The following is a 114,271-nucleotide window of genomic DNA, read 5'->3' on the forward strand; positions in this document are numbered from 1 at the left end:
AACGCGCGATAGTCCGCATATGCGGCGCCGGCGTGTGTACGGGCGGAGGCGGCGCGATACATTTCGCGGCGGTTTCGGGATTCCTCCGTCACCGATCCCCGCAACCGCGGGTGATCGGCCAGGTCGTGCAAATCGCTGTGGGGGAGGACCTCCACCATCGGAAGCGCAGCGGCGACTTCGGCCCGTTCGAAGGGGTTGTCGTCGACGAACAGTAGGCTGTCGGTGCCGATGTTCAGCGATGCCGCAATCGCCGCCAGACCTTCCGACTTTGGAGCCCAGCTGATCTGCGGGTGCAGAAGGTAGTCCGCAAGACCCGCCGCCTCGAGCCGCGCCATCGCGTCGGCGCGCGCGTTCTTGCTGGCGACTGACAGGAGCACGCCCCGCGCGTCGAGCTGGCGGAACAGGTCTGCGATACCGGGTTGGACCGTCACGGGTCCTTCCAGCAGGACGCCGTCCCAAATGGTATTGTCGAGATCGAACACCACGCACTTGGCGGGCGGTCGAAAGGGCGCATCGGGATCTGTGGGCGCGGGCGGGGCGGGCGCGTCCCAGACGAAATCGAGCGCGCCAAACATGAGATGCGCGCCCTCGTCCCCGTCGATCGTAATCTGCACGAGAAACGGCAGGCCCGATGCCGCGACCGGCGCGAAGGCACCGCCGGGTACTTTGATGCAGTTATAGCCGGGCGCAGCGGTGATGGACTGCCGGAACGGGTGCGGCTGGTCCTCCAGCGCGATGATCCCGCCCACGCGTTCCTGGTCGATCACGATCGCGAGTTGCAGTTTGACCGGCGCCGTGCCGGGGTTGACGATCTCTGCGCGGAAGCTGTTCGGCAGCGGCGCCTGCCTGCCTTGTCCGAGGCGACGCCGAAGCCTCTCGTGCAGGTGGTCCTCCAGCCGGTGCCAGCGGGCGCCGAGCATGCGCGACAAGAATGCGCCGATCCTCGCCATCCACAGGGCGGCGTGCGCAAGCGCGCTCTCGAGGATCGTGATGCGCCGGGCCGGCAACGGGGCCACGCTCCCGCGTGCCTCCAGCTTGCCCCACTTGCGGAAGCGAACATCGGCGAGGACGCGGCTGCCTGAGCGAAGCGGCTGGATACCGTGATCGAAGCGGCGGCATTTGCCAGCCGGGGTCGGGTCGAACAGGTCGCACGTCGCGTAGCACGCGGGCGCGGCGCACTCGGTGCAATGTTCGGCAAAGCTCAGGAAGGCGCGGGCGGCGGGCGTTACAGGCGCCGGAAGCGGCGCCTCCGTCGCGGTGGGCGGCGGCGCTTTCAGGCGGGTGTCGAACTGGAAAACGGCCATCCCGGCAGGGGCCTCAGCGCAAGTGGCGGCGCGCGAAGCGCGATGCGGCGCGCCGGATGCGGGTCGCGGGGCGGGCATGGCCGGAGAGGATCGCGCCGATTTCCGCATCGGTCATGTCGTCCCGGATCGAGGTGCGGTTCCATATCCGCGCGCTGGGTCGAAAAGTGCCTCGGTCGCTGGTCAGGATGCGCGCAAACCCTTCTTCCTGCAGCCGGCGGATCACCCGCCGGTCGTAGGCGCCGAAGGGGATCGCCACCTCGTCCACCGACCGTCCGGCCGCCGCCGCGATGGTGTGGCGGGCGCCGACCAGTTCGTCCGCCAGCGCATTTTCGTCGAGCCGCCGCCAGTCCAGGTGGTCGCGCCCATGCAGCCCCACGGTCATTCCCCCGCGCACCAGCGACCGGAGATCGGCGGCTGACAAGTATCTTGGCCGCCCGATTCGTCCCGCTAACACGTAGAAACGCCCGGTCATCCGCGGCGCGCAAGGGCGTCTGCCGCCATGATGTCACTGGCGTTGCCGTCGTCGAAGGTCACGACGAAACGGGCCGGGTCCGGGGAGCGGGCTATGCGGCCGAGTATCTGCTCGAAGCGTTCCAGCGGGAGCCAGAACGGACGTTCGTCTTCCGCGACGGCGGTGTGCGGCGTGCCGAGACCATGGAAATTCACGGCCACATGACGTCCATGCGCTGAGGGCTGCGTGCTCATGGATCAGGCGCGAAGGCGATTGCGGCCGCCTGCGGCGTGATGACGCGGCGGACTTCCGCAGGCGGGGCCATGCCGAGGAGGCCGGTCATCACCGCTCGCGCCTCGGCAAAGGCCCCCTGCAGGGCGAGTTGCGCGGCCTTCGCCATGCCGTAGGCCAGGGCCCCCGGAACGGAGCGGGGTGCGAAGCGGCGGAGGAAGCGGATGCGGTTGCGATAATTGAAATAGTTGGAAAACGGGCTGGGCCGGCGATCGAAGGAGCCCGTGCCGGTCACGGTCCCGCCATGATGGAGTACGACCGCGTTCGGCACCTGGCGCAAGGGGAGGTCGCCGCGCCGGAAGGCCCAGTCCACCTCTTCGTAATAAATGAAGTAATCCTCGCGCATCAGCCCCACGGTTTCGAGGAACCGGCGCGAGGCCACGCACGATGCGCCGCTGATGAAATCGATCGCGCTCGCGGGCGGCACTGCGGCCGCGTTGGCTGGCCGGTCGAGGTTGGCGGAGTGGCATACGCCGGTCGCCAGCGTTACCGTGCCCCCATCGGTCTGCACCACATCGGGCCGCGCATGATAGACGACACGCCCGCGCATCAGGCCGAATGCGCCGTCCGCCCCGGCTTCGACGAAACGCGCCGCGGCATCGGGCCGCGCCTGGCAATCGGGGTTGAGGAGCCAGAACAGGCCGAGCCCGGGCTCCGCTGCGAGCACTTCCAACGCGCGGTTCGTGGCCCAGGCGAAGCCGTGATTGACCGGGGCGGACAGTAAGGTGAGATCGGCGGCCGCGCGCGTGATCGCGCCGACCGGTCCTTCCGCGAAGGTGATGCGTCCCCCAGCAGCGGCCGCCCATGCGCGGACGGCCGTTATTGTGCCGTCATCGCTCGCGTTATCTACGATCACCACGCGCACGCGGACGCCCTGCGATTTAAACACGCTGTCGAGACACGCGGCGATGATCGCTTCGGACTGGTACCCGACGATTGCCACCCCGATATCGGGGGCGCGCTCTTCCAGGTCGGATCCGGCGATGGCGGTCATCGGGGCAGGCTTTGGCCAACGCGCGAGATCAAGTCCAGCGATGAGGAAGGCCGGGGCAACCGGATTGGATTAGCCGATGGCCTGCACCCGCGCCGAACGTATCCGCCTTCGCAACCACGCGCCGAACACGACGATCGGTGCGGCGAACCATGCGAGGTAGAACCATCCTTTCGGTCCGTCAGCCATCGCGCAGCCGATCATCCTGGCAACGCGCGCGCGCCGCCCGGTGCCGGTGTCGCTGCATGCAAGATCGAGCCCCAGGATATCCGGCAGCATGATGTCGCCGGCAATCCCGATCGCGAAGATCGTCAGGCCCACCGCCAGCTGCCAGCCGCCGATCGTGATCGTGAGCGGCGGCTGGTCGTTGTCCTTCACTGGCAGGTGCTTACTGGCACGCCAGGCATTCGTCGTAGTCGGTCGTCGGCAGTTCGTACTTCGCCGCCTCGGGGGTGTTGTCCGCTTCCACCCCGCCGGCGAACCCTGCGCGCTGCACGCTCTTGGAGCGGAGGTAATAGAGGCTCTTGATCCCCTTCTCCCACGCCTGGAAGTGGAGCATCGCGAGATCCCACTTGTCGACATCCGCCGGGATGAACAGGTTGAGGCTCTGCGCCTGGTCGATGAACGGCGTGCGGTCGGCCGCGAATTCGAGCAGCCAGCGCTGGTCGATCTCGAAGCTGGTCTTGTAAACCGCCTTTTCCTCCGGCGTCAGGAAGTCGAGGTGCTGGACCGATCCGCCCTTTTCCAGGATCGAGTTCCACACGTTGGTGGAATTCTTCGCCTTCTGGTCGAGCAGCTTTTCCAGGTAGGGGTTCTTCACCACGAAGCTGCCCGACAGGGTCTTGTGCGTGTAGATGTTCGCCGGGATCGGTTCGATGCAGGCGCTGGTGCCGCCGCAGATGATGCTGATCGAAGCGGTCGGCGCGATCGCCATCTTGCAGCTGAAGCGCTCCATCGCGCCAGCGTCGGCCGCGTCCGGGCAGGGGCCGCGTTCTTCGGCCAGCACCATGCTGGCCTCTTCGGCCTTCGCGGCAATGTGCTTGAACATCTTCAGGTTCCAGACCTTGGCCATCGGGCTTTCGAACCCGATGCCTTTCATCTGGAGGAACGAGTGGAAGCCCATCACGCCCATGCCGACGCTGCGTTCGCGTGACGCCGAATACTTGGCGCGCGCCATCTCGTCCGGCGCGCGGTCAATGTAGTCCTGCAGCACGTTGTCGAGGAAGCGCATCACGTCTTCGATGAAGACCTTGTCGCCTTCCCACTGCTCCCAGGTTTCCAGGTTCAGCGAGCTGAGGCAGCATACCGCCGTGCGGTCGTTGCCGAGGTGGTCCACGCCGGTCGGCAGGGTGATTTCGGAGCACAGGTTCGAGGTCGAGACCTTGAGGCCCAGATCGCGGTGGTGGCGCGGCATCGCGCGGTTCACCGTGTCGGCGAAGACGATGTAGGGCTCGCCCGTGGCGAGGCGGGTTTCCACCAGCTTCTGGAACAGGCTGCGCGCATCCACCGTGGCGCGCACTTCGCCCGTCTTGGGGCTGGTGAGATCCCATTTCTCGCCCGCGCGGACGGCTTCCATGAAGGCATCGGAGAGCAGCACGCCGTGGTGCAGGTTCAGCGCCTTGCGGTTGAAATCGCCGGAAGGTTTGCGGATCTCGAGGAATTCCTCGATCTCGGGATGGCTGATGTCGAGATAGCACGCGGCCGACCCGCGCCGCAGCGAACCCTGGCTGATCGCGAGGGTCAGGCTGTCCATCACGCGCACGAACGGGATGATCCCGCTTGTCTTGCCGTTGAGGCCCACCGGTTCGCCGATGCCGCGCACGTTGCCCCAGTAGGTGCCGATGCCGCCGCCCCGGCTGGCCAGCCACACGTTCTCGTTCCAGGTGTTGACGATGCCTTCCAGGCTGTCGCTGACGGAATTGAGATAGCAGCTGATCGGCAGCCCGCGATTGGTGCCGCCATTGGAGAGGACCGGGGTCGCCGGCATGAACCACAGCTTCGAAATGTAGTCGTAGAGGCGCTGGGCGTGGTCCTGGTCGTCAGCGTAGGCATCGGCCACGCGGGCAAACAGGTCCTGATACTTCTCGCCCGGCAGCAGGTAGCGGTCGGTCAACGTGTCCTTGCCGAAATCGGTTAGCAGGGCATCGCGCGATTCGTCCGTCGCGATCGTGAAGCGTCGTGCGGAAATCTTCTTGCTGTCGGTGTCCGCATTCACCGCGGATTTCGCCGCGTCCGCTGCCGCGGCCCCAATCTGGGCCGCAAGAGCCTGCGCCGCCATGCCGGCAACCAGTGCCTCGCTACCCGAATCTGCCTTGTCCATGCCGACCACCGTGCGCGTGGAGGGTGCCTGCTCGGCCGTGTCGATCGCGTCCGCAGTCGTCTCGTCGAGCCCCATGGCCGCCTCGTTTCCCGTTCTGAAATCCATTGTTCCCGCCCCACCCATTTGTGCCGACCGATCGGGAATCCTGCCCGATGTTCCGCATCCGTTCGATTCGGGACCGGAGCCCCGCAATTACCATTTCCAGCGGTGGCCCGGGCGAAAACTTTTCCCCAGATTGGTCCCCCCGCGGCTCGCCGCCCTGGCCTCGGACCAGCTTGGATGCATGCGCGACCGATATGGTTGGCGCTGCCCCGAAAACTAGGTCTTGTAGGGTAGGGCCCCCAGCGAACTACCAGTGATTGTGAATCAAGCGGTGGCTGGGCGCAATAGGGTCAAGCTGCGGTTAACCCTGTCGAAGGCGGTTGGCGCAGCCTGCAATCGCCTGACGCGGCAGCCGAAGAGGCGCGGAAATCTGCGGAGTGCGGAAGCGCTCGGGAGCGAACCGGCCTTGGCTGAAGAAATATTTTTGTCCACTGGATCGTGGGTCCGACGCAATGCGCGACAGCACCACCGCCGCCGTCTCCGCAGTACGGCGACGGTAGTGCCCGCCTGCTTGCCGGACAGCGCCGGCGGCGCAGGCTACCGCGCCGAATTCAGAGCCAGCACGCGGCGTTCGCCAGGGGCGCGGGCCATGCGTTCAGCTTCCCATTGCCGGAGCTGCCGGGTGAGCTTGCGCATATGGCCTTCGCTGCCCGCGACCACGATGTTCACGTGCACGTTCTGGGTCCCCGCATAGCCTTGCGGGATCTCGGGAATACCGCGAAGGCGCGACACCGCCCGGCGGGCACTGGTCTGCAATGCACCCGGCGAGGACGCACGGATGACCTGGACATCGCTCGGGCGACCGTCGGCACTGCGGGTGAAGCGCAGCTGGACGATGCCCTGCTGATCCTGCCCGGGACGGGCGCGGCGCTCTTCGTGATCGAGTTCGCGGTCCAGCTTGGTCGTCATGGTATCGACCCAGGCCTTGGCCGTGGGTTGGCCCGACACCACCAGGCCATCGCGCGCCACGTTCTGCGCGCCGGTGGTCGCCGGCATGGCGAGGAGGACAAGGGCAAGGGTGGAAGTGAGTACGGTCTTCATCGGATCATCCTCTCGTTCTTTCGAAATGGATGATCGGCCAGCAAGGCCAAATCGCACGATGTACGAACCGGTTATTATGATGTGATAATAGCGAGTTGGGTCCAATGGTCGATCAGGATCGCGGATGACTGCGGACCAGGCGCTTTCCATCGGCCAGAAAACGCCATTTGACCGCTTCTGTCAATAAATTTCGTCACACAATTGATCCCGGTAATCTTGTCTTGAGATAAGCCGCTAATCCCGCAAGTTTATTTCTCGTATATCAGCGGCGAGCGTCATGGCTCCCCTATGCTGGCCACGGCGCGACTCGCCTATCGAAAGCGTTCGGGCTCCAGCACGGTGTCCAGCGCCACCGGCAGCATATCCGGGTAATCGAGGGTATAATGCAGGCCGCGGCTTTCGTGGCGCAGCAGCGCGCTGCGGACGATCTGCTCGGCGCACTGGTGGAGGTTGCGAAGCTCGATCAGGTCGGTGGTGACGCGGAACGCACCGTAATATTCCTCGATCTCCTGCGCGAGCATGTCGATGCGGTTGCGGGCACGCTCGAGGCGCTTCGTGGTGCGCACGATACCGACGTAGTTCCACATCATCCGGCGGATTTCGGTCCAGTTCTGCTTGATCACCACCTCTTCATCCGAATCGGTGACGCGGCTTTCGTCCCATTCGCGGATCGCGGGTGGGGGCGGCAGGTCGGCCCAGCCGGCGCGGATGTCCTTCGCCGCGGATTCCCCGAACACGAAGCATTCGAGCAGCGAATTGGATGCCAACCGGTTCGCGCCGTGCAGCCCGCTTTCGGTGCATTCGCCGGCGGCCCACAACCCGCCCAGGTCGGTGCGTGCGTCCAGCCCGATCAGCACGCCGCCGCAGGTGTAGTGCTGGGCCGGCACGACCGGAATCGGCTCCTTCGTCATGTCGATGCCGAGGCCGAGCAGCTTTTCGTGGATGTTGGGAAAATGATGGCGGACGAACGCGGGCGGCTTGTGGCTGATGTCGAGATGCACGCAGTCGAGACCATAGCGCTTGATCTGATCGTCATTGGCGCGAGCGACGATATCGCGCGGCGCGAGTTCCGCGCGCGGATCGTATTCCGGCATGTACCGATGCCCCGTCACAGGATGCCGGAGCAGGCCGCCTTCGCCGCGCACCGCCTCCGTGATCAGGAAATTCTTGACCTCGAGGTTGTAAAGGCAGGTCGGGTGGAACTGCATCATCTCCATGTTGGAGACGCGGCAACCCGCGCGCCATGCCATGGCGATACCGTCGCCCGTCGCCCCGCGCGGCGCGGTCGAGAACTGGTACACCCGGCCTGCCCCGCCGGTAGCAAGGACCGTGGCGCGCGCGACGTGTGCCTCCACTTTCCCCGTTTCTTGATCGAGCGCATAGACGCCCCAGACTCGGGCCGGATCGGCTTGCCCCACCGCGCCGCCCACGGCGTTCTGGCCCGTGACAAGGTCGATGCAGGCCCGTCCAGCAAGCAGGGTGATGTTCGGGCTGGCCTCGGCCGCGCGCAGCAGCGCCTCTTGCACGGCCCATCCGGTGGCATCGTCCACGTGGACGATCCGCCGTGCGCTGTGCCCGCCTTCGCGGGTCAGGTGGAGCGCGCCGGCGTCCATGTTGAAGGGGACGCCCAGCGCGATCAGGCGCGCGATCGCCTGCGGCGCGTTCTCGATGACGAACTCCACCGTCTCGCGCCGGTTGAGGCCCGCGCCCGCGATCATCGTGTCGCGGATGTGGTCTTCGAAGGTATCGCCCGCGCCCAGTACTGCAGCGATGCCGCCTTGCGCCCAGGCCGTGCTGCCGCCGGTCAGCGAACCCTTCGCCAGCACCAGCACCCTGTGCGTTTCGGCAAGGGCGAGGGCAGCGGTGAGGCCCGCCGCGCCCGAACCCACCACGATCACATCGAATTGCGCCTCGCTCATGATCCGCCCGCTTCAACATGCCCGGGCGGCCGGCGCAACCCGTGACCTATTCTTTCCGCACACGGCACGAATCCCACGCTTCGACGATGCGATGTTTACGCGGATGCAGCCTGGGCTAACGTTCGGGCGGCAGGGGATGAGGACGGGAAGGGTCGCGAAACATGAAATTCGCACACATTGCGTGCGCGTTCGGCCGGCATAGCGTTGACCGGAGCGCGGTGCGCCGCGTGCACGGCGGGCAGGTGAGCCGGTGCAAGCACTGCACGACACCACTGGAAGAAAGCATGCCGCATCACTGGACGGCGATGTATGTCCGGGATGCGGGGTTGAGTGGGCGCAGGCTCTGACGCGCCGGCCTGACGAGCGGGGCTCTAGCCTGCCCCGCTCGTCAGGCTGACGAACACGTCTTCCAGGTCGGCTTCGCGCGTGGTCACGTCCTCGACCACGAAGCCTTGCTCGGCCACGATGCCCAGCACCTGGCCGGCGGTGATCGTGTCCTTGTCGTACGTGATGGCGACCATGCGATCGCCCTTCTTCTCCGACTTCTTGAACAGGGCGTGCGCCGGCGGCGCGGCCATGTCGCGGTCCACCGTCACCTCGACCACCTTTTCGCCCATCATCCCGACCAGTTCGCGAGTCGGCTTGTCGGTGATCAGCTCGCCATGGTTGATGATGGCGATGCGGTCGCAAAGCTGCTCCGCCTCTTCCAGATAGTGCGTTGTCAGCACCACCGTCACGCCTTCGCGGTTGAGGCGGGTGACAAGTTCCCAGAGCTGGCGGCGCAGTTCCACGTCGACGCCGGCCGTCGGCTCGTCCAGCACCAGGATGGGCGGGGAATGGACCATCGCCTTGGCCACCAGCAGCCGCCGCTTCATTCCACCCGACAGGGTGCGGGCATAGGCATCGCGCTTGTCCGCGAGGCGCACGGCTTCGAGCAGGTCGGCCGAACGGCGCTCGCCCCTCGGCACGCCGTAGAATCCGGCCTGGTTCTCCAGCACCTCGAACGGGGTGAAGAACGGGTCGAAGACGATTTCCTGCGGCACGATCCCGATCGATCGCTTCGCGTTGCGGGGATGGGCGTCAATGTCGAAGCCCCAGATCTCCGCGCTGCCGCTGGTCTTCATCACCAGGCCCGCGAGGATGTTGATGAGGGTGGACTTGCCCGCGCCGTTGGGCCCCAGCAGACCGAAGATCTGCCCCTGCGGCACATCGAAGCTGACGCCTTTCAGCGCAAGCTTGCCCTCTTCCCCTCCGACCCCGGCGTAGCGCTTGGCAAGATCACGGATGCGGATGGCGGGTTCGCTGGGCACGGACGGCCACCTAGGGCGGTTGAAAGGCTGCCGCAATCCCGGTAACGGCATGGGCATGAGCATCCCGCCGCCCGAAGTCACCCTGGTCAGCCAGACCCGCGTCGCCTGCGACGGTGCCGGCGCGATCCGCGGCGGTCCGGGCTATGTGCCGAGTGCGCTGGGCCATCCGCGCGTATGGCTTGAGATCGACGAGCACGGCTATGTCGATTGCGGTTATTGCGACCGGCGTTTCGTTCTGCAGGGCGGGCCGGCCGACGGCGCGAACCAGGCGGGGCTGGCAGATATCGCGGCAGGCGCGACCCCTTAGCTGCACCAAGCGGGCCTCCGGGCCGCGATACCGGGGCTGGCACTGGCGCGCACCAGCGCCCATATCCACCGAGATGACCCCAGATCCCCACGCGCTGCTCTACGACCCGGGCAAGCTCTCCCCCGAAGACGCCCTGGCGATCACCGCCGAAACTCTCCGCACGTGCGACGATGGCGAACTCTATCTCCAGTTCTCGGCGAGCGAGGCGTTTGTCTTCGACGATGGGCGGCTGAAGACCGCCAGCTATTCCCGCGATTCGGGCTTCGGCCTTCGCGGCGTATCGGGGGAGATGACCGGGTTCGCCCATGCCAGCGAGATTTCCGCGGGGGCGATCCGCCGGGCGGGGGAAACGCTGACGCTGCTGGATCCCGCGAAGGGCGCTCGGGCCGCCCCGCCGCCGCGCAGCAACCGCCATCTCTACAGCCACGCCAGCCCGCTGGAAGCGATCGCCTTTGCCGAGAAAGTTGCCCTTCTGGAACGGATCGACGCCATCGCCCGCGCGCGCGATCCGCGCGTGGCGCAGGTCACAGCCAGCCTCGCGGCTTCGTGGAGCGCGATCGAGATCGTGCGGCCCGATGGGTTCGTGGCGCGTGACATCCGTCCGCTCGTGCGCCTCAACGTGTCGATCGTGGCCGAAGCGAACGGCCGGCGCGAGAGCGGCAGTTTCGGCTTTGGCGGACGCTATCTCTACGACGATCTGTTCGCCGAGGTGAACTGGCGCCGGGCGATCGACATGGCGGTGGATCAGGGGCTGACCAACCTCGACAGCCGGCCCGCCCCGGCGGGTGAGATGACCGTGCTGCTCGGTCCCGGCTGGCCCGGCGTACTGCTTCACGAAGCAGTGGGTCACGGGCTGGAGGGCGATTTCAACCGCAAGGGCACCAGCGCATTTTCGGGCCGCATCGGCGAGCGTGTCGCAGCGCCCGGTGTGACCGTGGTGGATGACGGCTCGATCGCCCACAGGCGCGGCTCGCTGACGATCGACGACGAGGGCACGCCGACTCAGGAAACCGTGCTGATCGAGGACGGCATCCTGAAAGGGTACATGCAGGACCGCCTGAACGCCCGGCTGATGGGTGTCGCCGCCACAGGCAACGGCCGCCGGGAGAGTTTCGCCCATGCCCCCATGCCGCGGATGACCAATACCTTCATGCGCGCCGGTGCCGATGATCCGGCAGAACTGCTGTCGCGGGTGAAGAAGGGCATCTTCGCCAAGTCCTTCGGCGGCGGCCAGGTGGATATCGTCAGCGGCAAGTTCACTTTCACCTGCACCGAGGCCTACGCCATCGAGGACGGCCGGCTTGGCGCGCCCATCAAGGGCGCCACGCTGATCGGCGACGGGCCCAGCGTGCTCACCCGCGTCACAGGCATCGGCAACGATCTCGCCCTGGACGAAGGGGTCGGCATGTGCGGCAAGGCGGGGCAGAGCCTGCCAGCGGGCGTGGGCCAGCCGACCCTGCTGGTGGAAGGGCTCACCGTCGGCGGCACCGCGTGACCTTTTGAGCAGGGGGCCGGTCATGGGCGGTTCACCGTGGCTGTGTTATCGGGGCCACGATAACCGATGAAACCTGATCCCTCCTGAGAGCCTGAGTGGAGAGCCGACCGATGCGCACGCTTGTCCTTGCTGCCGCTGCAGCGCTGGCGCCCCTTGTCGTCGCTGCCCCCGCAACAGCGCGTGAGCGCCTGACCGGCGACCAGGAGCTTGCCAAGCTCCTCGAAGGCCGTGTCGCGGGCGAACCGAAAAGCTGCATAAGCACGATTGCCAATCGCGATTCCCGGGTGATCGATGGCACCGCGGTGGTCTATGGTCGCGGCAAGACGATCTGGGTCAACGTGCCGTCGAATGCGCGCGATCTCGATGACGATGATGCGTTGGTGATCAAGATGTGGGGTCCGCGGGTCTGCCGGCACGATATCGTGACCACCCTCGATACGGCATCCGGGTTCTATACCGGCAACGTGTTCCTGCAGGATTTCGTCCCCTACACGCGCGTCGACTGATCGCGCGCCGATGGCTGCCGCCCCGCGCCGCTGGGCGGCAGAGCTGCTGCATTTCTGGTTCCACGTCCTTGGTCCCGCCGACTGGTTCGGCGGCGGGCCGGCGGTGGACAATGCCCTGAGCCGGCGTTTTGCGCGTGACCTGGACGCCTTGCGATCGCAACCCCCGCACGCATTCATGGGCGATCGCCTTACGGCCCAGGCGGCGATCCTGCTGTTCGACCAGGTGCCGCGCAACATCCACCGCGGTACGCCCGAGGCGTTCGCGAGCGACGGTCTTGCACGCGCGATTTGCACCCGCTTCATCGGGCGCGGATGGCACCGCGGCCTGTCCGATCAGGCGCGCACGTTTGCCGGCATGCCCCTGATGCACAGCGAGCGTATCGCCGACCAGCGCGCGAGCCTTGCCTATTTCTTCGACCTGCCGGATGCACGCGGCTTCGCGCGCGATCACTGGCGCATGATCGCCCGGTTCGGCCGGTTCCCACACCGCAATCCCGTGCTCGGCCGTCAGTCGAGCGCGGCCGAGCGTGCCGCCGTCGCGGCAGGGAACGCGTGGTAGCGGTCAGTCCGCGAGCTGGCCGCGGATCGCTCCGTTCGGGTAGGCCGCATTGTGGACCTGGACGTAGAATTCCGCCGGGTTGCCCTGCAGCCGGTTCTGCGTCCATTCGCGCGCGTCCCTGCAGCCCTGCCAGTTGCCTTCGTTCGAGCGGGCGAGCGTGAACACCGGCGGCCCGTTCGTGCCGGCGCGGCCATAGTGGATGTGCGCGCTGGTGGGCGCGTCGATGCCCACCACGTCCTTGATCTCCCAGCACACCTGGCCGAACCCGTCGCTGACGGAAATCTCCGCCCGTGCCGATCCGTCCGGATCGCCGCCGCCGCCGACCACGTTGGCACCGGTCAGCATTGCGTTATAAGTGTCGGACGTTGCGTCCACCGCTTCTTCTTCCAGCGTAGCGCAACCGGCCAGCGCCGCAGCGCCCGTCAGGCTCACCAGCGTGAACGTGAGTTTCCTGTTCATCTCAGCCTCTCCTGTCGTCAGCGCGTGCCCGATGGTGCACGCAGGCCGGTAACGGGTTGGCTGGGCGGTGCGTTCCGCCGGTGGCGCCCACGGCCGGATTGGCGTCGAACCCACGCAGTAGCCTGCGGGCGCCCGGCGTGCGCTCACCGGTGCGTAGCAGCGCGATTGGGGGATGTCGTTGACCGCTCGCCCGCCGACATCAGGCCCTAGACGTCACTCCCACTCGATCGTGCCGGGCGGCTTGCTGGTATAGTCGTACACCACGCGGTTGATGCCCTTCACCTCGTTGATGATGCGGGTCGCGACCTGGCTGAGGAACCCCGCGTCGAAGGGGTAGATGTCGGCGGTCATCCCGTCGATGCTGGTAACCGCGCGCAGGGCGCAGACGCTGTCGTACGTGCGGTAATCGCCCATGACGCCCACCGTCTTGACCGGCAGCAGGACGGCAAAGGCCTGCCAGATCGCATCGTACAGCCCCGCGTTACGGATTTCCTCGAGGTAGATCGCATCCGCCTTGCGCAGGATATCGCAACGTTCCTGCGTCACTTCGCCGGGGATGCGGATGGCGAGCCCCGGGCCGGGGAAGGGGTGCCGGCCGACGAAGCGGTCGTCGAGGCCAAGCTCGCGCCCCAGTTCCCGCACCTCGTCCTTGAACAGCTCGCGCAAGGGTTCGACCAGCTTCATGTTCATGCGCTCGGGCAGGCCGCCGACGTTGTGGTGGCTCTTGATCGTGACCGAAGGTCCGCCGGTGAACGACACGGACTCGATGACGTCGGGGTAGAGCGTGCCTTGTGCAAGGAAATCGGCGCCGCCGAGCCTGGCGGCCTCCTCCTCGAACACGGTGATGAACTCGCCTCCGATGAACTTGCGCTTCTTTTCGGGATCGGTTTCGCCCGCAAGACCCTCAATGAAACGTCTCTTTGCATCGACCACGACCAGCGGGATGTTGTAATGGTCGCGGAAAAGCGTCTCTACCTGCGCGCGTTCGTTCAGGCGCAACAGGCCGTGATCCACGAACACGCAGGTGAGCTGGTCGCCGATCGCCTCGTGGATCAGGATGGCCGCGACCGAGCTGTCCACGCCGCCGGACAGGCCGCAGATGACCTTTCCGCTGCCGACCTGCTCACGAATCTCGCGCACCTTGGTCTCGCGATAGGCGGCCATCGTCCAATCGCCGGAACAGCCGCAGACGTGACGGACGAAGTTGGCGATCAGCTTGCCGCCATCAGGCGTATGGACGACCTCCGGGTGGAACTGCGTGCCGTAGAACCGCCGTTCTTCGTCCGCGATCACCGCGAAAGGCGCGCCGTCGCTCACCGCCACGATGCGAAAGCCGGGGGCGAATTCGGTCACCTTGTCGCCGTGGCTCATCCACACCTGGTGACGCTCCCCCACCTGCCACAATCCTTCGAACAGGGCGCAGTTTTCGGTGATCGTGATGAACGCGCGGCCGAACTCCCCGTCCCATTCGCCGTCACGCCCGGCCTCCACCCGGCCGCCGAGTTGATGGCTCATGACCTGTTGGCCATAGCATATTCCAAGGATCGGCACCCCGGCGTCGAACAGCATCTGCGGCGCGCGGGGGCTGCCTTCCTCGGGTACGCCTGCCGGCGATCCGGACAGGATAACGCCACGGGGCTTCATCCGCGCGAACGCCGCTTCGGCCTGCGTGAACGGCGCGATCTCGGAATAGACACCGGCCTCGCGCACGCGGCGGGCGATGAGCTGGGTGACCTGGCTGCCGAAATCGACGATCAGGATGGAATCGGATGCGCTGTCGGATATCATGCCGCGCGCGTTAGGCGAGGGGCCGGGCTCCGTCCATATTGCACGAGAGTGCACGGAATCCGATCTTTCAGTTGCATGGCACGCAACACGTCCCGCAGTAATCTCATTTGTGAAAAGCCTCACGAAAGATTATTACGTCTCTCGAACCGAACGCCGCGCTGTCTCTCTCCCGACACCGGCGGCCTTCGGCAAGCGTCTGCGACCACGTCCCCCCGGGTCCTCAGGCGCGCTCGCCCCCGCTGTCACTGGCAGCGGCTCGCGATGTAAAACGGGGCGGCGCCATCTCCTCTCCCTCGGCTGCCGCCCCGTCATCGCGTTTCCGAGCATTTTACCGGGACATCGGCTGAGTGTTGCCTGGGCCGCAACCGAAGCCCGTTCTGCCCCAGGCAGAACGTCTTGACGCCACGACACCACGTGCGCGCGGCTGCTGCCGCGCGCCGAACGAACAGGGATTTTGAAGAATGCGTATTGCCTCTCACATCGCCGCCTTTCTCCTCGCCACGGCCATCAGCGGCCTGACGCTCGGCGCGACGCTCGCCTAAGCGATCTCGATCGACCGCGCGGCCAGTTCGCGCAGGTCGGTCTTGAGCAGCTTCCCGATATGGCTGCGCGGCATCTCGTCTATGGCGAGAACCGCCGCCAGCCGCTGCGTCTTGCCCAGGCGCGCGTTGGTTTCGGCCATGATCCGATCGACGCTATGCCCCCGCGCTTCGGGCGCCAGGCGCACGAAGCCGACCGGGGTTTCGCCCCACTTGCGACTTTCCACGCCGACCACCGCGGCCTCCGCGACGGCCGGATGCTTCTCCAGCTCGGCTTCGAGATCGCTGGGGAAGATGTTAAACCCGCCCGATATGATCATGTCCTTGGCCCGGCCGACCAGTTCGACGAACCCGTCGGCGTCGATCCGGCCGATATCGCCCATGCGCTGCCAGGTTTCTCCGGTTGCGGGATCGACCCAGTATCCTTCGCGCGTCTTGCCGGGCTGGTTCCTGTAACCGGACATCATCGTGCCGGACCGGCCGACCAGGTGCCCGGGTGTGCCCGGCGGGACTTCGCGATCCTCGTCGTCCAGCACCTTGAGCTCGCTCCCCGGCGCGGGACGGCCCACGGTATGCAGCTTGTCGGGAAATTCGTGCGCGGCAAGGATGCAGACGACCCCGCCTTCGGTCATCGAATAGATTTCGGCGAGCGCCCCGGGCATCCGCCGCAGCACCTCGCGTTTGAGCTCGGCCGAGAAAGGCGCAGAGGTGCAGTACTTCAGCTTCAGCGCCGACAGGTCGAAGCGATCGAACCCGGCCGCGTCCATCAGCCGCTGGTATTGCACGGGCACGAGCATGGTGACCGTGGTGCCGTCCGCCTCCGCATGGGCGAGCCAGCGCTGCGCATCGAACTTGCCCATTATGCGGACCGATCCGCCGGCAAGAAGGGCGGGCAGGAAGGCCACCATCGTGGTGTTTGAATAGAGCGGCGTCGATGCCAGGCTGATCACTTCCAGCCCCTGCGCATGAAAGCTGGCCGCGGTCGACGCGAATTGCCGCCAGCGCATCTGGTGCGAATGAACGATGCCCTTGGGCACGCCGGTGGTGCCGCTCGAATAGATTATGTTGAACGCGTCGCCCGGTTCCGGCGCGAAGGGCGGGGCCTCGGTCCCGGCGGGCGCCATCCAGTCGTCGAGGTCCTCGTCGAGGACGATCCGTTCCAGGCCGGGGAAGCAATCCGGGCCCAGCTCCGCCAGCCTGGCGCGGTCGATGAAGATGCGGCGCGCACCGCTGTCGGCGGCCATCCCGGCGAGTTGCTGCGGGCTGGCGCTGGTGGTGAGCGGCGCGGCGACGCCGCCCGCCCTGATGGCCGCCAGAAACACCAGCGCATAGGGGATCGTGGACGTGCCGAGGATCGCCACCGATTGACCCTTCTCCAGCCCGTCGGAGATCAGCCGCGCGGCGATCCGCTCGATCCGGTCGGCAAGCTCCGCCCACGACAGTTCGCCCGCCTCGTCGCGCAGCGCGATTGCGCGGCGTTGCACGCGCGCCCACTCGGACAGCATCTGCGGGAAGGAACCAAACGGATCCGCCAGCCGGGCCGCGATCTCGTCCGCCGTCATTCCGCGGTCCCCTTCATGCGGTCGGACCCGGCTGCGGTGCCGACTGCAAACAGCGCGAATATCATCGGCATCCTCCTTCGCCGGGCCGTGCTTTTCAGCACCAATCGCCTGTGGATGGAAGGGGCGGCAAAAGGTTCCACAATGGCGCCACGATGCCTATATGATGGGCATGGACGATACCCCCCAGAATTCCGCCACGAAGAATGAGTACGGCGCCAGCAGCATCAAGGTCCTGAAGGGCCTCGACGCGGTGCGCAAGCGCCCGGGCATGTACATCGGCGACACCGACGACGGATCGGGCCTGCACCACATGGTTTTCGAGGTCAGCGACAACGCCATCGACGAGGCGCTGGCCGGGCATTGCGACCTCGTGCTGATCGAATTGAACCCGGATGGCTCCGTCTCGGTAGAAGACAACGGGCGCGGCATCCCGGTGGATATGCACGCCGAAGAAGGCGTCTCCGCGGCCGAAGTGATCATGACCCAGCTTCACGCCGGCGGTAAGTTCGAAAATTCCAGCGACGACAACGCCTACAAGGTATCGGGCGGCCTCCACGGTGTCGGCGTCTCGGTCGTCAACGCGCTTTCCGAATGGCTGGAGCTTACGATCTGGCGCGACGGCAAGGAGCACTGGATGCGGTTCGAACACGGTGACGCCGTGGGGCCGCTCGTCGTGCGTGGCCCGGCGGGGCGCGACCGTAACGGCACGCGCGTGACCTTCATGGCCAGCACCGACACGTTCAAGAACGTAACCGAATACGATTTCGAGAAGCTGGAGCACCGCTACCGCGAACTGGCGTTCCTGAATTCCGGCGTGCGCATCAAGCTCCGCGACCTGCGCCACGAAGAACCGCTGGAGCACGATCTTTATTACGAAGGCGGTATCGCGGCCTTCGTGAAGTACCTCGACCGGAACAAGGCGCCGCTGGTGCCTGAACCGATCTCGGTCTCGGCCTACAAGGACGGAATCGGCATCGACGTCGCGCTGGAATGGAACGATTCCTACTACGAGAACGTGCTGTGCTTCACCAATAACATCCCGCAGCGCGACGGCGGCACGCATCTGGCTGCGTTCCGCGCGGCGCTTACCCGCACGATCAACAGCTATGCGGAACGCACGGGCCTGCTGAAGAAGGAAAAGGTCAGCCTGACGGGCGAAGACATGCGCGAAGGGCTGACCGCGATCGTCTCGGTCAAGCTGCCCGACCCCAAGTTCTCGTCCCAGACCAAGGACAAGCTGGTCAGTTCTGAAGTCCGCCAGCCGCTGGAATCGCTGATGGGCGAGAAGATGACCGAGTGGCTCGAGGAAAATCCGGCCGACGCCAAGCAGATCATCCAGAAGATCGTCGACGCGGCCGCCGCACGCGAGGCGGCCAAGCGGGCCCGCGAGATGAGCCGCAAGGGCGCGATGAGCGTCGCCTCGCTACCCGGCAAGCTTTCCGACTGCCGCGAGCGCGATCCCGCCAAGTGCGAGCTGTTCCTGGTCGAAGGGGACAGCGCGGGCGGTTCCGCCAAGTCGGGCCGCGACAGCAAATACCAGGCCATCCTGCCGCTCAAGGGCAAGATCCTGAACGTGGAGCGCGCGCGGTTCGACCGGATCATCTCGTCGAAAGAAGTGGGCACGCTGATCCAGGCCGTCGGCACGGGCCTGCGCGATGAATTCAACCTTGAAAAGCTCCGCTACCACAAGATCGTCATCATGACCGACGCTGACGTGGATGGCGCGCATATCCGCACGCTGCTGCTCACGTTCTTCCATCGCCAGATGCCGGAGATCGTGAAGGGTGGGCACCTGTTCATCGCGCAGCCGCCGCTGTTCAAGGTAAGCAAGGGGCGCAGCGAGGTGTACCTCAAGGACCAGGCCGCGCTCGACCGATATCTCGTCGAAGCGGGTCTCGCGGGCCGCGTCCTCGAGACGAGCGAAGGCGCGCGAACCGGCGCGGACCTTGCTTCACTGGTCGAATATGCGCTGCGCATCCGCAGCCTCCTGGGCTTCGTGCCGCGCAAGTACGATCCCGCCGTCATCGAGCAGATGGCGCTGGCCGGCGCGTTCGATCCGTCGCTCGATGCGGCGGGGCGGTTCGCCGCGCTCGAAGGTGCCGCGAACCGGCTGAGCCAGGGCGATCCCGAAGCCAGCTGGAGCGTGGATCGCCGCGAGGACGGCTTCATCGTCTTTGCGCGCGTCTGGCGCGGCGTCACCGATGCGCACGAGATCGAGAGCAAGTTCATCGACAGTGCCGAAGCGCGCAAGCTCCACCGGCTGGCGGAGGAACACGCGTCCGCCTTCGCCGCGCCGAGCCGTTTCACGCGCACGGCGGCGGACGCCGGCCCCGAAGTGGACGCCCTGCCCGAGATCGACGGTGAGACGGGCGTAGATGGCACAGGCGACAACCAGGACCAGATCGCGCCGGTGGCATTCGACGGCGCTATCACGCGCCCGTCGCAGTTGGTCGACGCAGTGCTCGCCGCCGGGCGCAAGGGCTTGTCGATCAGCCGCTACAAGGGTCTGGGCGAAATGAACGCGGAGCAGCTTTGGGAAACCACGCTCGACCCTGAAAACCGGGCCTTGCTGCAAGTGAAGGTCGAGGATGCCGACGTGACCGACGAAATCTTCACGCGCCTCATGGGCGATGTGGTGGAGCCGCGCCGGGAATTCATCCAGGACAACGCGCTCAACGTCGCCAATCTAGACGTGTGAGCGATCGATCTGGGCAGGGCGGGTGACCGCCCCCTCGGGCCGATCGGGCTGCTCGTTGGTAAGTTCGTCGAACAGCTCTTCGTAATGGATCATTGCCTGGCGCAGGTCTTCGGTCGTCGCCTTGCCATCCACTTGCTTCAACGCGATGTCGTGGCCCGCGCGGTAATGGCGGGCCACTTCGCCATGCTCCACCGTCAGGCTTTCGAACCGGGCGTCGAAATCGTCGACCGGGAATCCGCGCGCCAACATGACGTCGCCGATCGCGCGGTCGCCGTCCATCACGGCGGCGGCCGGATCGTCCACGAAGCGCGCTTTCGCAGCGGCCCAGGCCCCGGCAAACCGTTCGCGCTCCGCCGGACCCAGCGGCCGCAGCTCCAGGCTCGCTGCCCGCTTTTCCCGCTCCATCAAATTGGCTTCCGCTTTGCCGCGCCCGCCGGCGGCCGCGACGGTCCGGTCATACTCCGTCTCGCCGAACCGATCGCGCAAGGCCGCCGTTCGGCGCGAGCGGACCAGCACCCACAAGATCAGCGCCGCCACCAGGATCAGCGCGAGAATGGCGATGAGGGCGGTCTGGTCGATTTCCATTGTGGTGCCTTCCGACTGGCAAAAACCTGCATGCGCAGTCCCATTCGAACGGGACGGCATGGGCATGGTTCCATATTTAGCAAAGTACAGTCGGGCGCCTGCCGGCCGGGTGGGCCGCAGTTTGGGGTTGAAGGGCGCGGCGCCGCGGTGCACCAGCGACGGCATGATCCGTCCATCGATCCGCGCCCTTGGAGCGACCGCGCTGTCCCTCGCCCTCGCAGCATGCGCCACCCTGCCGGGCCCGAGCATGACTGCGGACGAAGCCCCCGTCACCGTGCGGATCGTCGGCCTCAACGATTTCCACGGCAACCTGGAACCGGTGCGTCGGCCGGTGAAGCTGGAAGACGGGAAGGGCGGGCAGCAGGAAGTCTTCGCCGGCGGCGCGGCCTGGCTGGCGAGCGCGGTGGAAAGCGTCCGGGCGCAGAATCCGCATAGCCTGGTCATCGGAGCCGGCGACCTCATCAGCGCAAGCCCGCTCGCATCGTCGCTGTTCCTGGATGAACCGACAGTTGGCGTGATGAACCGGCTCGGCATGGATTTCACCAGCGTCGGCAACCACGAATTCGACCGCGGGTGGAAGGAGCTGAAGCGTCTGAGAGAAGGTGGGTGCGAGAAATTCACCCTGCGTGAACCGTGCGCCGTGGAGCCGGACTACAAGGGCACCGACTATCCCATCCTGGCGGCCAACGTCCGCATGCCCGATGGCAGCACGCTGTTTCCAGGCGCCGCCATCCGCCGGTTCGGCAGCGGCGCGGGCGCGGGCGCGGTCGCGGTCGGCGTGATCGGACTGACGCTCAAGGGCACCGCGCAGATCGTCGATCCCGCCGGTATCCAGTGCATCACGTTCGAGGACGAAGCGGATTCGATCAACGCGCTTGTCCCCGGTCTCGTGGCGGACGGGGCCGATGCGATCGTCGTCGCCATTCACCAGGGTCTGGTGACGGAGCCCGGCGACGACTTCAACGGCTGCGGGGCGATGGCGGGGGACTTGCGCGCTATCCTCGAACGGATGGACCCGCGGGTCGACCTCGTGATTTCGGGCCACACGCATCGTGCCTATGTCTGCGATTTTTCCACCGTCGACCCGGCGCGCCGCTTCACCGTGACCAGCGCGGGGGCGGCGGGCACGATGCTGACCGATATCGCGCTGACGATCGACCCGCGGCGCGGCGATGTCTTGGGCGTCAGCGCGCGCAACGTGCCGGTGCAGAGCCCGGGCGAAGGGCGCCCGGAGAACGCGGCCTTCCCGGTGTTCCAGCCCGATCCGGCGGTGGCAACCTATGTCGCGCGCTATGTCGCGGCCGCCGCCGAGGTGGCGGAGCGTACCGTGGGGCGGATTTCAGGCGCCGCCACGCGCGAACGGCCGGAAAGCCCGCTCGGCAACTTCCTCGCCGACGCCCACCTCGCCGCCACGCAAGGCGCCGGCGCGCAGATCGCGCTGATGAACCCCGGCGGCATTCGCAGCGAACTCACCGCCCGGCCAGATGGATCGGTAACCTTCGGCGACATTTACGGCGTGCAGCCCTTCGGCAATACGCTCGTCACGATGACGCTGACCGGGGCGCAGCTTCTGCGGGTGCTGGAGGAACAGCTTGCCAATCCCAACGAACAGAACGTGCTTTCGGTCAGCACGGGTTTCGCCATGACCCTGGCGCCGACGCGCCCGGCCGGACAGCGCGTCGTCGCGGCGACGCTGGGCGGCGTGCCGATCGATCCTGCGGGCACGTACCGGGTGACGGTGAACAACTTCATCGCCGGCGGCGGCGATGGCTTCGTGACCCTGAAGGAAGGGACCGACGCGACCGTCGGGCCGCTCGACCTCGATGCGCTGGAGGCTTACCTGCAATCGGCACCGGTCATGGCCATGCCCGCCACCGGGCGGGTCACGATGCTCGGCAGCTAGGCAGCGCGCAGGCCGCGAACCCCGCGCGCACCGCCGTCGGCCCCGGACAGGCCGGCGAAGAGCGTGTCGACGATCCGGCCCAGCTTCGCCTCGCTCAGCCGATCGTCCATGTAGGTGAGCATTTCGGCCATCGTGTAAGGCATGACCATCTGGTTGATCAGCGACAGCGCCTCGTCGATCGCCAGGCCTTCGAATGCCCCTTCCGTCTGGGCGTGCGCGATCATTTCGCACAAGTAGTGGTCGGCAAGATCTACGTAGCTGCGGACATGTTCGAAGTGCACCGCGCCGAGCTCGCAATAGACCTTGAACGCGGCCGGATCGGCGCGATACCGTGCGCGGTTGAGGTTGAACCGGCGCGCGAAGAATTCGTACATCTTGCGGTTCGGCGGCAGGTCGCTCGCCACCACTTCGTCCATGACGGCGACGTGGCCCGAGAACCAGTTTTCCACGATCGCATCGAACAGGTCGGTTTCGTCTGGAAAGGCGCTCTCGATCCGCGCGCGCGGCAAACCCGCGGCCTGCGCCAGAGTCAGGCGGGTGACGGTGTCGCCCCGTTCCTCGATCAGCCGCATGGCGAGCGCGACGAGCCGCTCCCGCTCGTTCGAGGCAGACATGTCGGTGTTCATGCAACGCTCCAGCCGGAGGACCCGGCGGACAGTCTAGGATGCGGCGCGCGCGGCGTGAAGGGGCCGCGCGCGCGTTTTCGTTCCAACGGCGCGCGGCGGGGCGGCCACGCGCCAGTCATTTTATCGCGAAGCGGCGCGGCGAGGTGGCCCGCCGCACGCGTTCACATGGTGGCGCGCCGCCAGGTCATCGCTTCGGTAAAGGGACCGGTCACCGCCGCATCCTTGCTGGCCAGCTTGTAGATCGCGCCGTCCGCGATCGCATAGACATCCTCGCCGATCAGGATGCGGCTGTTGTCCGAATACCAGTTGTAGGTGCCACTGGTCTTCGTGCCATCGGGCGCAGTCATCGTCCAGGTGTCGTTGGGGCCGAGCACCAGCGTGCTTGCGCGTCCGTCCGCACCGGTCTGCGAATACGTCCCTTCGTACTGCACGGTCGTGCGGGCATTGGCAGGAACGGCCGGGAAGGTGGCGGTGGCCGCCGGCGCGGTGGCCGTGGTTCCCGTCGTGGCCGCGGTGGTGGCCGCGGCATCCCGTTCGGCGGTGTCGGCGCCGCCGCACGCGGCGAGTGCGAGCGATCCGGCCGCCACCAGGGCAAGACGGGGGACGTAAGCTGGGTTCATGACGTGCTCTCCTGCGAAGTTGCGAAACACCCAACGGGCGAGCGGGCCGGGAGTTTCGCCCGGCGAGCGAGATGTAGATTCTGCTGCTTTGCCGGCCCGCCGGGCTACATGCGGAACACGCCGAACGCAGGCCGTTCCGGAATGGGTGCTTCCATGGTGGCGGCAAACGCCAGGCCCAGGACATCGCGCGTCTGCGCCGGATCGATCACGCCATCGTCCCACAGGCGGGCGGTGGCGTAATATGGATTGCCCTCGTCCTCGTACTTCTGGCGGATCGGGGCCTTGAACTGTTCGGCCTGTTCCGCGGTCCAGTGGTCGGAATCGCGGTGAACGGTGGCAAGCACGCTTGCCGCTTGTTCCCCGCCCATCACGCTGATCCGCGCGTTGGGCCAGGTGAACAGGAAACGGGGGGAGTAGGCCCGCCCGCACATCCCGTAATTGCCCGCCCCGAAACTGCCGCCAATGACGACCGTGATCTTGGGCACGGTGGCCGTCGCGACCGCGGTGACCAGCTTGGCTCCGTGCTTGGCGATACCTTCCGCTTCGTACTTGCCGCCGACCATGAAGCCCGAGATGTTCTGAAGAAACAGCAGCGGAATGCGCCGCTGGCAGGCCAGCTCGATGAAATGGGCCCCCTTCTGCGCGCTTTCCGAAAACAGCACGCCGTTGTTGGCAAGGATCGCCACGGGCATGCCCCAGATGTGCGCGAAGCCGCACACCAGGGTGGAGCCGTACAGCGCCTTGAATTCGTGGAATTCGCTACCGTCGACGATCCGGGCGATGACTTCGTGGACATCGTACGGTGCGCGGACATCTTCGGGGATCGTTGCGTAAAGATCCTCCGGATCGAACTTCGGGGGCCGCGGGTCCTTCAGCCCTTCCGGGTCGAGCGTGGTCGAAACGCTGCCGAGCCCGCGGTTCTGGACCCCCCCTGATCCGAACGGCGAACCGAGGTGCGAAACGATGTCGCGTACGATCGTCAGCGCGTGTTCGTCGTTGTCGGCAAGGTGATCGACCACGCCGGACTTCCGGGCGTGGAGATCGCCGCCGCCCAGGTCTTCCGCGCTGATCTCCTCGCCCGTCGCGGCTTTCACCAGTGGCGGCCCGGCGAGGAAGATCGTGCCCTGTTCGCGCACGATCACCGTCTCATCGCTCATCGCCGGGACATAGGCCCCGCCCGCGGTGCAGCTGCCCATCACGCAGGCAATCTGCGGGATGCCCTGCGCGCTCATGTTCGCCTGGTTGAAGAATATGCGCCCGAAGTGCTCCCGGTCGGGGAATACTTCGGCCTGGTAAGGAAGATTGGCCCCGCCGCTGTCGACCAGGTACACGCACGGCAAACGGTTCTGCTGCGCGATTTCCTGCGCGCGGAGATGCTTCTTCACCGTCATCGGGTAATAGCTGCCACCCTTCACGGTGGGATCGTTGGCAACGATCATGACCTGCCGGCCGCTGACCCGGCCGATGCCGCAGATCATCGACGCGCCCGAGACGTCGCCTTCGTACATGCCGTTGGCCGCCAGCTGCCCGATCTCGAGGAACGGCGCACCGGGGTCGAGCAGCCGCTCCACCCGCTCGCGCGGCAGCAGCTTGCCCCGCGCAACATGGCGTTCGCGGTGCTTTTCGGGCCCGCCCAGCGCGGCGGCTGCGACGCGCGAACGCAGATCGTCGGCAAGGGCGCGGTTGTGGGCGCTGCACGCCTTCGCTTCCGCGCTGTCGCGGTCGAGTTTCGAGGTAATCGTCGGAGCGGTCACTGTGCGGTCCCCACTGGCGTGTCGAGATAGACCTGGGCGCCTGGCCCCAGAGGAAGATCGAGCATGACCCAGCCGACCGTCATGCAAATACCCACGACCATGAAGGTGAGTGCGTAAGGCAGCATCAGGGCCAGCAGCGAGCCAACCCCCATCGTCCGGTCCCATCGCTGGCTGAACACCAGGATCAGCGGGAAATAGCTCATCAGCGGTGTCATGATATTGGTGTAGCTGTCCCCCATGCGGTAAGCCGCTGTGGTCATTTCCGGGCTGATGCCGAGCAGCATGAACATCGGCACCACCACCGGGGAAAGCGCGCTCCACTTGGCCGATGCGGAGCCAATGAACAGGTCCAGCACCGAAGACAGCAGCAGCACGCTGACGAGGAGGATCGCGGCGGGCAGTTCCATCGCGGCGAGGGCGGCCGCGCCGTTGATCGCAATGATCGGCCCGATGCCTGACCAGTTGAACATCGCCACGAAATGCGCCGCGAAGAACACGAAGACCAGGTACGGTGCCATCGTCCGCACCCCGTGCTGCATCATCTCCATCACGTCGGAAGCACCGTTGACCGTGCCCGCGGCGCGTCCGAATGCGGTGCCGGTGAGCAGGAACAGCAGGAAAAAGAACGCGATGAGCGATGCGTAGAGCGGCTGGAGGGCAGCGGTGCCAACGGCATCCTCGTTGATGAAGGGGGTGTAGCCCGGCCACAGGGCGAGCGCGGCGAAACCGCCTGCGAGGAGCAGGGCGACGAGGCCCGCACGGCGCAGACCCTTGCGCTCCACCGCCGTCACCTCGGTCTTGTCGAGGTCGGCGCGGAGTTCCGCGTCGATGATGCCGTTCCAGGTGCCGAGGCGCGGCTCCACCACGCGGTCCGTCACGAACCAGATCACCGGCGTGAACAGGGCGACGATCGCGGCGATGAAGTACCAGTTGCCGAGCGGGTTCATCGTCCAGTCGGGATCCACGATCCGCGCCGCTTCCTGGGTAAAACCGAACAGCAGCACGTCGATCTGGCCGGGCATCAGGTTGCCGGCATACCCGCCGGATACCGCCGCGAATGCCGCGGCGAGCCCGGCCAGGGGGTGACGCCCGGCCACGGCGAAGATGATCGCGGCCAGCGGGATGAACACCACGTAGGCCGCGTCCGATGCGTGGTGCGAAACCATGCCCACGATTGCCACGATGGGCGTCAGCAGCGCGCGCTTCGCATTGCGGAGCGACAGGCGGATGAGGGCCGAGAACATGCCGGACCGCTCTGCCACCGCGGCGCCCATCATAATCGTGAGGACGAGGCCCAGCGGCGCGAACCCGGCGAACGTTCGCGGCATTTCCGTGAACAGGCGGGTGATGTTCGCTTCGGAAAAGAGGCTCGACGCGGTGTAGGTCAGCACTCCGTTTTCCAGCGTGGCGAACTCCGGCGCTTCTTCGCCCGGATAAGGGAGCGATGCGGACCATCCCATCGCCGCACCCAGGGCCGAAATCAGCATCAGCGCGAAGATCAGGTAGATGAAGATGATCGTCGGATCCGGCAGCAGGTTGCCGACCCGCTCCACGAAGCCAAGGAACCCCCGCTGGCGCTCCAGCGGCGGCGCGGACCCCGCCTCGACCGGGGGAACGGTATTTTCCGCGCCGCTCATTCGGCGTCTCCCAGGTTGCTTCTGCTTCGGCCCTTGTTGTCAGTGGCCTGCTGAAACTTTGCCAACCGCCTTGTTCCGGACGCGCCGATCATCCGGCAGCCTCGAGCCAGCGTGTGAACAAGTCGGTCACTTCGCCGCGCCGCCGCTCCACCGTTGCCGCGTCTGCGAATTTCACCACGCCGCGGTCGGGCGCGGGCCAGGCCGCGAGCCTCGCCTCGTCTTCGAAGAGGAAATGGCTGTCAGTTCTTGCCGCACCGCGATGCAATACCGCCCGCACGCCGCCCTTCCGTTCCATACCGAGGGTGATCCGGTCCTCGCCGTCTTGCGCGAAGCTGGGCGCGTTCCATTTGATGCTTTCGACCAGGCCGGGGCCGGCTTCCAGGGCAATGGCCCTTAGCGCGTCGATGGCCGGCAGCTCGCGCGGGTCGCATTGCGCCCGCCAGCGTTCCACCGCGCTCATCCACCCGCGCCGATCAGCTCGCGGCCGATCAGCATCCGGCGAATTTCGTTGGTGCCCGCCCCGATGTCGAGCAGCTTGGCGTCGCGCAGGTAGCGTTCCACCGGCCAGTCCCTGGTGTAACCCGCGCCGCCCAGGGCCTGGACCGCCTCGCCCGCCACGCGGAACGCGTTTTCGCTCGCCAGCAGGATGGCGCCGGCGGCGTCGAAGCGGGTGGTCTGGCCCGCATCGCAACTCCTGGCGACGGCGTAAGTGTACGCCCGCGCCGATTGCAGCGCGACATACATGTCGGCCACCTTGGCCTGGATAAGCTGGAAGGCGCCGATCGGCTTGCCGAACTGCTTGCGCTCGCGGACGTAGGGGATGACCGTGTCGAGGCACGCCTGCATGATCCCGAGCTGAAGGCCGGCAAGAACCACGCGTTCGTAATCGAGGCCGCTCATCAGCACGCCGACCCCGCCGTTTACCGGGCCCATGACGTTCTCTTCCGGAACTTCGCAGTCTTCGAACACGAGTTCGGCGGTGGGGCTGCCGCGCATGCCCATCTTGTCGATCTTCTGGCCGATGGAAAAGCCGGGCATGCCCTTCTCGATCAGGAAGGCCGTGATCCCCCGGCTCCCCGCGGCGCCGTCGGTCCTGGCATAGACCACCAGCGTATCGGCGTGAGTCGCGTTCGTGATCCAGAACTTGGTGCCGTTGAGCACGTAGCCGCCGGCCACCGCGTCCGCCTTCAGCTTCATCGACACGACATCCGATCCGGCGGACGCTTCGGACATCGCCAGGCTGCCGACATGTTCGCCGGAAATCAGCCGGGGCAGGTATTTCGCCTTCTGCTCCGGATTGCCCCAGCGACGGATCTGGTTGATGCACAAGTTGGAATGCGCGCCGTAGCTCAGGCCTACGCTGGCCGAGGCGCGGCTGATCTCCTCCACCGCGATGACATGCTCCAGATAGCCCAGGCCAAGGCCGCCGTCGGCTTCATCGACCGTTATGCCGTGCAGCCCTAGTGCGCCCATCGGCTCCCACAGTTCGCGCGGGAACCAGTCTTCGCGGTCGGCGCGTTCGGCAAGCGGGGCAACCTGTTCGTCGGCGAAGCGGGCGGCTGCCTCGCGAATCATTTCGGCGCTCTCGCCAAGCTGGAAATCGAAATCGGGGGTCGCGCGCAAAGGGTCTCTCCATCTAGCCCCGTGGCGCATAGACGAGCGGTGCGGCGCCTAGCAAATCCTTCCATACCAGCTATTTGCGCCGAGGTTAATTTTCCTCCGCAAAGTATTTGAACAATTGCGGAATTGCCGTATCATTGGCCGCGTCGCAATATGCCTACATCCGATCCTACAGCTTGGCCCACCGGGGTTCCGCCAGCGGAAGCCTTTCGCGGCGAGGATGCGCGCCTGACGGTGCTGGAAGCGCATGGCGCAAGGACGCTGGGTGCTGCCGGCGATCCAGAGCTTTCGGAGATCGCGCAGTTCGCCGCCCGCCTGTGCGATGCGCCGATCGGGCTCGTGTCGCTGGTCATGGCCGAAACCCAGCAGTTCGCCGGGCGCAGCGGCATCGACGTGCGCGAGACGTCGCGATCGGAAAGCTTCTGCGCGCATGCGATGATGGGGGCCGAGCCCATGCAGGTCGCCGATGCTGCCGCCGATCCGCGGTTCGCCGACAATCCGCTCGTCATCGGCGATCCGCACATCCGGTTCTACGCCGGCGCTCCGTTGATCTCGCGCGAAGGCGCGCCTCTCGGGGCCTTGTGCGTGATCGACACCGTGCCGCGGCCGGCGGGCCTCACCCCCCTGCAGCGCGACGGGCTGCAATTGCTGGCCCGTGCGGCGATGCGGCGGCTCCACGCGATCCGCCAGCAACGGGCGGCGCTGAGCCAGGCGAATTCCAGCGCCCGCGCCATGCGCGAAGTGGCCGATATGTTGCCGGCCATCATCTGGACGGCGGATGCCGAAGGGCATTTCGACTATTTCAACCGGCGCTGGTCGGAGGTTACCGGCGTCGCCGGCCCCCGGACGGCGGAAGAATGGCGCCCGCTGATCCATCCCGACGATGCGGAAGCCACTTTCGCTGCATGGTGTGCGTCCTTCGGCGAGGGGCGGCGGTTCGAAAGCAGTTACAGGTTGCGTCATGCTGACGGCACCTGGCGCTGGACCCTGGCGCGCGGGATTCCGCAACGCGACGTGATGAAGAACCTGACGCGGTGGTACGGCACGCTGACCGATATCGACGACGGGCAGCGCCTGTCGGAAAGCCGCGACCTGCTGGCGCGGGAGCTTTCGCACCGGATCAAGAACATCTTCGCCGTTATCGCCAGCCTGATCTCGCTGCGCGCGCGGCAGCGCCCGGAACTGGCGACCTTCGCCGACGAGCTGAACTCCACCATCCGGGCGCTGGGCCGGGCCCACGACTTTGTCCGTCCGGTCGAAGGGGTCAAAGGCGACAGCCTGATCGGCCTGCTGCACGAGCTCATGGCTCCCTATGCGACAGACGCAGACAGGATCCGGATCAGCGGGGAGGACTGCCAGATCGGGCCCCGTGCCGCGACGCCCCTGGCGCTGGTGTTCCACGAACTGGCGACCAACGCGGCGAAGTACGGCGCGCTGTCGGTGGAGCATGGCAAGGTCGCGATCGCGTGCGAGACCGTGGGGGACACCGTGCGGATCTGCTGGCTGGAACAGGGCGCGTCGGTCGGCATGACGCCGGGCGCCGAAGGGTTCGGTTCGCGCCTGGTGAAAAGCGCGATCGAAGGCCAGCTCGGCGGACAGATGGACCGCCGTTTCGAGCAGGGCGGCCTCGCCGTCGATGTCGAGGTCCCGCAGTCTTCCATCCGTAGCTGACGCGCGGGTTCACGTTCAGGGGGCCGGCGCGCCCCCTTCCGGGTCGAAGCCCACGCCTTGCGGCCAGTCCGGGCTGCCGATTCCCATCACCTTGAACAGCGCGCCCATCTGGTCCTGTGCGATCAAGCGGTCGCGCGCGGCCGACAGCGCGGCGCGCTGGTGCGGCGCGCTTAGCGCAAGCGCTTCGGCGCGGGTCTCAATGCCCAGCGTGCGCAGCCACGCGCCCTGCGTGGCCGTGCCCATCCAGCGCGCGCCGTGCGCCTGCGCCACGCTTGCGAGGGTCGCGAAATCGACGTGCGCGGTGAGGTCCGCTTCGCCAGGGGATGCGAACGGATCGACCTTGCGGTGCGCCTTCACGGCCTGCAGCGTCGATCCCCCGCGCCGGTCGGTGTGGCCATAATCGATCAGCAGCGCGGCGCCACCCTGGGCGGCGATACGCGCGGCCAGTTCCTGCATGATCGCAGCGGCGGCGGGGGACGTTTCGATGATCGTTCCCTGCCGCGCATCGCGCCAGTCGGGCGGGACCGCGGCATCCATCGGCGCACGGCCGCTGACGTGCACGAACCTTTCGCCGTCGAGGTCGATCATGCGTTCGCGCCACCCTTCGGCAGCGCGGACGAGCTGGCGCACCGGCAGCGCGTCGAGGAATTCGTTGCCGACCACCAGGAGCGGCCGGTCCCCGGGCAGGGACATGAGATCGTCATGGAACCGGGCCCGGGATACGGCTTCGGCCTGCACGGCGCGAAGCGCGGGCGAGCTTTCGACGAAGTGAATATCGGGTTCGAGGCGATAACGCGCCATCGTGCGCAGCGCATCGCGCGCGAGCGTGCCGCGGCCGGGGCCCAGTTCGACAAAGGCGACGGGTTCGGGCGCGCCGGCCCTGACCCACAAGTCGGCCAGCCACAATCCGATCAGCTCGCCGAACATCTGGCTGACTTCAGGTGCAGTGACGAAATCGCCGCCCGCGCCCAGCGGGTCGCGGCTGGTGTAATACCGCGCGTTCGATTCCGCCATGAAGTGGGCCACGCTGATGGGCCCGGTGGTGCGGATCAACCGGCGGAAAGTCTCGCCCAGCGGCGTCGTGCCTTCACCCATGCCGGGTGGTCACGCAGCCGCGGGTTGCGGGGCCGCGCTGCCAATCGGGGGGCGCATCAGCGCACGGGCGGCGATCGCCAGGCCCAGCACGATCAGCGGAATGGTCAGCCACTGGCCCATGCTGAGGCCCGTGCTGCGCGCCAGTTCGGCAAGCTGCGCATCGGGTTCGCGGAAGAATTCCGTGGTAAAGCGGGCAAGCCCGATCCCGGCGGTAAATACGCCCACCAGCAGGCCCGGCCGCCAGCGCGCCCGTGTGCGCCAGAACAGGTACAGCATCACCGCCACCATCACCGCGCCTTCGAGACCGGCCTGGTACAGCTGGCTGGGATGGCGGGCGAGCTGCAGCGGGTCTTCGGGAAAGATCATCGCCCACGACACGTCGGTCTGCCGGCCCCACAGCTCCCCATTGATGAAGTTCGCGAGCCGCCCGAACATCATGCCGAACGGTACGTTGACGGCGATGTAGTCCGCCGTGCGCAGGAAACTGATCCCACCCCGCCAGCATACCCAGGCGATGGCGGCCAGCACGCCCAGCACCCCGCCATGGAAGCTCATTCCGCCTTCCCACAGCTTGAAGAATTCGAGCGGGTTGCGCAGCAGGTAGAAATCCGGGCTGTAGAACAGTGCGTAACCCAGCCGACCGCCCAGGATGATGCCGATCGTGCAATAGAAGAACAGATCGTCGGCGTGGCGCTGCGCCATCGGGCTGCCGGGCGCCTTGATCATCTTCGTCAGATGCCAGTAGCCGAGGACGATCCCGGCGAGATAGGCGAGCGAATAGAACCGGAGTTCGAAGAACCCCAGATCGATCCCCTTGCGCAGGCCAAGGTCTTCGAAATGGATGAATTGTCCCGCGTTCTGCGCGGTTTCCGCCAGTAGTGACAGCAGCACGAATGATCCTTACCCTTGGTCCGATCCCGCATCGGTGCCGGTCCGCGCGCGGCTCTTGCCATAGCGCGGGGGCAAGTGAAAGCCGGGCGGAAAACGCGGGTGGGCGCAATGCCACCCCGAACTTGGAAGAGAGGACCGATACCCGATGGCTACCGAACTCGACGCTGCGCTTGACCGGATCATGGATGCGATGACCGCACCCGGTCAGCCGTTCGAGACCACGCCGATCGAACGCCGCGGCGTGCAGATGGCCGCGTTCAGGAATGCGCCGCCCAGCCTGGCCCACTATCTTGCCCATTATTGTGCGGAGCACCGCGACAATCCGTTCCTGGTGGACGGCGATACCCGGCTGACATTCGGGGAGACGTATGCCGCCGCCCGCGCCGTCGCGGCCGGGCTCGTCAGCCGGCATGGTGTGCAGAAGGGGGATCGAATCGGCATCGCCGCGCGCAATTCGATCAACTGGATCGTCGCCTACATGGGCACGGTAATGGCGGGCGGATGCGCCACCCTGCTCAACGGATTCTGGACCGGGGAGGAGCTCGCGCACGGCGTCGCGATCGCCGAATGCAAGCTGATCCTCGCGGATGCACCGCGCGCCGCGCGGCTGGAAGGGACGGACCACGGGGCCCGGGTGATCGTATTCGGCCATGGCGGCGATCCATCCGAAGGGCTCGGCGAGGTGTGGGGCGATCCCGATGCGGCAACCCTGCCGGAACTGGGGCCGGACGATGTGGCGACGATGCTCTACACCTCGGGCTCCACCGGCAGCGCCAAGGGCGCGTGGAGCGATCACCGGTCGGTCGTGCACGGAACCATGAGCTACGTGGCACAGAGCGCGATGGCCGCGCTGCTGATGCAGAGCCGGGGAGAGGACGTGGGCGCCACCCAGCCGTGCGCGCTGGTGGCCGTGCCGCTGTTCCACGTGACCGGCGAAATCCCCCTGTTCCTCCAGAGCTTCGCCATCAATCGCAAGCTGGTGCTCATTCCCAAATGGGATGCGGAACAGGCGATGCGGCTGATGGAGGAGGAGGGGGTGACGTATTTCGTCGGGGTCCCCCTGATGAGCTACGAAATCGCCACTCATCCCAACCGCGGCGATTACGACCTGTCCGCTTGCAAGAGCTTCGCCGCGGGCGGGGCCCCAAGGCCGGTCGAGCACGTAGACCGGATCAAGGATGCATTCCCCGACAGCTTTCCCCTGCTCGGCTACGGCCTCACGGAAACCAACGCGGTCGGCTGCGGCAACTTCAACGAAAACTACCTGGCGAAGCCGGGCAGCACGGGGCGCGCCAGCCGCCCCATCGTGGAGATCGCGATCCTGGACGACGCGGGCAAGCCGGTGGGGCAGGGCGCGACGGGCGAGGTTTCCTTCCGCAGCGTGGCCAACTTCAACGGCTACTGGAAGAACGACGACGCCACGCGCGAAGCCTATACCGACGACGGCTGGTTCCGCACCGGCGACCTCGGCTATCTCGACGAGGACGAATACCTGTTCATCGTGGACCGCAAGAAGGACATCATCATTCGCGGCGGCGAGAACATCAGCTGCCTCGAGGTGGAGCAGGAAATCTACGCGCATCCCGATGTCGCGGAATGTTCGGTCTTCGGGCTGCCTGACGAACGCTTCGGCGAAATCCCGGCGGCGGTCTATGTCGCCAAGGAGGGGCGGCACGTGGAGCCCGACGATCTGCGCGAATTCCTGACCGGGCGGCTGGCGGCGTTCAAGATACCGCAGCACATCTGGCACGCGACCGAAGCGCTGCCCCGGCTGGGCACGGAGAAGATCGACAAGCGCGCGCTCCGCACCCGCTATGCGAACATGGCCGAGGCGCGTTGAGCGCACCGCGCATCCCCAACCAGCGCGCGATCATCGATCGCCGCGCCCTTGCCGAGGAAATCGCGGGCCTGGCGGCGCAGGGCGGCACCGCCGCGCGGCCGGCGATCGTCGCCGCGCTGAAGGCGGCGCTCGAAGCCGGGCGGGCGGAACTCGACCGGCGGCTGGAGGAGAAACCGTCCGCCGGCCACGAGATTACCGGGGGGCATTCGTTCCTGATCGACCAGGTCGTGCGCGCCATTCACGATCACGTGGTGGCGGACGTCTATCCCACGGCCAACCGCTCGACCGGCGAACGGCTCGCGCTGATGGCGGTGGGCGGTTACGGCCGGGCGGAGATGGCGCCGCATTCCGACGTCGACATTGCCTTCATCCACCCCACCCGCAATGCGCCGTGGTGCGAACAGGTGATCGAGGCGATCCTCTATTACCTGTGGGACCTGGGCCTCAAGGTCGGTCATTCGAGCCGGTCGGTCGACGATACGATCCGCATGGCGCGCGGCGACCTCACCATCCGTACCGCGCTGCTGGAAAGCCGCTACGTCTGGGGCGACCAGCCGTTGCACGACGAGGTGACGCGCCGCCTTGCCGACGAAGTCATGCGCGGCACCGAACGGCAGTTCGTCGCGGAAAAGCTTGTCGAGCGCAACGCGCGGCACAAGCGCATGGGCGACAGCCGCTATGTCGTGGAACCCAACGTCAAGGACGGCAAGGGGGGCTTGCGCGATCTCCAGACGCTCTACTGGATCGGCAAGTACATCCACAAGGTGCGCGTGGCGGCCGAACTGGTCGACGTGGGCCTGTTCACGCGCGCCGAATACCGCACGTTCCGCCGCGCGGAAGGGTTCATGCTGGCGGTGCGCTGCCATCTCCACACGATCACCGGCCGGGCAGAGGACCGGCTGACCTTCGACCTGCAGCGGGCGGTGGCGGCGCGCATGAAATTCGCCGACCGCCCGGGCAAGAGCGCGGTCGAGCGCTTCATGCAGTTCTACTTCCTCCAGGCGAAAAGCGTCGGCGCGCTGACCGGGGTGTTCCTTGCGCACATCGACGAACAGTTCGCCCGCAACCGGGCGCGCAAGGGCCTGCTGGCGAGCTTCACCCCGCGGGCCCGCGCATTGAAGGGCTATCGCGTATTCGGCGGACGCCTCGCCGCGCCGTCGGACGACTGGTTCGCGCAGGACCCCGTGCGGCTGATCGAGGTGTTCCAGCTGGCCGAGGCGAACGGGCTGGAGATCCATCCGGAAACCATGCGCCAGGTCGCGCGCGATGCCGGCCTGATCCGCGCCGAAGTGCGCGCCGACCCGCGCGCCAATGCCCTGTTCCTCGACCTCCTTGCGGGCCGCAACGACCCGGAAACGGTGCTGCGCTGGATGAACGAGGCCGGCGTCTTCGGCCGCTTCGTGCCCGACTTCGCCCGCGTGAACGCGCAGATGCAGTTCGACATGTACCACCACTACACGGTGGACGAACACACGATCCGCGCGATCGGCCTGCTCAGCCGCATCGAGAAAGGCGAACTCACCGCCGACCACCCGCGCGCGTCCGCGCTGATCCACAAGGTGGCGAGCCGCCGGGTCGCCTACGTCGCCGCCCTGCTCCACGACATTGCCAAGGGGCGCGGCGGCGATCATTCGCTGCTGGGGGGCGAAGTGGCGGAGGAACTGTGCCCGCGGTTCGGCCTGGACGAAGGGGAGACCGCGCTGGTGGCGTGGCTGGTGCGCCAGCATCTGTTGATGAGCCGCACCGCCTTCAAGCGCGACCTGACCGACCCCAAGACGATCGAGGATTTCGTCGCCGAGGTGCAAAGCGTGGAGCGCCTGCGCCACCTGCTGATCCTGACGGCGGTCGATATCCGCGCCGTCGGACCGGGCACCTGGAACAGCTGGAAAGGCCAGCTGCTCGGCGACCTCAGCGATGCGGCGATGGAGCGCCTCCGCCTCGGCCACATGAAGCACGGCCGCAGCGCCATGGTCGCGGCGAAAAAGGCCGCGGTGGAAGAGGCGCTGGGCGACAAGGCCGGCCTGCTGCGCCTCTACGCCGACCGCTTCGACGATTCGTACTGGATCGCGGAGCCCGAAGACATCATCGCGCTCAACATCATGCAGTACGGCACCGCGCACGAAGATGCGGCGAAGGTGTCGGTCCATTGCGAAGTCTATCCGGCGCGCGGGGCGACGCTGGTGACGGTGATCGCGGCGGACAACCCCGGCCTGTTCTACCGCATCGCGGGCGGCATCCACCTTGCCGGAGCCAACATCATCGATGCGCGCATCCACACCACGCGAAGCGGGTGGGCGGTAGACAATTTCCTGGTGCAGGACCCGCACGGCGCGCCCTTCAGCGAACCGGCGCAGCTTGCCCGGATCGAACACGCGGTGGCCGAAGCGCTGGCCAACCGCGTGGCGCTGGTGCCGGAACTTGCCCGCAGGCCGCTGCCGCACAGCCGCGCGCGGGCATTCGACGTCCGCCCCGTAGTCACGTTCGATAACCGCGCGTCCAACCGGTTCACGGTCATCGAAGTCAACGCCCGCGACCGGGCGGCCTTGCTCAACCGGTTGGCGCGGGCGCTGTACGACAGCGGGCTGGTGGTCTTCAGCGCCCATATCACCAATTACGGCGAACGCGCGGCCGATACGTTCTACGTGACCGAAACGGCGGGCGGCAAAGTCACCGAACCCGCACGGTTCAAGGCCATCGAAGCCGCGCTGCTCGATGCGGCGAGCGACGAACGGCAGGCCGAACTGGAAACCGCCGGTGCGGCCGGGCCAAGCCCCGCATCCGAATAATTCGCTATTTCCGGCACGTCATGCTAGTGCAACGGCGCTGACGTCGAATTTTGCGACGGACTTCGGATTTTGACGACCGCTGCCCGGTAAAAAAAGGCCGCGAAAACCAGACGACGACTTCCTTTCATTTGACGACCCGACGCACGGCCCGCGCGCACTTTCGCGCCCAGGCAACCAGAGCGTTTCTTGAAAGGAAACCCGCATGACCAAGACCGGAACCGTCAAGTTCTTCAATATCGACAAGGGCTATGGTTTCATCCAGCCCGACGACAACTCGGGCGACAGCTTCGTGCACATCACGGCTGTGCAGGCCGCCGGCATGAACTCGCTCGATAAGGACCAGCGTCTCAACTACGAAGTAGAGACCGGCCGCAATGGCAAGGCCAGCGCAGTCAACCTGACGCCCGCCGACTGATGCCTCACCGCGCCCTTCCCTGCCGTGCGGGGGAGGGCGCATTCCCCATCCCTCAGCAGCGAGGCAGCCCACTTATGAGCCAGACTTTCGAATTCTACGACGCCCGCGCGCGCGAGGCCGCGGAAGCCGCCGATGCAGCGACGCTGGACAATGTCCGGGAACGGAACCTGCGCGCCGCGAAAACCTGGCGCGCGCTTGCCGATCAGGCGCAGCGCGTCCTGGCCGACCGGAAGAAATCCGAACGCGAACGCGCCGAACGCCGCGTCGCCGAAGGCCCGGAAGCCGCCCCGGCCTGACCCCTGGGGATCACGCCCTGGCGCCGAACAGGGCCGTGCCGATGCGCACGTGCGTTGCCCCCAGCATGATGGCCGTTTCGTAATCCCCGCTCATCCCCATGCTGCGGCCGGCAAGGCCGTTGTCCGCGGCGATCTTGTCGAGCAGGGCAAAGAACGGGGCAGGCTCGATGCCCGCCGGCGGCACCGCCATCAGCCCCGCCACCGGGATAACGGCATGGCGCGCGGCTTGCAGCAGGGCGGGAACTTCTGCGACCGGGCAGCCCCCTTTCTGCGGTTCCTCCCCCACGTCGACCTGGACGAAGCACGGCACCCGGCGCCCCAGCTTGTCGAACGCCTTGCCCAGCGCCGCGACCAGGCTCGGTCGGTCGAGCGAATGGATGCAATCGAACAGCCGCGCGGCGTCTTCCGCCTTGTTGGACTGGAGTTGCCCGACCAGATGGAGGGCGAGACCGGAAAACCGCTCGCGCAGTTCCGGCCACTTGGCGTCCGCTTCCTGCACGCGGTTTTCTCCGAAAACGGTCTGCCCGGCTTCGATCAGAGGCACGATCGCTTGCGCCGGCCGGGTCTTGCTGACCGCGACCAGCGTTATCTCCTCCGGCTCGCGCCGTGCGATCTTGCACGCGTGGGCGATGCGGCGGTGGACTTCCTCCAGGGGCAAGGCTGCATTCATCACGGATGCGCGCTATAGCGTCGTCATGGTCATGCGCCAGCCATCAACAGGCCGCAGCCCGCTCGCCCCCGCATTGCCGGACCTGTGGCTCCTGTCCGACGCGCGCAACGATGAACTGCTGCCCCGCGCGCTGCGGGCCTTGCCGCCGGGATCGGCCTTTGTCTTTCGCCACTACCACCTCGACCCGCGCAGCCGCCGGGCGCGGTTCGACGAACTCGTTCCGCTCATCGCAGACGGCGGGCACCTTGCGATCCTGTCAGGCAGCGACGACGAGGCCAAGGCGTGGGGCGCGGCCGGCAGCTATGGTCCGCCCGAGGCGGTGGGGGATGCCCCCGACCTGCTGCGGATCGCGGCGGCGCACGATGCGCACGAAATCGCCCACGCCAATGCCGCGGGCGCCGATGCGGTGATGCTGTCGCCGGTCTTCGCCACCCGCACCCATCCCAATGTCCAGCCGCTGGGGGCCGAACGGTTCCACGCCCTGGCCGCGCTGGCGGAAATGCCGGTCATCGCCCTGGGCGGGATGACGCCGGAACGGGCAAGGGAGCTGGGCTGGACGCGCTGGGCGGCCATCGACGGCTTGGCGCTGAAACAGGATTCCTGAAACCGACGATTCTTGACGCGCGAGTCCCCGAGGCGCGATAAGGGCCGCGGACGTATCAGGGGAAGCGGCAATGGCGACACGTGCAATGGGCCCACGGGCGGGCAAATTGCCTGCGACGGACTGGCGCGCGGCCTTCCGCCGCTCGCTGCGCCGGGCCGCGCAGATCGCCGGCGCGGCCGGCCTGTTCTGCGCCATGCTCTTTCTCGGCCTGGCGCTGGCAAGCTACACCCAGACCGATCCCAGCGCATCGACCGCGGCGGCGGGCGACGACATCCGCAACTGGATGGGCGCCAGCGGCGCCTGGGTGGCCGACCTGATGTTCGGCCTGTTCGGCGTTGCCAGCGTTCTGCTGCTCCCGCTGCTTTACGTCTTCGCGCGCAAGCTGTGGCACGATGTGGAGGACGAGGACGAGGATCTGCGCACCCGGTGGGGGCGCCCTGCCGCGCTGCTCCTGGTGTCGATGATCCTGATCGGGACCGTGCTGTCGCTCGCTTTCGGGCGGCCGGGCGGGACGCTCCCGGCATCGATGGGCGGCATGGCCGGCCTGCTCGGCGCCGCGGCGGTGGAGGCTGTCGCGGCGCGTACCGGCGAAAGCCTGCAGGGGTGGGTGATCCTGGCGCTGGCGCTCGCCGCACTCGTCGGGGGCGTGGCAGGGGTCACGCGGGTGTTCGCGCTCGATTGGGTGCAATTGCTCACGCTGCCGCGTTTCCTGAAGCGCGCGCGGGAATTGCCCGGCCAGCTTTCCCCGCACCTGTCGGGCGTGGAATTGCCGTTCGCGCCCAAGGCGCGTTCCCCGCGCAAGGCTTCTGCCGCAGAGGAAGCGCCCCTGATCGCGGAGCGGCGTGCGCCTGAAATCGCCGAACCCACGCTGGCGCCGCGCCCTGCCAAGCCGGCCGGGAAGACGGCGCAGAAGGATCTTTTCGCCAACTACCAGCTTCCCAGCCTGGAGCTGCTGGCGGAGCCGCCGCCGCACGCCGCGCCCAAGCTCGACAAGCTGGCGCTGGAACGCAACGCTCGCCTGCTCGAGACGGTGCTCGACGATTTCAACGTGAAGGGCGAGATCACCGCCGTGCGGACGGGGCCGGTGGTGACGATGTACGAACTGGAGCCCGCGCCGGGCATCAAGTCCAGCCGGGTCATCGGCCTTGCCGAGGACATCGCCCGGAACATGAGCGCGATCAGCGCGCGTGTCTCCGCCATCCCGGGCAAGACGGTGATGGGTATCGAGCTGCCGAACGCCGACCGGCAGATGGTGGCCCTCAAGGAACTGGCCGCCTGCGACGCGTTCGTGAACGCCAAGGGCGCGCTGCCGATCATCCTGGGCAAGGATATCGCGGGGGAACCGATCGTGGCCGATCTTGCCGCGATGCCGCACCTGCTGGTCGCCGGCACGACCGGTTCGGGCAAGTCGGTCGGCCTGAACTGCATCCTTCTCAGCCTGCTCTACAAGTTCACGCCCGACGATTGCCGCCTGATCCTGATCGATCCCAAGGTTCTCGAGCTCAAGAGCTACGACGATATCCCGCACCTCCTCAGCCAGGTGGTGACGGAGCCCGCCAAGGCCGTGCGCGCCCTGAAATGGGCGGTGGAGGAAATGGAGCGGCGCTACCGCATGATGAGCAGCATCGGCGCGCGCAACATCGCCGGCTTCAACGAACGGGTCCGCACGGCCATCGCCAAGGGCAAGCCGCTCGGCCGCCGGGTGCAGACCGGCTTCGATCCCGATACCGGCGAGGAGCTTTTCGAGGAAGAACAGCTCGATTACGCGCCGCTGCCGCAGATCGTCCTCATCGTCGACGAGCTGGCCGACCTTATGGTCACCGTCGGCAAGGAGATCGAAGTGCTTATCCAGCGTCTCAGCCAGAAGAGCCGCGCGGCGGGCATCCACCTCATCATGGCCACGCAGCGGCCGTCCGTCGATGTCATCACCGGCGTGATCAAGGCCAACCTGCCGACCCGCATCAGCTTCAACGTGACCAGCCGCATCGACAGCCGCACGATCCTGGGCGAACAGGGCGCCGAACAGCTGCTGGGCAAGGGCGACATGCTCTACAAGCCCAGCACCGGCGCGCTGGTACGCGTGCACGGCCCCTTCGTCAGCGACGAGGAGGTGGAGGCGGTCGCCACGCACTGGCGCGGGCAGGGCCGGCCCGAATATGTCGACGCGGTGACGGAAGAGCCCGAGGACGGCTTCGGCTATGGCTTTGACGAGGAACTGTCCGCGTCCGACAATCCGGAAGAACGCAAGTACCGCCAGGCGTGCCAGATCGTCTTCGAGAACCAGAAGGCGAGCGGCAGCTGGCTCCAGCGACAGATGGGGGTCGGCTACAACACCGCGGCCAAGTGGATCGAGAGAATGGAGGAAGACGGTTTGGTCGGTCCCGCGAACCATGTGGGCCGCCGTGATATCTATCGGGACAAGGATGGGAATTCTCTTTGACCACCTTTTGGTCGTTCCCGATGGCCCTGTTGTAACGGAAGCGCCACACTCGACAAGATTCCGGAGGCGCGGGCACAATTTCCTGAGGCTTTGTGCGCGCTTCCTGTTATTTCCTTGCCAACAGGGAGGAATAACATGTCTTTCAAGCGTACCCGGCTGCCCGCCTCCGCCGCGCTCGCCGCCCTACTTGTTCAGCCGGCAGCGGCGCAGGACGTACCTGGTGAAACGCCCGCATCCGAGCAGGGCGAGGAAACCCCCCAGCAGCAGATCATCGTCACGGGCACCCGCCGCACCGACCGCACGGTTGCCGAGAGCGCGGTGCCGATCGATGTCATCTCCAACGAAGCGCTGCTGAACCAGGGTTCGGCCGAAACCAATCGGCTGCTGAACAACCTCGTTCCTTCGTTCAACTTCCCCCAGCCTTCGCTTACCGACGGCACCGACTCGCTGCGGCCCGCCACGCTACGCGGTCTTTCGCCTGACCAGGTGCTCGTGCTGGTGAACGGCAAGCGCCGGCACATTTCTTCGCTGCTGAACCTCAACGGTTCGGTGGGCCGCGGTTCGGCCGGCGTCGACATGAACACCATCCCGCCGCTCGCGATCGACCGGATCGAGGTGCTGCGCGACGGCGCGGCATCGCAATACGGGTCCGACGCGATTGCAGGCGTCATCAACATTCAGCTGAAGCGCCGGGAAGGCGGGCGCGCGCAGGCGAGCTACGGCAAGTACGTCACCACGATGAAGGGCGTCTACGATGTCGCCAGCGTCTCGCCGACCACGGCCGGGACGGGCGATCCCGCCATCGTCTATGAAACCGAGGAAAGCCGGCGCCGCGACGGCGAGACCTGGACTTTCGCAACCAACATCGGCGTGCCCGTGGGCGAGGCCGGATATTTCAACGTTACGGCCGAATACAAGGACCGCTCGCCGACCAACCGTTCCGGTCCCGATCCTCGCCGCCAGTACGCCGGAACGGGCGACTTGCGCGAAACGACGATCGACCGGATCAACCACCGGTTCGGTGACGGCCGGTCGCAGGATTTCAATTTCTTCCTGAATGCCGGCGCCGATCTCGGTAACGGGTTCGAGCTTTACCAGTTCGGCAGCTTCGGACAGCGTGACGGCAACGGCGCGGGTTTCTTCCGCCGACCTAACGACGCACGCAACGCGGACTGGGCAAACGGAGGCCGACCGTATTACCCGGACGGATTCCTGCCGCTGATCGTCAGCGATATCACCGATGTCGCCGGTGTCATCGGCATCCGCGGCACGGTCGCGGGCTGGAATCTCGATCTTTCGGCGAATTACGGTTCCAACCGCCTCGACTATTCGGTCGAGAATACCTGGAATGCCTCGCTCGGCGGCATCGTCAGTCCCCGGCGGTTCTATGCCGGCGGTCTGCGTTCCGGCCAAACCTCCGTGAACCTAGACGTCCAGCGCCCGATCGATCTCGGTTTCGGCGATACGTCGATCGCTGCCGGCGCGGAGTGGCGCAACGAGAATTACAAGATCGTTGCCGGCGAACGCACCAGCTACGAAGTCGGCCCCTACTTCTTCAGCAACAGTTCCGCACCCGGCGCCCAGGTGTTTCCGGGCTTCGCCCCAAGCACCCGGGTCGATGCCTCGCGCGACAGCTTTGCCGGCTACGTGGAACTCGACACCGACCTTACCGACCTGCTCAACGTCCAGGTGGCCGGGCGGTATGAACATTTCTCCGACTTCGGGGACACGATCAACGGCAAGCTGGCCGCGCGGCTCGAGCCGGTGGATGGAATTGCGCTTCGCGGTTCCATCTCCACCGGCTTCCGCGCGCCGGGCATGGCGCAGCAATATTTCTCGACCGTGTCGACCAACAATGTCGCCGGCGTCGGGCTGGTGGAGGTCGGGACGTTCCCCGTGGGTTCGCCGATCGCGGTGGCGCTGGGTTCGGAACCGCTCGAGCCCGAAAAATCGCTCAACATGGGTGCGGGCCTCGTGTTCACGATGATCCCCGGCCTCAGCGTCACGGTCGATTACTACAACATCAAGATCGACGACCGGATCGTGCTGACGGAAAACCTCCAGGGCGCGGACGTGGTCGCCATCCTGCGTGCGGCGGGCGTTGCCGGCACGTCGGGCCGGTTCTTCATCAACGGGGTCGACACGCGCACCCAGGGCATCGACGTGGTCGCCAACTACCGCGTGCCGGATTTCGGGGCCGGGCGGTTCAGCCTGACCGCGGGTTACAACCGTAACGACACGAAGATCACCGATCGCCGGACCTTCAGCGGGTTCACGGCCGATCGCCTGTTCGCGCGCCCCGAAAGCTATCGCCTGACCGATGGACAGCCTTCGAACAAGCTCAACCTCGGGCTCGACTGGGATTACGAGCCCGTGGGCATGACGCTGCGCGCCAATCGCTACGGCTCTGTGTTCCTGCCAATCGGAACGGTGAACAGCCTTGCGGTGGGCAAGGGCGACGCGCCGGGGGATGTGACGCTTTCGCCCAAATGGGTGGTCGATCTGGAGGCGCGCTTCCGGCCGGTGCCGGCGCTGGAACTGGCCGTCGGCGCGAACAACCTGCTCGACGAATATCCCGATCGCCTGCCGGTTGGCACGATCGGGGGATTCACTCACAGCGTGAACAACGCGTTCCTGCCCTACAGCTCTCAGTCTCCGTTCGGGTTCAGCGGACGGTTCCTCTATACCCGGGCCAGTTTCGACTTCTGAGCCGCGCGGCATAAGACCAAGGAAAAGCCCCGCCGGTTTGCACGGGCGGGGCTTTTAATTGTTAGAGGTCTGGGGCGGCCTATTTCAATTCTTCGCCGGTCATGACCGTTCCATTGGTTGCCGCGGCAGCCGCGGCGGCCTGGACGTCGTCGGGAGAAGAGACGAAGCCGATCCGGGACAGGCTGCCGTCGCGGCCCCAGCTGTTCGTCCACTGCGCGATGAATTCAGCGAGGCCGGGGATCACGCCCACGTGCTGTTTCTTGTAATAGATGTACAGCGGGCGGGCGCCGGGGTACTTGAACGTCGAGATGTTTTCGTACGTCGCGGGCACCCCGTTCATCGGCTGGTCCTGCAGCTTCTCGGCATTTTCCTCCATGTAGGAATACCCGAACACGCCCACGGCCTTGGGATTGCCTTCGATTTTCTGGACGATCAGGTTGTCCTGTTCGCCCTGGTCGACGTAGGCGCCGTCCGTGCGGACTTCGGTGCAGATCTGGGCGTACCGGTCCTTGTCGCTTTCCTTCAGCGCCTTCATCGCGGGATCGCTCTCGCAGCCCTTCTCCAGCACCAGCTCCTTCAGCGCGTCGCGCGTGCCGGAGGTAGAGGGAGGGCCGTACACCAGGATCGGCTCCGCCGGCAGCGAGGGATCGACATCGCGCCACGTCCGGGCAGTCTGTTCCTTGCCGAACGGCCGGGCCGCGATCGCCTTGTACACGATCTCGGGCGTCAGGTTCAGGCGGATGCCGCCCTTGGCCGATGCGAAGGCGATACCGTCGAGACCCACCTGGACCTCGACCACTTCGGTAACGCCGTTCTTCTTGCAGTCTTCGAGCTCGCTCGCCTTCATGCGGCGGCTGGCGTTCACGATGTCCGGAGTGGACTGGCCCAGGCCGGCGCAGAACAGCTTGATCCCGCCGCCCGTGCCGGTGGATTCGATGAGCGGGCTCTTCATGCCAGGATTTGCCGCGACGAAATCTTCGGCAACCTTCTTGGCGAACGGATAGACGGTGGACGATCCGACCGCGCGAATGGAATCGCGGGCGTTGCCCCCGCCGCTGCCGCCGCACGCGGCAAGGGCCAGGGCCGAAATCGATGCGAAGGCAATGGTCTTGATCGGAGTCATGATGGCAGGTTTCCCTCGGGTTGCGGGCCCGCGACTAGGCAGGCGATGTGACAGGCGCATGACAGGTAATTGGCGTCAGAAGTCGACCTGTGCGCGCACGCCCACGGCGTCCACTGCATAGCTGCGGTCGCCGCTCGCGGTCGCCAGTGCGGCGCGGTCGTAAACAACATGTCCGTAATTGAGCATCAGGCGGGTAAAGTCGGTTGGCGTCCAGACGAGCGCGACCCCGTAGATATCCTGCTTTCCGCCCACCACGCCGGCATCGATGAGGTCGAGAAAATCGTACCGCAGGTTCACTTGCACCGCGCCGAAGCCGCCTTCACCGACCGGGTTGGCCGGCTTCACCCGGTCGAAAGCGCCGCCGCGGTATCCGCGGGTGTCCCCTCTGGTCAGGAACATCCCGGCTTCGGCATAGCCGCCGAAGAACGTCGGATCGGCGATCGCCCCGGGCCGGTCGACACGCTGCCAGTGCGCCTCGCCCGTGGCGTGGAACGGCCCCTGGATGTACGCTGCCTCCAGTCCGTAGCCGGTTTCGCGCCGGGCGCTGATGGCGCCCGTGTCCGCGAAACGCACGTCGGGCGTATGGATGAACGGCCGCACCCGGTAGCGCACGCTGTCGGCCCCGTCGTTGAGATCGCGCCAGTGCACGGACCCGCCGACGTGCATCTGGCCATCGCCGATCTTCGGTGCGAAGACCAGGCGCCCGTCCAGCGACCAGAAGTTGTTGCCGTCGTCATTCAGGTCGGCAACATTATCGGTGAATACGCCGCCCTGCGCGACGAAGGGTCCCGCGCTGTAGCTGGCGGAAAGGCCCAGCCTCCGTTCGTATCCGAACGCGGTGTTCAAGGCCGCCCGTTCGGTGAACGAAACGAAGAGGTCGCTGGTCATTTCCTCCAGTCCCCAGAACGGCTTGTGGTTGCCCGCCGTCAGCGTCACCGCGTCAGACGGGCTGTAGGTGATGTAAAGGTCGGTGATCTCCACCGCGCTGGCCGCCACGTCGACTTCCGCGCGATAGCCAAAGCCGCCGGGAATCTCGCCTTCCACGCCGATGAAGGCGCGGCGAAGTTCGCTGCCGAACCCGAGGCCGCTGTCGCTGAACCCGTCAGGCGCGCTGACCGAGCCGGCATCCAGCTGAATCCGCCCGCGCGGCTTGAAGCTCCAGCCATCGCTGCCGGTCAGTTCCGGTGCGCCCTTCCACTCGGCGGTGGATGCTTGCTTTGCGTCGCCGCCCGCTGCCGCTGGCGGTGCGGCCTGCGTTTCCATCTTCGCGCTCGCGAGCTGCGCTTCGAGCGTGTCGATGCGGTCCGCCATCGCGGCCATCTGCGCGCGCATGCGCGCCAGTTCGTCGGCTACGGCGGCGTCCTGCGCCGCTGCGGGGGCGGCCCAGACGGCGATCATCGCGAGCGGGGCTGACGACAGCTTCAGGTGGCGAACGGTCATGCGGCGAGCCCTTCATGAAAGTGCGATGTAACTCCGGCGACGCCGGTGTGCCGACTATATGACAGCCGAATGACGGCCTTGCACAGTCCCTTCGATGCAAAGCCGCTTGCCGGAAAATGGTCACAACTGTAACGGCCCCGCGCGAAGGAGAGCGTGTCATGCGCATCGGCTGCCCCAAGGAAATCAAGAACCACGAATACCGCGTCGGCCTGACGCCGGAGAGCGTGCGCGAACTCACGGTCAACGGCCACGAAGTGTGGCTGGAAACCGGCGCGGGCATGGGCATCGGCGCGACGGATGCCGACTATCGCGCTGCCGGCGCGCAGATCCAGCCCGACGCGAAGACCGTGTTCGACGGGTGCGAGATGATCGTCAAGGTGAAGGAGCCGCAGGCGGTCGAACGCGCCATGCTGCGCGAAGGCCAGGTGCTGTACACCTACCTCCACCTCGCGCCCGACCCCGATCAGACGCGCGAACTCGTCGCCAGCGGGGTGACCGCGATCGCATACGAAACCGTGACCGGGCCCGGCCACACCCTGCCGCTGTTGAAGCCGATGAGCCAGGTGGCCGGCCGGATGAGCATCCAGGCGGGCGCGACGGCGCTGGAAAAGGCACATGGCGGGCGCGGCGTGCTGCTGGGCGGCGTTCCCGGGGTTCTGCCGGGGAAAGTCATGGTGATCGGCGGCGGCGTCGTCGGCTTCAATGCGGCGCAGATGGCCGTTGGCCTGGGGGCCGACGTGACCATCCTGGACCGCGATCCCGAAGTGCTCGAGCGGCTTGGCACCCATTTCGAAAGCCGCGCCAAGACGCGCTTTTCGAACCAGGCCAATATCGAACAGATGCTGTGCGAAGCCGAACTGGTGATCGGCGCCGTGCTGATCCCGGGGGCCGCCGCGCCTAAGCTGGTTACTCGCGAGATGCTGAAATGCATGAAGCCGGGGGCGGTCCTGGTGGACGTGGCGATCGACCAGGGCGGCTGTTTCGAGACCAGCCACGCGACGACTCACGCTGAACCGACATACGTCGTCGACGGCATCGTCCACTATTGCGTGGCGAACATGCCGGGCGGCGTGGCGCGCACCAGTACATACGCGCTCAACAACGTGACGCTGCCGCATGCACTGCGCATCGCCAACATGGGCTGGCGGGGCGCCTTGCGCGCCAACCCGCATCTCGCCGAAGGGCTCAATGTCCACGCCGGCAAGGTCACCTACAAGGCGGTCGCCGACGAACTCGGTTACGATTACATGCCGGTGGCCGAGGCGCTCGGCGATTAATTCGGCTTCCAGCCGATCTCGGCGATCCTGGCGGAACGCGGGACATCGGTGACGGCTTCGTTGATCGTCACCGTTTCGCCCGGGGCAAGCCGGGGCTTTGGCGGGGCGATTTCCCAGCTGTAGACGATCCGTTCGCGCGCATCGCGCAGCACGATCAGGATCGACGGAATCGCGCGGGATTCGCGCCCCACGTTCTTCACCGTGCCGCTCGCACCGAAATATTCCGTTCCGTTAGGCAGCGTTCTTCGTTCCTGCCGTTCGCGCGGGAAATCGAGCACCAGATCCGCCTGGCCCATCGCGAAAGTCGGCCGGCTGATCGGCACCCAGTCCGGCAGGCCCCAGTAACTGACCGCGCCGACCGTCCCCAGGGCGATCACCGCGAAGAGGGCGGCCGCCGCCGTCCACACCTTCATCATGTTCCGGCGCGGACGGAAAGGGGGCGCGTAATCGAACTGCGAGATCTCGTCGCCGTAGTCCTCCTGATGGCTGTCGCGCGCATGCGACACTTCCACCACGGTGGGCGGCTCAGGCGTTTGGTCGATGTCCGGCGGGGGCGGCGCGGGCTCGGCAATCTCCTCGTCCCGGTGGCTCTCGGGCACCGCGGACGCGGCGACTTCACGCTCGGCCAGCGGGTCGATCGCTTGCGCCAGGCCCGCACCAGCCGCGACCGGAGCATCGGCGCCGCGCGCGTCTTCCCTCTCTGGCGCTGGCGCAGGGGACGCGGTCGCCGGTCCAGGCGCGGGGCGCGACGCGGCCTGATCCGCAGGTGGGGAACGATCTGCCGGGTGCGGCAAGTCGACATCGGGACCGTCCTGAAACCAGCTATGCCGGCACTTTGCGCAGCGCACTGTTCTGCCTTCCGCGCCGATGGCGCTGTCCGGCACGACGTAGCGGGTCGCGCAGGCGGGGCAGGCGATAATCATTCCGATGCGAATCTTACGCGGACCGCGGCCCCGCACAAGAGAGGCAAAGCGCGAAGTTGCCCGCCAGACGGCTTTTTTCCACATGGAAGCCCGGCTATAGCGCGTCAGCCGATGCCGTTGACCAGCCCGCCCGACCGCTTCGAGAGCGCCGACCGTTGATCGCAGACGGCGGGGATATCGTCACTTTCGACAATGTGGGCCTGCGTTACGGAACCGAACGCGAGGTCCTGAGCGATGTTTCGTTTACCTTGCACCCGGGCGGGTTCTATTTCCTGACCGGCGCGAGCGGGGCCGGCAAGACGTCGATGCTCAAGCTGCTCTACCTTGCGCAACGGCCTTCGCGCGGGGCGATCCGCATGTTCGGCACCGACGTGATAACCCTGCCGCGCGAGCGGCTGCCGCTGGTGCGCCGCAGGCTTGGCGTGGTGTTCCAGGACTTTCGCCTGGTGCCGCACCTCAGCGCCTTCGACAACGTCGCCCTGCCGCTGCGGGTGTCCGGCGTGCGTGAGAGCGAGCTGCGCAAGCCAGTGACCGACATGCTCGAATGGGTGGGCCTTGCCGACCGGATCGACGCCCGTCCCGCCACGCTGTCGGGCGGGGAGCAGCAACGCGTCGCCATCGCCCGGGCGGTGATCGGCCGGCCCGACATGCTCGTGGCCGACGAACCGACCGGCAACGTCGATCCTGAAATGGCGCTGAAGCTCCTGCGCCTGTTCGAAGCATTGAACCGCCTGGGCACCACCGTGGTCGTGGCGACGCACGATGTGCACCTGCTGCGCAAGGTGCCGGATTCGCTCATCATGCGGCTCGACAAGGGGCGGTTGAGCGATCCGACCGGTGCCTTGCGCTATCCGCCGCGGCGCGATGCGCCAAGGGCCGTACCGGCATGAAGATACCGCGGTGAAAGGACCCCCGATGCTGGAGCGCGCGGTGGTGCGCGGTTTTGTGCCCTTCGGCGGAGGGCGGGCGGCTGCGCTCATCCCTCATGCCCGCCTTGCCGGGCCCATGCCGTGGGTAATCGCGATCATGGTGGCGCTGACCGTGATCGCGGGGGCCGGCGGGCTGGCCCTGCGCAACCTTGCCGACAGCGCGCGCAGCGAGCTCTCCGGCGCGGCGACCGTCCAGATCGTGGAGCCGCTGGCGGCGGAGCGAGACCGGCAGGTGCGCGCCGCCGAACGCGTGCTCGCGCGCCTGCCCCAGGTGACAGGCATGCGCGTGGTGCCCCAGGCGGAATTGAATGCGCTGATCGATCCCTGGCTCGGGGGCGCGGGGAGCGGCGACCTGGCGGTGCCCGTCCCGGCGCTGATCGATGTCGAGCTTGCCGGTGGCGCCACCCCGCCGCGGCTGACCCAATTGCGGAAAGCGGTGACCGCAGTCGCCCCCGCCGCGCGGGTGGACGCGCAATCGTCATGGCTCGGCCCGGTGTTTTCCGCCATCGCATCGCTTCAGTGGCTCGCGCTGGTGCTCGTCTTGCTGCTCGCGCTTACCAGTGCAGCCGCGGTATGGCTGGCGGCCCGCAGCGCACTCGGCGGCAATCGGGGGACGATCGAAGTGGTGCACCTGCTCGGCGGCACCGATGCCCAGATCGCGCGCATCTTCCAGCGGTCCGTCGGGTTCGATGCGGCCGCAGGGGGTATCGCAGGCCTGGCGCTCGGCGTGGCGGCGGTGCTCGTGCTGGGGGACCGGTTCGCGGCGCTCGATTCCGGCATGGTCTCGGGCGGGGGGTTGCGCCCTCTCGACTGGGCGTGGATCGCCGCCATTCCCCTTGCGGGGGTGATCATTGCCATGGGCACCGCGCGGCTCACCATCCTGGCGGCCTTGAGGAAGATGCTGTGATCCCGCGCCTCATCTCGTTCGCCGCCATGCTCTACGTGTTCGGCTTCATGTGGTTCGCCGCCGCGCTGCCTCAGCCGGTGGGCGACTACCGCACGGATGCCATCGTGGTGCCGACCGGCGGACCGGGCCGGATCGCGCGGGGGCTGGAGCTCCTCGGCGACCGCGAGGCGGAGGCGATGCTCGTGACGGGGGTGGACCCCGAGGTGAAGCCCGCCGAATTCGCCGCGGAATACAAGGTCCCCGCGCGCTGGATGGAATGTTGCGTAACGCTGGGCTTCGCCGCGGTCGATACCCGCAGCAACGCCGCCGAGACCGCTGCCTGGATGACGGAGAACGGGTACCGTTCGCTGCGCCTGGTGACGACCGACTGGCACATGCGCCGCGCGGCCAACGAGTTGGGAGCTGCCCTGCCGCAGGATATCGTCGTGGTGCGCGATGCGGTTCCTTCGCGCCCGCGGCTGGGCACGCTGTTCCTCGAATACAACAAGATGCTCGCGAGCGGGCTGGCACTGGTGATCCCGTCGTGATCGCGCTTCTCGTCCTGCTGCGCAACGTGGTGTTCTACCCGCTATTCTACCTCGGCTCGTTCGGCTTCACCGCGGGTTCGCTGATCGCGCGCCCGTTCGATGTGACACTGTTCCGCCGCATCGTGCGGGGGTGGGCGCTGTACCAGCGGGCCTGCCTGCGATGGATCCTCGGCATCCGCGTGCGCGTGGAGGGCGGCGGCCCGGTGGACGGACCCGTGCTCTACGCGATCAAGCACGAAAGCTTCTTCGAGGCGATCGACATGCCGGCGCTGTTCGATCTCCCCGTCGTCTTCGCCAAGGACACGCTCTTCGACATACCGCTCTGGGGCAAGGCGGCGGCCGCGTACGGGATCGTGCCGGTCGAACGCGACCAGGGCGCGCGCGCATTGCGGGCGATGATCGCTGCGGCGAAGGGTTTCTCCGAAACCGGTCGGCCACTGGTGATCTTCCCGGAAGGCACCCGTGTTCCCCACGGCACCGCGCCGCCGCTGCAATCGGGTTTCGCCGGCCTTTACAAGCTGCTCGGCCTGCCGGTGGTGCCGGTGGCGGTGGACAGCGGGCCGCTTTATCACCGCTGGCTGAAGCGGCCGGGCACGGTCACGTACCGTTTCGGCGCGCCGGTCCCACCGGGTCTGCCCCGTGAGGAGGCGGAGGTCCGGGTGCATGCGGCGATGAATGCGCTGAACGCGCCTTCGGATGAGCGCGAGGCAGAACCCGGCTAGCCGTGATCCGACCGGCCGAAGTCGGGCCGCGCGTCGTCCTGGCCCTGTTCGACGATCGACCGCCGGATGTCGCGCGTGCGGGTGAACAGCTCGAACAGAGCGTCGCCATCGCTGCGGCGGATCGCGCGCTGGAGCGCGGTAAGATCCTCGGTGAAGCGGCCGAGCATTTCCAGCACGGCTTCGCGGTTGGTCAGGAACACGTCGCGCCACATCGTCGGGTCCGACGCCGCGATGCGCGTGAAATCGCGGAATCCGCCGGCCGAATACTTTATGACCTCGCTCCGCGTCACCTGCTCGAGGTCGCTGGCCGTGCCGACGATCGTGTAGGCGATGAGGTGCGGGATATGGCTGGTCACTGCGAGGACGAGATCGTGGTGCGCACCGTCCATCAGCTCGACATCGGCGCCCAGTGCCTTCCAGAACGCCGCGACTTTATCGACTGCCTCGGGATCGGCGTCCGCCGGCGGGGTGAGGATGCACCAGCGGTGACGGAACAGGTGCGGGAAGCCTGCGTCCGGGCCGCTGCGCTCGGTCCCGGCGACGGGATGGGCGGGGATGACGGTGGCATGAGGCAGCGCGGCGCGCAGCGCTTCGCCCACCGCCTCTTTCGACGATCCCACATCGGTCACGATCACACCGGCAGGCAGCGCGTCGGCGACCTCGCAGGCGGCATTCTCCATCGCGCCAACGGGCACGCAGAATATGACCAACTCCGCATCACTGACGGCCTCGGCGGCGGTCTCGCAGACTCGGCCAACCAGCCCGCGTTCGGCGGCGCGGCGGCGGACCGCGGGGTCGGCATCGTAACCCGTGGTGGCGCACCCGGGCAGGAATTCCGCGATGGCAAGCCCGACGGAGCCGCCCAGCAGGCCGAGGCCGATGATCGTGACGCGCTGGAAGCTCATGCCCGGTCTGCCGCCGCCGCGATGGCACCGGCCACCGCGTCCATGTCGGCCCGGGTGCCGATCGTAATGCGCAGCGCGTGCGGCAGTTCCTGGCCCGGCAGGTGGCGCACGGCATAGCCCGCCTCGTCGATCGCGGCGAGCGCGGCCGCGGCGGTCAGCGCGCCTTCGAACAGCACCATCACGAAATTGCCCGCACTCGGCAGCGGCCGGATGCCGTGGTTCCCCAATGCCCGCATGGCGCCGGTAAAGCGGTCGCGTTCTACCGCGTTCTCTTCGCGGGAGCGCGTAACGAACGCCGCGTCATCGACCGCGGCGAGAGCGGCAGCCTGACCGTGGTTGGTAACATTGAACGGACCCCGGATACGGTTGAGCTCCTGCACAAGTGCCGCATCGCCGGTTGCCCAACCGATCCGTTCGCCCGCCAGCCCGTAGATCTTGGAGAATGTCCTCGTAACCAGCACGTTGGCATGGCGGCCGGCAAGCTCCAGCCCGCCGTCGTCGTCGGCGGGATCGAGGTATTCGGCATAAGCCTGGTCGAGCACGAACAGCACGTCACCCGGCAGTCCGGCGTGCAGGCGCGCGATCTTGGCACGGGACAGGAAGCTGCCGGTGGGGTTGTTGGGATTGGCCAGGAACACCGCTTTCGTGCGCGGGGTAACCGCGGCAAGGATCGTATCGACATCCGCGCCGTAGTCCGCATCGGGCGCCTCGACCGGGCACGCCCCGCAGCGGCGCGCGGCGATATCGTAGACCGCGAAGCTGAAGCGAGGGAACAGCACTTCGTCCCCCGGCCCGGCGAAGGCCTGCGCGGCGAGGTTCAGCAGTTCGTCCGAGCCCGTGCCGCAGACGATCCGTGCAGGATCGATCCCGTGCCGCGCGCCCAGGGCTTCGCGCAGGGCCGTGCTGGCCGGGTCCGGATAACGGCTCGGGTCGGCGGCCCCGGACAGGGCAGCCAGGGCCGCGGGGCTTGTGCCGAGAGGGTTTTCGTTGGCCGAAAGCTTGACCAAGGCCCGCCCGCCGGCGCCCGTCGCGGCGCCGGGGGTGTAGGCGTGGATGCCCTGAATCCAGGGCTTGGGGATGGGACCGTTCGCCATTGCGGCCGCGCTTATGGCAGGGGCCGCGCCCTTTGCAGCAAAGAAAAAGCGGTGGTTGGTCATCGCCAGCTACGCTAACCGCCGGCCCGCACGAGCGGAAAAGTCCTGTCAAAAAGAATTCTCTGCTCGCCCGATTTCCTGTCCCATCTCTCTCTCGGCGCGCACAATGGGTTCCAATCCGGCCTCCAGCACTTTCGAACTTCCCTTTCCCCTGCCGCTCGACGGGGGGCAGACGCTGGCGAACGCGGTGATCGCGTACGAAAGTTATGGCACGCTGTCGGCGGAGCGGGACAATGCCATTCTCCTCTGCCACGCGCTGACGGGGGACCAGTTCGTCGCCAGCCCCCATCCGCTGACTGGCAAGCCGGGCTGGTGGGAACGGATGGTGGGGCCGGGCAAGCCGATCGATACCGGGCGGTTCCACGTGATCTGCGCGAACATCGTGGGCGGGTGCATGGGATCGACCGGGCCCGGCAGCGTCGGCCCCGATGGCAAGCCATATGCAATGCGGTTTCCCGTCATCACCATTCGCGACATGGTGCGCGCTTCGGTTGCGCTGCTCGATGGGCTCGGCATCGAGCGGCTGCACGCGGTCGTCGGCGGGTCGATGGGCGGGATGCAGGCGCTGAGCCTCGCGGCCAATTTCCCCGAGCGGGCGGAGCGGGTGCTGGCGATCGCCACCACCGCGCGGCATTCCGCCCAGAACATCGCCTTCCACGAAGTCGGCCGCCAGGCGGTGATGGCCGATCCCGACTGGCAGGGCGGGGATTATTACGGATCGGGCCGCGCCCCGGACAAGGGACTGTCGGTTGCGCGCATGGCCGCGCATATCACCTACCTGTCGGAGGCCGGGCTGACCGAAAAGTTCGGCCGCAACCTGCAGGACCGGCCCGACGGATCGCGCGGGGCGAAAAGCTTCGGCTTCGATGCGGACTTCCAGATCGAAAGTTACCTGCGCTACCAGGGCAGCGGGTTCACGCAGCGGTTCGATGCCAACAGCTATCTCTACATCACCCGGGCGATGGACTACTTCGACCTGGCCGAGGAGCACGGCGGGCGGCTGGCCGATGCCTTTGCCGGCACCACGGCGCGGTTCTGCCTGGTCAGCTTCGATTCCGACTGGCTCTATCCCACGGCCGAAAGCCGCCACGTGGTCCACGCGCTCAACGCGGCGGGCGCGCCGGTGAGCTTCGTCGAACTCTCCGCGCCGCACGGGCACGACAGCTTCCTGCTGGAACACGCCGCGCTCGACCGCGTGGTGCGGGGCTTCATCGGATGACCGGCGCGCGGCCAGCCTTGCGTCCCGATCTGGCGGTCATCGCGTCGCACGTTCGCCCCGGCGCGCGCGTGCTCGACGTCGGTTGCGGCGAAGGCGAACTGATGGCCGTGCTGCGGGAAAGCGGCTGCGACGCGCGGGGGCTGGAAATCGACCCGGTGCTGGTGGAACGCTGCGTCGCCCGCGGTCTCAGCGTGGTGCAGGGAGATGCGGACCGCGACCTTGCCGACTATCCCGACAAGGCGTTCGATTACGCGATCCTCAGCCAGACATTGCAGACCGCGGCCCGGCCCGACCGGATGCTGGACGATCTGCTGCGCGTGGGCCGGCAGGCCTTCGTCAGCTTTCCCAATTTCGCGCATTGGCGCACGCGTGCTGCGCTGATGTTCGGCGGGAGAATGCCGGTCACACGCTCGATTCCGGTCACCTGGTACGAGACGCAGAACATCCACCACATGACCGTGACCGACTTTCGCGAGCTGGTGAGCGCCATGGGCGTCCGCTGCGAACGGGCGTGGTACTTCACCGGAACGCGCCCCGTCGGCGCCGCGGCGGCCAACCTGCTGGCGGAACACGCGGTGTTCGAACTGTCCCGATGACGGACGGGGATGATCGGTCGGCGTTCGAACGCCTCCTGTTCAACGACGCGCCGCCCCCTCCGGCCCATCTTCAGGCATTGGGGCAGCGCTTCGTGGAGGCCGCCAGGCCGAAATTTCGCAACTTCCGCGTCGACCTCGAGGCGATCGGAATTGCCGCCTCGAAGGCCGGGCGGGCCGGCGACATATCGCTCGAGGACGGCGCCGCGCTGTTTCTCGATCGCGGCGATGCCCTGTCGATGCCCCTCGTGCGCCGATATATCGCGGTGCGCGAGACCGAGCTCGTCGCGCGATGGCTGATGTCGCTTCCAAGCTTTCATTCGGCCGGTTGGGTGACCGAGCGCAATCTGCTCGCGCTCGACGGCATGGTGTCGGCCGGCGAGCCGGCGCTGGCCGTCCGGGTCGTCCGCAAACATCTCGAAAAGACCGTTGGGCAGGCGCGGGACAAGTGGCGTCAGGTCGCCCGCAAGCGGCCCGCGACCTTGTCGCCCGACGCTTCGGACAGGTTCGATCAGCTCATGGCCCGGCTGCGCTGGCAACTTCCGGGCGAGATCGAGGCGGCCCGGCTGGAGATCGCGGAGCTGGAGCAATACGCCCGCGTGCACGGGTCGCCGGAGGATAACCGCGCGCTCGACCGGATGCTCGCCGACCTGGAGAAGGCGCGCGGGCGCTTCACCTGAGCGGCCAATGGTCTATGGCGCCCCGCCATGACCGTCACCCGCTTCGCACCGTCGCCCACCGGGCTGCTCCACGTCGGCAATATCCGCACCGCGCTGCACAACTGGATGCTGGCGCGCAAGGCAGGGGGGCGGTTCCTGCTGCGCATCGACGATACCGATGCCGAGCGCAGTCGCGAGGAATTCGTCGAGGCGATCCGCGCGGATCTCGCGTGGCTGGGCCTTGCGCCCGATGGCGAGACCCGCCAGTCGGCGCGGCTGGCGATCTACGACGAGGCGTTCGAACGGCTGCGCGCGGCGGGGCGCGTCTATCCCTGCTACGAAACCCCGCAGGAGCTCGACCTCAAGCGCAAGGTGCTGCTGGGACGCGGGTTGCCGCCGATCTACGACCGCGCGGCGCTGGCCCTGACGGATGCGGATCACGCGCGCATGGCGGCGGAGGGCCAGGCACCGCACTGGCGCTTCCTGCTGGACCATGCCCAGCCCATCGAATGGCACGACGGCATTCGTGGGCCCCAGCATTTCGATCCCGCCAGCCTTTCGGACCCGGTGGTCCGCCGCGCCGACGGCTCGTGGCTTTATATGCTGCCGAGCGCAATCGACGATGTGGAGATGGGCGTCACCGACGTGCTGCGCGGGGAAGATCACGTCAGCAACACGGCCGCGCAGCTGCAGATGTTCGCCGCGCTTGGCGCCGCGGGCTTCGGCGAGGGAAACATGCCGCGTTTCGCGCACGAGGCACTGCTGGTCGGGCGCGAAGGCAAGCTGTCGAAGCGGCTCGGCTCGCTGTCCGGCCAGGCGCTGCGGGAAGCGGGGATCGAGCCGCAGGCGCTGGTCGCGCTGCTGGCGCGGCTCGGCACGTCGCAGCCGGTGGAGCCGATCGCCGATCGCGCCGCGCTGGTGGAGACCTACGACCTTGGCACATTCGGCCGCGCGCCGGCCCGCTTCGACGAGGACGAACTGGCGCGCGTCAACCAGGGGATCGTGCACCAGCTTTCCTTCGATGAGGTCGCGGACCGCTTGCCCGAAGGCATGGACGCGGGGGCCTGGCTGGCGGTGCGGCCGAACCTGGAGAAAGTATCGGACGCGCACGACTGGTGGCGGGTTGTCACCGGGCCGATCGAACTGCCCGTATTCGATCAAGAGACCCGCGCTTTTCTGTCAGAGGCGCAAGGTGCGCTGGTGTGGAGCGATAACGCCTGGGCCACCTGGACGGCCGCGCTCAAGGACAGCACCGGTCGCAAGGGCAAGGCGCTGTTTCTGCCGCTGCGGCAGGCACTGACCGGGCAGGACGCGGGCCCGGAAATGGCCCGCCTTCTCCCGTTGCTGGGCGAGACGACCGTGCGCCGCCGGCTGCGCCGCGCAGCGGGCGAGGACTAACTATTCGTCGGACGCGGCAAACGGTTCGTCGATGGGGCGGGGGCGCGGTGAAACCGCATGGGGCGGCGAACATTATCGCCCTGTCCCCTTTCACCGAACGAGGCAGATCCACATGATTGCTCGCAAGCTGGCCCTGGCCACCGCCGCAACGACCCTCGCGCTGACGCCTGTGGCCGCCTATGCGGCGCCCGAACGCGCCAGCGCCCCCGCTACCGAACAGTCGCAGCTCGGCGGCGGCGCGGAATGGGTGAATGCGCTCATCATCATCCTGATCGGCGCAGTGGGCATGGCCGCGCTGCTTATCGCGGACGACGACGATAACCCCACCAGCCCGTAACGGCGCGGGTTCGCTAGGCGGCCTTGGGCCGCGAAAGCTCGTCCCCGCTAAGCGTGACAAGGTGAAGCAGGTTCGTGCTGCCGGGGGTTCCGAACGGGACCCCCGCAAGCGCGATCAGCTTCGATCCCGCCACGCCGAAGCCATGGCGCAGCGCCATGCGCTTGCCCTTGGCGATCATCTCTTCGAAACTGCCGATATCCTTCGTGGTCACGGGATGCGCACCCCATAGCAGGGCCGTGCGCCGGGCGGTCTTGATCGACGGGGTCAGCACCAGCATGGGCACGCTGGGCCGTTCGCGCGCCACCCGGCGCGCCGTGCTGCCCGACCCGGTGAACACGATGATCCCGAGAATCGCGACCGTATCGGAAATCGTCGTGCAGGCGTGGCTCAGCGCGTCCGCCGTGGTCCGGTCGGGCGGCGTGTCGAGAAACCGCACGCGACCGAGATAGGCCTCGTCCCGCTCCACCTGGGCGGCGATCCGGTCCATGATCGTCACCGCTTCTTCCGGCCAGGCGCCGGCGGCGGTTTCCGCGCTGAGCATCACGGCATCCGCCCCGTCATACACCGCGTTGGCGACGTCGGAGACTTCGGCGCGCGTCGGCGTCGGGCTCTCGATCATCGATTCCAGCATCTGGGTGGCGACGATCACCGGCTTGCCCGCGTTGCGCGCCGCGTTGACGATCTTCTTCTGAAGCGGCGGCACCTCCTGCGGCTCCAGCTCCACGCCCAGGTCGCCGCGGGCGACCATGATGCCGTCGGCCAGCTCGATGATCTCGTCGAGCCGCTTGATCGCCATCGGCTTTTCGATCTTGGCGCACAGCGCGCCGTGGCCGCCCATCAGCTTGCGCGCCTCGGCCACGTCTTCCGGCCGCTGGACGAAGCTGAGGCCGATCCAGTCCACCCCCTGCTGGATCGCGAAGGCGAGATCGCGGCGGTCCTTTTCCGTGAGCGCCGGGATCGGCACCTCTGCGTCGGGCACGTTCACGCCCTTGCGGTCGGAGATCACGCCGCCGACTTCGGCCGAACACAGGATGCTGTCGGCATCGGCCCTGATGACCTTCAGGCGGATCTTGCCGTCGTTGATGAGCAGGCGCTGGCCCTTGTGCAGCACCCCGAACAATTCGGGATGCGGCAGGTGGACGCGGGTCTCGTCACCGGCTGCCGGGTTGCGGTCGAGCGTGAAGTGGCCCGAATGGCGGATCACCGCGCGGCCATCCTTGAACGTGCCGACGCGCAGCTTGGGCCCTTGCAGATCGGCCAGGATGGCGATCGGGCGGCCGAGCGCCTTTTCCAGTTCGCGGATCGCCCGGATCGTGGCCAGGTGGTCGGCCTGTTCGCCGTGGCTCATGTTGACGCGGAACGCATCGGCGCCTGCGCGCAGCAGCCTTTCGAGCATGTCGGGGGACCGGCTGGCGGGGCCGACGGTGGCGAGGATCTTGACCTTGCGCTGGCGCGGTTCGAGCTTCTGCATGGCACGCGCCTATGGCAGGGGCAGCCGGCAACACAACCCCGCGCAATGGAGCGCAGGGCCGGTGAACCGCGCGCGATGCGCTGGGCCGAGAAGTTTTCCCCGCCCGCCGCCACCCCCTTCACCCGCGCCGGGCGGCTGGCTATGCGCAGCGCCCCACCGATTCTCGAAATCTACCGGAGCTTGATTGAAATGGCCGATGCCACCGACGACCGCCTGCGCCTCCTGATCGAACGCATCGAGCGGCTGGAGGAAGAGAAGAAGGGCATCGCCGACGACATCCGGGACGTCTATGCGGAGGCGAAGGCGGTCGGTTACGATGCCAAGATCATGCGGCAGATCGTGCGCCTGCGGAAGATGAAGCCCGACGACCGGGCCGAGATGGAGACCATCCTGGAAGTGTACAAGAACGCGCTCGGCCTCGGCTGACATCGACCCGCGCGCCGGAACGCGCGCCCGCGGGCCGGGTTGGCTTCGGTGAAAGGAATTCACCGATGACCAAGCAGAGCGATACCACCGACGTCGACAAGGCCTTCGTCGAGGAGACCGGCGAGGAACCCCGGATGCCGGGCCACGAATCGCAGATGGACGACAAGCCCGCATGGCAGCCGCGCTACCCCGGCTCCGGCCGCTTGGAGGGCAAGGTCGCCATCGTCACCGGCGGCGATTCGGGCATCGGCCGGGCGACCGCGGTCCTGTTCGCGCGCGAAGGCGCCAGGGTTGCGATCTCGCACCTGGAAGAAGACGACGACGCGCGGTTCACCGCCGACCGCATCGCCGACGAGGGGAGCGAGGCGCTGATCCATCGCGGGGACCTGGGCGATCCCCAGGTCGCGAAGGACCTCGTCAAGCAGGTGGTCGACAAGTGGGGCCGGCTCGACGTGCTGGTCAACAACGCCGGCGAGCAGCACCCCGACAAGGACATCACCGATATCACGGTGGAACAGCTCCAGCGCACGTTCCAGACCAACATCTTCTCGATGTTCTACCTGGTCCAGGCCGCGCGGCCGCACCTGAAGAAAGGCGCGGCGATCATCAACTGCACCAGCGTGACGATGTACCAGGGTTCGAAAGAACTGCTCGATTATTCGAGCACGAAGGGCGCCATCACCGCCTTCACCCGCTCGCTGAGCGAGAACCTGATCGGCGACGGCATCCGCGTGAACGCGGTGGCGCCGGGCCCGATCTGGACGCCGCTCAACCCGTTCGGCGGGGCCACGCCCGAAAAGCTCAAGACCTTCGGCGAGGATACTCCCATCGGCCGTCCGGGCCAGCCGAACGAAGTCGCCCCGTCGTTCCTGTTCCTGGCGTGCGAGGATTCCAGCTACATGTCGGGCCAGGTGCTTCATCCCAACGGAGGGACGATCGTCAACGGCTAGCGGCGATTGCCAGCGGCCCGTCCCGACTTTATCCCTTCGCCCGCAATAGCGCGATATGACGCGATCTGGGGGAGGGGATGACATGAAGACCTGGGTTCTGGCGGCACTTGCGGCCGTATCGCCGATCGCGGTGGCGCACGCGCAGGAGGTGCAGGACGGGACCGGCGTGACCTACATCCACGCCGGCCGCCTGCTCGACCGGCCGGGCGAGGCCCCGCGCGGACCGTCCACCGTAATCGTGCGCGGCGGCAAGGTGGCCGAGGTTCGCGACGGCCACGTCGCGGCAGAGGCGGGGGCGAGGGTCGTCGACCTGAAGGACAGGTTCGTCCTTCCCGGCCTCATCGACATGCACGTCCACCTTCTCGGCATCGGCGGCGACCCGATGCGCGCCCGCATGCTGGCGATCAACACCGAAACGGAAGATGACGCGCTCTACGGCGCGGGCAATGCCCGCCGTACGCTGCAGGCCGGCTTCACCACGGTGCGCGATCTGGGCGGGCTTGCCCGCGGCATTCGCGCGCTGCGCGACGCGATCGACCGCGGCGACGTAGACGGGCCGACGATCGTCAACGCGGGCGAGCCGATCTCCGTCACGGGCGGGCATGGCGATCCGCGGAACGGCCTGTCTTCCGACATCGCCCACGCCGTTGCCGACGATGTGGACAACACCTGCGACGGACCGGACGATTGCCGGCGCGCCGTGCGCCGCCAGGTCGGCAAGGGCGCGCAGGTGATCAAGTTCATGGCCACCGGCGGCGTCCTGTCGAACGTTTCGGGCGGGCTCGGCCGGGCGATGGAGCGTGACGAGATGCGCGCCGTGATCGACACCGCGCACGGCCTGGGCCGCAAGGTCGCGGCGCACAGCCATGCGCGTGAAGGGACCGCCGCCGCGGTGGAGGCGGGCGTCGATACGATCGACCACGGCACGTTCCTCGACGATGCGACGGTGCGCCTGATGAAGGATCGCGGCACCTGGCTGGTGCCGACCATGTTGGCGCCGGCGACCGCGCTCGAACAGGCCGAGGCCGGCAGCCTGCCGCCCGCCGTCGTGCCCAAGGCGCGCGAGGCGGCCGCCGCGGCAAGAGCGAGCTACGCCCGGGCCATCGCGGCCGGCGTGCGGATCGCGTTCGGCACGGATTCCGGCGTGTCCCGCCACGGTGACAACGCCCGCGAATTCGCCCTGCTGGTCGAAGCCGGAATGACCCCGGCACAGGCGATCCGCGCGGCCACGGTCGATGCGGCCGAAGCGCTCGGCCGGCCCGGACTCGGTGTCATCGCGGCGGGCGGCCCGGCCGACCTGATCGCGGTGAGCGGCGATCCGCTGGCCAACGTGCGCGAGCTGGAAGACGTCGATTTCGTGATGAAGGGCGGGAAGGTCGTTCCGCTGGATTGAGCGTTCAGCCCGAACCCGCCAGCATCAGTCCGGCAAACAGCGCGTTGTGCAGCATGTGCAGCGCGATCCCCGCCAGCAGGCCGTGGCGCACGCGCAGGTAGCCGAGGAGCAGCGCAAGCACGAACTGCGGCAGAACCAGCGGCAGCAGCGCCGGCGATGCACCGGCGAAATTGCTGAGGTGGACGCCGGCGAACAGCAGCGCGCTGGCGTAGAAGAACCACGGGAAATGGCGCTGGAAGGCGCCCAGCGCCGGCCGCTTGCGCAGCGCGAATAGCAAGGCGCCCGCCAAAACGAACGCCGCCGCCAGCGCCCCGCCCGCCAGCAGCGATCCGGGATAGAGCACGATCGCCGCCGCGCCGGCCAGCAACGCCAGCACAGCCAGGATATGCCCGGGCCGCCCGGACAGCCAGCCGCGGAACACGATCTCTTCCCCGATCGGCGCGCCCGCGACGATGAAGGCGACCATGATCGGCGTGAGGGTGAAGCCGTTCAGCAGGTGATCGGGCAGCTCCAGCCCCAGCGCGCTCGCCAGCCCGATCCCGCCCAGCACGGCGGCCATCAGGGCAAGGTCCAGCGCGAACAGGACCAGCACCGCGCGCGCCGCCGGGCCGGGCGACAGGTCGGCGCGATCCGGCAGCACCGGGCGGCGCAGGAACGCGCCGAAGCGGCGCCACGTCGCCGGCAGCGGCAGGCGCCGCGCTGCATTTGTCGGCGCCGGCGATGGCCCGGCTCTTGTCGGTTGCCCGCTCATGCGGCTAATGCGCCCCCCGTCCCTCAATCCACGTCAGCAAGAACGGACTTTATGGCAGGCCATTCCAAGTTCAAAAATATCATGCACCGCAAGGGCGCGCAGGACAAGAAGCGCTCGGCGCAGTTCTCCAAGCTGTCCCGCGAAATCACGGTGGCGGCCAAGATGGGAACGCCCGATCCGGACATGAACCCGCGCCTGCGGCTGGCCGTCAACAATGCAAAATCGCTGTCGATGCCCAAGGACAACATCCAGCGCGCGATCGACAAGGCCGCGGCTGCCGGGGGCGAGGATTACGAGGAAGTGCGCTACGAAGGCTATGGCCCGGGCGGCGTGGCCCTGATCGTCGAGGCGCTGACCGACAACCGTAACCGCACCGCCACCAACGTGCGGACCGCGTTTGCCAAGAACGGCGGCAACCTGGGCGCCAGCGGCGCGGTCAGCCACGGCTTCGAACGCCGCGGCCAGATCGAATATCCGGCCACCGCGGGGGACGAGGAAACGGTGCTGGAAGCCGCGATCGAAGCGGGCGCCGACGACGTGGAGAGCGGCGAGGACGGGCACACCGTATGGACCGACATGGAGTCGCTGCACGAAGTCGCCGGCGCGCTGGAAAAAGCGCTGGGCGAACCGGAATCGGTCAAGCTGGCGTGGAAGCCCAACCTGATGGTCGATGTGGCGGAAGGGGATGCGGCCACCCTGTTCAAGCTGGTCGACGCGCTGGAAGACGATGACGACGTCCAGACCGTGTGGGGCAACTACGCGGTCAGCGACGAGATCATGGAGAAGCTCGGCTGAACCTGGCCGGCAGGGGTGGAGGCGGCGTGATCATCCTCGGCCTCGACCCTTCGCTCAGCTGCACCGGGTGGGGCGTGATCCGCAGCGAAGGATCGCGCCTGTCACACGTGGCCAACGGGCAGGTGCCGACGGACGCCAAGGCGCCGATCGCGCAGCGGCTGCATCGCCTCCACGACGCGGTCGCCGCGCTGATCACTACGTACGCGCCCGACCGCGTGGGGATCGAGGAGGTGTTCGTGAACAAGAACCCCCAGTCCACGCTCAAGCTGGCGCAGGCGCGCGGCGCGGTGCTGGCGGCCTGCGGCGGGGCGGGGGTGCCGGTGCGGGAACACGCCGCGCGGCTGGTCAAGAAGGCCGTCGTCGGCACGGGGGCGGCGGAAAAGGCGCAAGTCCAGGCGATGCTCAAGATCCTGCTGCCGGGGGCCGATGTGGCCGGCGCCGATGCCGCCGACGCGCTGGCGGTCGCCATCGCGGACGCGCACCAGGCGGGATGAATATCCTGGTGCGCTTGCCCCTGCCAATGCCCTGTCGAGGGACCGTGAAAAGGGAACGAATCGGCTGATGTTCCTCGTCGTTTTCCGCAATCGCAAGCGCGCCGACATGGACGCCGCGTCCTATGCCGCAGATGCCGCGGCGATGGCGCAAATGGCGGCGGCGCAACCCGGCTACCGCGCGTTCAAGTCCTACACCGCTGATGATGGCGAAGTGGTCGCGATCAGCGAGTGGGACGACGAGGCGAGCGCCCGCGCCTGGGGGCGGCTTGCCGAACACCGCGCGGTCCAGCACAAGGGCCGCACACACTATTACGCCGATTACACCCTGTTCGCGTGCGATGCGCCGCGGGTTCACCGGTTCGAGGGGCAGGAACGATGACGCTTCATTTCTACGGCATTCCCAACTGCGACACGGTCAGGAAAGCACGCGCCTGGCTCGATGCGAACGGGCAGGCCTACGTGTTCCACGACTACAAGAAGGAAGGCGCTGACCAGGATCGCTTGCGTGGCTGGGTCCAGGCGGTCGGCTGGGAAAAGCTGCTCAACCGCAAGGGCACGTCGTTCCGCAAGCTGGAGCCCGCCCAGAAGGAGGGGCTCGACGATGAAAAGGCCATTCGCCTGATGGCGGCGAACCCGTCGATGATCCGGCGCCCCGTGGTGGAAAGCGAAGGCGGGCTGCTGGTCGGCTTCGACGAGGCGCAATGGAGCGCGCAGCTGGGCTGACCGGGGGTGGACCCGCTCGAAATCGCCGGGGCGCTGCTCGGCCTCGTCAACATCGTGCTGCTGGTGCGGCGGTCGGTGTGGAATTTCCCCGCGGCGATGGCGATGGTCACCTGCATCGGCGTGGTGCTGTTCGAAGCGCGGCTTTACGCCGAAGCCGGGCTGCAGGTGTTCTTCTTCGTGGTCAACGCCTGGGGCTGGTACCTGTGGACCCGCGCCCGGCGCGCGGGCAGCGGCGGGACCGTGGTGCCCGTGGGCTGGCTCGGCTGGCCGGCACGTATCGGCTGGATTGCGGCAACCGCCGTGGTCAGCGTCGCGCTGGGCCTGGCGCTCGGGCGCTGGACCGATGCGGCCCTGCCGATGGCCGACAGCGCGGTGACGGGGATGAGCATCACGGCGCAAATTCTCCTCGGGCTGCGGCGGATTGAAAACTGGATGCTGTGGATCGCGGTCGACGTGCTGGCCATCGGGCTCTACCTGATGCGCGACCTGCACGTGCTGGCGGCGCTTTACGTTGCGTTTCTGGTGCTGTCGGTATTGGGCCTCAGGACATGGACGCGCGCGGCGCGAAGGGAAGGGGCGGGGGCATGAAGGTCTGTTTCCACGGTGCGGAAAGCACCGGCAAGTCGGTCCTGGCGGCAAAGCTGGCGGCCGAATGGCACTGTCCGCTGGTGACCGAATTCGGCCGCCACTATGCCGAAAACGTCGGCATCAGGTTCGGCCTTGCCGACCTGCTGGCGATCGGCGCGGAACAGGACCGCCTGATCCGCGAAGCCGCAGCGGCCGATCCCGCGCTGCTGCTGATCGACACCGATCCGCTGATGACCGCCGCCTGGGCGGGCATGTTGCTGGGGCGGGTGCCGGCCGAGCTGCTCGCCTGCGAAAAGGCCGATCTCTACCTCCTGTTCGCGCCCGACGTTCCGTGGGTGGAGGACGGCACGCGGTTCTTCGGCACGGGCGAATCGCGCGCCGAATTCGCGCAGCTCGCCGAAGACCTGCTGGTGCAAACCGGCGTGCCCTATCGCACGATCTCGGGCGACTGGGACACGCGCGAGGCCAGCGTCCGCGCGATCATCGCCGAAGCGCTGGAGCAGAGGAGGCAAGGGTGAGGTTCATCGAGACCGTGCAACAAGGCGCCATGCGTTTCCTGATTCCCCTCGTCGCCCTGACGCTCGCCATCCCGGCGCAGGCCCAGCTTGTCATCGCCCACCGCGGCGCCAGCGGGGAGCGGCCGGAACATACGCTGGCCGCTTACGAACGGGCGATCGACGCCGGCGCGGACTTTATCGAGCCCGACCTGGTGGTGACGAAGGATCTGGTGCTGGTGGCCCGGCACGAGAACGAGCTGGCCGATTCCACCGATGTCGCCAGCCGCGCCGAATTCGCCGACCGCCGGCGCACGAAGGAGATCGAGGGGCGCAGGGTCTCCGGCTGGTTCGCCGAGGATTTCACCCTGGCGGAACTGCGGACCTTGCGCGCGAAGGAACGGCTGGGCACGCTGCGCCCTGCGAGCGCGCGGTACGACGGGCTCTACCAGGTGCCGACCTTTGCGGAGATCGTGGCCCTGGTCCGCGCGAAGGAGGCCGAAACCGGCCGCCGCGTCGGCCTCTACCCTGAACTGAAGCATCCGGCGTTCCTGCTGCAACAGGGCATCGACGTCGTCGACCTGCTGGTGGCGGCGGTGCGCAAGGAAGGGCTGGACGGCAAGCAGGCGCCGCTGTTCATCCAGAGCTTCGAGGTCGCGCCCTTGCAGCGCCTCGACAAGCTGCTCGACGCCCGCCTCGTGCAGCTCGTGGCTGCCGATGGCGGCCCGGCGGACGAACCCGGCATGGCCTATACCGACATGATCACGCCGAGCGGGCTGGCGGCGATCGCGGCCTATGCCGATGCCGTGGGCGCCGACACGCGGCTGGTGGTCGGCGCGAACGGCGCGGCGACCCCTCTGGTCGAACAGGCGAAGGCCGCCGGGCTGCAGGTCCACGCCTGGACCTTGCGCAAGGAAAACGCCTTCCTCCCGCCGGCGCTGCGGCGCGGCACGGCCGAAGGCGGGGTGGGCGACTATGCCGCGGCCTGGGGCATCCTCGCGGCAGCCGGGGTGGACGCGGTGTTCACCGACGATCCGGCGCTCGCGGTTCCGCTCAGGCGTTCCGCACGGCCGTGACGATGTAGTTCAGCGAAAGGTCCTGCGACAGGTGCAGGCCTTTCGCGGGCGCGAACGCGATGCCCTGCGGCGTGCCCATCGTGAGGCCTGCCGCGGCCAGCAGGTCCGACAGTTCGGCGGGCGTGACGAAATCTTCCCAGTGATGGGTGCCGCGCGGGATCATGCCCGCCGCCTCCGCCGCGCCGACCAGCAGCAGGCGCGATTGCGGCGTGCGATTGGGCGTGGAGAGGATCATCAGCCCGCCCCTGCCGCTGTCGCTGCTGCCGGCCGGCGCCAGGCGATCCGCCAGCGCGGCGACGAACGCGGGCTTGTCGCCGACGTGCTCGATCACTTCCATGCTGGTGACGAGATCGAACGTGCCGATGTCGAGCGTGCCGACCTCCCCCGCCATGTAGCGGATCGGCAGGCCCGCCCCTTCGGCATGGGCGGCGGCGGCCATCACGTTTTCCGGCGCCGCGTCGATCCCGGTCACGTCCGCGCCCAGGCGCGAGAGCGGCTCGCATAGCAGGCCCGCGCCACAACCGACATCGAGCGCGCTGCGCCCGGCGAGCGGGCGGATGCCGGCCGGGTCCACGCCCCAGTGCCGGTCGATCGCCGCGCGGACGAAGGCGAGGCGCACCGGGTTGAGGCGGTGCAGCATGGCGGACGAACCCTTCGGATCCCACCAGTCGCGCGCCATCGCGCCGAAATGCGCCGCCTCATCAGGGCGGATCGTTGTGCGGCTCGAAGTATTCATATCGGCGGCGGCTGTTGCATCGTTCATGCGCGAACCGTAACAGCGCGCCCCAGGCACTTCCAGCAGGAGCAGCGGCACGGTGGCGCGGATCGTGATGAAATTCGGCGGCACGTCGATGGCCGGGACCGAGCGCATCCGCCGGGTGGCCAATATCGTGCGCAAGCAGGCAGCAGGGGGGAACGAGGTCGCCGTCATCGTCAGCGCGATGGCGGGCGAGACGGACCGGCTGGTCAATTTCTGCCGCGAGGCAAACCCGCTCTACGACCCGGCCGAATACGATGTCGTCGTGTCCAGCGGGGAACAGGTGACGAGCGGCCTTTTGGCGCTCACCCTGCAGGCCGTGGGGTGCAAGGCGCGCTCGTGGCTCGGCTGGCAGCTGCCGATCAGCACGATCGAGGCGCACGCCAAGGCGCGTATCGACGACATCGATTCCGATGCGCTGGTCGCCAGCATGGCCGCGGGCGAGATCGCGGTGATCCCCGGCTTCCAGGGCGTCGGCCACGACGGGCGCGTGACCACGCTGGGGCGGGGCGGCTCCGACACGTCGGCCGTGGCGATCGCGGCGGCGATCGGGGCGGACCGCTGCGATATCTATACCGATGTGGACGGCGTCTACACGACGGACCCGCGCATTGTGGCCAAGGCGCGCAAGCTGAAGGCGGTGACCTACGAAGAGATGCTGGAACTCGCCAGCGTCGGGGCCAAGGTGCTCCAGACCCGGTCCGTCGGCCTCGCCATGAAGGAAGGGGTGCGGCTGCAGGTGCTGTCCAGCTTCATCGGCGACGATGCGGTGCCCGCGGATGATTTGCCCGGCACGATGATCGTGTCCGAAGCGGAAATGAATCAGCTAGTGGAGAACGGCGACATGGAACGCCAGCTCGTGACCGGTATCGCGCATGACAAGAACGAAGCGAAGGTGATCCTCACCCGCGTGCCCGACAAGCCCGGCGCGGTCGCCCATATCTTCGAACCCCTGGCGTCCGCCAGCATCAACGTCGACATGATCATCCAGAACGTCGGCCGCGACAAGGGCGAGACCGACGTGACCTTCACCGTGCCCATGGCCGACCTCGCCCGCGCCCAGGCCCTGCTGGAGGACCGCCGCGACGACATCGGCTTCAACCGCATCATCACCGACAGCAAGATCGCCAAGATCAGCGTGGTCGGCGTCGGCATGAAAAGCCACGCGGGCGTCGCGGCCACGATGTTCAAGGCCCTGGCCGAACGCGGCATCAACATCCAGGCGATCTCCACGTCGGAGATCAAGGTCAGCGTGATGATCGACGAGGACGAGACCGAACTCGCCGTCCGCGTGCTGCACACCGCCTACGGCCTCGACCAGGTGGACGACGCCGCCTGACCCGGCGGAGTGGGGGAGCGGGAGGACAGGAACGCGCTACACCATGCGATCGCGGATCAAGCGGTCGCGCAGGACAAGCTCGTGCCACAGGGCGGCGCTGATGTGGAGAGCAGCGAGCCCGCTGATGAGGATCGCGCCATATTCGTGGGTGTAGCCGGCGAGCGACAGCCAGAACTCGTCCGCGTTCGACAGGTCCGGCAGCGAGAACGACACAACTCCAAACCAGTCGAGAGGACCGCCGATCCACATCCAGACGGTCAGACCGCTGCCAAGCATCACGAAGATCAGCAAATAGAGCAGGCGGTGCACGCTGGCGGCGATCAGCCGGTTCCACCGTCCCACCGTGGCTGGAAGCGGCGGCGGAGGCGCTGCCAGGCGCCAGCTGAGCCGCAGGACCATCAAGGCGAGGATGAGCAAGCCCAGTTCGGCATGGAGCTCCCCGAGGCTCTCCGCCCGCTCGCGCGGGGCGGCATCGGTCACGAAGCCGAGCGCGATCTGACCGAGCACGAGCCCGCCCACGGCCCAGTGCAGGATGCGTGCCGGCCGGGTATAGCGATGGGACTCCATAACGAGGGACGATTCCAGATGACTGCCGACAGGACAACTCTCGCGTTGTTGTTGCGGATCGCCGCCCTGGTTGCGTGCTCGGCAGGCCACGCCACGGCCGAACAGGGGGCGCGGGCCGACCCCTACGCCTGCGAAGGCTGCGAGGCCGTCCATGAACGCCCCGCGGACTCGCTCACTTCGACGGCCCGGGTGGCCGGGCCCGAGGAGCCGGGCGAACGGTTGGTCGCCACTGGCACCGTGTTCGCCGCCGACGGCAAGACGCCGCAGGAAGGGGTGGTGATCTACCTGCACCAGACCAACGCGGCAGGCCTGTACGCCAATGGAACGGACGAGAGCGAATGGAGCCGGCGCAACGGTCGCCTGCGCGCCTGGGTTCGCACCGACGGACAGGGCCGCTACCGGTTCGAAACTATCAAACCCGCGCCGTACCCCGACATGACAATGCCGGCACACATCCACCTGATGATAGGCGAGCCCGGGAGGCGGCCCTACTATGTCGATGACATCGTGTTCGACGGCGAGTTCGGGGTCGATGCCGCCTATCGGCAGGCACAGGAGCTGCGTGGCGGCAGCGGAATCGTGTCACTTGTCCGCGACAGCGACGGTGTGCTGGTTGCGCGGCGGGATATCGTTCTTGAACGTCATCCCTGACGAGGGCCTTGTCCGCTTGCCGTCGTCCATCTAACCGCCCCGCATGACCTTCTACCCCAGGACCGCCGCGCTGATGCAGCGCGGGATCGACTTTCTCGGCTCGCAGCACGCCATCCTCTGCGGGGCGATGAGCTGGGTGTCGGAACGCAACCTGGTCGCGGCGATCAGCAACGCCGGCGGCTTCGGCGTGATCGCCTGCGGGGCGATGACGCCCGAACTGCTCGATGCGGAGATCGCCGCCACGAAGGCGCTCACCGACAGGCCGTTCGGCGTCAACCTCATCACCATGCACCCGCAGCTTACGGACCTGGTCGCGGTCTGCGGGCGGCACGCGGTGGGCCACGTGGTGCTGGCGGGCGGCATCCCGCCCAAGGGCAGCGTCGAGGCGATCAAGGCCTTCGGGGCGAAGGTGGTGGTGTTCGCCCCCACGCTGGCGCTGGCGAAGAAGCTCCTGCGCAGCGGGGGCGATGCGCTGGTGATCGAAGGGATGGAGGCCGGCGGGCATATCGGGCCGGTCTCCACCAGCGTGCTGGCGCAGGAATTCCTGCCGGAACTGGCCGAGGATCACCTGGTGTTCGTGGCCGGCGGCATCGGCCGGGGCGAGGCGATCGCCGGCTACCTGGAAATGGGCGCGGTCGGCGTGCAGCTCGGCACCCGCTTCGCGTGCGCCACGGAAAGCATCGCGCACCCCGCCTTCAAGCAGGCGTTCTTCCGCGCCAACGCGCGCGACGCGGTCGCCAGCGTGCAGGTCGATCCGCGCCTGCCGGTGATCCCGGTCCGCGCGCTGCGCAACAAGGGCACCGATCTGTTCACCGCCAAGCAGCGCGAAGTCGCCGGCCTGCTCGACAGCGAAAGCCTGGAGATGGCCGAGGCGCAGCTGCAGATCGAGCATTACTGGGCGGGCGCGCTGCGGCGGGCGGTGATCGACGGCGACGTGGAGAACGGCAGCCTGATGGCCGGCCAGTCGGTCGGCATGGTCAAGCAGGAGGAGCCGGTGGCCGCGATCATCGACCAGCTCATGCGCGAGTGCGAGACGGCGCTCGGCCGCCGCTAGCCCGCGGGCGGAACGCGGCTCACGCCATCGGCCTGGGCTGCCACAGTTCGATCTTGCGCCCGTCGGGGTCCATGATGTGGGCGAAATCGCCGTTCGCCTCGCCCGGGGTGCGGAGCACGGGATGAACGCCGTGGCGCGCCGCGCGTGCCAGCACGCCTTCGAGATCGTCGACCATCAGGTTGAACATGAAGGGCGCGTCCGACGGCGCAAAATAACCGGTGTCGGCGCTGAACGGGCTGAACACGGTGCCGGCGCCCGGCTGCGCGGCGGCATCGGCCGGCAGGAACACGACACCGCCCCAGGGTTCGAATTCGATGCCCAGCACGTCGGCATACCACGCACGCGTCGCCGCCGGGTCCGATGCCTTGAAGAACAGTCCGCCCAGTCCGATCACGCGTGCCATTTGCAATCCCTCCCGGGCCCGCGTCAGCGGAACCAGCGCCAGCGGCGCTGGCGGGGCTGCGGCAGACGGTCGGAAATCGAATAGAGGTAGTTCGCCAGCACGACCGCCTGGTTCTTGGTCATGAAATAGCGGAATTCGTCCAGCGGCCCATCGGGTTCGAGATGGTGCGTGCGGGTGGACTGGAGCTTGACCATGACCTTGTCGCCCAGGTTCTCGTGGCTCCAGCCGACGAGCGCCCCGAACATGTCCGGCGCGATCCTGTCCTGCTCATTACTGCCGCGCTCATCCATGCCGCATCCTCCCCCCCCGCGCGACGTTACGCGCCCCGCGGCCTTGCGGAAACCCGCAAAAAGGCCGCGCGGAGTCCCGTCTCCGGACAGGTCAGGCGAAGGCGTTCTTCTTCACCGTGATGACCTGCGGGTAGGTGAATTCCTTCAGCCCCTCGATCCCGTATTCCGTGCCGAAGCCCGACTGCTTGTGCCCGCCAAACGGCGTGAACGGCGACAGGTGCAGGTATTCGTTGACCCAGACCGTCCCGGTTTCGAGCTGTTCGGCCACTTCCACGCCCTTGTCCGTGTCCCCGGTCCACACCGCGCCGGCGAGCCCGTATTCGGAGGCGTTGGCGCGCGCGATCGCCTCTTCCGTGGTGGAGAACTTCATCAGCGGCATGACCGGCCCGAACTGTTCTTCCGCCACGATGCGCGCGTCTTCGGGCGGGTTGTCGAGGATGGTGATCGGCACGTAATATCCCGAACCGGACGGATCGACATCGCCGCCCACCAGGAACTTGTAGCCGTTGTCTTTGGCGTCCTGGATCAGCTCGCACACCCGGTCGAACTGCTTCTTGTTCTGGATCGGGCCGACGCCCGTCCCCTGCTGCGCCCCGTCGCCCACGGTGACGTTCTTCGCATAGTCCGCGATCGCCTGGCTCAACTCGTCATAGATATCCTCGTGGATGTAGATGCGCTTGGCCGCGACGCAGATCTGACCGGCGTTGGAGAAGCTCGACCAGAACAATTGTTCCGCCACCTTCGCAACGTCGGCATCGGGCAGCACGATCGACGCGTCGTTGCCGCCCAATTCCAGCGTGATGCGCTTCAGATCCTTCGAGGCGCCTTCCATGATCTTCTTGCCGGTGGCGGTGGAGCCGGTGAAGGTGATCTTGTCGATATCGGGGTGCGCGGTGATCAGCGGGCCCAGGCTGTCTTCGCCGGTGATGATGTTGACCGTTCCGGCGGGCACCACGTCCTTGATGAGCTCCGCGATGCGCAGCGTGGTGAGCGGGGTGAAGGGCGATGGCTTGAGCACGATGGTGCAGCCCGACAGCAGCGCGGGCACGATCTTCTGGATCGCCATCATCACGGGGAAGTTCCACGGCACGATGCCACCGACCACGCCCACCGGCACCCTGCGCGTGCGGCTGAGGCGCTGGTCGCTGTCCTCGTTCACCTCTTCCTCGAGGTTGAGGGTCGACTGCGCCGCCGCCATGCCGGCCGCGCCGAAGATTTCCATCTGGGCCTGGCTGTGCGGCTTGCCCTGTTCGCTGGTGAGCAGGCGGAACAGTTCGTCCGCGTTGTCCTTGATCGCGGCGGCGATGCCCTGGATCACCTGGCGGCGTTCTTCCACCGGGGTCTTGCGCCAGGTCTGGAACGCGCGCCGGGCGGCCGCAACCGCGCGGTCGAGCTCCGCCTCGCCGCACGCCGGCACGCGCGCGATCACCTGTTCGTTGGCCGGGTTCACCACGTCCATCGTCTCGCCCGTCGTCACGAGTTCGCCATCGATCAGGCAGGCAAAGGTCTGGGTCACGGTCATTTCTCCCAAGTCTGGCGTGTGGGCACGCGAATCGTTTCCGGTTGTGCCATGCAACCTAACACGCCCGTCCGCCGCGCCAATGGCGATTGCGGCGGATCGCGCTGGACCGGCGGGAAGCGAGTGCTAGGCTGCCGCCAGATGTGGGGATGATGGGAGGCGGGGATGATGGAGGCGAATGGCGATGTGCGATGAAACCGATCTTGCCGGGTTCGAAAGGAAGGGCGTCAGCCGCCGGCAGTTCGCCGCCGTGGGCGCGATCGGCGGGCTGGCCGCCTGCACCGCGATCGATGGTGCCGCGGTGGGCCTGACCGAACGGATGGTGACGGTGACCACGCCCGACGGCGCGATGGACGCGTTCTTCGTCCACCCGGCCAAGGCGGCGCCGGCGGTGATCCTGTGGCCCGACATCGCGGGCCTGCGCGAAGTGAAGATGGCCATGGCCCGGCGTCTGGCCGCAAGCGGTTATGCCGTGATCGTGCCCAATCCCTATTACCGCGATCTGCCCGCGCCGCAGTTCGCCGATTTCGCCGCGTTCCGTTCCGGTGGCGGCTTCGAGAAAGTCGGCCCCTGGCGCAGCAAGGCGACCGCGCCCGATGCCGTGACCCGCGATGCCCGGGCGCTGGTCGCGTGGCTCGATGGCCAGCGGGCGGTCGATACCCGGCGCGCGATCGGCAACCAGGGTTACTGCATGGGCGGCCCGTACACCGTCTACAGCGCGGCCGCGGTGCCGGCGCGGGTCAGGGCGGCGGCCAGTTTCCACGGAGGCGGCCTTGCCACCGATGCGCCGACCAGCCCGCACCGAATGCTGCAAAAGGGAACCGGCTACCTCATCGCCATCGCGCAGGATGACGATGCCAAGCAGCCGCAAGCCAAGGCCATCCTGCGCCAGGCGGCCAGCGCCGTGGGCGCGGCGGCCGAGATCGAGGTGTACCCGGCGGACCACGGCTGGTGCGTGCCCGACAGCCCGGTTTACGATCCCGTCCAGGCCGAACGCGCGTGGGAACGCCTGCTCGCCCTCTACGGCCGAACGCTCTAGCCAGACGCGTCCTTCGCCGGCGGCTAGAAGTTGCCGCGCACCGACAGGGTGAAGGTCGGCCCGATCAGCCGGTCGCGGCTCTCGATGGAGCTGATCGGGGAGTCTCCGCGTAGGCCGGTATAGAATATCCGTTCGCGCCTGGACCGGGCATTGAGCAGGTTGCCGGCCGTTGCCTTCACGGTCAGGCCGCACAGGTCCTTGTGCTCGACGAACAGGCTCGCCCACCACGGGCCTTCCCACACCCGGTCGACCGAATTGCTGCGATAGCGCGGCTTGTTGTAATTGTGTTCGGCCGATGCGCCGAACGCCCAGTCCGTTTCCGGCATGTCATACCGCAGGGTGCCGTACAGCTGGCGGGTGGTGAACCCGCTCCATTGCCGCATTTCGCCGGTGAACGGATCGCGCAGCCGCGATGTCTGCAATACCCCGGTCATGTCGAGCTTCAGGCCCTTGAGGCCGAGGGGATCGAACGTGAACGTGCTGGTCGAAACGATGGCCGCCGCCCACGACTTGGCGATATTGCCGGTCGATTCCCCGCCGGGCACGGGGATGATGTCGACGTAATCCGACACGTCGCGATAGACGAAGCGGAACTGCTGCGATCCCCAGGGGCCCAGCTTCTTGTTGATCTCCCCCTCGTAGCTCCAGTCCTGCTGCGGGCGCAGGGCGGTGTTGCCCGAATTGACGTTGTCGTCGTTGAGGAAGGCGCGGGCGAGGAAGTCGTAGAACGACAGCTGCAGCACCCGCCGGCGGATCTTCAGCGAGGCGTCGAACGTGTCGCTGGGCTTCCACGCCAGCGACAGCGTGCCTTTGGGGCGGAAGAAGCTGCGGGTGAGGCCATTGGCGCCGCTCTGCGTGATCGTCGAATGCTCCGCCCCGCCGACGATCTGGAACGACAGGGTGTTCGTCAGCGGGCGGCCGAAGCTCAGCAGCGCTTCGTACCGGTCTTCCTTCACCGCCCCGGTTCCGCCTGGGAAGGGGACGTATTCGAACCTGCCGTCCGGGCCCAGGGCGGCGACACTGGCGACGTTGTCGAGCGAATTGAACGCGGCCTCGGCCGACAATTGCCAGTCGCCGCCGAACATCTTCCAGCTGTATTCGCCCCGGCCGATCGTCTCGGCAAGGTCGCCGGTCTGCGCATATCCGTCGCCGATGGAAGGCACCGGATCGGCAAAGTCGCTGACCACCTCCTGCAGGTATGGCTCGTGGCTGAACTGGCGCAGGCCGATCAGCTTCAGGCGGCCCGGGCCCACGCCGAATTCGTAATCGCCGCCGATTTCGTAATTCCACGTCTCGCTGCGGTCGCGCACCGTGCGCAGTTCGTCGGGCAGGCCAGGGGCGGTACGCTCGCCCCGCTCGTCATATCGTTCATAGATGCGCTGATAATGGCCGTTGAGATGCGCCAGGCTGCCGCCGGCCCCGTTCCAGGTCAGCTTGCCCGACAGCTTGGGGGCGTCGAAGTTGTTGGTCCAGACATCGCTGCGCCGCTGGGCAATGGCGCCCAGCCCGTTGTAGATCACGGTCGGCCCGCCGGCCGCGCTGCGGCCCGCCTGCGTGTTGTCGAGCCCGACTTCGTACTCCAACGCGCCGCTCCGCCCGCTGACGGAGACCCCGCCGCGCGTGAACAGCGGGTCGGCGTAGTGCGCCCGCAGCCCGGCGGCCCAGCTGAACTGGCCGCTGAGGCCGGCGGACGTATACACGATGTTGGCGACCTGGCCGGAAAGGCCCGGGATATCGAGCGTCGCGCCGTCGACGATCTCGATCCGCTCCACAGTCGCGGCGGGAATGCGCGACAGCAAGGTGCCGATGTCGTCGGACTTGGTCGACGGGCGCTGTCCGTTGAACAGGACGTTCCCCGTCGCCTGGCCCAGCCCGCGCAGGGTCTCGCTGTTGCGGATGTTGAAGCCCGGGACCTGGTCCAGCATGTCGCCCGCGGTCTTGGGGGCATAGCGGGCAAAGTCTGCCGGGGTATAGACCTGGCGGCCCTCGGGCGCGGCCGGGGTCGTGACCTCGCTCGGCGTCGGCGGCGGCGCGTCACCCGTTTCGGTGCCTTGCGCGAAAGCGGGCGCGGTGAGCGCCGTAGCGGCCAGTAACGACAGCGCGGCGGCGGCAGATTTCATGCGACTCTTTCCCTCAACCCTGATGAAAACACTTGTAGTCGTGGCCGCGCCGATGGCGCGCGCGGGTCGACGGGCGTCGTTGGATGGTCGATGAACGTCGCAGGAAACCGTGCAGCAGGGATGCAGCGCCTTACGCGCGCGATTAAGAATTCTCTTTGCACGGTTTTGCGCGCCGATTCCGGCCGGCGCTTTTTGGTCGTGACGCCCTTGCCCGCCGGCGCGCCATGGCTACGATGCGCCCAGCAGGGAGAAACGGAACATGGGTTACACGCTGATCGCGCTGCTGGCGCTGCTGGTCATCTTCATACTGACCGGCGTGCGCGTGGTGCGCCAGGGGTATGTCTATACCATTGAACGGTTTGGCAAATTTACCAAGTCGGCGGACCCGGGTCTCCACATCATTACGCCTTTCGTCGATCGTGTCGGGCAGAAGGTGAACATGATGGAGCAGGTGCTCGACATCCCGGGGCAGGAAATCATCACCCGCGACAACGCGATGGTCGGCGTCGATGCGGTGGTATTTTTCCAGGTCCTCGACGCCGGCAAGGCCGCCTACGAAGTCCACAACCTCTACGGCGCAATCATGGCGATCACGACCACGAACCTGCGCACCGTGATGGGTTCGATGGACCTCGACGAAACGCTGTCCAAGCGCGACGAAATCAACGCCCGGCTGCTCGGCGTGGTCGACCACGCCACCTCGCCCTGGGGCGTCAAGATCACCCGGGTGGAGATCAAGGACATCCGCCCGCCGATGGACATTTCGGAAGCGATGGCCCGGCAGATGAAGGCCGAGCGTCTCAAGCGCGCCGAAATCCTCGAGGCGGAAGGCGAACGGGCGAGCCGCATCCTGCGCGCCGAAGGCGAAAAGCAGAGCGCCATCCTCTCAGCCGAAGGCAAGAAGGAAGCGGCCTTCCGCGATGCCGAAGCGCGCGAGCGCGCCGCCCAGGCAGAGGCGGAGGCGACCCGCGCGGTGTCCGACGCCATCTCGCAGAGCGGCAACCAGGCGATCAACTACTTCATCGCGCAGGAATACACCAAGGCGCTGGGCAAGTTCGCCACCAGCCCGAACGCGAAAACGATCCTCTTCCCGGTCGAGGCCACACAGCTGATCGGCTCGCTCGGCGGGATCGGCGAACTGGTGAAAGAGGTTGTAAAATCGGGCGATGGCGCCGGGGCAGGCTCGGGCAGCAGCGGCGTGCAGGTTGCCGATCAGCGCCAGCGCACCGCGCTCCCCCGATCGACCGTTCCGCCCGCCGGCGGCAGCAATACGCCTTGAAAGGATAGCAGGCGATGAACTTCTTCGACGGGATCGAGCCGCACTGGGCGTGGATCGCCTTCGGATTGATCATCGCCACGCTCGAGATGCTGATCCCCGGCGTGTACCTGCTGTGGTTCGCGCTGGCGGCCGTCACCACGGGGCTGCTGGCGTTACTGTTTGATGTCGGATTGCCGCTCCAGATCGTCGAGTTCGTCTCCCTGTCACTGATCTTCGTCTATTCGGCGCGCCGGATGTACGGCGACCGTCCCATCGAAAGCAGCGATCCGCTGATGAACAACCGGCTCGGCCGGCTGGTCGGCCAGACCGGCGTGGTGAGCGCGGCGATCGTGCACGGGGAAGGCCGCATCCGCCAGGGCGATAGCGAATGGCCCGCCCGCGGACCCGAGATTGCCGCGGGCGAGAGGGTGCGGATCACCGGGTTCGACGGCGGCACTCTGGTTGTCGAGCCACTGACCCTGCTCGCCGACGAAGGGACCGCGCCCCCGGCGGCGGGCTAGCTCGCGAGCTTCGCATTGAAGCGCCCGCGCCGGCGATACCGCGTCATCCAGCGGTCGAGGAACAGGCCCATCGGGCGGGGCGCAATGCCGAGCGCCTCCAGGCCGGGCAGCGTACCCGACGGCCGGTTGCCGTGCTTCAACAGGGTCCATTGGTCGCTGTTCATCGGTGTCCCCGGCAGCGCGGCAAACAGGGCCGACGCTGCGTCCGGCATCGGGAGGAAGGTGCGCTTGCGGTTCTGGGCGGCCGCGATGCTGCGGTGAAGGGCCATCATGGTCATCGGCTCGTGGCCGGCAATCTCGAACGTCTTGCCGCCGTGACGCGCAGGATCGGCAAGAACCGCCGCAATCGCCTCGGCCGCGTCGTCCACCAGCAGGGGCTGTATCTGCGCCTCCGGCCCGAACACTGGAAGGATCGGCAATGCCGCGATCAGGCCAGCGAACATCTGGATGAAATTGTCATCCTCGCCGAACAGGATGCCCGGGCGCACGATAGTCGCGGTGGGAAAAGCGCCCAGGACCACGCGCTCGCTCTCCGATTTGGCTCGGGCGTAAGTCGCGGGCGAATCGGCATCGGCGCCGATCGCGCTGACATGGACCATCGCCGCGCATCCCGCGCTTTGCGCGGCACGCGCCACGTTTCCCGCGCTTCCCGTGATGGTCCTCGTCATGTCACCGGTGAACGTGCCGACGAGGTTCACGACAGCGTCTGATCCCGCGACCGCCGCCGCGGCGCTGTCAGCCTGCGTCGCGTCGCACCGCGTGAACTGAAGCTGGCCGAGCTGGGCAAGCGGTTTCAGGCGGAACGCCTTGTGCGGCTCGCGGCTCGCGATGCGCACGCGCGCCCCGCGCCGCAGCAGCGCCTGCGCCACGTGATCGCCCAGGAAGCCGCTCCCGCCGACGATCGTCACCAGTTTGCCGTCGAGCGGATCCCGCCGCGCCATCGCCTCAATCCTTGATGATGCCGAAATACTGCGGTCGCCCTGCCGCAAAGCGCGCCCAACCGCAACCGCCACGCGAAACGCGCGTTGACAACCGCGCGCCCCCTTCGTATCGGCGCGCCCCTACCCGGCAGCCGATTGTTTCGATCGACTGCCCCGTGCCCAGATGGCGGAATTGGTAGACGCACCGTCTTCAGGTGGCGGCGCTCGCAAGGGCGTGGAGGTTCGAGTCCTCTTCTGGGCACCATTTGTTCCGGCGGCGATGGCCGCCGGTGCTTCCCAAACCCGCAGAAATCTGCCAAAAATGGCCTCATCCGAGCCGTTAGCGTTCAGCTCGATTTGCTGAGATTTGGGGGCCTTTGGTGGCCTCAATCGGCAAAGGCCCCGAGTTTGCAGGGCCTTCACAGCGCTGTTTTGAAGGTGAGGCCCCCAATGGCACTGACTGACCTGGAAATTCGGCAAGCAATTCCGCGGGATAAAGAGTGGAAGCTTACCGACGGGAATGGCCTCTACCTGCTGATCCGGCCGAGCGGTTCCAAACTCTGGCGGTTTAAGTACCGAGCCCGAGGCAAGGAGCAGAAGCTCAGCTTCGGCGCCTATCCACAAATCTCTCTCAAGGAGGCACGCCTTCGGCGGGATGAAGCGCGAGTCGAGATTGGAAGGGGCGGTGATCCAGCAAGGAACAAGCGGCAGGCGAAGATCGACGCTATCATTCGTGCTGGCGACACGTTCGAAAAGGTCGCTCAAGAGTATGTCGCGAAATGCGAGGCCGAGGGGTTCGCGACGGCCACGCTCGTAAAGGCGAACTGGTTCATCTCTCTGTTCAACCGCGACATCGGCCAACGGCCGGTGGCGGAAATTACACCGCACGAGATGCTGGTCGCCTTGAAGAGAATCGAACGAGGCGGAAGGCGAGAGTCAGCTCGGAGAGCGCGCTCGTTCGCGAGCCGCGTGTTCCGCTACGCTGTTGCCACTCTGCGGGCAGAACACGACCCCTGCGCACCGCTGAAGGGCGCTCTTACAGCTCCCGTGGTACGGCATTACCCCGCTATCACCGATCCCGCTAAGCTTGGTGGACTGTTACGAAGCATCGAAGCGTACGAGGGCAACCATGTGACCATGTACGCGCTCAGGATGGCGCCGCATGTGTTCGTCAGGCCTGGAGAGCTGCGCCACGCCGAGTGGTCTGAATTTGATCTCGAGAGAGCAGTGTGGCGGATCCCCGCTGGCAAAATGAAGTCCCGCAGGGATCACGCAGTCCCCTTGTCGCGCCAGGTCCTGGCGATGCTGAAGGAGTGGGCTGGACTGCAGGGAATGGCTGGCTACGTCTTCCCCGCCATGCATACCCGAAAACGTCCGATGAGTGAGAACACTATCAACGCCTCGCTACGTCGCATGGGCTATTCAGGCGAAGAGATGACAGCACACGGACTGCGCTCAACGGCGTCCACGCTGCTCAATGAGTCCGGCCTTTGGAGCCACGACGCCATCGAGCGGGCCCTTGCACACCAAGACTCAAACGTGGTGCGTGGAATCTACCATCGTGGCCAGCATTGGGATGAGCGCGTTCGAATGGCCCAATGGTGGAGCGACTATCTTGATAGCCTGAGGCTCTCTGCGATGGTGGGGGATTCCGGAAGGGAAACTAGTGGTCAAGCGTAAGTGGGTAAGGGCGAGTGACAGCCAGCCGCTTTCCGCGGAGGGCTTTCGAAGGTCCATATCGCGTGGTTCAAGCCCTACTCTCGAAGCTACCTTGGCTCCGGCGCTCGTCATCTTCGACATGCGGACTGGCAATCTCGAACGGCTCGATCAGTATCTGAAGTTTCATCAAGGCATACCTGATCCCGACGTGGCAGCGGAATTGTCTCAGCTGATCTCTGGCCCGCTGTCCGCGTCGAGGTATAGACTGGTCGCAATTGAGCACCCCGAAACCCCGGCCGGGTCGGGGCCGAAGGCCCGTAAGCTCGCTCCCAAGCCGACCGATGACCAACTGGAGCTGGTTGCTGAGTATGAACGCGCACTTGTGGTTGAACGGGGCAAAAAGCACCGAGCCGAGAAGGCATGCGCAAAGACGAAATCCGTCAGTCTGGCCAAGGTCAAGCGGGCGCGGCGTGCGGTCCGGGATCATGAGGGCCAACAGATCCGCGCCCGTGAAAAACTGCTTTCCGCGCTAGCAATTCCCAGCGACCGCTCTTGATGCGGCGGTGCGCCAGTTCGCACAGGACTCATGAGCGAGGTTGCTTGTGGCATACCTCTCCGGCTTCCCATAAATGGTCCTGGTTCTGAAAACACGGAGCCAACTCATGTCGGCCAATTCTCCCGATACCGAACCGCTCGTCTACACGGTCAAGGAGGCGATCCGCCTCAGCACCTTCGGCCGCACCCGTCTCTATCAGCTCATCAATTCCGGCGAGTTGAAGGTGACGCGCATCGGCCGCCGCACGCTGGTGCGCGCCGACTCCCTCCGCGCCCTGATCACCCCCGCCGACTAACCAGTAGGCCAACCGCCCACCGCCGTTTTGGTGGCGCCGGTTGCTACCGATATGACCCGTCGATACGATCCTCGCCGCGCGCGATCGCACCTGAACTACACCCGCGCCGAATTGGCCAGGTTGTTTAGCGTCGGTCTTGCGACCATCTGCGCATGGAAGCGCAACGGCTTGCAGCCGATGGATGGTAGCCGGCCCTACCTCTTTGCAGGCGCCGACGTTCGGCAATTTCTCGAGAAGCACAACAAGCCGCGCCAGCGCCTCGAGCCCGGCCAGATCTACTGCGTGGCGTGCAAACAAGCGATGGAGCCCCTGAATGGGGTCGCCACCTACGCGCCTCTCTCCGACACTTTGGGAAATCTGATTGGCACCTGTGCGAACTGCGGCCGGAGAGTGTGGCGGCGGGTACGCAACTCCGAACTTCTCGAGAAAGCCGGCAAGCTCAAGATTCAGTACGAGGGCGATGCGGCAACCTTATCCAGTGACGGTGAGCCTCTTCATACCGAACCTTCTGACGAGGTCTCGTCGTGAGCTACGTGAATCCCGCAAACGAGCGCGTGAAACGCGAGTACCAGCGCTGGCTCAAGGAAGCTGAACGGCTCAAGGCCTCTACCATCAACCACGCACTGCTCGCGATCCACCATTACGAGCAGTTTACAAACGGCGCCGACTTCAAGTGCTGGTCGCTCGACCGGGCGCTCGAATACAAGGACGTTCTCCGCAGCCAAGGAAACTCGGCCGCGACATTTGTGACCAAGATGCGGGCGCTGCAGCGCTTCTTCCATTGGCTGGCCGATCGGCCGACTTACCGGCGCGCCATTTCGCACGAGCAGGTGAACTACCTCAACCCAAGCAATGAAGAAATTGCGCTCGCCCACCAGTATCGCCGTAAGTCTTCGGCAACATTGTCTGAGGCGCAACTGGTCATCCGGTCGATGCCGCATTCGACCGACACCCAACTGCGTGACCGCGCGATCGTTGCGTGCGCATTCCTGACTGGTGCACGTGTTTCGGCACTGCGCACCCTGAAACTGAAGCACGTGCTCGCCGACGGCACGGGCATCCTGCAGGACGCGAATGAGGTCGAGGTAAAGTTCTCGAAGAGCCAGGTGACCACCTTCTTCCCGGTCGGGGATGACATCCGCCGTGCCTTCGTTGAGTATGTCGAACACCTGCAGCTGAAGCTCGGCTGGCGGCCCGATGATCCGCTCTTCCCCGCGACGGAGCAGCGCTCGGGTGAGGAGAGAGTCTTTCGCGTTGTCGGCTTGAGCCGCCGCCATTGGAACACGCCAGACCCCATTCGCGCCCGCTTCAAGCGAGCTTTCGAAGCTGCTGGTGTGCCGTATTTCCCGCCCCACCGGGCTCGCAATTCGCTGACCACGCTCGGCTTGCAAATTTGCAATTCGCCCGAGGCCTTGAAGGCATGGTCGCAGAATAGCGGCCATGAGTCCGTGCTGACGACGCTGCGCTCCTATGGGGAGGTGTCCCCGGAGCGCCAGGCAGAACTCCTCCGCCAAATGGCTCGGCCGATTGCTCACGAAGATGATGTCACCAAGCTAGCGAAGGCGTTGCTCGGTAATCCGGAGATCGCCAGCCTCTTTCAGAAACAGCGCCCGGAAAACTGAGCGATGAACGACTATCAGATGCCGCTTTTCGATCGATACGACATGTCGGTCGAGTTCGAACGCTGCATGATCCGCACCCGCCAATGTTTGCATCAGGGCTGGCGGGACTTCTGCAAATTTACTGACGACGAGATCGTCGACAAACTAGCGGGGCAGGAGATTTGTCCACTGGAGCTGCTTGAGGATCAGGCGGAGCTAGAGCGTGTCGGGGAGGGGCTGTTTGAGGTCGCCATTCCATACCGTGGCGATGACGAGCTCTGGCACCTTTACCCCGTCGACGTGATTTGGGGCATGCTCGGTGAAGTCTTCCGAGGTGAGCTCTTGCTGCGAGTGCTCGCGGGTTCAGATGATGAAGCTCAAGGCATCGCCCAGGAGCGCTTGCGGGGCATCTCGGAAGTGATCGCGCAGCAGACGCGGCGTATCGAGGTGTTCGAAAAGGCGGAGCCCCTCTTGGTTCGCGCGGAGATCATCAAGTTTCGGCGCGCGCCTCCTGAGCCCTACATTGTGCTGGGCCAATGATGCTTTGTCAGCCAGGCCTATTGAGCGCCGTGTTGCCGGTCGGCCAGGGCGCAATTCGGCTGATTAAGATGCTTCTTGTCAGGCCTTACCCGCCTCAATCAATTAGTACGGAGAAATAGGATGCGGCTTGAGCCAAAACTCATCTACGCAGCGTCGCCGTTCGACTTTGAGGCGGTGAGGCAGCGGGTCGAGGGAGCAGCAATTGATGCGGTCGCCAAGCTATCGGTCGCAGAGCTTTGCTGTTCGCGCGATGCGCTGATCAATCGGCTTCGCGTCGAAATTGAACTCAAAGCGCCCAAATTGCCTCTCGCCAAGGTCTCGCAGTTTGTTACGGATAGCGAGGGTTTCCAATGCGCGATCGAAACTCAGCTTGCCGACCCTAGCGATTTGGCTGGCTACATTAGTTTGCCAGCTTTCTCTCCGCTGATCGAATACGATTTCGATCGCGAGCTTGAGCGCCTTAGTGTGTCTGGATACTACGAAGAGTTCGCCCTGCATGCGTATGCTGAGCTGACCGACGCGCTCAACCAATTCAAACGCCACCTGGATCACCTGTCCGAACACGTGGAGCGCTACAACGCTGCCCTCCCGTATATCCTCTCAGTGGTGATCCAAGACCGTCTGGACGAGCTGTCAAATCTTGCGCTTGCGAACAACGATGAGACCGATGACCCGTGGATAGAAAGAGATATCGAGGAAGTGCTTGCCGGGTTGCTCGAAAACGGGAAACTGATCGCAATCCCCGAGGTCAATCCAGAAACGGACGAGCCGCGTATCAGGTACTACGTGGCTTCACCGGCCCCTGAGGTGACCTAGCCAAGCATGACCGATAAAGGGCCTTGCCGGGGGCCTCCCATCGCCAGCTCATCGTGTCCCTCTTGAATTGTGAGTCCCGCAACAGGACTCAATCAATCGCGATCTCGCCAGGTTCTGCTTCAAACAGGGCCTTAACCTTCGATTTTTTCGGCGTCGTCGCGCATATTAAACGCACAGTTTTCCGTTGCTGTCAGAGCGAAGCCAGCGTTAAACACGGCTGGGGCGGACGGGCTATCACTCAATAGTCACAAGCCTTTGCACTCATTTAGCAAGGGCGAACGTTGCCGCGCATATTCGACAATATCGATCAATCGTTGCTGCCCGCGTTGTCGGAGGCGCTGGCGCATTCTGAGCGCGCGGATTTCTGCGTTGGCTACTTCAACCTGCGAGGCTGGAAGAAAATAGACGAGAACATCGAAGCGTGGTCTGGTCTCGACGGTAGAGCGTGCCGCCTGCTCGTAGGGATGCATGAAGCTCCCGAGGCTGAATTGCGCCATGCCCTCTCCGTCGCCCATGGCTTCGATCAGGTCGACAATGCGAAGATGCTGGAACTCAAGAAGCGGCTGGCGAACGAGTTCAGGGAGCAGCTGACGATCGGCTTGCCGACCAACGAAGACGAAGCCGGACTCCGCCGCCTGGCCCGGCAAATCCGCTCCGACAAAGTGGTGGTGAAGCTGTTCCTGAAGCATAAGCTCCACGCAAAGCTCTATCTTCTGCACCGCGCCGATCCGGTCAATCCCAAGGTCGGTTTCGTTGGCAGCAGCAACCTGACATTTGCAGGGCTCTCCGCTCAGGGCGAGCTCAACGTCGACGTGATGGACCACGACGCCTGTCTGAAGCTGGAGAAATGGTTTAATGACCGTTGGAGCGACCGCTGGTGCATCGACATCTCTGGCGAACTCGCCACGATCATCGAGGAAAGCTGGGCGCGCGAGGAGCCGGTTGCGCCCTATCACGTCTATCTGAAGATCGCGCACCATCTGGCGCGCGAAGCGCTGCACGGCCTGTCCGAGTTCCGCATTCCTGCGATCTTCGGGAACACGCTGTTCAGATTCCAGGAGAACGCGGTCAAAATTGCCGCAAACCATCTGAACAAGCGCGGCGGGGTGGTGATCGGCGACGTGGTCGGCCTCGGCAAGTCGATGATGGCGGCGGCGCTGGCGAAGGTATTCGAGGAAGACCACCTCACCGAAACGCTGATCATCTGCCCCAAGAACCTCGTTTCGATGTGGGAAGACTATGTCGCGAAATACCGGCTGGTCGCGAAGGTGGTCTCGCTCTCCCAGGCCGAATCGCAGCTCACGGACCTGCGCCGCTACCGCGTCGTCCTGATCGACGAGAGCCACAATCTGCGTAACCGCGAGGGCAAGCGCTACAAGGCGATTCACGCGTACATCAGCAAGAACGAGAGCAAGTGCATCCTGCTCTCCGCCACGCCCTACAACAAATCGTTCATCGACCTGTCCTCGCAGCTCCGCCTCTTCGTCGATGACGACCAGGACATCGGTGTCCGCCCGGAAAACATCATTCGCAAGCTCGGCGGCGAGACCGAGTTCGTCCGCAAGCACCAATGCTCGGTGCGCTCGCTGGCGGCGTTCGAGAAGAGCGATCAGGCGGACGACTGGCGCGAGCTGATGCGGCTCTACATGGTCCGCCGCACACGCAGCTTCATCCTCCAGAACTATGCCGAAACGGACCCGACCAACGGCCGCAAGTTCATCCCTTTCGCCAACGGCACCCGGTCTTACTTCCCGGTGCGCCAGCCGGTCACGTTGAAGTTCGCCATCAACGACGACGACCCCGCCGACCCCTATGCCCGCGCCTATTCGCCCGACGTGATCGGGATCGTCGCCGGGCTGGGCCTGCCCCGTTACGGCTTGGGCAATTACCTCAAGCCCACGCCGGCCGATCCGCCGACCACGGCCGAGCAGAAAATCATGGAGGGGCTCGGCCGCGCCGGCACCCGGCTGATGGGCTTTTGCCGCACCAATCTGTTCAAGCGGCTGGAAAGCGGCGGTCCCGCGTTCCTCCAATCGATCCAGCGCCACATCATGCGTAACATGGTGTTCCTCTACGCCATCGAAACCGACCAGCCGCTGCCCATCGGCACGCAGGACGCCGAGTTCCTGGATGTCGGCGACGAGGATACGGAGTCCGAGGCCGCAAGCCTGTTTGAGGAAGGCGAGTATCAGGACGGCGCCGATGCCGCCGACGAGGCAACGGCTAACATGGACCGGCTGCGCGAGCGCGCCGAGGCGATCTACCAATCCTACAAGGCGAACAAGGCCAGGCGGTTCAAGTGGCTCTCGCCGGGTCTGTTCATCGGACAGCTCGCGAAAGACCTGCAAAGCGATGCCGACGATCTGTGCCGGGTCCTCGACCTCTGTGGAACCTGGCGGGAGGATCGCGACACCAAGCTGGGCGAGCTGGTCCGGCTGCTGACCGTTACCCACCCGAACGACAAGGTGCTGGTCTTCACCCAGTTCGCCGACACCGCGCGGTACCTCACCGATGCCCTGGCCCGCGCGGGCATCACGAACATCGCCGCCGCGACCGGCCAATCGGAAGACCCGACGCGGCTGGCCTGGCGCTTCAGCCCGCACTCGAACGACAAGGCTGGCATCGTCGCGCGCGAGGGTGAGCTCCGGGTGCTGATCGCCACGGATGTTCTGTCCGAAGGCCAGAACCTTCAGGACTGCTCGGTGATCGTGAACTTCGATCTGCCGTGGGCGATTATCCGCCTGATCCAGCGTGCCGGCCGCGTCGACCGCATCGGGCAGGAGGCGGACACGATCCGCGCCTATTCCTTCCTGCCAGCTGACGGGGTCGAGCGAATCATCCGGCTGCGCCAGCGCGTGCGCACCCGGCTGAAGGAAAATCAGGAAGTGGTCGGCTCCGACGAGGCCTTCTTCGAGGACGACGAGACCGACAACCCGATCCGCGATCTCTACAGCGAGAAGGCGGGCATCCTCGACGGAGACGACGAAGGCGAGATCGACCTCGCGTCTTACGCGTACCAGATTTGGAAGAACGCGATCGACGCTGATCCCTCGCTGCAAGCGGCGGTCGAGAACCTGCCCGATGTCGTATACGCTACCAAGGCGCTGCCGCGGCTGGAGGGCGCGACGGAAGGCGCGCTGGTCTATGTGCGTTCGCCCGACGACAACGACTCGCTTGCCTGGGTCGATCGCGCCGGCGAAGTGATTTCGCAATCGCCGCTGACCATCCTGCGCGCAGCCGAGTGTCCGCCCCACGAACCGCCGCTGGCGCGGCTGGACGAGCACCACGCGATCGTGAAAACCGGTGTCGAGCATCTGGCGGAGGAAGAGCGCACCACCCACGGCGCGCTCGGCCGCCCGTCCGGCGCGCGGTTCAAGACCTACGACCGGCTCAAGGCCTGGCTGCGCGACATCGGCGACACCCGCTCGCTGTTCGTCACCGATAGCCTGGTGCGCGAGGTCGAGCGGGCGATGGACGAAATCTATCGCTTCCCGATGTACCAGACCGCGACCGATACGCTGAACCGCCAGCTCAAGGCCGGGATCACGCGCGAAGATTTGGCCAAGCTGGTAACCGCGCTGCGCGCCGAGGGGCGGTTGTGCATCGTCCAGGACGAAGAACAAGCCGAGCAGGAGCCGCGGGTGATCTGCTCGATGGGGCTGCGCGGGCAGGGGGAATAAGGATGCCGATCGACCGGGCGCGAGCCACCGAGTATTTGCGCGACTTCGCCTTCCGGCGCCTGTTCGTCGACGAGTTAGGGTGGGACAATCCCGCCTCTCGCCACAGCGAAACCGTCACGGCGGAAGGCGCCACTTTTGCGCTCGAGCCGGTGGCTGAGAAGCGCGGCGTGCGCATTTTCCATTGCGCTGACATTCCCGAGCGGCCCGTGCGACAGCGAATTGAGCGCGAAGTCACCAAGCTCGCCTATGAGCACCTGATCATCTTCTCCGACCCCGCTAAGACCCGCCAGGTGTGGCAATGGGTCGCGCGCGAGAAGGGCAAGCCCGCCGCGTTCCGCGAGCATCTATGGCTCACCGCGCAATCGCCCGAGCCGCTGCTCCAGAAGCTTGATCACATCGCGTTCTCGCTCGAAGAGGAAGAGGGCCTGACGCTGGCGGGGGCGACCGTCCGCATGCGCGATGCGTTCGATCGCGAGCGGATCACCAAGCGCTTCTACGAAGCCTTCAAGCAGCAGCACGACCAGTTCCTGGGGTTCATTACCGGCCTGACGAGCGCGGCGGACAAGGCTTGGTACGCATCGCTGATGCTCAACCGGCTGATGTTCGTCTATTTCATCCAGAAGAAGCGGTTCCTCGATGGCGACATCGACTATCTCAAGAACCGGCTCGCCAAAGTCCGTGCGGAGCAAGGTCAGGACCAGTTCCACAGCTTCTACCGCGCCTTCCTGCTCAAGCTGTTTCACGGCGGCCTAGCCACGCCGAAGGACGCGCGCGACGCGGAAACCGCGCGGCTGATCGGCAACATCCCCTATCTCAACGGCGGCCTGTTCGAGCCGCACGCGCTGGAGGGCGAGGGCAACACGATCCAGATCGGCGATGCCGCGTTCGAATCCATCTTCGCCTTTTTCGACCAGTATGAATGGACGCTCGACACCCGGGCGATCGAGCGGGCCGACGGTTGCGAGATCAACCCCGACGTGCTCGGCCACATCTTCGAGAAGTACATCAACCAGAAGCAGATGGGGGCGTACTACACCAAGGAGGACATCACCGATTACATCACCCGCTCCACGGTGATCCCCTGGCTGTTCCGCAACGCCGAGAGCCACGACAAGGTCGCCTTCGAGCCCGGCGGGGCGGTGTGGCGGATGCTGTCCGAGAGCCCGGACACTTACATTTTCAAGTCCGTGAAGCACGGCGCGGACCAGCCGCTGCCGAACAATATCGCGGCCGGCATCGGCGACGTTGCCGCGCGCGGCGACTGGAACCGAACGGCGAGCGCGGAGCTAGGCCTGCCGACTGAAACCTGGCGCGAGGTCGTCGCGCGGCGCGAGCGCTACGAAAGCGTCAAGGCCAGGGCCGCTGCGGGTGAGATTTGCGCGATCGAGGACTTGATCACCCACAATCTGGACATACGCCAGTTCGCGCTCGACGCGATCCAGTTTGCCGAAAGCCCCGATCTCGTCCGCGCCTTCTGGAAGGGGATTTCGGCGGTCAAGGTGCTCGATCCCGCCTGCGGCTCCGGCGCCTTCCTCTTTGCCGCGCTCAACATCCTCTACGATCTCTACGACGCCTGCCTGGAGCGGATGGAGGAGTTCGTCCAGACCGCTCCTGAGGGCAGCGGCCCGCGCCAGCTCTATTCCGATTTCCGCGAGGTGCTGGCGCGCATCGCCCGCCACCCCAGCCGTCCCTATTTCATCTACAAATCGATCATTCTCGACAATCTCTACGGCGTCGACATCATGGATGAGGCGGTGGAGATCTGTAAGCTCCGCCTGTTCCTGAAGCTCGCCGCGCAGCTTGAAAGCGCCGACCAGATCGAGCCGCTGCCCGACATCGATTTCAACATTCGAGCCGGCAATTCGGTGCTGGGATTTAAAAGCATCAAGGATGCCCTAGACAAGTCAACGAAGGCCGGACTCCAGTTCGACGATTCGTTAGCCGACATCCAGGCCAAGGCCGACGATCTGGATAGCGTTGTGAGGCTTTTTCGACGGCAGCAGACAGAGTTGGGAGGCAGCGTCACATCTGCGGACAAATTGGCAGTTCGCGAGAAAATGGGGGCATTGGAGCAACGTCTCAACAAGCTCTTCGTGGACCTATATGCGCCGAGGCGACCTGTCTTAGGTGATGTTGAAATGTGGGAGGAGCACTGGCTCGCGAGTCAAAAGCCATTCCACTGGGTTATCGACTTTCACGAAATCGTGGAAGACGGTGGCTTCTCGGTCATCATCGGCAATCCACCTTACGTTGAGATCGACCCCAATAATTCGCGTAAAGCCCTTCTTGATGAATATGACACTTGTCTCGATACTTGGAGTCGAGATGAGGACCTTTATACTCTCTTTGTAGAGAGATCATTGGCGATCGCGTCACCAGAGAATAGTTCCATGGGCTTGATCTTGCCTCTCTCGGTGGCCTTCTCCACTAAGCGTCCATTCATGTCACTGCGACAGATCATTGCTCGGGCATCGGGCAGTTGGTATTGGTCGCACTACGACCGAATTCCCAGTTCGCTATTCGGGAATGATGTTCGAACTCGCTGCTCAATAGGACTTTGGCATTCACAGAGCGCGGATGACCGTACGTTCCATACGACGTCCCTAATGCGTTGGGGTTTTGAGCGGAGAGAGGTTCTCTTCGACGGGCTGGTCTATGCCTTGTTTTCAGGTGACATCGCGCAGCGCATTCCAAAGGTCGCGAATGACGCCCAGGCGGCCGGATTGGCCTACTTGCTCTCGCTCAATCGGCCACTCGGCATCCAACTTGGCCGTTCCATCTCGGCAACAGCCTTGGCAAGTGAGGCGCCGCGGTTCCCGAGGAATGCGGTGTTCGTCGCAGGGACGGCTTACAATTGGTTTCCAGCTTGGAGATCGATCCCCCCGACAACTGATGAGCGCGGCCGTGCAGGGGTTCCGGCGAGGACGATTGGCTTTCAATTTGAAAGCGAAGATGAAGCGAACGCGACCTTTGCCCTTCTTTGCAGTTCCCTTGGGTACTGGTGGTGGGCGGTCGCGTCCGACGGATTTAACCTGAAGAAATGGCTGATCGAGTCGTTTCCGCTGTCAGCGAACGCCATCGCGCCCGATTATCAGTCAGCATTAGCGGAAATCGGAGCCGAGCTGAAGGAGTGTCTAGAGAGCAATTACGTATACAAGGATAACAAGGGGCGAAAAGGTAATTACTTTCTGCCGGCATGTTCCCACGTGACCGAGAGGATTGATCAACTGATTGATGAGGCACTCACAGGGATAGATGCGGATTTTATCCAGAGCGTCCAAGAATTCAACGCGACATTTTCCCAATCGAATTTCAGCGCTTCAGAGGTCGATGCCCACTGAAGCGGCCCCTTCGCTCCGGAGGATAAGCGAATCCATCACCTTCTTCTGCTCCCAATTCTGCCCCGGCGACGTGATCGTCAAGGCGCGGGACTGGGCCAATTCCCGCACACCCGCCAGCGCTCCAGAAATCGGCGGCTTTCACACGCCGGTCGAGCGCGACGTGCTGCGCATCCTGTTGCGCGGACAGGCCCCAGCGATCGTCATGCTCGCCCGCGCGGCCGAGGGCTGGCGGGCCCCGAAGCCGCTCGGCGTGGCCATCCGGGAAGCCGGGGCCGCCGGCCGTGCGCGAATCCTGAGTCCCTTCCCAGCCACCCAGCGCCGCACCACCGTCGCCAGCGCCGCGCGGCGCAATCGCCACATCCTGACACTGGCGGACCCCATCCTGATCGCCCACGCCTCCCCCGGCGGCAAGACCGAGGCGCTGGCGAAGGAAGCGCTGGCGCGCGGCCTCACGCTGCTGACCTTCCCCTCCCCTCACAACGCGCACCTGATCGCCTTGGGGGCGGAGTTGGCTTAGCGATGTTACGCGGCCTGGCAGTGGCACAGGCAAGTCACGGCCAAGAGAAATATCCAACGTGACAATACAGATAGGCCCGTTATCTTCTCACTGACAGACGATGCGAAGAGACGCATCGGGGGGGATGAATGACGGAATATCAGGACCGCTCGGCGGCGCTTGAATCGCTTGCTACCGAGACGCTGGACGCGTTCGCCAACATCGCCGGGGGCGCGGACACGTCGCTCAAGACCAGCCGGCCGGTCGGCATCACCGCCATCGCCAACACCAACCAGATGACGATGGAGAAGGCGCTGGGGAACCTCCAGCGCATGCACGGCGAGATGCAGGAAGCCTGGCGCCAACTGCGTGACGAGCCGGCGATCGCCCGCGTTCTCGTCAAGGATAAGCAGGGTAACCGAAAGACGCTTTACATTACGCGCGCCTCCGCAGGCGGTAACTACGGCGTAACGTTGTGCAGCTACTTGGCGCCCATGGGACGGCTGGCGGCCTTCCCAGTGGGTGGAGGTACCGAGATCCGGTTGCCGAGAGGCGACGTCTCATATGAAGTCCTTGAGCGGGCGATTTATCGTCCCGTTCTGGATGCAGAGGGATGGGATTCGCTCGACACGGTTGTCGAGACCGAAACCTTTGGTCCTCTCACGGTCGCATCCCTCCGTGCATTGCTGGCGAAGGCCAGCGATTCGGGCGACATGCTGGCGGAGCTCGACCGCCTGCTGGCGGAAGAGGTGGCCGAGGCCAATGTCCACGAAGGCCTGACACGACGCATGCTGACAGCGATGGCGCTGCGCGACCAGCCGCTGCTCGACCAGTTCCAGGACCGCATCTTCCGCATGCCGCTGGACAGCCGGCTGGTGATCCTCGGGCCGCCTGGCACCGGCAAGACCACCACGCTGATCCGGCGGCTGAAGCAGAAGATCGATGTCGCGTTCCTCGAGCCCGAAGAGCAGGCGCTGATCGAGGGCGATGCAGCGTCCGCCTTGCCGCATCCGCAATCGTGGCTGATGTTCACGCCGACCGAGCTGCTCAAGCAATATGTGCAGGAAGCCTTCGCGCGCGAAGGCGTGCCCGCGCCCAACAGCCGCATCTACACCTGGGAGGATTACCGCCCCGAACTCGCGCGCAACAAGCTGCCGATCCTGAAATCCGCTTCGGGGGGCACGCTGGTGCTGAACAAGACCGCTGACGTGCTTCAGCCGGGCACCATCGGGAACCAGGCGGAGTGGTTTGACGATTTCGATGCGTTCCAGCAAGCTAGCTTCCTGGGTCAACTGGCGCGAGATGCCGAGGCCGTCGCAGGGGCGAAGGACGCGGGACACGCCGCGCTCGGCGGACGGCTGGTGGACCTACTCGCCGGCGGCGCGACGCGATCCATCCCGGCGACGCTGTTCGCGCTCGGCGGGTTCGAGGAGCGGCTGAAGGAACTGGCGGCGGACATCCGCTCCACGACGCAGGATCAGTTCCGCCAGCTGCTGGCGGAGCAGCTGGGCAAGGACCGGTCGTTCCTCGACGCGCTGTTCGGCTTCGTCGCGACGCTCTCTGCGGAGAGCGAGGACGAGGACGAAGCGGACGCCGATCTCGACGGCGAGGACGAGGACGAGCTGGTAGCGCGCGGCGACCGGGCGATCGCGCAGGCCGCATTCCTTCGCGCGATCCGCGCCAAGGCGATTGCAGAAGCGAGGAAGCGCTCGGTCGGCCGCACCAGCCGCAACGGCAAGGTGCTGGACTGGCTTACAACGAAAGGGATGGAGCTTCCGCCGCTCGCGGCGATCGGCGAGACGCTCGTCGTGCAACGCGCCGCGCGGCGCCTGACGCGAGCGCCACGCGACTTCGTCCGTACGGTGCCGACGCGGTATCGGGCCTTCCGGCGCGAGCGGTCGGCGGACGGAACGTGGTATATCACGCGCACCGTCCCGGCCGGCGAGATCACCCCTCTGGAAACCGACATTGTCTTGCTGGCGATGCTGCGCAACGCCCGTCTTCTGCTGTCCGACCGGACGCTGATGCGCCAGATCGGCGATACCCTTCCGCCGATCCTCGAAACCATCCGCGACCTGCAGCGGAACCAGATACTGGTCGACGAAGCGACCGACTTCTCGCCCGTGCAGCTCGGTTGCATGGCGGCGCTGGCCAACCCGAATACCGAATCGTTCTTCGCTTGCGGCGATTTCAACCAGCGCCTGACGCTGTGGGGCAGCCGCTCGCGCGACCAGCTTGCCTGGGTCAGCCCCGGCATCGAGATTGAGCCGATCACGATCGCCTACCGCCAGAGCCGGCGGCTCAACGAACTGGCGCGGGCGCTGGCTTCGGCGGACGAGGACGCCGCGCTGGCCAGCCTGCCGGAGCACATGGATAACGAGGGCGTTCCGCCAGCGCTGCAAACCGGGCTTGGCGGCGACGATCTCGTCCGATGGGTGGCGGACCGCATCTTCGAAATCGAGGATTCGCTGGGCAAGATGCCGTCGATTGCGGTGCTGGTGGAGGGCGGCGAGCAACTCGCGTCGCTGGCCGGTGCGCTCGACGAGGCCTTGGGCGCCCGAAACATCAAGGCGGTCGCCTGCCCCGGCGGGCAGGTGATGGGCCGCGACAACGATGTGCGCGTGTTCGAGATCGAGCACATCAAGGGGCTGGAGTTCGAGGCGGTGTTCTTCATCGACGTTGACCGGCTGGAAGCGAGCGAGCCGGAGTTGTTCGAGAAATACCTCTACGTGGGCGCCACCCGCGCGGCGACCTATTTGGGCATGACCTGCCAGGGGGCTTCGCTGCCTGCGCCGCTCAGGAAAATCGAAGCAATGTTCGTCGATCGCTGGTGAGCAGGCAGATCGATTAGGAATACAACGCCGAGGGCGATAGGGGGAATCGTGAAAGCCAAATCGGAGACCATGACGATTGAAGACCTGGTCGATCTGCACAAGGCGCAGATGCTGAAGGCAAATCCGGAATATCAGCGCGGCATCGTGTGGAGCAGCGCGCAAAAGAAGAAACTGATCGACTCGGTCCTTCGCGGATACCCGCTCCCGCGCATCTATCTCCACCATATTTCCACCAACATTGCCGGCATGAAGAGCGAAGGCCTGGAGGTCATCGATGGCCAGCAGCGGATCAATGCGCTGAGCGATTTCGCTCAAGGGGCCTTCAAGCTCTTCGATCCGGTAGCCGATGCTGAGACGGCGAAGTTTCCAAGCTTCCTCCGCGACCAGCCCTGCCCTTGGGCAAACAAGAATTTCGACGCGTTGAGCGACGATCTCAAGAAGAGCTTCCTTGAGACGACGATCCCGGTTGCGAGGATCGAAACGAAGGACGCCAATGAGGTGCGCGACCTGTTCGTCCGGCTGCAAGGCGGTGTGCCGTTGAGCGCGCAGGAACGGCGCGATGCGCTGCCCGGCAATTTTACGGACTTCATTCTACGCCTCGGGGGCAAGCCCGAAATCGCTCGCTATCCAGGTCATGATTTCTTCGTGCGTTCGCTGGGAATGAAGCCCGGGCAGGACCGCGGCAAGACGCGCCAGCTTGCTGCGCAGATAGCGGTGCTGTTCTTCAATCGCCGCGCGAAAGGAGCGGACAGCTATTGCGACATCAACGCCGCGGCGGTTGACGACTTCTACTACCAGAACCTTGATTTCCAGCAGGAATCCGAGGACGCGGCTCGCCTTCTTGCCATTCTCGACAAGCTAGCCCAGCTGATCCAGCACGGTAATCACGCTAAACTGCGCGGACACGACGCGATGCACCTGGTACTGCTCGCCGATGCGCTGTGGGACGACTATGTGCGGAACTGGGAAGCGCGGCTTCCGGAGGCGCTCGACAAGTTCCTAGCCGCCATCTCGGAAGGGAACCTCACCAAGAGCGATCCAGTCCCGAGCGAGTATTGGACACGATACGCGCAATGGACGCGAGTGAACTCGGATCGCGGTGAGACCATCGGACTGCGGCACCGCTTCTATCAGGAGAAGATGCTGGCGAGCCTTCAGCCGCTGCAGGTCAAGGACCCCGTTCGCCTTTACGGCGAGCTTGAGAGAAGCGTTCTGTTCTATCGTCAGTCCAAAAGGTGTCTAGTGTGCGATGGCGACATGCTGTGGCACGACGTGGAAGTCCATCACGTCGATGAGCACTCAAAAGGTGGTCCCACGACGCTCGAGAATGGGGCGGCTGTTCACAAGAAGTGTCACCCTAAGGGCAAGATGCAGACAGAGTCGTTCGCAGCGAAGCTATCGGCAGCGAATGCAGCTTCAACTCCCATCTGAGTTAGATGGGGGCGCTTCAAGGGGCTCATGCTGGACTCTCCCAACAAAAATTGAGCGCCCTGATGACAGTTAGATGCGTCCCGTGAGTGCGGTAGTAGGACTCGATCCAACGCCTGGAAGTGGGCCGATTGCCGACCGACTGCTTTCGGTCAGGGAAGCACGGAAAGACGCCGTTCGGCCTCGGAGCACCGTATCCGGCCAGCGCGTCGAACCCCGCCGGGCAAGATAAGTTGGTGGGCAGGCTTACAGCTGGTCGGAAGGAACGCCGGTTGTCATCGCTTCCGCTTCGCCGCCATGGCCTTCTGCGCAGCACGATGGACGAACTCGCAGAGGCGACGGCGAGAGAAATAGATCACCGGGTGATGAACAGCCTTCATTTCGTGTCGGGGCTGCTCAAGATGCAAAGCCGGTCGAGCGATGTGGGCGATGGCTCTTTGCACCTTAAATCGGCGGCAAATCGCGTTGCCTCAGTAGCCCAGGTCCACCGGCATTTCTATGCCGACGGCGACAAGGAGGTATCGTTCATAGCCTTCTTGCGGCGCCTTTGCGATGATCTGGGCTCGGTCCTTGATCGGCAGATTGTTGTCGATGGAGACGAGGGTGTTGTCCCCGCGAACTCCATTCAGGCCATTGGTCTGATCACCAACGAACTCGTTACAAACTCGGCGAAGTACGGGTCTGGAATGATCGATGTGACCTTCCGCATCAGCGACGACCTCAATAAGCTAATCGTCTGCGACGAAGGGCGGGGCCTTCCTGCAGGCTTGGATCCATACGCGTCAACGGCCGGTCTGGGTATGCGGGTGATCACTTCCCTCGCGACGCAGCTTCAGGGCACTCTCACCGCCGGCCCCCGTGAGAATGGAAAGGGAGCGTGCCTGACTGTCGCATTTCCCCGCAGTGCTTAGGGGGCTGCGGCAAACCGTTTCTGGGAAGTTCCGACCGCTGAGAACAGAGGCGCCGTAGGATATGTCGCGGTATTGCTTCGCCAAATGCGGACACCCGCACCTTGCGAACGGGCGCCAGCTCCGACCGCCTAGGCTACCACCTGTTAGCGCTAGGTGCACAAGGCGAATTGACGCAGACATGAGACAAATTTGCCGACGCTAAGGCCGCTACCGGAATTTCCCGCGAAAAGGTGGTCAAACCATCGATGACAAACCCATCACGAATGATCCGGCCGAAGCGAGCGGTAATCAATCCCATGGTGCTACTGTCGAGGTCGGTTTCGTAGTCGCGGATTGAAACAGGCCAGGCGAACAGGAAGTATCATGCTGGGATGATTATGCTTGCATTCCGGGATTTTCCGCGAGGTTCCCCTTCGGCCTGGCAGCCGTCGCCCCAAGTACGCGTATTCCTTGATCAGAGCGGTCAATGCTCGGCGTCTAAGCGCTTTAGCAGTCACGCTTCGTCGATCACATGTTGGATTGCTCCGGGGAAACACCCGCAGGAAGACGGGCTGCACAGGTGGGGTCCTTTCGCAATTCGATCTTCGCATCAAGACCGTAACACGCCATGGAAATTGAGCCCATCGAGTGCCCGCGTACAACCGGTTCCAGAGCCGATTTCTGCTCCGAGGCCAGCCCGGCCAGATACAAGATCGGCAGAAAATGATCGGGCGTCGGCACTGCGGCCGCGAAGTCGGGATGCGCTGTCAGTCTGAGTATGTCAGCGGGCTCGCGAACCAGTTGCTCCGACACCGCATCGTCAAATCGCCGAGCCCAATCGAAGCCGAGATCCGGTTCGTTCCACCGGAGCGAACGCAGGTTGTGGACGATATTGCCGCTCGCGAGGATCATTATTCCTTTGTCCCGCAAACTGGCGAGGCGCCGGCCAAGATCGATATGATAATCAAATGCTCGCGTGGCATTTAGCGAGAGCTGAACTACGGGAATATTGGCAGCGGGATAGAGGTGCGCCAGCACTGACCAGGTCCCGTGATCGAGGTCCCATTGGTCCTGATCCAGTCCGACCCACTCAGGTTTGATTGTCTCCACGATTTCGCCGGCCAGATCGGGATCGCCCGGCGCGGGGTAGTCGAATGCGAACAGCTCCTGAGGGAAACCGTAGAAGTCATGAATGGTGCGCGGGCGCGCCATCGCCGTGACGGCCGTTGCTCCGAAATACCAGTGGGCTGAAATCGCCAGGATGGCCCAGGGTCTCGGCAGTGTCGCGCCAAACGCTCGCCACGCCCCGGTGTACCCGTTCAATTCGAGCGTGTTCATCGGGCTTCCATGACCGATGAAGAGGGCGGCCGTTCTCGGCATTGTCGGCTCCTTCATGCGAAGGGTCGTTCCAGCTTTTACTCTGCCCCTACGACGCTCACTGCAGGGTTGTTCTAATGCGAGGCGCCCACGCGGTCGATCCATGCGACAAAGGCATCGATAAAGCCTTTGAAAAACTTTCGAGTGTCGTCGTTTTTCAGTCTGCCGGTTTCATCAAAGAGATCGTACGCGCCGCCGACATAAACTTCCGGCTGCTGGAGTACCGGCATATCGAGGAAGACGAGCGACTGGCGCAGGTGATGATTGGCCCCGAAACCCCCGATTGCACCGGGCGAAACGCTCATCACCGCCGCGGGCTTCTTGATCCAGGCACTCGCCCCATAAGGCCGCGACCCGACGCCGATGGCGTTCTTGAGCGCGCCCGGTACCGAGCGGTTGTACTCTGGCGTCACAAAAAGCACGCCGTCAGCCGCGGCTACCTGTTCTCTGAATTGAGTCCACTGCGGGGAGCATCTGCAGGTTCGAGATCCTCATCATAAAGCGGCAGGTTACCGATATCGACGAAATCAAACGCGACACCATCGGCAGCTAACCGCGCCGACTCCAGTGCTGCTTTGCGGTTCACTGACCCGCGACGCAGACTACCGACGATGATTGCGATCTTGTACGATGTGGTCATGTGATGCTCCTTGGAGTTACATTCGGCCCCTGGTCGGAAAACGGTCGCTGCCGGACCATCCCTCGCGTCCCGCAAGCGCGGGAATCGAGGCAAGGGCCAGGTTTGCGCCGCTCGCTGGGGAGATTGTGCCACCCACCAGCCTGATCGGCGCAATCCACGCAAAGCACTGGTCCAGAGCACCCGCCGGTGGGCAGTGCTGTCCCTAAGTCGCCTGCTGGGGTGGAGCAGGTCATCGGGACAGGGATCCTGGCGGACGCGCAGCACCGCTCCGGTCCGCGGCGGCGGACCCGTTATCAGCTGCGTGCGGCCTGAGCAGCGACAGGAGAGCACATTGTTCTGGACACAGGAACCGGGCTTGAGGACGGCCGTTCTCGGTGCAAACCGGTGGTCGCGCTCCTCATTTGCCGAAGCAGGCTACCGCCGCAGTGGGATAAACGCGTGCCGAGATACTTCTTCGCAATGGACGGCGAAGGCGCCGACAACGTTGGCTACGACTTTCCCGACCTTGCGGCGGCCAAACACGAGGCTCTGGTGCGCCTCGGTGAGGCTATGCGCGAAGAACCCGAGAAATTCCTGGCCGACGGCTCGCGTTTGATAACCGTCTCTGGCCCTGACGGTGAGCGGCAATTTTCTGTGACGGTCACGATTGCGATCCATGCCACTGAGTGAAGCCCCGGCCGCGCGGAGCGCCGCGCAGGCGAGCGGGACATTCGGTCTACAACCTGTCGGGGTCAACAGGATCAGCTTATCTTTTGAAACGTCGACTTGACTGGTTATGCCCCAAGGCTCTCCCCGCTCATGCCCGGGCCGAGGAGGGCTACAAAGGAGGTCATCCCCTCGGCCGCGTGTCAATCCGGTTCAGGACAGTTTGTCTGGGCTGGCCTCGATCACCGCCATGCTTGTTCTCATTTTTCCACCTCAGTCTGGCTCCGTGGCTCGAACGCCATCAGAGTGCATCGAGCGCTTGGCGCACCCTGGCATTCGCACCGCTCGCGTTTCCGATTGCTCTTCCTTGAATTTCGGCAATTTCTGCCGCCATCTGGAAACGACCCTTCGGCGAAATGTCGCCCTTGACCGAGCCAGCCAGTATCCGCTGGTCTTCGCGCACGTCTTTGCACATCGCCGCGCGACGGTCGTTTGCATTCGGCGGCGTGCAAACCCGATCGACGGCTGCTGCGAGACTTGTCGAGGCACCCTGCTTATCGCCTGCTGCGAACTGCACGCGGGCTATCTCGCGTAGTGCTTCGGCACCATCCGGGCTGGTCTTTACCGCTGGTGTCTTCACGGTGCCGATGTCGCTGTCCGCGAGCAGCAACCAGCGATTAAGTGCATCCAAGGCGTAAGCCCGGGCCTTGCTCGCCCCTTCGCGGCGCCCTTGTGCGGCGATATCGGCACTGGTTTCGGACCAGAAAATGCCAAGATTCTTCTCGAGCTGATAGGCTGTCCGTAAGGTGGACCTGATTAGAAAGCCGTTCGGATGGTCAGGCGTCTTGTTCGCTTCAAGGGCTTGGTCAACTAGCTGCCGGGCGTTGGTCAAGGTGCCTGCTGCCTCCGGCGCCCTCCCAGTCAAAGCTAGCGCCCGGTGAAGTTCATAGAACAGCGGCAAGTTCTCGAACAGCGTGTGGTAGTGACTTCCGTTGTCAAAGTGGGCCATCATTTGCTGATAGCCGCTTCCAAGCACATTTAGCGCCTCGGCCGGTTTTCCGGTCTCTACGAGATTGCGGCCATGGGCTATCGAAGTCTCGATGTAGGCCGCACTGAGCCGGTGGGATGTCTCCTCATCAAGATCCGCGCTCTTGGCGGCGGCTTGGAGTGCGTCAAACCGCTTCATACATAGGTCGCTTACACGCTTCTCTTCCGCCTCAATTTCCTCATCGGAAGCGACGAAAATCATGTCTCGATCGAACATCGGGCATTCCACCCGCTCCGCTCGTTCCACAAGGTCAGCTGTCTGGGTTGCTGGTGTCTGTGCAATCGTGGCTGATGCAGACAGGCTGGCAAGCCCGAGAAATGCGATCCGGTACATGTACGCCCTCTTTCCGGTTCCGTGAAAGCTGTGGATTTTCTGATAGCGCTACGGTGCGGGGACGCGCCAAGCACTCTCGCCGATCTTTCTGACGGCCCCGTCACTAGTAATTTCATACCAAGCGATCCGGTCCAGTTCCGCGGTAATTGGCGCGGCGAAGGAAGCATAAAGGACTGGAAGGGTAAGCTGACCGGCAAAAGTTGAAGTGAGTTGGCCGTTGGCGGCGATCACCTCGTGATGCTTCCAGCGCGGATCTGGCGAGGTGGTCGCCCACAAGCGAAGCCCACTCTTCGAAAGGCCCTCCAGAATGAGCGTGCGCAAGGGATCCGCGTAGGAAGCTCCCGGGCAGGAGGCATCGTTCGCAAACGTCTCGGGCGCTTCCGCGATATCTTGATCCGAGTAGTCGAGATCGAGGTAAGCCATGGCGCGGGTGCAGCGCCGGCGCAAAGCGGTCACGGCGGGCGTTACCGAGGCTGCGGCCTGCCTTAACCGAAATCCGCCCAGCTCAGTGGTCTTGATTCGAATGGAGCGATTAGACTCGTCGGCATCGATAATCTGGAACGGTTCAGGGGCAATGGCTCGGCGTACCTGGAGATCCAAAGAGACGGGATAAGTCTCCTGAACGAACACAGCCTCGTAGGTTTGGGCAGTGCTCAGAGTCTCGCCGAGGACAACCTGGCTGCCATCTGCAGACTTCACGGTAAGTGGCCCGATCTCGGTGGGGGCTGCGGCAGGTGTTACCGCCAGCAATAAGAGTGCCAATTGCATCTGCTTTGCTTACCCCGAGCGCGCGTCGTGAAGACGGACGTATCGCGCTGATTGATTGAGGGCAAGTTGCGAACAGATCATAAAAAGACTGAGCATCGGGAACTAGCGAGCAATCGCTTGTGCGGGTCCACAACTGAGAGGTTGCGCGAAACTCCCCCAAAGCATGACCGCCAGCGAGCGGGATCGATCCAGCATCACCGTAAGGCGCTCGCCTTGGTCTGGACCCACCTCGTTTTCACGGGTCACAATCGCGGACCACACGGCATGCCCACCTACTATGAGATGGCTCTTCACTTCGCCTGCGAAGCAAGCTGAATAGGCGCAAATCTCGAGCGTTGTCTGGCTGACCTCTAATTCGACAGGGGTGAAGTCACGCTGCAGGACGTCGCAGCTTTCAACGCATTGGATTTCAGCGGTTCTGGCGTTCGAGCATGAGAGAGGGATCTCGCTAGCTGTCGCGCGGCTGACCACCACAAGACTGAGCATTACGGCGGCGAGCCTTGAATAGCGTTTTTGCATCATGGCAGTTTCTCGGTGTTACATTCGCTAATGTAGCATCTTTTCAACAGACCCAGGCCATTTCCGTTGCGGAAGGCAGCCCTATCGGGTCTTTCTGGCGAGCGGAGACCTCTTCTCAGTGCGCCGAGCGAGGGTGAGGGCGGAAGGATGCGGCTTAATCCACAAACTGTTGGCCGGCCCGATATGCCGACAGCATGGCCGTCGGGCTTCGCGTCGCTTCAGTAGTTATTTGCGTTAGGCCGAGTGCCCATACCAGCTTGCGCTCCGGGGTCGTGTATCGATAGGCATCAGGTCATTCATTTTAGGATCATCCGTGGAAGCAAACTCGTCTCAGGCAGCACGTACTGCGAGGTCCATCCCGAAAGAATGCGTTGCACGAGGTGGACAATCGCGCCCACGTGCGGAACTGGTTTGCCGAGCCATTTTGGCGCTTTTAGTTGCAGGAACGAGCAGCGCCGGATGGGGCGCTGGGTCTTGGGTGACATCCGATGACTGGCGAATTAGCGAGATGCCATCCGGTTGCAGCGCCGCGAGCAGTTATAGCGGGAAGGATGGTGAGAGCACCATCCGGATCTTCCTACAACCGAGCGGTAGTACGTTGATAGACTTCCAGAGCAGTGCAAAAAGCAAGGCAGGATTAGCAGGCGCAACTTACCCAATCTATTATAGCTTCGATGACTTCAAGTCTGCTGCGCGGTTTTCTGCGATCTATGGACCGACCGGCTACTCAGGGGAAGTCCCAGGGTCGTTTCTAGACGCCCTCTCTCGCTCTCAAGTGCTCGACCTCGGATGGCAGCTGGAGAAAACAGTAGTAAAGCTAGGTTTCAACATTGGCTCAAGCAGTGAAGCAGTGAATGTTCTTCGAGCCTGTGTGAGACATGTAAGTGAGAACCATCTGCACGGGTGGTAGGGGCGTCCATTCCAACGGGCAGATCGGCGCCACAGGCGCTACGAAGCGCAACCACCGGCAGTGCAAATTCCTGCATGCTTCAGACCGGATAGGGCGCATCGCACCCGGGCTCGAAGCCGATCTTCTGTAACTGGTGCGAAACCCGCTTGAGGCCATCGAGAATAGCAGGACCATGGTCCGTGTCTTGCGGCGGAAGAGTAAACTCTCACCTCGCTTCAGCCGGGAGCTGAGGCGCTGTACCACTTAACTAGTCCGAATATCGCGAAGTCGAAGATCTATGCGCTCGATTGCCCGCTATGAGGTCGGCAATGGTATGGCGGCTCTTAGGGTTCTTAGACCTGAGGCGGACTGGCTGGGTAGGCCACTTCCTGCCGAGTTCGGCGCCGATCGGCAGAAGTCGCCGAAAGAGGGCTTTCAGGGAAACTGCGTACGTCCGCCACCGACCCCAACCATTCGATCCTTTCCGCGCCGACTTTCGAACATTACACGTATGGCACGAAGTACGATTACCAGGGCCACGTCATCACCGGCCTGGTGACCGGACCCTTACGTCTGGTACGAAGACAACAAGATCGTCCTCGACGGTTATGAAAATCGCGACAACCAAGTCACGGCGACGGGCAGTTCGGGGTACTTTACCGTGACCGGCACGCACGGGTATTACGACCAGACCGTGGGCCAAGTAATTTGCAAGAGCGGGCGCACGACCGGTTTCACCTGCGGGAAGATCACGCATGGCTGGTACACCTATCGCAACGCCAAGGGTTGGATCCAGGTGGGCGATTCCAACCAGGACATCATCGGCTTCCCCGGCGACAGCGGGGCCGCCGTTTTCACCGACAGCACGTACGACTACAAGGTCAAGGCTGCCGGCATCCTGTCGGCGGTCAACACCATTACCGTCACCAATCCGGACGGGACCACTAAGAAGCGGCCCTGCCTGCCCGAAGACAAGACCAAGGGCACCGTCACCGACTGCTATTTCATCCACATGCCGATAGACTACGTCGACGATCACCAGTTCGTTCGCATCAAGACCGGGTCGTGACCATGCTCCAATCAGCCATTGCTACCGCCGCCGCGCTCGCTCTGTCCGCGTGTGCACCCGCTGAAGGGAACCGTGCGATGTCAGAAGGACCCGATACGACGAGCGGTCCGGACGGGACGGCCGGCCCGGGTGCCGCCCCGGCCGGCAACCCGCTGCTCGTCGCCATTAACCGGGCCGAGCCCGCTGAAATGCCCGCCGCTGTTCAGGACGGCAGGCTCATCGCCAAGGGCAAGTGCCTGGGCATCGCGATCGGCGGTAGCGAATGGGTCCTGCTGTTCCCGCGCAGCAGTCCGGTCAGCGCGACCGACCGCGCGCTTTCCTACGGCTCGCAGACCATCGCGCTCGGTTCGCAGATTACCGTGACGGGCGGCGAACGCGGTCTGGAACCGGGCGAAATCGAGATCGGCGGTGACGTGCGGGCCGCATGCGAAGGGCCGTTCATGCAGATCGGCGACCTCACCGCGCGCTGATGGCCGGACAGGGGCGGCGCTTACCCGCCGTCCCGGTACTTCCATGCTTCTCGACCAGGCCGGCGCCCAGCGGGTCGTACGTGCAGGTGCCTAGCCTCCCAATGCCTCCTTCGCCTGTTTGTCCAGTCAATCCATCCCCGCCTCCCACGGGCGGCCGCCGTAGCTGATCCGTGAGACGCCGAGCGCTGCTAGTTTGGTCCTTGTCCCGCGCCCGGGGCCCACAGCGCTTTGGCCGGGAGCGGGGAGCGGTCGCAGATGGTGGCGATGGTCGCATGGTCCCCGAGGTGGGGGGACAAACAGGCTGACCGAGCCGGCGCGCGCATATGCAAACCATTTTTGATAGATTTGTAAACTAGGCGGCATAGCCACCCTCTAATCGTCATAACCGAACGGCAGCTTTCAGGTGACGAAAGGAGCTAAGCAAGTGACCGAAATTAGGGCGCAAAGCAGACAAAAGTCGACCGCGTCATTCGGAGCCGCAGAATCAATTTCGAGTCCCGAAAAAGCTACGTCGCTGATCGCTCAATTTATTGCAGCCTAATCAGAAAGCTGTTCCCATCCGGTGCCGGGGCCCGCAGCTAGGCCCGCATAAATTCCGAGCTTGCCGCTTCAATGAATGATTTGGCCGGACACCGACTGGCAGATTTCAGTGCGAGAAAATGGGAAAGCTGCCAATCAAGTGGGCGAAGGTTGCCAGATTTCTGGGTAGCATTCCATTTCCATAAGCATCAATCCGAGCCTGCAGGCGCAATCGCCCGGCAGGACTACTCCCAGGAAATCACCCCGTCGGCAGAGCGCCAGCTTGCAGGACGTATCATCTTTTCGTGGGCGATACGGACTGACCTGATCTCCGCTTCGATCTCGCGCCGCCAATGCGCGAGGAAGTCGAACAGCACCGGAAAATCCGGTGCTGCGTCGTATTCCTGCCAGGCATAGATCTGCAAGAGCGAGGGGTGATCCGGCATGAAATAGCAGATTTCTGCCGTGGTCAGCCCGTATCCGTCCAGCTGAACCAGGAAAGCGCGATCGGTCATTGCAGCGTGGGCTGGCTGTCGAGGCCGTCGAGAGAGCGCAGCGCCGCGAATACGTCGTCAACGCAAACCGGACCTTTGAGTTCGGGGGGCTGGCGCATCGCAGGTTGGTTTTCGACGGCATGCCGATCAGATGCCCAGGAAGCCAGGATGGATCGCTTCACTTCGGGCTCAAGCGCGGGATGATGCGCTACATCGAAGGGATGCAAATAGCGTGCGAATGGTTGCGACATGGGAACTTCCTCCTTTCTGCCTTGCCGCTCATCACTCACCGCGGATTGTTCCGCTCGGGATATTTTGTGAGTCTATTTTGGACCGTCAAGACCCTGAAAAGGCATACGGAAAAAACCCGTCGGCACTCGCAACTGGCGAGTGCCAAAAATCCGATTTGGACCTCTTGAAGCCGTTTTCGGCAAAACTAGATCGCGAAATGCCTCCTGCCGATCATGCGGGGGAGGCGCTGTAAGTCATTTCGCTTTGTAATGGAGGTTATGCATGCATTTCCGACCTTTGCACGATCGCGTGCTGGTTCGCCGCATCGAGGCCGAAGAGAAGACGGCCGGCGGCATTATCATCCCTGACACCGCCAAGGAGAAGCCGATGGAAGGCGAAGTCGTCGCTGTCGGCTCGGGTGCGCGTGACGATGCCGGGAAGCTGGTGAAACTCGCCGTCAAGGCGGGCGACCGCATCCTGTTCGGCAAGTGGTCCGGCACTGAAGTGCGGATCGATGGCGAGGATCTGCTCATCATGAAGGAGAGCGACATCCTCGGCATCATCGAAGTTACCGCCGAGCTCAAGAAGGCGGCGTAAGCAACCAACCCGATCTTCGGTTCAATCGAAAGAAGAGAAAGGAGCAGGCCAGATGGCTGCGAAAGAAGTAAAATTTGCGTCGGACGCGCGTGATCGCATGCTCCGCGGCGTAGATACGCTTGCAAATGCGGTCAAGGTAACTCTCGGCCCCAAGGGCCGCAACGTGGTGATCGAGAAGAGCTTCGGTGCCCCTCGTATCACCAAGGATGGCGTTACTGTCGCCAAGGAAATCGAACTCAAGGACAAGTTCGAGAACATGGGCGCGCAGATGCTGCGCGAAGTCGCCAGCAAGCAGAACGACAAGGCAGGTGACGGCACGACCACGGCCACCGTTCTGGCCCAGGCTATTGTGCGCGAAGGTGCCAAGGCAGTTGCCGCCGGCATGAACCCGATGGACCTGAAGCGCGGTATCGACCTCGCCGTCGGCACCGTGGTCAAGGACCTCGAAAGCCACGCCAAGAAGGTGTCCGCCAACAGCGAAATCGCGCAGGTCGCGACGATTTCCGCCAATGGCGACGAAACGGTCGGCCGCATCCTCGCCGAAGCGATGGAGAAGGTCGGCAATGAAGGCGTGATCACGGTCGAGGAAGCCAAGAGCCTCGAAACCGAGCTCGAAACGGTCGAAGGCATGCAGTTCGATCGCGGCTATCTCTCGCCCTATTTCGTGACCAACGCCGAAAAGCTCAAGGTGGAACTCGAGGATCCCTACATCCTCATCCACGAGAAGAAGCTGTCGAACCTGCAGGCCATGATTCCGCTGCTCGAACAGGTCGTGCAGTCGGGCAAGCCGTTGCTGATCATCGCCGAGGATGTCGAAGGCGAAGCCCTGGCAACCCTTGTGGTCAACAAGCTTCGTGGCGGCCTCAAAGTCGCGGCGGTCAAGGCACCGGGCTTCGGCGATCGCCGCAAGGCCATGCTGGAGGATATTGCCATCCTCACCGCCGGCAACGTGGTCAGCGAGGAACTCGGCACCAAGCTGGAAAATGTCACGATCGGCATGCTCGGCCGGGCCAAGAAGGTCATCATCGATAAGGACAACACCACCATCGTCGATGGCGCGGGCAACCGGGCCGACATCGACGCCCGGGTCAGCCAGATCCGCGCCCAGATCGAGACCACAACCAGCGACTATGACCGTGAAAAGCTGCAGGAACGCGTGGCCAAGTTGGCTGGCGGCGTTGCCGTCATCCGCGTCGGCGGTGCGACCGAAGTCGAGGTCAAGGAGCGCAAGGACCGTGTCGACGACGCGCTGCACGCAACCCGTGCTGCTGTCGAGGAAGGCATCCTGCCGGGTGGCGGTATCGCCCTGCTGCGCGCGCTCAAGTCGCTGGAGGGCCTCAAAGCCGCCAATGACGACCAGCAGTCGGGTATCGACATCGTTCGCCGCGCGCTGCGCGTCCCGGCTCGCCAGATCGCCGAAAACGCGGGCGAGGACGGCGCCTATATCGTCGGCAAGCTGCTCGAAGGCGACGACTACAACCATGGCTTCAACGCCGCGACCGGCGAATATGAAGACCTGGTGAAGTCGGGTGTCATCGATCCGGCGAAGGTGGTGCGCACGGCGCTGCAGGATGCGGCTTCGGTCGCCTCGCTGCTGATCACCACCGAGGCGCTGGTGGCCGAACTGCCCAAGGACGACACGGCCGCTCCGATGCCGGCGATGGACTTCTGATCCGATGAGGAGAGCGCGGTGTGACCCCGCGCTCTCCCATCCTCAAGCACACCGCTGGCGGCAGTGCTGCCCGGGCGCCTGCACACGCCGTTCTGGGCGAGGCAGGCTTCAAACGCGGCAACATCGGAAAATCGGTCGAATGAGAGAGGAGGAGATAATGAACGACAGGTATCTGGACTATCTTTCACGCGAACATGCGCGGCTGGAGGACGAAATCCGGCTGGAAAGCAAACGACCCCGGCCTGACGAAGTTCTGATTGCACGCCTGAAGAAGCTCAAACTCGCGCTCAAGGACCAGATGCAAAGCTGGACTTCCGATCACGGGAGCAGCGATCGGCTGACCGCGTAAACAGACTGCATTCAATCATATTCTCTCCTGGAAGAAGGCCAGGCGCACCTCTATCGGTGTGCCTGGTTTTTCCTTGCAAAGCACTGAAAAAAAGACGATAAAAAATTTTTATCGGGTCTTGAAACCAATTGCGCGTTTCCTAATTTTGTCAGTACCGGATGCCATAACGGGTCCGGTTGGACAGAGGGCGTCGGCTCTTGGTTCCCGGCGCCTCTCATGCCCAGATTGCTCAACAAGGAGGATTTGGAAATGAGAACTGCATTTGATTTGACCCCCTATCGCCGCTCGACGGTCGGTTTCGACCGGCTCTTCGATGCGCTCGAGAACAGCTTCCGCGCTGAGACGCAGGATAGCTACCCGCCCTTCGATATCGTCCGCACCGGCGAGGACAGCTACAGGATCACCCTGGCGGTGGCCGGCTTCCGTCCGGACGAAATCGACATCACTGCACAGCAGAACCAGCTCGTCATCTCCGGACAGAAGAGCGAGAAGGACGAAGACGGTGTCGAATTCGTTCACCGCGGTATCGCTGCCCGCGCGTTCGAGCGCCGGTTCCAGCTGGCCGACTATGTCGAAGTGCGCGATGCGGACTACGAGCACGGCATGTTGACGATTTCGCTCCAGCGGATCGTCCCGGAATCGCTCAAGCCGCGCAAGATCGCCATCGGAAGCCGCGATCATGTCAATGACGACACGCCGCAGCTGACCGAAGACAAGGCGGCCTAAGCCTCAATTACCGGGCAAATCCTCGGCGGGGTGGGTGCAATCGCGCCTGCTCCGCTTGACGGGGCCTTGCCTGAACCAGTCGGAAAACAGGAGGAATGTCGAGATGGCCATCCGCGATCTCATTCCCTGGAAAAGCCAGGGCCAAGACATCGCTCCCCGGCAGGAGGAGCGGGTCGATCATCCGGTGATGTCGCTTCATCGGGATATCAATCGCTTGTTCGACGACATGTTTCGCGGGTTTTCCATGCCGTCGCTGCCGTCCATCGGGCGCAGCCTCGGCTGGCCGCGGGTCGAGCTGTCGGAGAACGACAAGGAAATTCGTGTCACGGCCGAGTTGCCGGGCATGGAGGAAAAGGACATAGAAATCAGCCTGGACGATCACCAACTGGTGATCCGGGGCGAAAAGAAGTCCGAAACCAGCGACGAGGAACGCGGCTATTCCGAACGTAGCTATGGCCGCTTCGAGCGTTGCATCGGCCTGCCCTCGCAGATCGACGAGGACAAGGTCGAGGCGGCCTTCCGCAATGGTGTTCTGACCGTTACGGTTCCGCGCACCGCAGAAGCGGCAAAGGGACGCAAGACGATCCCGATCAACGCCGGTTAATGGCAGCCGTGAGGGCCGATCCTACCAGTGGACTGGCCCTTCTTATTGCATCAGCTTCCCGGTTCGAGTTCGAGCCTAACCGTTCGCTCTTCGCCGCCGCGCATCAGCGTAAGTTCGACGCTTTGTCCGACCCGAAAATCGTCCAACCGGGCTAGCAGATCGCCGACTCTGGAAACGGGTTTGCCGTTCAAAGCGGTGACGATGTCCCCTGGAGCGACCCCGCGTCTTGTGCGCTGGGCAGCAACCAGACCGGCGCGCTCTGCAGATGACCCAGGATCGACCCGCAGGACAAAAACGCCCTCGATCCCCGAGGCGCGCTTGAGCCGGTCGTTTATATCGTCATCGCTTTCAACGCCAAGGCTGGGCCGCGTATAGCGCCCCTCGGAAATGAGCTGCGGCACAACGCGCATGACCGTATCGACCGGCACGGCAAAGCCGATCCCAGCCGATGCCCCGGAAGGACTATAGATTGCTGTATTGATCCCGATCAGTCGGCCCGCGGAATCGAGCAGCGGACCACCCGAATTACCGGGATTTATGGCGGCATCGGTCTGGATGAGGTGCCGGATGTCGGGACCGTTTTCATTCGGCAGCGAACGATCCAGCGCCGAAACGATACCCTTGGTCAGGGTCCAGTCCAGTCCGAACGGGTTTCCGATTGCGAAAACATTCTGTCCGACCTGCAGGTCGCTGCTTGTCCCGATTGGCACCCGCGCGGGCGCAGTGAAGCCCGCACCGCCTATTTTCAGGACAGCAAGATCGTGTTGTGGGCTAACACCGACCACCGTGGCGGAAAACTGGCGACCGTCGGCAAGCTGGATTTGCGCTTCGGAGGCGCCCTCGATGACATGGAAATTTGTGACAATATGGCCTGCCTCGTCCCAAACGAGACCCGAGCCCGATCCGCGCGGCACGCTATAGACATTGCGTGTCCAGAAATCGGCCACCCGCTGCCGGGTGGAAATGAACACCACTGAATCGCGCGCATTGCGAAACAAATCGATTGTAGAACGTTCATCCGCGCCAAGATCGCCCCGCGCAGTGACGACGCGGGGTTCGGCCAACGGGGCGGATTGGTTGATCAAGAGGGCTGCGGAGGCGGCGAGAAGAAAGACGTTCATGATGATCAGAACCACTATCCACGGACGCGCATATGACATTGGCTTCGTCAACGTTTGTCTCATCATGGATAAATAGCGCCGGTTGTGCCAGGAACAACGCAATGCCAACCATATCTAACATCAGCGGTGCGCATAACTTGAGCAAGCTACCTGTTGGCTTTCAGGGATCGTTTGTTAGAGCCTGAACGTCCGACATGAGGGCGCTTTGCGGACCGGCAGAAAGTGGGCCGGTAGCGGACCGTCCGCTTCTGAGGCTGTGGGCCGTCGAAACAGACATTTGGCAAACGTCGAATTCATAGCCGCCCATAGCCGGGTAGATCATTCCGCGCCGGCGAGAACTTCGAGCAGCTTTTCGGCGGCCGCTTCGCTCGACGGGGGGGTCTGGCCGGTGATCAGTAATCCGTCCTGCACTACATGCGGTTCGAACACGCCGCCCTCGGAAAAGTCGCCGCCCTGTTCCTTCAGCACGTCTTCGAGCAGGAATGGCACGACATCGGTCAGGCCGACCGCTTTCTCTTCCTCGTTCGTGAAGCTGGTGACCTTGCGGCCCTTCACGATCGGAGCGCCTGTCGGCGACATCGCGTTCACAAGCACGGCAGGCGCATGGCTGATGAGCGCTACCGGCTTTCCCGCAGAGAGCGCACCTTCGCTGGCCGCCCTAGAATCCGCACCTTGCGCCAGGTCCCACAACGGGCCGTGGCCTCCGGGATAGGGCACGCTGCCGAATTTCGAAATGTCACCATCGACCGATTTGTGGGTCAAGGCGAGGTGCGCCTGTGCCCCTTCGTCGCCCTTGAACCGCTTGGTCTTATCGGTCTTCGCATCGGGGTCGTCGGACTTGGGGTCCAGCGGGGGCTGCCCGCCAGCCTGGCTCGCCGGCGCAATGTCGTGGCCGGCATCCTTGAGCACATTACAGGGCGCTGCATTCCTCTAGCTGGAAGCCTGTTTTCTTACCGATATCTCCCAGTTCGTCGTGGCTGATGAGAACCATGAGGACGTTCATGTGCCTAGTCCTTCTGCCGAGAGAATAGCGCCCGTCGCAATCTGCCCGGACTTTGTGATGGGAAGACGCCAGCAGCGGTTCGATCTAAAACTGCAATTTTCGCGCTCCGACAAAACCGTTCGCGAGACAGGGCTTAGCCATCGATAACGGGTCGCTCCACGCGGTCGCCAGCCAGTCCAGTCGATTTATTCAACGGCCATTGAATACCGAAACACGGTGCTTTATGTTGCAGCGCACAAGGAGCGGTGAATGACCGAACGACGCGGGCGTGGACGCCCCAGAGAAAACGATAGCGACACCAGTGCGGCAATTTCGCGCGCCGCGCTGCAGCGTTTTGCCGCGCAGGGTTTCGACGCCACCTCGCTGCGGGAGATCGCCGGCGATGCCGGGGTCGACGTCGCGCTGATTTCCTATCGATTCGGCGGCAAGCAGGGCTTGTGGAACGATATCGTTTGGCAGGCGGGTGCGGCCTTGCGCGAGGCGCTCGAACGAGCCCTGGGCGATAGCGAGGCAACGGGCGCGCAAAAACGGCTGGAGCATTCGGCACATGCCTTCCTCACTTATCTTCTCGATCGACCAGAGGTCCCGCGCCTGCTGCTGCGTGACATAACGATCGATCGCGATCGCTCGAAATGGCTGCTCGAGACGCTCTCGCTGCCGCTGCACCGCCATTTCATCGAATTGGCGCAAGCCGCAGCGGAGGAGCGTGATAAGACTCCGGCGCACCTCGAGTTCCGGGTAGCGAATTTCATCTATTCCGCCGCCAGCACCGTCGCCCGGCGCGAACGCCTTGCCAAACTTGTCGGCGGCATGGAAGACGATGCGCAGTTTGCAGCCGCGCTCGAAGAGGTGCTCGTCGCGGGAGCGCTGATGCCGTGACCGAACGCGGTACCCTCATCGACACTGTGGACGGCTATCGGTTCAAGCAGCACGAGATGCCGATCCTCCCCGGCTCTCCCGCCAATCCCGACCACCCTCCGGCGCGCCGCGCGGCCTATCTCGCCATCGGTGTCTTCATGGCGCTGGTGGGCGGCGCGCAGAACGGTTTCCTGCTCGCCAACGCACCGTTCCTCCAGGCCGAATTCGCCCTGACGCCGGTCGAGGCAGGTTGGCTGACGGTGGCGTTCTATTCGACCTACGCCACGATGAGCATGCTGCTGTTCCGCGTGCGGCAGGAATTCGGCATTCAGCCGTTCGTGCGCTGGGCCATGGCTGGGCTGGTCGCCGCCAATTTCGTCCAGATGATCGGCCCCGGATACTATCCCGAACTTGCCGCGCGCGCGGTCGCGGGCATCACCGCCAGCGGGCTGTCGGCGCTGGCGATCTACTACCTTATGCAGGGTCTTCCGGCCGCGATGCGCGTGGGCGGACTGGTTATCTCGCTGGGTATGATACAGGTGTCATTCCCGCTTGCTCGGGCAGTGTCGCCGGCTCTGCTAGTCGATGGCGACATGACAAATGTCTTCCAGTTCCAGTTCGCCCTGTCGCTACTGGGCCTAGGCATGGTGATCCTGCTGCGGCTCCCGCCGGGTATCCGCAAGCAGA

The 114,271-nt window shown here is 65.3% G+C and carries 109 protein-coding genes and 1 tRNA gene (1 of these 110 cut by a window edge); 65 read left to right on the plus strand and 45 right to left on the minus strand.

Annotation, left to right across the window (positions count from 1 at the left end; genetic code table 11):
* The 8 genes from GRI40_RS10500 to nadB form a co-directional block, all read right to left on the minus strand.
* A partial coding sequence (locus GRI40_RS10500; RefSeq protein ID WP_160611550.1) for an HAD-IIIC family phosphatase occupies positions 1-1,304 on the minus strand: 1,304 nt, incomplete at its 3' end.
* A 13-nt stretch (positions 1,305-1,317) separates the two neighbouring features.
* A complete protein-coding gene (locus tag GRI40_RS10505) occupies positions 1,318-1,776 on the minus strand; it encodes a polysaccharide deacetylase family protein (RefSeq protein ID WP_237489153.1) in 459 nt (152 codons plus the stop codon).
* Positions 1,773-1,976 (minus strand): hypothetical protein, encoded by a 204-nt coding sequence (locus GRI40_RS10510; protein WP_160611552.1) that lies wholly within the window; start codon positions 1,974-1,976, stop codon positions 1,773-1,775. Before GRI40_RS10510 ends, GRI40_RS10505 begins: the two co-directional genes overlap by 4 nt.
* 29 nt (positions 1,977-2,005) lie before the next feature.
* Positions 2,006-3,040, minus strand: coding sequence for a glycosyltransferase family 2 protein (locus GRI40_RS10515; protein ID WP_160611553.1), 1,035 nt, complete (start codon positions 3,038-3,040; stop codon positions 2,006-2,008).
* Positions 3,041-3,109: 69 nt separating this feature from the next.
* Complete coding sequence (locus GRI40_RS10520) at positions 3,110-3,415, minus strand: hypothetical protein (RefSeq protein ID WP_160611554.1); 306 nt, start codon at positions 3,413-3,415, stop codon at positions 3,110-3,112.
* Between the two features lie 10 nt (positions 3,416-3,425).
* Entirely contained in the window at positions 3,426-5,462 is a 2,037-nt protein-coding gene (locus GRI40_RS10525; protein WP_160611555.1) for a ribonucleoside-diphosphate reductase subunit alpha, read from the minus strand.
* 534 nt (positions 5,463-5,996) lie between these two features.
* Entirely contained in the window at positions 5,997-6,500 is a 504-nt protein-coding gene (locus GRI40_RS10530) for a TonB family protein (RefSeq protein WP_160611556.1), read from the minus strand.
* 311 nt (positions 6,501-6,811) lie between these two features.
* Entirely contained in the window at positions 6,812-8,419 is a 1,608-nt protein-coding gene (gene nadB / locus GRI40_RS10535; RefSeq protein ID WP_160611557.1) for an L-aspartate oxidase, read from the minus strand.
* A gap of 161 nt (positions 8,420-8,580) precedes the next feature.
* Here nadB and GRI40_RS10540 point away from each other — a divergent pair, with 161 nt between their 5' ends.
* Entirely contained in the window at positions 8,581-8,766 is a 186-nt protein-coding gene (locus GRI40_RS10540; protein ID WP_160611558.1) for a hypothetical protein, read from the plus strand.
* Between the two features lie 24 nt (positions 8,767-8,790).
* Here GRI40_RS10540 and GRI40_RS10545 read toward each other — a convergent pair whose 3' ends face one another.
* Complete coding sequence (locus GRI40_RS10545; RefSeq protein ID WP_337190552.1) at positions 8,791-9,729, minus strand: ABC transporter ATP-binding protein; 939 nt, start codon at positions 9,727-9,729, stop codon at positions 8,791-8,793.
* Between the two features lie 55 nt (positions 9,730-9,784).
* Between GRI40_RS10545 and GRI40_RS10550 the strand changes: the two genes are divergently transcribed.
* The 4 genes from GRI40_RS10550 to GRI40_RS10565 all read left to right on the plus strand — a co-directional run bounded on the left by GRI40_RS10550 (position 9,785) and on the right by GRI40_RS10565 (position 12,596).
* Positions 9,785-10,036, plus strand: a complete 252-nt coding sequence (locus GRI40_RS10550) for a zinc-finger domain-containing protein (RefSeq protein WP_160611559.1) — start codon at positions 9,785-9,787, stop codon at positions 10,034-10,036.
* Between the two features lie 73 nt (positions 10,037-10,109).
* Entirely contained in the window at positions 10,110-11,531 is a 1,422-nt protein-coding gene (gene tldD, locus GRI40_RS10555; RefSeq protein ID WP_160611560.1) for a metalloprotease TldD, read from the plus strand.
* A 95-nt stretch (positions 11,532-11,626) separates the two neighbouring features.
* Complete coding sequence (locus tag GRI40_RS10560; protein ID WP_337190553.1) at positions 11,627-12,037, plus strand: hypothetical protein; 411 nt, start codon at positions 11,627-11,629, stop codon at positions 12,035-12,037.
* Between the two features lie 10 nt (positions 12,038-12,047).
* A complete protein-coding gene (locus tag GRI40_RS10565; RefSeq protein ID WP_160611562.1) occupies positions 12,048-12,596 on the plus strand; it encodes a DUF924 family protein in 549 nt (182 codons plus the stop codon).
* 3 nt (positions 12,597-12,599) lie between these two features.
* On the opposite strand, the gene GRI40_RS10570 is transcribed toward GRI40_RS10565, so the two are convergent.
* From GRI40_RS10570 to GRI40_RS10580, 3 genes are all read right to left on the minus strand, one after another.
* Complete coding sequence (locus GRI40_RS10570) at positions 12,600-13,055, minus strand: CHRD domain-containing protein (RefSeq protein ID WP_160611563.1); 456 nt, start codon at positions 13,053-13,055, stop codon at positions 12,600-12,602.
* Between the two features lie 213 nt (positions 13,056-13,268).
* The gene (guaA, locus tag GRI40_RS10575) at positions 13,269-14,843 is read right to left on the minus strand and encodes a glutamine-hydrolyzing GMP synthase (protein ID WP_160611564.1); all 1,575 of its coding nucleotides are present in this window, start codon (positions 14,841-14,843) and stop codon (positions 13,269-13,271) included.
* A gap of 538 nt (positions 14,844-15,381) precedes the next feature.
* A complete protein-coding gene (locus GRI40_RS10580) occupies positions 15,382-16,944 on the minus strand; it encodes a class I adenylate-forming enzyme family protein (RefSeq protein WP_160611565.1) in 1,563 nt (520 codons plus the stop codon).
* Positions 16,945-17,113: 169 nt separating this feature from the next.
* Between GRI40_RS10580 and gyrB the strand changes: the two genes are divergently transcribed.
* Entirely contained in the window at positions 17,114-19,642 is a 2,529-nt protein-coding gene (gene gyrB, locus GRI40_RS10585; protein ID WP_160611566.1) for a DNA topoisomerase (ATP-hydrolyzing) subunit B, read from the plus strand.
* On the opposite strand, the gene GRI40_RS10590 is transcribed toward gyrB, so the two are convergent.
* Entirely contained in the window at positions 19,631-20,227 is a 597-nt protein-coding gene (locus GRI40_RS10590; RefSeq protein ID WP_160611567.1) for a hypothetical protein, read from the minus strand. The genes gyrB and GRI40_RS10590 overlap by 12 nt on opposite strands.
* 163 nt (positions 20,228-20,390) lie before the next feature.
* Between GRI40_RS10590 and GRI40_RS10595 the strand changes: the two genes are divergently transcribed.
* Positions 20,391-22,130, plus strand: coding sequence for a bifunctional metallophosphatase/5'-nucleotidase (locus tag GRI40_RS10595; RefSeq protein WP_202390326.1), 1,740 nt, complete (start codon positions 20,391-20,393; stop codon positions 22,128-22,130).
* Here GRI40_RS10595 and GRI40_RS10600 read toward each other — a convergent pair.
* From GRI40_RS10600 to GRI40_RS10625, 6 genes are all read right to left on the minus strand, one after another.
* A complete protein-coding gene (locus GRI40_RS10600) occupies positions 22,127-22,756 on the minus strand; it encodes a TetR/AcrR family transcriptional regulator (protein WP_160611568.1) in 630 nt (209 codons plus the stop codon). The two genes, GRI40_RS10595 and GRI40_RS10600, sit on opposite strands and share 4 nt — an antisense overlap.
* Before the next feature lie 161 nt (positions 22,757-22,917).
* The gene (locus GRI40_RS10605) at positions 22,918-23,376 is read right to left on the minus strand and encodes a hypothetical protein (RefSeq protein WP_160611569.1); all 459 of its coding nucleotides are present in this window, start codon (positions 23,374-23,376) and stop codon (positions 22,918-22,920) included.
* A gap of 104 nt (positions 23,377-23,480) precedes the next feature.
* Positions 23,481-25,130: a carboxyl transferase domain-containing protein gene (locus tag GRI40_RS10610; RefSeq protein ID WP_160611570.1), complete on the minus strand. Its 1,650-nt coding sequence runs from the start codon at positions 25,128-25,130 to the stop codon at positions 23,481-23,483.
* Positions 25,127-26,767, minus strand: coding sequence for an AbgT family transporter (locus tag GRI40_RS10615; protein ID WP_160611571.1), 1,641 nt, complete (start codon positions 26,765-26,767; stop codon positions 25,127-25,129). The genes GRI40_RS10610 and GRI40_RS10615 overlap by 4 nt, the downstream gene beginning before the upstream one ends.
* 88 nt (positions 26,768-26,855) lie before the next feature.
* Positions 26,856-27,227, minus strand: a complete 372-nt coding sequence (locus GRI40_RS10620; RefSeq protein ID WP_160611572.1) for a DUF1801 domain-containing protein — start codon at positions 27,225-27,227, stop codon at positions 26,856-26,858.
* Positions 27,224-28,390, minus strand: coding sequence for an isovaleryl-CoA dehydrogenase (locus GRI40_RS10625; RefSeq protein WP_160611573.1), 1,167 nt, complete (start codon positions 28,388-28,390; stop codon positions 27,224-27,226). The genes GRI40_RS10620 and GRI40_RS10625 overlap by 4 nt, the downstream gene beginning before the upstream one ends.
* A 150-nt stretch (positions 28,391-28,540) precedes the next feature.
* On the opposite strand from GRI40_RS10625, the gene GRI40_RS10630 reads away from it, so the two are divergent.
* Complete coding sequence (locus GRI40_RS10630; RefSeq protein WP_160611574.1) at positions 28,541-30,058, plus strand: sensor histidine kinase; 1,518 nt, start codon at positions 28,541-28,543, stop codon at positions 30,056-30,058.
* A gap of 15 nt (positions 30,059-30,073) precedes the next feature.
* On the opposite strand, the gene GRI40_RS10635 is transcribed toward GRI40_RS10630, so the two are convergent.
* Both GRI40_RS10635 and lgt read right to left on the minus strand, forming a co-directional pair.
* A complete protein-coding gene (locus GRI40_RS10635) occupies positions 30,074-31,153 on the minus strand; it encodes a class I SAM-dependent methyltransferase (RefSeq protein WP_160611575.1) in 1,080 nt (359 codons plus the stop codon).
* A 9-nt stretch (positions 31,154-31,162) separates the two neighbouring features.
* Positions 31,163-32,044: a prolipoprotein diacylglyceryl transferase gene (gene lgt, locus GRI40_RS10640; RefSeq protein WP_420006874.1), complete on the minus strand. Its 882-nt coding sequence runs from the start codon at positions 32,042-32,044 to the stop codon at positions 31,163-31,165.
* A gap of 145 nt (positions 32,045-32,189) precedes the next feature.
* Here lgt and GRI40_RS10645 point away from each other — a divergent pair, with 145 nt between their 5' ends.
* The 4 genes from GRI40_RS10645 (at position 32,190) to GRI40_RS10660 (ending at position 37,381) form a co-directional block, all read left to right on the plus strand.
* Positions 32,190-33,884, plus strand: coding sequence for a class I adenylate-forming enzyme family protein (locus GRI40_RS10645; RefSeq protein WP_160611576.1), 1,695 nt, complete (start codon positions 32,190-32,192; stop codon positions 33,882-33,884).
* A complete protein-coding gene (locus GRI40_RS10650; protein WP_160611577.1) occupies positions 33,881-36,670 on the plus strand; it encodes a [protein-PII] uridylyltransferase in 2,790 nt (929 codons plus the stop codon). The genes GRI40_RS10645 and GRI40_RS10650 overlap by 4 nt, the downstream gene beginning before the upstream one ends.
* A 202-nt stretch (positions 36,671-36,872) precedes the next feature.
* Positions 36,873-37,085, plus strand: a complete 213-nt coding sequence (locus GRI40_RS10655) for a cold-shock protein (RefSeq protein ID WP_160611578.1) — start codon at positions 36,873-36,875, stop codon at positions 37,083-37,085.
* Between the two features lie 74 nt (positions 37,086-37,159).
* A complete protein-coding gene (locus tag GRI40_RS10660; protein ID WP_160611579.1) occupies positions 37,160-37,381 on the plus strand; it encodes a hypothetical protein in 222 nt (73 codons plus the stop codon).
* Between the two features lie 10 nt (positions 37,382-37,391).
* Here the strand turns inward: GRI40_RS10660 and GRI40_RS10665 are convergent, their stop codons facing one another.
* Positions 37,392-38,051: a YggS family pyridoxal phosphate-dependent enzyme gene (locus GRI40_RS10665; RefSeq protein WP_160612049.1), complete on the minus strand. Its 660-nt coding sequence runs from the start codon at positions 38,049-38,051 to the stop codon at positions 37,392-37,394.
* Positions 38,052-38,082: 31 nt separating this feature from the next.
* On the opposite strand from GRI40_RS10665, the gene GRI40_RS10670 reads away from it, so the two are divergent.
* The 3 genes from GRI40_RS10670 to GRI40_RS10680 all read left to right on the plus strand — a co-directional run bounded on the left by GRI40_RS10670 (position 38,083) and on the right by GRI40_RS10680 (position 43,804).
* Positions 38,083-38,655 (plus strand): thiamine phosphate synthase, encoded by a 573-nt coding sequence (locus tag GRI40_RS10670; RefSeq protein ID WP_160611580.1) that lies wholly within the window; start codon positions 38,083-38,085, stop codon positions 38,653-38,655.
* Between the two features lie 70 nt (positions 38,656-38,725).
* A complete protein-coding gene (locus GRI40_RS10675) occupies positions 38,726-41,095 on the plus strand; it encodes a DNA translocase FtsK (RefSeq protein ID WP_160611581.1) in 2,370 nt (789 codons plus the stop codon).
* A gap of 135 nt (positions 41,096-41,230) precedes the next feature.
* Entirely contained in the window at positions 41,231-43,804 is a 2,574-nt protein-coding gene (locus GRI40_RS10680) for a TonB-dependent receptor plug domain-containing protein (RefSeq protein ID WP_160611582.1), read from the plus strand.
* A gap of 79 nt (positions 43,805-43,883) precedes the next feature.
* Here the strand turns inward: GRI40_RS10680 and GRI40_RS10685 are convergent, their stop codons facing one another.
* Both GRI40_RS10685 and GRI40_RS10690 read right to left on the minus strand, forming a co-directional pair.
* The gene (locus tag GRI40_RS10685; protein ID WP_160611583.1) at positions 43,884-44,927 is read right to left on the minus strand and encodes a substrate-binding domain-containing protein; all 1,044 of its coding nucleotides are present in this window, start codon (positions 44,925-44,927) and stop codon (positions 43,884-43,886) included.
* 75 nt (positions 44,928-45,002) lie between these two features.
* Positions 45,003-46,367 (minus strand): OprO/OprP family phosphate-selective porin, encoded by a 1,365-nt coding sequence (locus tag GRI40_RS10690; protein WP_160611584.1) that lies wholly within the window; start codon positions 46,365-46,367, stop codon positions 45,003-45,005.
* A 158-nt stretch (positions 46,368-46,525) separates the two neighbouring features.
* Here GRI40_RS10690 and ald point away from each other — a divergent pair, with 158 nt between their 5' ends.
* The gene (gene ald, locus GRI40_RS10695) at positions 46,526-47,644 is read left to right on the plus strand and encodes an alanine dehydrogenase (RefSeq protein WP_160611585.1); all 1,119 of its coding nucleotides are present in this window, start codon (positions 46,526-46,528) and stop codon (positions 47,642-47,644) included.
* On the opposite strand, the gene GRI40_RS10700 is transcribed toward ald, so the two are convergent.
* Positions 47,641-48,567, minus strand: a complete 927-nt coding sequence (locus GRI40_RS10700) for a zinc-ribbon domain-containing protein (protein WP_160611586.1) — start codon at positions 48,565-48,567, stop codon at positions 47,641-47,643. The two genes, ald and GRI40_RS10700, sit on opposite strands and share 4 nt — an antisense overlap.
* A 155-nt stretch (positions 48,568-48,722) precedes the next feature.
* Here GRI40_RS10700 and ftsE point away from each other — a divergent pair, with 155 nt between their 5' ends.
* Genes ftsE through GRI40_RS10720 form a run of 4 tightly spaced genes read left to right on the plus strand, consistent with a single transcriptional unit; the run spans position 48,723 to position 51,652 of the window.
* Positions 48,723-49,457, plus strand: coding sequence for a cell division ATP-binding protein FtsE (ftsE, locus tag GRI40_RS10705; RefSeq protein WP_160611587.1), 735 nt, complete (start codon positions 48,723-48,725; stop codon positions 49,455-49,457).
* Positions 49,458-49,482: 25 nt separating this feature from the next.
* Positions 49,483-50,403 (plus strand): cell division protein FtsX, encoded by a 921-nt coding sequence (locus tag GRI40_RS10710; protein ID WP_160611588.1) that lies wholly within the window; start codon positions 49,483-49,485, stop codon positions 50,401-50,403.
* Positions 50,400-50,930 carry a YdcF family protein gene (locus GRI40_RS10715; protein WP_337190554.1) on the plus strand — a complete coding sequence of 177 codons (531 nt, stop codon included), beginning with the start codon at positions 50,400-50,402 and terminating at the stop codon, positions 50,928-50,930. The genes GRI40_RS10710 and GRI40_RS10715 overlap by 4 nt, the downstream gene beginning before the upstream one ends.
* Positions 50,927-51,652, plus strand: coding sequence for a 1-acyl-sn-glycerol-3-phosphate acyltransferase (locus GRI40_RS10720; RefSeq protein ID WP_160611589.1), 726 nt, complete (start codon positions 50,927-50,929; stop codon positions 51,650-51,652). Before GRI40_RS10715 ends, GRI40_RS10720 begins: the two co-directional genes overlap by 4 nt.
* On the opposite strand, the gene GRI40_RS10725 is transcribed toward GRI40_RS10720, so the two are convergent.
* Both GRI40_RS10725 and hisC read right to left on the minus strand, forming a co-directional pair.
* Positions 51,649-52,557 (minus strand): prephenate/arogenate dehydrogenase family protein, encoded by a 909-nt coding sequence (locus tag GRI40_RS10725; protein ID WP_160611590.1) that lies wholly within the window; start codon positions 52,555-52,557, stop codon positions 51,649-51,651. The two genes, GRI40_RS10720 and GRI40_RS10725, sit on opposite strands and share 4 nt — an antisense overlap.
* Positions 52,554-53,651, minus strand: coding sequence for a histidinol-phosphate transaminase (gene hisC / locus GRI40_RS10730; protein WP_160611591.1), 1,098 nt, complete (start codon positions 53,649-53,651; stop codon positions 52,554-52,556). The genes GRI40_RS10725 and hisC overlap by 4 nt, the downstream gene beginning before the upstream one ends.
* Before the next feature lie 166 nt (positions 53,652-53,817).
* On the opposite strand from hisC, the gene metX reads away from it, so the two are divergent.
* From metX to GRI40_RS10755, 5 genes are all read left to right on the plus strand, one after another.
* Positions 53,818-54,930, plus strand: coding sequence for a homoserine O-acetyltransferase MetX (metX, locus tag GRI40_RS10735; protein ID WP_160611592.1), 1,113 nt, complete (start codon positions 53,818-53,820; stop codon positions 54,928-54,930).
* On the plus strand, positions 54,927-55,526 hold the full coding sequence (gene metW / locus GRI40_RS10740) for a methionine biosynthesis protein MetW (protein WP_160611593.1): 600 nt from the start codon (positions 54,927-54,929) through the stop codon (positions 55,524-55,526). Before metX ends, metW begins: the two co-directional genes overlap by 4 nt.
* Positions 55,523-56,203, plus strand: a complete 681-nt coding sequence (locus GRI40_RS10745) for a hypothetical protein (RefSeq protein ID WP_160611594.1) — start codon at positions 55,523-55,525, stop codon at positions 56,201-56,203. The genes metW and GRI40_RS10745 overlap by 4 nt, the downstream gene beginning before the upstream one ends.
* 27 nt (positions 56,204-56,230) lie before the next feature.
* Positions 56,231-57,580 carry a glutamate--tRNA ligase gene (locus tag GRI40_RS10750; RefSeq protein WP_160611595.1) on the plus strand — a complete coding sequence of 450 codons (1,350 nt, stop codon included), beginning with the start codon at positions 56,231-56,233 and terminating at the stop codon, positions 57,578-57,580.
* A 112-nt stretch (positions 57,581-57,692) separates the two neighbouring features.
* A complete protein-coding gene (locus GRI40_RS10755) occupies positions 57,693-57,917 on the plus strand; it encodes a hypothetical protein (RefSeq protein WP_160611596.1) in 225 nt (74 codons plus the stop codon).
* 13 nt (positions 57,918-57,930) lie between these two features.
* Here the strand turns inward: GRI40_RS10755 and pyk are convergent, their stop codons facing one another.
* On the minus strand, positions 57,931-59,388 hold the full coding sequence (gene pyk / locus GRI40_RS10760) for a pyruvate kinase (RefSeq protein ID WP_160611597.1): 1,458 nt from the start codon (positions 59,386-59,388) through the stop codon (positions 57,931-57,933).
* 189 nt (positions 59,389-59,577) lie between these two features.
* Between pyk and GRI40_RS10765 the strand changes: the two genes are divergently transcribed.
* From GRI40_RS10765 to GRI40_RS10775, 3 genes are all read left to right on the plus strand, one after another.
* Entirely contained in the window at positions 59,578-59,814 is a 237-nt protein-coding gene (locus tag GRI40_RS10765) for a DUF2312 domain-containing protein (protein WP_160612051.1), read from the plus strand.
* Between the two features lie 65 nt (positions 59,815-59,879).
* Positions 59,880-60,764: an SDR family oxidoreductase gene (locus tag GRI40_RS10770; protein WP_202390328.1), complete on the plus strand. Its 885-nt coding sequence runs from the start codon at positions 59,880-59,882 to the stop codon at positions 60,762-60,764.
* A gap of 82 nt (positions 60,765-60,846) precedes the next feature.
* On the plus strand, positions 60,847-62,157 hold the full coding sequence (locus GRI40_RS10775; protein WP_160611598.1) for a metal-dependent hydrolase family protein: 1,311 nt from the start codon (positions 60,847-60,849) through the stop codon (positions 62,155-62,157).
* 4 nt (positions 62,158-62,161) lie between these two features.
* Here the strand turns inward: GRI40_RS10775 and GRI40_RS10780 are convergent, their stop codons facing one another.
* Positions 62,162-62,908, minus strand: a complete 747-nt coding sequence (locus GRI40_RS10780) for a CPBP family glutamic-type intramembrane protease (RefSeq protein WP_160611599.1) — start codon at positions 62,906-62,908, stop codon at positions 62,162-62,164.
* Positions 62,909-62,959: 51 nt separating this feature from the next.
* Here GRI40_RS10780 and GRI40_RS10785 point away from each other — a divergent pair, with 51 nt between their 5' ends.
* The 7 genes from GRI40_RS10785 (at position 62,960) to GRI40_RS10815 (ending at position 67,078) form a co-directional block, all read left to right on the plus strand.
* Complete coding sequence (locus tag GRI40_RS10785) at positions 62,960-63,703, plus strand: YebC/PmpR family DNA-binding transcriptional regulator (protein ID WP_160611600.1); 744 nt, start codon at positions 62,960-62,962, stop codon at positions 63,701-63,703.
* Between the two features lie 26 nt (positions 63,704-63,729).
* Positions 63,730-64,197, plus strand: a complete 468-nt coding sequence (gene ruvC, locus GRI40_RS10790) for a crossover junction endodeoxyribonuclease RuvC (RefSeq protein ID WP_160611601.1) — start codon at positions 63,730-63,732, stop codon at positions 64,195-64,197.
* 67 nt (positions 64,198-64,264) lie between these two features.
* A complete protein-coding gene (locus GRI40_RS10795) occupies positions 64,265-64,576 on the plus strand; it encodes an antibiotic biosynthesis monooxygenase family protein (RefSeq protein ID WP_160611602.1) in 312 nt (103 codons plus the stop codon).
* Positions 64,573-64,920 carry an arsenate reductase gene (locus GRI40_RS10800; protein ID WP_160611603.1) on the plus strand — a complete coding sequence of 116 codons (348 nt, stop codon included), beginning with the start codon at positions 64,573-64,575 and terminating at the stop codon, positions 64,918-64,920. Before GRI40_RS10795 ends, GRI40_RS10800 begins: the two co-directional genes overlap by 4 nt.
* A gap of 6 nt (positions 64,921-64,926) precedes the next feature.
* The gene (pnuC, locus tag GRI40_RS10805; RefSeq protein ID WP_160611604.1) at positions 64,927-65,508 is read left to right on the plus strand and encodes a nicotinamide riboside transporter PnuC; all 582 of its coding nucleotides are present in this window, start codon (positions 64,927-64,929) and stop codon (positions 65,506-65,508) included.
* Positions 65,505-66,026, plus strand: coding sequence for an AAA family ATPase (locus GRI40_RS10810; protein WP_160611605.1), 522 nt, complete (start codon positions 65,505-65,507; stop codon positions 66,024-66,026). Before pnuC ends, GRI40_RS10810 begins: the two co-directional genes overlap by 4 nt.
* Before the next feature lie 29 nt (positions 66,027-66,055).
* Positions 66,056-67,078 (plus strand): glycerophosphodiester phosphodiesterase family protein, encoded by a 1,023-nt coding sequence (locus GRI40_RS10815; protein ID WP_160612053.1) that lies wholly within the window; start codon positions 66,056-66,058, stop codon positions 67,076-67,078.
* On the opposite strand, the gene ubiG is transcribed toward GRI40_RS10815, so the two are convergent.
* Positions 67,056-67,841, minus strand: a complete 786-nt coding sequence (gene ubiG / locus GRI40_RS10820) for a bifunctional 2-polyprenyl-6-hydroxyphenol methylase/3-demethylubiquinol 3-O-methyltransferase UbiG (RefSeq protein WP_160612054.1) — start codon at positions 67,839-67,841, stop codon at positions 67,056-67,058. The genes GRI40_RS10815 and ubiG overlap by 23 nt on opposite strands.
* A 52-nt stretch (positions 67,842-67,893) precedes the next feature.
* Here ubiG and GRI40_RS10825 point away from each other — a divergent pair, with 52 nt between their 5' ends.
* Positions 67,894-69,174, plus strand: a complete 1,281-nt coding sequence (locus GRI40_RS10825; RefSeq protein WP_160611606.1) for an aspartate kinase — start codon at positions 67,894-67,896, stop codon at positions 69,172-69,174.
* Between the two features lie 36 nt (positions 69,175-69,210).
* Here GRI40_RS10825 and GRI40_RS10830 read toward each other — a convergent pair whose 3' ends face one another.
* Positions 69,211-69,741 carry a cytochrome b gene (locus tag GRI40_RS10830; protein ID WP_160611607.1) on the minus strand — a complete coding sequence of 177 codons (531 nt, stop codon included), beginning with the start codon at positions 69,739-69,741 and terminating at the stop codon, positions 69,211-69,213.
* Positions 69,742-69,759: 18 nt separating this feature from the next.
* Here GRI40_RS10830 and GRI40_RS10835 point away from each other — a divergent pair, with 18 nt between their 5' ends.
* A complete protein-coding gene (locus tag GRI40_RS10835) occupies positions 69,760-70,392 on the plus strand; it encodes a dioxygenase family protein (protein ID WP_160611608.1) in 633 nt (210 codons plus the stop codon).
* A gap of 43 nt (positions 70,393-70,435) precedes the next feature.
* A complete protein-coding gene (locus GRI40_RS10840; protein ID WP_160611609.1) occupies positions 70,436-71,446 on the plus strand; it encodes an NAD(P)H-dependent flavin oxidoreductase in 1,011 nt (336 codons plus the stop codon).
* A 19-nt stretch (positions 71,447-71,465) separates the two neighbouring features.
* On the opposite strand, the gene GRI40_RS10845 is transcribed toward GRI40_RS10840, so the two are convergent.
* The 3 genes from GRI40_RS10845 to GRI40_RS10855 form a co-directional block, all read right to left on the minus strand.
* Positions 71,466-71,849 (minus strand): VOC family protein, encoded by a 384-nt coding sequence (locus GRI40_RS10845; RefSeq protein WP_160611610.1) that lies wholly within the window; start codon positions 71,847-71,849, stop codon positions 71,466-71,468.
* A 23-nt stretch (positions 71,850-71,872) separates the two neighbouring features.
* The gene (locus GRI40_RS10850) at positions 71,873-72,139 is read right to left on the minus strand and encodes a hypothetical protein (RefSeq protein ID WP_160611611.1); all 267 of its coding nucleotides are present in this window, start codon (positions 72,137-72,139) and stop codon (positions 71,873-71,875) included.
* A 91-nt stretch (positions 72,140-72,230) separates the two neighbouring features.
* A complete protein-coding gene (locus tag GRI40_RS10855; protein WP_160611612.1) occupies positions 72,231-73,661 on the minus strand; it encodes an aldehyde dehydrogenase family protein in 1,431 nt (476 codons plus the stop codon).
* Positions 73,662-73,842: 181 nt separating this feature from the next.
* Between GRI40_RS10855 and GRI40_RS10860 the strand changes: the two genes are divergently transcribed.
* A complete protein-coding gene (locus GRI40_RS10860; protein ID WP_160612055.1) occupies positions 73,843-74,697 on the plus strand; it encodes a dienelactone hydrolase family protein in 855 nt (284 codons plus the stop codon).
* Positions 74,698-74,720: 23 nt separating this feature from the next.
* Here GRI40_RS10860 and GRI40_RS10865 read toward each other — a convergent pair whose 3' ends face one another.
* Positions 74,721-76,817 carry a TonB-dependent receptor plug domain-containing protein gene (locus GRI40_RS10865; RefSeq protein WP_160611613.1) on the minus strand — a complete coding sequence of 699 codons (2,097 nt, stop codon included), beginning with the start codon at positions 76,815-76,817 and terminating at the stop codon, positions 74,721-74,723.
* A gap of 259 nt (positions 76,818-77,076) precedes the next feature.
* On the opposite strand from GRI40_RS10865, the gene GRI40_RS10870 reads away from it, so the two are divergent.
* Together GRI40_RS10870 and GRI40_RS10875 are read left to right on the plus strand one after the other, a co-directional pair.
* Complete coding sequence (locus GRI40_RS10870) at positions 77,077-78,096, plus strand: SPFH domain-containing protein (protein ID WP_160611614.1); 1,020 nt, start codon at positions 77,077-77,079, stop codon at positions 78,094-78,096.
* Between the two features lie 14 nt (positions 78,097-78,110).
* On the plus strand, positions 78,111-78,596 hold the full coding sequence (locus tag GRI40_RS10875) for an NfeD family protein (protein WP_160611615.1): 486 nt from the start codon (positions 78,111-78,113) through the stop codon (positions 78,594-78,596).
* Here the strand turns inward: GRI40_RS10875 and GRI40_RS10880 are convergent.
* Entirely contained in the window at positions 78,593-79,537 is a 945-nt protein-coding gene (locus tag GRI40_RS10880; protein WP_160611616.1) for an NAD(P)H-binding protein, read from the minus strand. The two genes, GRI40_RS10875 and GRI40_RS10880, sit on opposite strands and share 4 nt — an antisense overlap.
* Before the next feature lie 157 nt (positions 79,538-79,694).
* Between GRI40_RS10880 and GRI40_RS10885 the strand changes: the two genes are divergently transcribed.
* From GRI40_RS10885 to GRI40_RS10950, 14 genes are all read left to right on the plus strand, one after another.
* Positions 79,695-79,781 (plus strand) — tRNA-Leu (locus GRI40_RS10885).
* A 185-nt stretch (positions 79,782-79,966) separates the two neighbouring features.
* A complete protein-coding gene (locus GRI40_RS10890) occupies positions 79,967-81,196 on the plus strand; it encodes a tyrosine-type recombinase/integrase (RefSeq protein ID WP_160611617.1) in 1,230 nt (409 codons plus the stop codon).
* Between the two features lie 91 nt (positions 81,197-81,287).
* Complete coding sequence (locus GRI40_RS10895) at positions 81,288-81,731, plus strand: hypothetical protein (RefSeq protein WP_160611618.1); 444 nt, start codon at positions 81,288-81,290, stop codon at positions 81,729-81,731.
* Positions 81,732-81,837: 106 nt separating this feature from the next.
* The gene (locus GRI40_RS10900; RefSeq protein ID WP_160611619.1) at positions 81,838-82,026 is read left to right on the plus strand and encodes a helix-turn-helix domain-containing protein; all 189 of its coding nucleotides are present in this window, start codon (positions 81,838-81,840) and stop codon (positions 82,024-82,026) included.
* A 51-nt stretch (positions 82,027-82,077) separates the two neighbouring features.
* The gene (locus GRI40_RS10905) at positions 82,078-82,554 is read left to right on the plus strand and encodes a helix-turn-helix domain-containing protein (protein WP_160611620.1); all 477 of its coding nucleotides are present in this window, start codon (positions 82,078-82,080) and stop codon (positions 82,552-82,554) included.
* Positions 82,551-83,648 carry a tyrosine-type recombinase/integrase gene (locus GRI40_RS14100; protein WP_160611621.1) on the plus strand — a complete coding sequence of 366 codons (1,098 nt, stop codon included), beginning with the start codon at positions 82,551-82,553 and terminating at the stop codon, positions 83,646-83,648. The genes GRI40_RS10905 and GRI40_RS14100 overlap by 4 nt, the downstream gene beginning before the upstream one ends.
* Before the next feature lie 3 nt (positions 83,649-83,651).
* Entirely contained in the window at positions 83,652-84,167 is a 516-nt protein-coding gene (locus tag GRI40_RS10915; RefSeq protein ID WP_160611622.1) for a hypothetical protein, read from the plus strand.
* Positions 84,168-84,287: 120 nt separating this feature from the next.
* Positions 84,288-84,983 carry a hypothetical protein gene (locus GRI40_RS10920; RefSeq protein ID WP_160611623.1) on the plus strand — a complete coding sequence of 232 codons (696 nt, stop codon included), beginning with the start codon at positions 84,288-84,290 and terminating at the stop codon, positions 84,981-84,983.
* A gap of 314 nt (positions 84,984-85,297) precedes the next feature.
* On the plus strand, positions 85,298-88,663 hold the full coding sequence (locus GRI40_RS10925) for a helicase-related protein (RefSeq protein WP_202390330.1): 3,366 nt from the start codon (positions 85,298-85,300) through the stop codon (positions 88,661-88,663).
* A 2-nt stretch (positions 88,664-88,665) separates the two neighbouring features.
* Entirely contained in the window at positions 88,666-92,004 is a 3,339-nt protein-coding gene (locus tag GRI40_RS10930) for an Eco57I restriction-modification methylase domain-containing protein (protein ID WP_160611625.1), read from the plus strand.
* Between the two features lie 70 nt (positions 92,005-92,074).
* Positions 92,075-92,521 carry a hypothetical protein gene (locus tag GRI40_RS10935; RefSeq protein ID WP_237489154.1) on the plus strand — a complete coding sequence of 149 codons (447 nt, stop codon included), beginning with the start codon at positions 92,075-92,077 and terminating at the stop codon, positions 92,519-92,521.
* A gap of 128 nt (positions 92,522-92,649) precedes the next feature.
* Positions 92,650-95,334 (plus strand): ATP-binding domain-containing protein, encoded by a 2,685-nt coding sequence (locus GRI40_RS13915; protein ID WP_237489155.1) that lies wholly within the window; start codon positions 92,650-92,652, stop codon positions 95,332-95,334.
* A 48-nt stretch (positions 95,335-95,382) separates the two neighbouring features.
* Positions 95,383-96,765: a GmrSD restriction endonuclease domain-containing protein gene (locus GRI40_RS10945; RefSeq protein ID WP_160611627.1), complete on the plus strand. Its 1,383-nt coding sequence runs from the start codon at positions 95,383-95,385 to the stop codon at positions 96,763-96,765.
* 314 nt (positions 96,766-97,079) lie between these two features.
* Positions 97,080-97,673, plus strand: coding sequence for a sensor histidine kinase (locus tag GRI40_RS10950; RefSeq protein WP_160611628.1), 594 nt, complete (start codon positions 97,080-97,082; stop codon positions 97,671-97,673).
* A 507-nt stretch (positions 97,674-98,180) separates the two neighbouring features.
* Here GRI40_RS10950 and ygiD read toward each other — a convergent pair.
* From ygiD to GRI40_RS14050, 3 genes are read right to left on the minus strand one after another with little or no spacing between them, the layout of a single operon-like run.
* The gene (gene ygiD / locus GRI40_RS10955; protein WP_337190555.1) at positions 98,181-99,047 is read right to left on the minus strand and encodes a 4,5-DOPA-extradiol-dioxygenase; all 867 of its coding nucleotides are present in this window, start codon (positions 99,045-99,047) and stop codon (positions 98,181-98,183) included.
* A gap of 56 nt (positions 99,048-99,103) precedes the next feature.
* Positions 99,104-99,451, minus strand: coding sequence for an NADPH-dependent FMN reductase (locus tag GRI40_RS14045; protein WP_337190556.1), 348 nt, complete (start codon positions 99,449-99,451; stop codon positions 99,104-99,106).
* Between the two features lie 14 nt (positions 99,452-99,465).
* Complete coding sequence (locus GRI40_RS14050; protein ID WP_272916573.1) at positions 99,466-99,669, minus strand: NADPH-dependent FMN reductase; 204 nt, start codon at positions 99,667-99,669, stop codon at positions 99,466-99,468.
* A gap of 438 nt (positions 99,670-100,107) precedes the next feature.
* On the opposite strand from GRI40_RS14050, the gene GRI40_RS10965 reads away from it, so the two are divergent.
* Positions 100,108-100,338 (plus strand): DUF6894 family protein, encoded by a 231-nt coding sequence (locus GRI40_RS10965; protein ID WP_420006875.1) that lies wholly within the window; start codon positions 100,108-100,110, stop codon positions 100,336-100,338.
* A 277-nt stretch (positions 100,339-100,615) separates the two neighbouring features.
* On the opposite strand, the gene GRI40_RS10970 is transcribed toward GRI40_RS10965, so the two are convergent.
* Both GRI40_RS10970 and GRI40_RS10975 read right to left on the minus strand, forming a co-directional pair.
* Positions 100,616-101,695, minus strand: a complete 1,080-nt coding sequence (locus GRI40_RS10970) for a hypothetical protein (RefSeq protein ID WP_160611630.1) — start codon at positions 101,693-101,695, stop codon at positions 100,616-100,618.
* Between the two features lie 48 nt (positions 101,696-101,743).
* On the minus strand, positions 101,744-102,463 hold the full coding sequence (locus GRI40_RS10975) for a hypothetical protein (RefSeq protein ID WP_160611631.1): 720 nt from the start codon (positions 102,461-102,463) through the stop codon (positions 101,744-101,746).
* Between the two features lie 2,069 nt (positions 102,464-104,532).
* Here GRI40_RS10975 and GRI40_RS10980 point away from each other — a divergent pair.
* On the plus strand, positions 104,533-104,940 hold the full coding sequence (locus tag GRI40_RS10980; RefSeq protein WP_160611632.1) for a chymotrypsin family serine protease: 408 nt from the start codon (positions 104,533-104,535) through the stop codon (positions 104,938-104,940).
* A gap of 77 nt (positions 104,941-105,017) precedes the next feature.
* Positions 105,018-105,410 (plus strand): hypothetical protein, encoded by a 393-nt coding sequence (locus tag GRI40_RS10985; protein WP_160611633.1) that lies wholly within the window; start codon positions 105,018-105,020, stop codon positions 105,408-105,410.
* 764 nt (positions 105,411-106,174) lie between these two features.
* Here the strand turns inward: GRI40_RS10985 and GRI40_RS10990 are convergent.
* Entirely contained in the window at positions 106,175-106,444 is a 270-nt protein-coding gene (locus tag GRI40_RS10990; RefSeq protein WP_160611634.1) for an usg protein, read from the minus strand.
* Entirely contained in the window at positions 106,441-106,674 is a 234-nt protein-coding gene (locus tag GRI40_RS10995; RefSeq protein ID WP_160611635.1) for a hypothetical protein, read from the minus strand. Before GRI40_RS10995 ends, GRI40_RS10990 begins: the two co-directional genes overlap by 4 nt.
* A 262-nt stretch (positions 106,675-106,936) precedes the next feature.
* Between GRI40_RS10995 and groES the strand changes: the two genes are divergently transcribed.
* From groES to GRI40_RS11020, 5 genes are all read left to right on the plus strand, one after another.
* Entirely contained in the window at positions 106,937-107,251 is a 315-nt protein-coding gene (gene groES / locus GRI40_RS11000; protein WP_160611636.1) for a co-chaperone GroES, read from the plus strand.
* A gap of 52 nt (positions 107,252-107,303) precedes the next feature.
* The gene (gene groL, locus GRI40_RS11005; protein ID WP_160611637.1) at positions 107,304-108,923 is read left to right on the plus strand and encodes a chaperonin GroEL; all 1,620 of its coding nucleotides are present in this window, start codon (positions 107,304-107,306) and stop codon (positions 108,921-108,923) included.
* 157 nt (positions 108,924-109,080) lie between these two features.
* A complete protein-coding gene (locus GRI40_RS11010) occupies positions 109,081-109,272 on the plus strand; it encodes a DUF465 domain-containing protein (RefSeq protein WP_160611638.1) in 192 nt (63 codons plus the stop codon).
* Positions 109,273-109,521: 249 nt separating this feature from the next.
* The gene (locus tag GRI40_RS11015; RefSeq protein WP_202390331.1) at positions 109,522-109,998 is read left to right on the plus strand and encodes an Hsp20 family protein; all 477 of its coding nucleotides are present in this window, start codon (positions 109,522-109,524) and stop codon (positions 109,996-109,998) included.
* 103 nt (positions 109,999-110,101) lie between these two features.
* Entirely contained in the window at positions 110,102-110,602 is a 501-nt protein-coding gene (locus tag GRI40_RS11020) for an Hsp20/alpha crystallin family protein (RefSeq protein ID WP_160611639.1), read from the plus strand.
* Between the two features lie 50 nt (positions 110,603-110,652).
* Here the strand turns inward: GRI40_RS11020 and GRI40_RS11025 are convergent, their stop codons facing one another.
* Together GRI40_RS11025 and GRI40_RS11030 are read right to left on the minus strand one after the other, a co-directional pair.
* Complete coding sequence (locus tag GRI40_RS11025) at positions 110,653-111,738, minus strand: S1C family serine protease (protein WP_474104390.1); 1,086 nt, start codon at positions 111,736-111,738, stop codon at positions 110,653-110,655.
* A 303-nt stretch (positions 111,739-112,041) separates the two neighbouring features.
* Positions 112,042-112,632, minus strand: a complete 591-nt coding sequence (locus GRI40_RS11030; protein ID WP_420006876.1) for a type 1 glutamine amidotransferase domain-containing protein — start codon at positions 112,630-112,632, stop codon at positions 112,042-112,044.
* Between the two features lie 343 nt (positions 112,633-112,975).
* On the opposite strand from GRI40_RS11030, the gene GRI40_RS11035 reads away from it, so the two are divergent.
* Positions 112,976-113,605: a TetR family transcriptional regulator gene (locus GRI40_RS11035; RefSeq protein ID WP_160611640.1), complete on the plus strand. Its 630-nt coding sequence runs from the start codon at positions 112,976-112,978 to the stop codon at positions 113,603-113,605.
* Positions 113,602-114,271, plus strand: the beginning of a protein-coding gene (locus tag GRI40_RS11040) for an MFS transporter (RefSeq protein ID WP_160611641.1). The gene runs 1,016 nt beyond the window's last position; only the first 670 of its 1,686 coding nucleotides appear in the window; the start codon lies at positions 113,602-113,604; its stop codon lies off the right edge, out of view. Before GRI40_RS11035 ends, GRI40_RS11040 begins: the two co-directional genes overlap by 4 nt.

This window comes from Tsuneonella aeria (genome assembly GCF_009827495.1).
Taxonomy (GTDB): domain Bacteria; phylum Pseudomonadota; class Alphaproteobacteria; order Sphingomonadales; family Sphingomonadaceae; genus Tsuneonella; species Tsuneonella aeria.

Coding starts and splice junctions, on each gene's coding strand:
- GRI40_RS10505 (WP_237489153.1), bottom strand. CDS start 1,776: ATGACCGGGCGTTTCTACGTGTTAGCGGGACGAATCGGGCGGCCAAGA.
- GRI40_RS10515 (WP_160611553.1), bottom strand. CDS start 3,040: ATGACCGCCATCGCCGGATCCGACCTGGAAGAGCGCGCCCCCGATATC.
- GRI40_RS10525 (WP_160611555.1), bottom strand. CDS start 5,462: ATGGATTTCAGAACGGGAAACGAGGCGGCCATGGGGCTCGACGAGACG.
- GRI40_RS10530 (WP_160611556.1), bottom strand. CDS start 6,500: ATGAAGACCGTACTCACTTCCACCCTTGCCCTTGTCCTCCTCGCCATG.
- nadB (WP_160611557.1), bottom strand. CDS start 8,419: ATGAGCGAGGCGCAATTCGATGTGATCGTGGTGGGTTCGGGCGCGGCG.
- GRI40_RS10540 (WP_160611558.1), top strand. CDS start 8,581: ATGAAATTCGCACACATTGCGTGCGCGTTCGGCCGGCATAGCGTTGAC.
- GRI40_RS10550 (WP_160611559.1), top strand. CDS start 9,785: ATGAGCATCCCGCCGCCCGAAGTCACCCTGGTCAGCCAGACCCGCGTC.
- tldD (WP_160611560.1), top strand. CDS start 10,110: ATGACCCCAGATCCCCACGCGCTGCTCTACGACCCGGGCAAGCTCTCC.
- GRI40_RS10565 (WP_160611562.1), top strand. CDS start 12,048: ATGGCTGCCGCCCCGCGCCGCTGGGCGGCAGAGCTGCTGCATTTCTGG.
- GRI40_RS10570 (WP_160611563.1), bottom strand. CDS start 13,055: ATGAACAGGAAACTCACGTTCACGCTGGTGAGCCTGACGGGCGCTGCG.
- guaA (WP_160611564.1), bottom strand. CDS start 14,843: ATGATATCCGACAGCGCATCCGATTCCATCCTGATCGTCGATTTCGGC.
- GRI40_RS10580 (WP_160611565.1), bottom strand. CDS start 16,944: ATGACGGCGGACGAGATCGCGGCCCGGCTGGCGGATCCGTTTGGTTCC.
- gyrB (WP_160611566.1), top strand. CDS start 17,114: ATGGACGATACCCCCCAGAATTCCGCCACGAAGAATGAGTACGGCGCC.
- GRI40_RS10590 (WP_160611567.1), bottom strand. CDS start 20,227: ATGGAAATCGACCAGACCGCCCTCATCGCCATTCTCGCGCTGATCCTG.
- GRI40_RS10595 (WP_202390326.1), top strand. CDS start 20,391: ATGATCCGTCCATCGATCCGCGCCCTTGGAGCGACCGCGCTGTCCCTC.
- GRI40_RS10600 (WP_160611568.1), bottom strand. CDS start 22,756: ATGAACACCGACATGTCTGCCTCGAACGAGCGGGAGCGGCTCGTCGCG.
- GRI40_RS10605 (WP_160611569.1), bottom strand. CDS start 23,376: ATGAACCCAGCTTACGTCCCCCGTCTTGCCCTGGTGGCGGCCGGATCG.
- GRI40_RS10615 (WP_160611571.1), bottom strand. CDS start 26,767: ATGAGCGGCGCGGAAAATACCGTTCCCCCGGTCGAGGCGGGGTCCGCG.
- GRI40_RS10620 (WP_160611572.1), bottom strand. CDS start 27,227: ATGAGCGCGGTGGAACGCTGGCGGGCGCAATGCGACCCGCGCGAGCTG.
- GRI40_RS10630 (WP_160611574.1), top strand. CDS start 28,541: ATGCCTACATCCGATCCTACAGCTTGGCCCACCGGGGTTCCGCCAGCG.
- GRI40_RS10635 (WP_160611575.1), bottom strand. CDS start 31,153: ATGGGTGAAGGCACGACGCCGCTGGGCGAGACTTTCCGCCGGTTGATC.
- GRI40_RS10645 (WP_160611576.1), top strand. CDS start 32,190: ATGGCTACCGAACTCGACGCTGCGCTTGACCGGATCATGGATGCGATG.
- GRI40_RS10655 (WP_160611578.1), top strand. CDS start 36,873: ATGACCAAGACCGGAACCGTCAAGTTCTTCAATATCGACAAGGGCTAT.
- GRI40_RS10660 (WP_160611579.1), top strand. CDS start 37,160: ATGAGCCAGACTTTCGAATTCTACGACGCCCGCGCGCGCGAGGCCGCG.
- GRI40_RS10665 (WP_160612049.1), bottom strand. CDS start 38,051: ATGAATGCAGCCTTGCCCCTGGAGGAAGTCCACCGCCGCATCGCCCAC.
- GRI40_RS10670 (WP_160611580.1), top strand. CDS start 38,083: ATGCGCCAGCCATCAACAGGCCGCAGCCCGCTCGCCCCCGCATTGCCG.
- GRI40_RS10675 (WP_160611581.1), top strand. CDS start 38,726: ATGGCGACACGTGCAATGGGCCCACGGGCGGGCAAATTGCCTGCGACG.
- GRI40_RS10680 (WP_160611582.1), top strand. CDS start 41,231: ATGTCTTTCAAGCGTACCCGGCTGCCCGCCTCCGCCGCGCTCGCCGCC.
- GRI40_RS10685 (WP_160611583.1), bottom strand. CDS start 44,927: ATGACTCCGATCAAGACCATTGCCTTCGCATCGATTTCGGCCCTGGCC.
- GRI40_RS10690 (WP_160611584.1), bottom strand. CDS start 46,367: ATGACCGTTCGCCACCTGAAGCTGTCGTCAGCCCCGCTCGCGATGATC.
- ald (WP_160611585.1), top strand. CDS start 46,526: ATGCGCATCGGCTGCCCCAAGGAAATCAAGAACCACGAATACCGCGTC.
- GRI40_RS10700 (WP_160611586.1), bottom strand. CDS start 48,567: ATGATTATCGCCTGCCCCGCCTGCGCGACCCGCTACGTCGTGCCGGAC.
- GRI40_RS10710 (WP_160611588.1), top strand. CDS start 49,483: ATGCTGGAGCGCGCGGTGGTGCGCGGTTTTGTGCCCTTCGGCGGAGGG.
- GRI40_RS10725 (WP_160611590.1), bottom strand. CDS start 52,557: ATGAGCTTCCAGCGCGTCACGATCATCGGCCTCGGCCTGCTGGGCGGC.
- hisC (WP_160611591.1), bottom strand. CDS start 53,651: ATGGCGAACGGTCCCATCCCCAAGCCCTGGATTCAGGGCATCCACGCC.
- metX (WP_160611592.1), top strand. CDS start 53,818: ATGGGTTCCAATCCGGCCTCCAGCACTTTCGAACTTCCCTTTCCCCTG.
- metW (WP_160611593.1), top strand. CDS start 54,927: ATGACCGGCGCGCGGCCAGCCTTGCGTCCCGATCTGGCGGTCATCGCG.
- GRI40_RS10745 (WP_160611594.1), top strand. CDS start 55,523: ATGACGGACGGGGATGATCGGTCGGCGTTCGAACGCCTCCTGTTCAAC.
- GRI40_RS10750 (WP_160611595.1), top strand. CDS start 56,231: ATGACCGTCACCCGCTTCGCACCGTCGCCCACCGGGCTGCTCCACGTC.
- GRI40_RS10755 (WP_160611596.1), top strand. CDS start 57,693: ATGATTGCTCGCAAGCTGGCCCTGGCCACCGCCGCAACGACCCTCGCG.
- pyk (WP_160611597.1), bottom strand. CDS start 59,388: ATGCAGAAGCTCGAACCGCGCCAGCGCAAGGTCAAGATCCTCGCCACC.
- GRI40_RS10765 (WP_160612051.1), top strand. CDS start 59,578: ATGGCCGATGCCACCGACGACCGCCTGCGCCTCCTGATCGAACGCATC.
- GRI40_RS10770 (WP_202390328.1), top strand. CDS start 59,880: ATGACCAAGCAGAGCGATACCACCGACGTCGACAAGGCCTTCGTCGAG.
- GRI40_RS10775 (WP_160611598.1), top strand. CDS start 60,847: ATGAAGACCTGGGTTCTGGCGGCACTTGCGGCCGTATCGCCGATCGCG.
- GRI40_RS10780 (WP_160611599.1), bottom strand. CDS start 62,908: ATGAGCGGGCAACCGACAAGAGCCGGGCCATCGCCGGCGCCGACAAAT.
- GRI40_RS10785 (WP_160611600.1), top strand. CDS start 62,960: ATGGCAGGCCATTCCAAGTTCAAAAATATCATGCACCGCAAGGGCGCG.
- GRI40_RS10795 (WP_160611602.1), top strand. CDS start 64,265: ATGTTCCTCGTCGTTTTCCGCAATCGCAAGCGCGCCGACATGGACGCC.
- GRI40_RS10800 (WP_160611603.1), top strand. CDS start 64,573: ATGACGCTTCATTTCTACGGCATTCCCAACTGCGACACGGTCAGGAAA.
- GRI40_RS10810 (WP_160611605.1), top strand. CDS start 65,505: ATGAAGGTCTGTTTCCACGGTGCGGAAAGCACCGGCAAGTCGGTCCTG.
- GRI40_RS10815 (WP_160612053.1), top strand. CDS start 66,056: ATGCGTTTCCTGATTCCCCTCGTCGCCCTGACGCTCGCCATCCCGGCG.
- ubiG (WP_160612054.1), bottom strand. CDS start 67,841: ATGAACGATGCAACAGCCGCCGCCGATATGAATACTTCGAGCCGCACA.
- GRI40_RS10830 (WP_160611607.1), bottom strand. CDS start 69,741: ATGGAGTCCCATCGCTATACCCGGCCGGCACGCATCCTGCACTGGGCC.
- GRI40_RS10835 (WP_160611608.1), top strand. CDS start 69,760: ATGACTGCCGACAGGACAACTCTCGCGTTGTTGTTGCGGATCGCCGCC.
- GRI40_RS10840 (WP_160611609.1), top strand. CDS start 70,436: ATGACCTTCTACCCCAGGACCGCCGCGCTGATGCAGCGCGGGATCGAC.
- GRI40_RS10845 (WP_160611610.1), bottom strand. CDS start 71,849: ATGGCACGCGTGATCGGACTGGGCGGACTGTTCTTCAAGGCATCGGAC.
- GRI40_RS10850 (WP_160611611.1), bottom strand. CDS start 72,139: ATGGATGAGCGCGGCAGTAATGAGCAGGACAGGATCGCGCCGGACATG.
- GRI40_RS10855 (WP_160611612.1), bottom strand. CDS start 73,661: ATGACCGTGACCCAGACCTTTGCCTGCCTGATCGATGGCGAACTCGTG.
- GRI40_RS10860 (WP_160612055.1), top strand. CDS start 73,843: ATGTGCGATGAAACCGATCTTGCCGGGTTCGAAAGGAAGGGCGTCAGC.
- GRI40_RS10865 (WP_160611613.1), bottom strand. CDS start 76,817: ATGAAATCTGCCGCCGCCGCGCTGTCGTTACTGGCCGCTACGGCGCTC.
- GRI40_RS10870 (WP_160611614.1), top strand. CDS start 77,077: ATGGGTTACACGCTGATCGCGCTGCTGGCGCTGCTGGTCATCTTCATA.
- GRI40_RS10875 (WP_160611615.1), top strand. CDS start 78,111: ATGAACTTCTTCGACGGGATCGAGCCGCACTGGGCGTGGATCGCCTTC.
- GRI40_RS10880 (WP_160611616.1), bottom strand. CDS start 79,537: ATGGCGCGGCGGGATCCGCTCGACGGCAAACTGGTGACGATCGTCGGC.
- GRI40_RS10890 (WP_160611617.1), top strand. CDS start 79,967: ATGGCACTGACTGACCTGGAAATTCGGCAAGCAATTCCGCGGGATAAA.
- GRI40_RS10900 (WP_160611619.1), top strand. CDS start 81,838: ATGTCGGCCAATTCTCCCGATACCGAACCGCTCGTCTACACGGTCAAG.
- GRI40_RS10905 (WP_160611620.1), top strand. CDS start 82,078: ATGACCCGTCGATACGATCCTCGCCGCGCGCGATCGCACCTGAACTAC.
- GRI40_RS10915 (WP_160611622.1), top strand. CDS start 83,652: ATGAACGACTATCAGATGCCGCTTTTCGATCGATACGACATGTCGGTC.
- GRI40_RS10920 (WP_160611623.1), top strand. CDS start 84,288: ATGCGGCTTGAGCCAAAACTCATCTACGCAGCGTCGCCGTTCGACTTT.
- GRI40_RS10930 (WP_160611625.1), top strand. CDS start 88,666: ATGCCGATCGACCGGGCGCGAGCCACCGAGTATTTGCGCGACTTCGCC.
- GRI40_RS13915 (WP_237489155.1), top strand. CDS start 92,650: ATGACGGAATATCAGGACCGCTCGGCGGCGCTTGAATCGCTTGCTACC.
- GRI40_RS10950 (WP_160611628.1), top strand. CDS start 97,080: ATGGACGAACTCGCAGAGGCGACGGCGAGAGAAATAGATCACCGGGTG.
- ygiD (WP_337190555.1), bottom strand. CDS start 99,047: ATGAAGGAGCCGACAATGCCGAGAACGGCCGCCCTCTTCATCGGTCAT.
- GRI40_RS14050 (WP_272916573.1), bottom strand. CDS start 99,669: ATGACCACATCGTACAAGATCGCAATCATCGTCGGTAGTCTGCGTCGC.
- GRI40_RS10970 (WP_160611630.1), bottom strand. CDS start 101,695: ATGTACCGGATCGCATTTCTCGGGCTTGCCAGCCTGTCTGCATCAGCC.
- GRI40_RS10975 (WP_160611631.1), bottom strand. CDS start 102,463: ATGCAATTGGCACTCTTATTGCTGGCGGTAACACCTGCCGCAGCCCCC.
- GRI40_RS10985 (WP_160611633.1), top strand. CDS start 105,018: ATGTCAGAAGGACCCGATACGACGAGCGGTCCGGACGGGACGGCCGGC.
- GRI40_RS10990 (WP_160611634.1), bottom strand. CDS start 106,444: ATGACCGATCGCGCTTTCCTGGTTCAGCTGGACGGATACGGGCTGACC.
- GRI40_RS10995 (WP_160611635.1), bottom strand. CDS start 106,674: ATGTCGCAACCATTCGCACGCTATTTGCATCCCTTCGATGTAGCGCAT.
- groES (WP_160611636.1), top strand. CDS start 106,937: ATGCATTTCCGACCTTTGCACGATCGCGTGCTGGTTCGCCGCATCGAG.
- groL (WP_160611637.1), top strand. CDS start 107,304: ATGGCTGCGAAAGAAGTAAAATTTGCGTCGGACGCGCGTGATCGCATG.
- GRI40_RS11010 (WP_160611638.1), top strand. CDS start 109,081: ATGAACGACAGGTATCTGGACTATCTTTCACGCGAACATGCGCGGCTG.
- GRI40_RS11015 (WP_202390331.1), top strand. CDS start 109,522: ATGAGAACTGCATTTGATTTGACCCCCTATCGCCGCTCGACGGTCGGT.
- GRI40_RS11020 (WP_160611639.1), top strand. CDS start 110,102: ATGGCCATCCGCGATCTCATTCCCTGGAAAAGCCAGGGCCAAGACATC.
- GRI40_RS11035 (WP_160611640.1), top strand. CDS start 112,976: ATGACCGAACGACGCGGGCGTGGACGCCCCAGAGAAAACGATAGCGAC.